This window comes from Microcoleus sp. BROC3 (assembly GCF_036702515.1).
GTDB lineage: Bacteria > Cyanobacteriota > Cyanobacteriia > Cyanobacteriales > Microcoleaceae > Microcoleus.
Map to the genome: position 1 here is coordinate 55,851 of NZ_JAUBTQ010000005.1, position 115,343 is coordinate 171,193.

A 115,343-nucleotide genomic window follows, 5' to 3' on the forward strand; every position below is an offset into this window, starting at 1 on the left:
GAAATCTGGGACTTGCTTACAGTAACCTCGGCGACTACGCTAAAGCGATCGAGTACCAACAGCAGTTGTTGGCGATCTCTCGAGAAATTAAAGACCGCCAAAGCGAGGGGAAAGCTCTGGGAAATCTGGGACTTGCTTACCTTTACCTGGGCGACTACGCCAAAGCGATCGAGTACACTCAGCAGTGGTTGGCGATCGCGCGAGAAATTAAAGACCGCCAAAGCGAGGGGGCGGCTCTGGGAAATCTGGGACTTGCTTACAGTAACCTCGGCGACTACGCTAAAGCGATCGAGTACCAACAGCAGTTGTTGGCGATCGCGCGAGAAATTAAAGACCGCCAAAGCGAGGGGGTGGCTCTCAACAATCTAGGATTCGCTCTCTCCAAATCTGGCAATCTCCCAGCAGCAGAGGAAACCCTACTTGATAGTATTAAAGTTTCGGAATCTCTGCGAGCTGGATTAGACGATGCCAATAAAGTGTCAATATTTGAAACCCAAACTAACCCCTACATCAATTTACAAGAAGTCTTCATTGCTCAGAAAAAGACTAATGAGGCTTTAGAAATTGCCGAACGGGGTAGAGCCAGAGCTTTTGTGGAGTTATTGGCATCTCGCCTTGCCGCATCTGCCTCTGTCACAACTACTATCAACCCGCCCAATATCCAGCAAATTCAACAAATCGCTAAAGAGCAAAACGCTACTCTCGTCGAGTATTCAACTATTGGGAATGAAGCCCTTTATATTTGGGTCATCAAGCCGACTGGTGAAATTACCTTTCGCTCCGTTGACCTCAAATCTCTGAACATCAATCTACCCGAAGCCACCGAACAGACAAGAGTATCTGCTGCTACCGGCAGGAGAGGATTAAACGAGCCAGATACAGCCTTAGCTGAGATGATTCGCGGCACTCGCGAGGCTCTGGGTGTATCGGCGGGGGACATTGCCAATAAACAAACAGCTAATCCCCCTGCTTCTACCCCTGCTAATTCTCGGATAATCTACCCCAAATTACAGCAAAGTTATCAACTACTCATTCAACCCATTGCCGATATTTTACCTACTGACCCCAATGCTCCGGTCATCTTCATTCCCCATCAATCCCTGTTTTTAGTTCCCTTTGTCGCCTTACAAGATCCGACAGGTCAATATCTGATTGAAAAACATACCATCCTCACTGCTCCCGCCATTCAAATTTTGCAGTTAACCCGCCAATCACGGCAAAAAGTCCGACAACTTTCTCTGCAAAATAATCTCGTCGTCGGCAATCCAATTATGCCCAAAATTGGCAACCCGCCGCGCCAATTAGATCCCTTACCAGGAAGCGAACAGGAAGCAATTATAATTGCCCAACTTCTGAAAAGTCAAGCGATTACAGGCTCTCAAGCCACTAAAACATCGATTACTCAACAGATGCTAAAAGCCCGGATTATTCATCTAGCAACTCATGGTTTATTTAATGAAGTGAAGAGGGGAGAGTTACCGGGAGCGATCGCCCTTGCTCCATCAGGAAATGATGACGGATTGCTGACTTCGAGCGAAATCTTGGATTTAAAATTAAATGCTGAATTAGTGGTATTAAGTGCTTGCAATACTGGCAGAGGAAAACTCACAGGTGATGGTGTGCTTGGGTTATCTCGTGCTTTAATTAGTGCTGGTGTTTCCAGTATTATCGTTTCTCTGTGGTTTGTGCCCGACGATCCGACAGCGGAATTAATGGCAGAATTCTATCGCCAATTACAGAAAAACCCGAATAAAGCTCAAGCTTTGCGGCAAGCGATGCTGATGACAATGAAGATGCACCCAAATCCGCAAGATTGGGCCGCGTTTACGCTGATTGGCGAAGCAGAATAAGATTTTTTTCGGCGCTTGCTACACTGCTTGAGGGTTGCAGCCAAACAAATCCGACCTGGACGCAAAAACATCTTTGTTAAGAATTAAATGCCGAGATCCATCTCGACTGATTAACCCTTGCTGCTGCAATTTTCCCAGCATTCGAGTTACTGTTACCCGCGTCGTGCAAATCGCATTAGCAATATCTTGATGTGTCAAGCGGATATTCAAACGAGTTCCCTCAACCACAGGCTGACCGAATTCCTGTTGCAATAATAGCAGTAGCTGATACAAACGGTCATCTACTCGCCGCTGTCCGGCGATCGCCAAAATTGCTTCCATTTGCCGCAGCCGCCGTACCATTTGAGGCAGCAACTCGTGAGCCAATTGAGGAGAAGCTTCGATTTCCACCATAGAATACCACATCAAATAAATATCTGATGTCGCCGTAGCTCGGTAAGTCTGCAAGCTTGTCAACCACAAACCGAAGCACATCGAAGGCCCAACCCAACCCAAAAGTCCTTCTTCCCCGTTTGGATAAAGCGTACTCAGTTGTGCTAGACCTTGACAGACTCGCCAAAGACCTTGCGACATCATAGGAATGGTTTCACCCTTGGCATAAAAATGCAAGTTTCGAGTTGCTCCTGTGTTATGCTGGACTTCCGCTAAAAGTGCTTTGGATGTTGGTGGCATATCCGTTATTTCCAGCTAAAAAACACTGGTCTGAGACCTACGCATCTCACTCTACCCGACAAAGGTAAAGGTTTGGTAATCGTCTGGTTAGCGCCAAGATAAGCTTTAGTTATTAGTCATTAGTTGTCAGTCATTAGTTGTTATAAAATGAGTGAGAAGACGGTGGATTATGGAAAATAAATGCACTCGTTATTCCGGGCATCTTAAATACATATTTAAGTGGAAGAATGAATCAGAATATTTGTTAATAAATAGTGGGTCGCTCAAGGTTTTATAGAAAACAGAGGCGAGTTCTGAAGCTCGATCGCACTTCCAGGCCCGCCGAGTCAACTGCTGCTATCTGCTGCCACAATTTTCAAGAACTTCTAAAATAGTTCAAGAAGGTATCAAAAGACAAAGTAAGGTTTTTCATGGCCGATCAATTAATTCGCGCTACAGCCGCAGAGGGCGGAATTCGCGCTGTAGGCGTCATTTCCACCCGCCTCACCGAAGAAGCAAGACGGCGGCACAAGCTCTCCTACGTGGCTACAGCCGCCCTCGGCCGCACGATGTCGGCGGGGCTGTTACTCGCCTCCAGCATGAAACGCCCCGAATCGAGAGTCAACATTCGCATCAAGGGAGATGGGCCGCTGGGCGGGCTTCTGATTGATGCGGGACTGGATGGAACGGTTCGAGGTTATGTGGACAATCCCGGAGTGGAATTGCCGCCGAATGCTAAAGGCAAACTCGATGTCGGCGGGGCAATAGGTGACGGTTATTTGTACGTGGTGCGGGACGTTGGATACGGCTTCCCTTACTCAAGTACGGTAGAATTGGTTTCCGGCGAAATAGGCGACGATCTGAGTCACTATTTGGCAACCTCGGAGCAGACGCCTTCGGCTCTGGTGTTGGGGGTGTTTGTGGGGGCGGGCGGGGTGGAAGCGTCTGGGGGTGTGCTGTTGCAGGTTCTGCCGAAGGCGGCAACGGACGAACAACTGATGCAAACTTTAGAATCTAGAGTTGCTGCACTGTCGGGCTTTACGCCGCTGCTGCGATCCGGCAAAACGCTGCACGAGATTCTCGAAGAGTTACTGGGAGATATGGGTCTGGAAATTTTCCCGGAAACTCAGATGGTGCGCTTTCACTGCGGCTGTTCGTTCGATCGAGTTTTGGGAGCTTTGAAAATGTTGGGCGAAGCGGAATTGCAAGACATGATTGAAAAAGATGGCGGGGCTGAGGCTACGTGCCATTTCTGCAACGAGGTTTACAAAGCTAACAGCGACCAACTTGCGGAACTCATCGGCGATTTGCGCTCGAACTCCGGTTCTTGAGATAATAATTGGTAATTGGCAATCAGGAGTGCGAGTTGGGGATAAAGGCCTTGACCAATTGCCAATTACCAATTATCAATTACCTAATCACAAAATTTTGATTTTTGCGGTTTGGCGATCGCCTCTTGTAGTCTTTCGCCTGCAGGAGTATTTAAAAGTGATGAATACATTCTATAGAGCAGTCAATAGCAGCGATCGCTGTTTTGAAATAATTAAGACAGGCTGGTTGTTGTTTGTGGTGAGGATATGAGTCAAGATCGCAAAACATCAGGCCGTTGGTCTGCATCAGAATCCTTGGATTCAACAAAGGATACTTCATCGCTGGTGCGGCTACCAGCAAGGAAAAACCGGGCTGAACGACTTAAAGAGCTCCGAGAATTGGTTACTTCGGGAAAACTGCCGGGAGGGCATCTGGAACTACCGCCAAATTTGTCTGGGGAAAACTCGCAGCGGCGGGGGGAACACAATCCGTTGTGGCGGAGCTGGTCGAATAAGTGGCAGTTTTGGCTGGCGGTGAGTTTGATCCTGTCGGTGGGTATGGGGTTTGTGGCACTTGCATCTTTGCTCAACCTGACATCGCAGTCGAATTGCTCAAAGATTTTTTGGCCGACGGCTTCTGCTAACGATCGCTTTTTTTGCGCTCAAGAAGCAGCAAGCAAGCGGACGGCGGATGATTTGCTCAGGGCGATCGAATTAGTTAATGCTTTGCCAAAAGACCATCCGCTGCGGCCGAGAATTAACGGTCAAATCGAGCGGTGGTCGGAGGATATTCTCAGGCTGGGAAATGCTAGTTTCCAAGAAGGAAAGCTGGAGGAGGCGATTGCGATTGCTCGCAAGGTTCCTCAAGACGTTCCCGCTTACCCGAGGGTGGAAAAGCAGATTGAAAAGTGGCAGTCGATATGGATCGATGCAGAGAAAATTTACCGCACGGCCGAAGACCACTTGCGTAAGGAAGAGTGGACGCTGGCTTTCCGGCAAGCTACTTTGCTTTTGGATTTGGGCAATACTTTCTGGGAATCGACTAAGTACGAGGAATTGACTAAGCTCATTCAGACGACTCGGACTGAGGGCAATAAGTTGGTAAAAGCCCGGAATACAGCGGCAGAGGGAGGGCTCGACAATCTGGTGATGGGGATTAAGCTGGCTCAGGGAATTGGTCAAAACAGTTATTTGTATCAAGCTGCCAATAAGGCGATCGCGGAATTTAGCAAGAAAATTATCCAGATCGCGCAAAAACGCTTGCAGGCAGGGGATTGGGAGCAGGCGATCGCGATTGCTGACAAGATTCCCGACACTGCAAATTTAAGGGAACAAGTTGAGGATTTTAAACAATTGGCGAATGCTACTGCTCAGGCTTTGAGCGGCTCAGTTGAGGGTTTGTCCAAGGCGATCGAGATCGCTCAAAAGTTGAATTCTGGTCGCCCTTTGTACAAACAAGCTCAAGATTTAGTCGGCCGCTGGCAGCAAGAAATGGCTGATGTGAAAGTTTTGGATTTGGCAAGCAGGCTGGCGGCACCGGGAGGGGTAAATGATTTGAGGGCTGCGATCGGGCAATTGCAAACAGTCCCCCAATCAAATCCCCGCTATGAGGAAGCTCGCAGTCAAATTAGCCGCTTGAGCCGTCAAATCGAGCTGCTCGAAGACAGTCCGTATTTGCAAAGAGCGAACGATTTGGCGAGTACGGGCGATCCGAATGCTCTCGAGGCCGCCGTTGCTCAAGCTTCTCGGATCGCTCAAGGTAGGGCGCTTTACGTGGAAGCTCAAACCAAAATTCAAGCTTGGATCGAGAGGAGACAGCGACTTGTTGACCAGCCGTTTTTGGATAGAGCTCAGCAGCTAGCGGCGGGGGGCAATTTGGCGGAGGCAATTGAGATGGCCCGCCGGATTCGATCGGGACGGGTGCTTTATGAGGAAGCTCGATCGAACATTCGGACTTGGGAGGCTCAATTTCAGGGCGAGCAAGGTTTGCAGAACGCCCGTCAGGTCGCCCGAGCGGGGACTGCTGACGCTCTGCAAACGGCAATTTCCCTGGCTCTTCAGGTGCCGGAGTCTAGTTCGCTCCGGTGGCAGGCGAGCGAGGCGATTGATGAGTGGAGCCAGCGGATTTTGGCGCTTGGTGTGGAACAGTCGTCGTCGGATCTGGCTGGGGCGATCGCGACTTTGAAGAAAATTCCCTCGGGTACTCGGGCTTTTGAGCAAGCTCGATCGCAAATCCAAGTTTGGGAGGAGTCGCTGAATCCTCCGGCGGCTGAATCTCCCCCTCCCGAACCGCCGGAAACTGAGCCTCCGAGCAGCCCTCCGAGTCGGTAAATTTGAGCGGGAGAAGCTGCTAACTAATATCTTTACTTATCAGTATTAGGGAACCAAAAATGAAAACGCCCAAGCAAGTTCTCCAAGACTGGGTTTCTGCTTATAACGCTCGTGACCCTCACGCCCTTATCGAGCTTTATCACGACGATGCAGAGAACCATCAAGTTGCCTTTGGCGATCCTCTAAACGGGCGTGAGGCATTGCTTGAGAGTTTTGTTACCTTCTTCCAAGCTTTTCCAGACAATTACACGCACGTTGAGAATTTGTTTGAGGATGGCGAGTGGGCGATCGTCGAGTGGACTGGTGGCGGCACCTTTCTAGGTGAGTTTGGTGGCAACCTACCAACTGGCAAAAGTTTTACCCTGCAAGGCTGTGGCTTCTTTCATGTTGTTGATGGCAAAATCCATTTTCAACGCGGTTACATAGACAAGCACACTTGGTTCATGCAGCTTGGGCTACCGATATCATAAGCTTCGAGTTGTGCAACTGTACAATTATTTCGCATCAAGTCTTTGCTCACTAAAACCTGCGTTGCAGGTAGATACTACCGAAAAACGGTGCTTTTTCCTGATGCTTGCCATCCCATTAAAATGACTAATTCCAGAGCCTAAACATCCGCCGGGTTGAGGTGCATCATTGCCCAAGTGGTGTAAGTGCCGATCGGACTCCAAAGTATGTAAGGCAGCAATAACAGGGCGGCAGATTCGGAAACTTGCAACACACTTAAAGCTAGTATTACGCTTAAAATAGCGCCCGTTCCGCCGATTATTGTGCCGACTTTTAGGCTCCTAACTTTGCACATAACCGAGGTGTAAGATATGGTTACTATTTCTAAAAGCAGGTACAAACCCATTCTCAGCCAAGTCTCCTGAGTTCCCGGTTCTTTTTCCCAAACAATCACTGCTGACCAAGCTGCACAAATAAAAATTACTGTCCAAATTAGGGGAATTGCTTTTTCAAATACTAGCCATCTCGGACGCTGCAAGCGGTTGAACCATTGGATGTCGCTGGGCGCGATTATGTTAGCGGCTAAAGCTACTACAAAGGCTACTCCTCCAATTACCATCCATGATTTAATCATTTATCTACCTTTGGCTAGATTTACGGCTGAGATTAAACATATATTTTAGGTAATAACCGCGCAAAATACATCTGCATCCAGTCTTAAATTTATAATTCACAGGTAATTTAGAGTTCTTGAAAACAGTAAATTTATTGGCTTCACAGTCCTGGACGCAGAACTTAATTATGTAGGGTGCGCCTAGCGCACCTTACCGCTATAATTCGCGCTTAGTCTTTCAACTAAATATGCAGCTAGCCGAGGCGGTGATGCTGTTCTAATTCTAAACTAGAGTCGTCATCTTTTTTGGGAACCAGAAGCGTATTTTCGCTGCTCGGTTGCAACACGGCTTTAATAACTTGGAGAAAACGGTTAGGCTTTTTAGTTTGACCGTTGAGACTGCGGCGGTCTTTCACTTTTTTAGACAGGTGGCGCATCACAGATAAATCGAGTTCATCTATGAAATGGTCTGCTATACGTTCTCCCATTAAATCAATAGCTTCAGAATACTGATCGGTTAGCTTTTCTATGGCATCGTATGCTTCGTCAGCAACTTGACTTGCTACTGTTTTACTTTGGTCGCCTGATGTTTGAGAATGGCTGCGGCGTCTGTCTAAAAGACTTTGGTAGTCAGCAATACTCATTCCCAAATTGTAAAGATGGTGGTGAGCATGATCTATCAAATCTACTTCACTGGGATAGAAGAAACCGCGAGTGCTGTTGATGCCGTGCAGTTTTGCCCAACGCCGCAGAATTGTCTCATCTTGCAGTTGATATCGCTCCAACATTTGAGCTGTATTCAGCTCTACTTCTGGCGTAACTTTGAAATCGCTCATCGGTAAATCCTCGCTAGTGAGTAGATAAATAAAATTGAAACTTAGAATCTGTGATTTGCGTACAGTCTGAAAATCACGATCGATCCTTTGACAACATTGAGCGAAGTCTTGCGGGCATTTGCTAGCCGTCGATCGTGCGATCGTTCGATCGAGTCAGAGGATTTCAGGGTAGGGTACTTTTGGGCTTTGTCTCGATCGCATCCGGGAGCAAGCACACTGGGTTAATAATATAGCTGATTTAGTGTTTTAACAATCATTAAAAATAGTAAAGTTTGATTTTTGGGGTTGAATTTTTAGTAAGGTTGAGCTATAATATTCTCCATAACCGTGCAATTAGTAATTTTAGTAGTTGCAAACGAGATTCTTAGTATGCCTGTATACGATTATTTGTGTCCCGAAAACAACCAGCAGTTAGAAGTGTGGCACAGCATGAACCTGGAAGTTTCGACTTGGGGCCAACTTTGCGAGTTGGCTAAGTGCGAACCCGGGGAGACTCCCGCAGATGCTCCGGTACGCCGACTGCTGAGCGCTCCGAGATTGATGAAGCCGACATCCGACACCGATTATAAAAATTCGGGTTTTAGCAAGTACGTGAAGCGGGATGAAGGGGTTTATGAAAATGTCACGGCTAAGGATGGTGAAAGCCGTATTGTCAATCGAGATGGCAAGCCGATTAAAGACTGAGAATCCACAATAATCAAGTAGGGACACGGCATTGCCGTGTCCTGTATTTCTGCCGTGTCTGTATTTGATAAACAGTCATGGACGGACGCTAACAAACAAAAACCGCTCGATCGTTGTCGCGATCGAGCGTATATGACCAAATTACGTGCAGAGACCGGGTTTTTGCGTCCAGGAGCGATCAAATTGAAAACTGCTATGTTATTCAAATTAAGACTTACGCACGATTGTTGAGAAACCTGGTTTTTTTACTACGAAAAGACGCCTAAGATTGGCAGGTTATATTATGCCGATGCAGGCGGAAACAATACGCTCTACCGGACATAAGATGATTAGCCAAACCAATCTTTCATTTTTTGTTTGGCTTGTTCTTTAGTATCAGCATTAATGTAGACTGAAACAGTAGCGATCGCCGCCAGCAACAATCCTAAATCATCTGTATATCCCAAGCCGGGTAATATATCGGGAATCGCATCAAGAGGAGAGATAAAATAGGTCAAAGCTCCAACAATAACAGTTTTTGCCCAAGCAGGGACCTTTGGGTTCTGAGTCGCATAGTAGAGAATCAAAGCTTTTTCTACTACTTCTCTTCCTGCGGTTAAAGCAAAGTTTTTAAGTTTAGCCCAAAAATTTTCCTCGGAGTATTTCATATGAGAATCACTGAGGTTGGTTGTAGTTTTTTTGGGATCGATTAAATCGAGAGGAATTCCCTTATTTTTGAGCTCGGAAATACCGGCATTGAACGAGGCTGATGCCTGATTTTGATTGGGCGCGGCTTCCCGTATTTGTTTCATGTCTGCGAGGAATTCCTGCATGGCTTGGATTTGCAAATCTGAAACCGCAAGCAGTTTTTTTGCGGATTGGATCGCCTCGCTTTCTCCGCGATGCAGCGTCTTATTTGCCCACGCAATGTTAATTAAAAAATACATGACTCCCAAACGCAGCGGTTCTGCTGATTGGCTGAGTGTTTGCAAACAGTCGCTGAGTGATGGGGGACTGGCTGTGTATGAGTGGATTTGAGTCTTTGCGGAGTCAGAAAACTTGTCTAAATTTATGGTTTTAAACAACAAATCTAATTCGTCAATATCAACGGCACCATCGGCGGCTGCGATCCCAAACAAAGAACCATAAAAAGCTAAAAGTTCGCTTTCTGAGGAGGTGGCAAAAATATCTCTCTCGGACACGATGCTACTCCGATCGCTGACGACGCTTTGCATTTTATCATAAAACTCAGCTCGCCATAATTTCGGCACCCGCATTCAAGGGCTGCGGAAACCGGCAATAATTTTAGAGAACATCACACCATGGAGAATTTTGTATGAAAGTTGCGATCGTCGGCTGCGGCTATGTGGGTACTGCGACAGCCAAACATTTACGCGGCAAATCTGATTGTACCGTGACGGCGACAACTACGACGGCAACCCGAGTAGTTGAGTTGGAGGGTGTCGCGCAGCGGGTGGCTGTTGTCAAGGGAAATGACAAAGATGCGATCGCTTCTGTACTGCAAGAACAAGATGCTGTTATGCTGTGCGTAGGTGCTCCCAATTCTGATACTTATCAGGAGAGTTATTTAGATACGGCGACTACTTTGGTATCGGTTTTAAAGCAGATACCGACAGTAAAACAGGTTATTTATACGGGTACTTATTCTGTGTATGGCGATCGCAAAGGTGAAGTGGTAAATGAAGAGTCACCAGTCGCACCTGCTAACCCAAACGGTGAAATTATGGCAGAAACAGAACGGGTTTTATTAGCAGCATCTAGTCCAAATCTTCACGTCTGCATTCTCCGTTTGGGAGGAATTTATGGGCCCGGGCGAGAATTAGTTAAAATTTTTGGACGTTGGGCTGGGAGCACTCGTCCCGGTGCGGGGGAAGATGCTACTAATTGGGTGCATCGAGATGATGTTGTTGGGGGGTTAACTTTTGCTTTGGAAAATCGATTGCAGGGAATTTATAATTTAGTCGGGGATGTGTCGCTGTCGAGTCGCGAATTACTCGATCGCATTTTTGAAACTCACAATTTGCCGCCAGCTTCTTGGGATAAATCTGTTACCAGCGTGCGGCCTTATAATGCGAGGGTGTCGAATCAAAAGATTAAGGCGGCTGGTTATCAATTTATCCATCCTGAAATTAGGGAGTATTAATAGAGGAGTGAATGGCGTCATTGAGGGCGATCGCTTTTTGTTTATGTTCGCAATTTACAAGGCTATCGCTCTTTGATTTATATCAAGTCCGGTCAATAATTCACAATAATATTGTTGGAGATCGCTCGGTGCTGACCTTTGAGGAAGTCCTCACTACAAACTTAATTAATTATAATTATTGACGCGGACTTGATATTATTGACAGATAAAGGCCAAGAAATAAAGGGTGTTCCCGAACTAATTGTAGATGCACTCTCTGGAAAATTATCCGCTGGTATCATTTACAACCGCTGAAACAAATCCATCCGATAGCGTTTGTGATGGCGCGCTAAATCTAGCATCAAAAAACGTTTGCGTGGGTCTCCAAGATGCTTCAAAAACTGTGCGGAATCTTGGATAAAGGTATCGTGAACAATCTCGCCATTCAAGATAAAACTTTCCACTGGGAACCGATATTGAACCATCAGCAGATAACCTCCCGGAAGTAAGCTGTCAATAATTTTTTGCTTGGTTTCCAGGAGGTCTTCCATTGTCAAATAACAGCCCACTTCTGAAAAGAGAATTAAATCAAACTTCTCTGTGGGGAACTGCTGGGGTATCTGCATCTTCTCAAACTGCACCTGTGGGAGATCGGCGCAGCGTTTTCGTGCTTCTTCTAATCCGATATCCGAACAATCTACAGAAAGCAATCTGTCACACTTGGGGGCGAGTTTCTGCGTCAGTACACCTATGGCACATCCAATTTCAAAAGCATTTTTGAATTGGACTTTTGGCAAAGCTCTGATAGTTGCTCGGAATTTACTGATTTCATAAAAACTCGATGTGTATCCCCAAGGATCGGGACTCCCTCGGTAGGTTTCATCAAAGAAACTGGATGGTACTGATTTCTGTTCTGAAGGCGTCATGGTTAATCTCTCGAAGTTAAATGACCTCTAAGTAAATATACCAAAAAAATCGAGCGATTGCTTGCCTCTATTCGGGAATTTTGCTTTGGCGTGCGATCGATATTGACACTTTTATATTTTCCCCTTAACCCAAGTTCTAAAAGATTTCAGCAAACTAATTTCCCCTATCGTTTGAGTGCGATCGAAAAACCCAGCCATTTCTGCTACCGATACAAACGGAAAAGCCACACTGAATTCCCGCTCAATATATTCTCTCTCTACCAACTGATAAAGTTTCAAAATTTCCCCATTATATATCCAAACTTCCGGGACGCGAAGTGCTGAGTAAATTCCCAACTTATTAAGTGAACTGCTGGTAATATCTATTTCAATTGCCAAGTCGGGCGGTGGGGCAGTTTCTAAGTCTAGTTCTTGCCTGCCTCTAACGGCTGGTTCACTTTGGATATAATAGCAATTGTCAGGTTCTATACCCTTTTTAGCCTGTTCTTGCTTGAGAGTCATCGATCCAGCACTTTTGATTTCAATGCCGAGTTCTTCTGCTAAAATGAAAATGAAGCGATCCGACTGAATCTTGGGATTTTCATGTTCGTATAAAGGACTCATAATTTCCAACATCCCGTTATCATAAGCTATGCGATAACCTCGGCGATTGCCTATTTCCTTGAGCAACGTTTCAAAGGTTGACCAGCTAATGTTTTCTAGCAGTGTTCTTTGTTCGGCTAAACTTGAAGCAGTAGTAATCATCTCAAAATCTCCTTGAGCTGAGCAAACTCTAGTTTTATTTTTTGATCGCAGGTAATGCTGGCGTTTGTCAAAATACATCGGATAGATAGGGTAAGTGCGATGCCGCACTTTTTTTTACCGCCAATCCTTGAGGATTAATGCGACAAAAAAAAGTGCGATCTACCGCTAATTGTCCATACACCATCTTTGAATTTATTTGCTTATATCATTTACAAACGCTGAAACAAATCCATCCGATAGCGTTTGTGATGGCGCGCTAAATCTAGCATGAAAAACTTTTTGCGCGGGTCGCCAAGATGTTTCAAAAACTGTGCCGAATTTTGGATAAAGGTGTCGTGAACAGTCTCCCCATCCAGGATAAAATAATCCCCCGCTGTCCAGCGATAATGAACCATCAAGAGATATCCCCCCGGAAGTAAGTGGTCAATAATTTTTTGTTTAGTTTCCAGGAGGTCTTCGAGTGTCAAGAAAAAGCCAACTTCTGAGAATAAAATCAAATCGAAATTCTCAGTGGGGAACTGCTGGGGTATCTGCATCTGCTCAAACCGCACCTGTGGGAGATTGCTACAGCGTTTACGCGCTTCCACTAATCCTACTTCTGAATAATCTACTGCGAGCAGTCTGTCACACTTTGTGGCTAGTTGCTCCGTGAGTACACCGATTGCACAGGCGATTTCAAAAGCATTTTTGAATTGGACTTTTGGCAAAGCTCTGATAGTTGCTCGAAATTTACTGATTTCATTAAAATTCGATGTGTATCCCCAAGGATCTGAATTATCGCGGAAGGTTTCATCAAAGATGCTGGATGGTGTGGATTGCTGTTCTGAAGGTTTCATCGTAAACCTCTGTAAGTTAAATGTTATTGAACTAAATATATTACAAAAAACATCCCGAATTGTCAACTTCTTTATCACATTCTGGTTTCGTGTAAAGTCGCTCTTTTTTTTGACCGCAGATGCAGGCTGATTGACGCTGATGAACGCGGATGTCAGAAATGGCGATCGAATCACCTACCCTCTAGAATTTTTCCTCTCACCCAAGTTCTAATTTAATTGCTGAAAACCTTTGATATTCCAGAATACAGCCGAGTACAATAAACAACCGAGAAATAACCCAGAAATAGAACCAATAACTGCTCTAACAACTATGCCAGAAAAACTTCCATCCTCAGCTATGTGCAACTTTACAGCAATTAATGCCAAGATACAAGAGGTCAGCAAAATGCAGCTCGTTGCTAATAGTTTCCAGCGCACAGGCAGCGCTTGTTTACTTTGGCGAGGTTGAGTTTTTAGCAACCACACCAAGAACCAAATCGACAAACCGCAGAGTCCGAATATGCCACTTCCATATTGAAGTAATTTGTAAAGTGGCAGGGAGACAACATGAAATTGCAGCAATGGAACTCTGACGACAAACCACCCAGTTGAATGAGTGAATTCATCCCACAAAATATGACTTATTCCCCCGATCGCGATCGAGGCTATAATTATTAAAAATTGCGATAAGGGGAAGAGCGAGTATCGCCTTATTGGTGGCAGTCGATCGGCTACGTGCGAGGGAGCAAGCGCCAGTAGCGGATACTTTAAAACCCAGTGAAACACTAGCAAAAGAACTAGCGAACAGGGCAAACCTTCGATGAATACTCCTGGCAAACTGTGACCGATCGCTCTGACTGGTTTCAGGGCGATAAAATATTGCAAATCCGGTATCATTGTCCCAATCGCGAGAGCTAACAGATCCAATTTTCGTTTAGATAGCAACCAGATTGGAACTGCTGCGATCGGATGTGCGAGTGTAAAAGGCATTCTGCTAAACTTAACCGTGAAAAAAATTTGGTAACTGAGGTGGGCAAATACCCACCCCACAAACTTACCCCATAATCCCAGCAAAAAAGTCGATCGTCTCTTTCAACGCTTTCACAAACACATCAATCTCCTCGCGAGTATTGTAAAAATACAAACTCGCCCGCGCCGTAGATGAAACGTTCAAATAGCGGTGCAAAGCTTGCGTGCAGTGATGCCCGGAACGAATCGCAACTCCCTCCTGATCTAACATGGTAGACAAGTCTTGAGAGTGAATTTCTCCGGCTGTAAATGCCGCCAAAGCTGCCCTACCTTCGCCGTTGCTGTCTGGCTGCGGCCCGTAAATTTTGATTTCGGGAATTTGCCGCAATTGTTGGAACATATAAGCAGTCAATTCTGCTTCGCAAGCGTGAATCTTATCCATGCCAATGTTACTAAGATAATCGACTGCTGCACCGAGGGCGATCGCCTCGCCGATTGCAGGAGTGCCGGCCTCAAATTTGTGCGGCAAATCGGCATAGGTGGAATAATCGAGAAACACGTCAGCAATCATCTCGCCGCCGCCGAAAAACGGAGGCATTTCTCTCAGCAAGTCCAGTTTACCGTACAGAAAACCGATGCCAGTCGGAGCGCACATTTTGTGACCGGAAGCAACCAGCCAATCGCAATCTATTGCTTGCACGTCTACTATCATGTGCGGCACGCTTTGGCAAGCATCTATTAAAACCCTTGCGCCGACACTGTGGGCAATTTTGCAGATTTCTTTTACTGGACTGATGCAGCCCAAAGTATTAGAAACGTGAACGGTTGACACCAACTTAGTTTTATGGGAAATCAGGGTTTTAAACTGTTCCAAATCAAACTCGTTAGTTTCCGTTAACTCGACAAACTTCAGCACCGCACCGGTTCTTTGAGCCATCATTTGCCAGGGAACTAGATTGCTGTGGTGTTCCATTACCGACAGGATAATTTCATCTCCAGCTTGCAGATTGCTCAAGCCCCAAGAATAAGCAACCAAATTAATCGCTTCGGTGGCGTTGCGAGTATAAACAATTTCTTGCCGCGACGCCGCATTTACAAACGCCGCAACTTTGTCTCTAGCACCTTCGTAAGCATCAGTAGCTTTGGCGCTGAGAGTGTGAGCTCCCCGGTGGACGTTAGAATTGTATTTCTCGTAGTAGTCGCGCCAAGCATTGATGACAGCTAGAGGTTTTTGAGAAGTAGCTGCATTGTCTAAATAAACTAGCGGTTTACCGTTGACTTTTTCATTCAAAATTGGGAAGTCGCCACGCACTTTTGATGCAAGTGTTTTTTCTTGAATAAGTGTCATAAATTTCAGAAGTTAATAATGATTTGGGCCCGGTTGTTGCTGATTCTGGGCGGGCTAGAAGCCCACCCCACAAGAACATTTAATGTTTGTGGAACAGGCTTCTAGCCTGTTGCTGATTTGGGGCGGGCTAGAAGCCCACCCACAAGAACATTTAATGTTTGTGGAACAGACTTCTAGCCTCTGGGTGATTCTTTTATCCTTGGATAGCCACACAGGTAGAAAGCATTTTCGCCACGCCTATAATCGGTAATTGATTGAGCATTTCTGCCGCAAAAGCATCGATTAGCAAATAGCGACTTCTTTCTAAATCCAAACCGCGACTTTGCAAGTAGAAAAGTTCATCATCTTCTAACTGGCTGACAGTTGCACCGTGGGAACATTTAACGTTGTCGGCGACAATTTCTAACTGCGGTTTGGTATCTACACGCGCCCTGGGCGACAGCAACAAATTCCGGCTCAATTGTCCGGCATCTGTCAATTGTGCGGCTTTGCGAACGAAAACTTTGCCGTTAAATACAGCGCGAGCTTTGTTGCCGACAATGCACTTGTGCAATTGGCGACTTGTACCGTGGGGGTGATTAAAATCGATTAAACTGTGAGTGTCCGTCAACTGTTCCCCAAAGGCTACGCTTAAGCCGTTTAAAGTTGTTTCAGTGGCTTCGCCGCGCTGAAATACTTCTAAATTGTGCCGCGATATTTTGCCTCCCAAGCTGATAGCATGGCAAGTATAACGGCTATTGCGAGATTGCTCGATCGCACTTTTGCCGATATGAACAACCTCTCCACCTTCCCGCTGCAGCCGAACGTGATTCACAGTAGCATTTTCGCCGACCATAACATCGGTTACAGCATTCGTAAATGCAGCGACATTTCCGAGAGTTGTGTAATCCTCAACCAGCGTCACATTGCTTCCAGGCTCAGCTATGACCAAGCAGTGCGGCTGGGACATCGTGGGAGATGCACCTGGTGCTGTCAGGAACAGCAAGTGAATTGGAAGGTCGATCGACATATCGGCCGGCACGAACACCACCGCAGAATCCGCCAAACCCGCAGTATTCAGCGCGGTAAACACCTCGGTTTGCTGTCTGTACTTGCTCAAAACATCGCTGATGCGCCCTTGATATTTTTCGGGTACATTGGATAGATTACCTGCGTAAAAGTCGATCCTCTTCGAGGGCTCCGCTAACGGCAAATTCGGCAAAACCAACGACTCCACCGTTGACAAATCCGGCGCATAAAAACCGTTGACAAATACCAATCTTAATGGTAAATCATCCCGATTTTTCACGGGCATAATGATATCAGCCAGCTTAACTTTTGACTGATTGCTCTGGGGTATATGAAAAGGAATTTGCAACACCGACGACAAATCAGTAAAGCGCCATTCTTCATCCCTCACCGTCGGAAAACTCGAAGCAAGCACGTATTCAGTAGCCGCATCCCGCAAATCCTGCAACCCATAAGCCGCACTTTTGCTATTAGCAGCCTCCAACTTACCGCACTGATTCACCAAATCAGTCAAAAACATTTCCCTACTAGCAACTTGCGTATTCATCATCGCGCGCCTACTCCTGCTGCTTCCTCTTCCACAACCCAGTCATAACCGCGCTCTTCCAATTCCAGCGCCAACTCTTTCGGGCCCGTCAAGATAATTCTGCCCGCTTCCATGACGTGAATAAAATCAGGAATAATGTAATTCAGCAACCGCTGATAGTGAGTAATCACCAACATCGAATTTTCAGCAGTTGACAACTGATTCACACCGCCGGCGACAATCTTGAGAGCATCGATATCCAAACCCGAATCAGTCTCATCTAAAATAGCTAATTTCGGTTCCAACAACGCCATTTGCAAAATTTCATTCCGCTTTTTCTCGCCGCCGGAAAAACCCTCATTTACGCTGCGGCCTAAAAAAGAATCATTCATCTTGACAATATCCAGCTTGTCCTCGATTAAATCTTGGAAATCAAAAGCATCCAATTCTTCCAAGCCGCGATGTTTGCGGTGAGAATTGTAAGCCACGCGCAAGAAATCCAGATTGCTAACGCCGGGAATTTCTAACGGATATTGGAACGCTAGGAAGACGCCAGCCAGAGAGCGTTCTTCCGGCGGTAATTCCAGCAAATTTTGACCCAAAAAAGTAACTTCTCCGCCCGTTACCGTATAAGCAGGATGACCGGCTAATATCTTGGATAAAGTGCTTTTTCCCGAACCGTTCGGGCCCATAATCGCGTGAATTTCACCCGATTTAATTTCCAGATTCAAACCCTTCAGGATTTGGGTATCTTCCACATTCGCAGTTAAATCACGGACGGATAGCACCACTTGACTATTTTCAACAATCATCTATTTTTGTCCTTTTCCTCAATGCACTTTACAGTTTTTTTCGTTTTTACGCTCTGGCTATTGCTGACCACTTAACGTTAAACCTACCGTCTCTCTTGTTTGTATCGAAGTCTCGATCCCCCCTAACCCCCCTTAATAAGGGGGGGACAAGAGTGTACTCAAAGTCCCCCTTAATAAGGGGGGGGACAAGAGTGTACTCAAAGTCCCCCTTCTTAAGGGGGATTTAGGGGGATCTAGACTCGAATAAAAGCGACATTATTTATGGATTGCACTCTTAAGTTGCCAGCAATAGGATCGACCTGGTAACGAGGGTAAATTATCCGACACTTCCTTCCAGCTTCAAACTCAACAGCTTATCAGCTTCTGCCGCAAATTCCATCGGCAACTGATTGAAAACATCTTTACAGAAACCGCTAATCATCATCGAAATAGCATTTTCTGCGGAAATTCCCCGCTGTGCGAAGAAGAACAATTGCTCTTCCCCTATTTTAGAAGTAGAAGCTTCGTGTTCGACTTTAGCAGTGTGGTTCTGCACTTGAATATAAGGGAAAGTATTCGCTTGAGCGTTGTCGCCAATCAGCATGGAATCGCACTGAGAGTAATTACGAGAGCCTTTAGCATTCGGCCCCATCTTCACCAAACCGCGATAGCTGTTGGATGAATTACCCGCCGAAATTCCCTTAGAAATAATCGTGCTGCGAGTGTTTTTACCAATGTGGATCATTTTGGTGCCGGTGTCAGCTTGCTGTTTGTTGTTTGTCAGCGCTACCGAGTAGAATTCGCCTACTGAGTTGTCGCCGACTAACACGCAACTGGGATATTTCCAAGTAATCGCGGAACCAGTTTCTACCTGCGTCCAAGAAATTTTAGAATTAACTCCCTGACACAAACCCCGTTTCGTCACGAAGTTGTAAATGCCGCCTTTGCCGTTGGCGTCGCCAGCGTACCAGTTTTGCACTGTGGAGTATTTGATATCCGCATTGTCCATTGTTACCAATTCCACGACGGCGGCGTGCAGTTGGTTGGTGTCAAACATCGGCGCGGTGCAGCCTTCTAGGTAAGACACTGAGCTGTTTTCTTCTGCAACAATTAAGGTGCGCTCGAACTGGCCGGAATCTCCGTTGTTGATGCGGAAATAGGTTGACAATTCCATTGGGCATTTGACGCCTTTGGGAATGTAAACGAAGGAACCGTCGCTGAATACGGCGGAGTTGAGGGCTGCGAAAAAGTTGTCGCCGACTGGTACGACGCTGCCGAGATATTTTTCTATTAATTCGGGATAATCTTTGACGGCTTCTGAAATGGAACAGAAAATAACACCATCTTTGGCTAACTTTTCTCTAAATGTTGTGGCAATTGAAACGCTGTCGAAAACGGCATCGACGGCGACATTTCCGAGCCGTTTTTGTTCGGAGAGGGGAATGCCGAGTTTCTCGAAGGTTTCTAGCAGTGTCGGGTCAACTTCGTCCAAACTGTTGAGCTTTTTGGGCTTTTGTTTTGGCGCGGAATAGTAGATAATTTGTTGGTAGTCGATCGCGGGATAGTTGACGTGGGGCCAGGTGGGCTCGGTCATTGTCAGCCACTTGCGGTATGCTTTGAGGCGGAATTGCAGCATGAATTCCGGTTCGTTTTTCTTGGCGGAAATCAGGCGGACTACATCTTCGCTTAAGCCGCGGGCGATGGTGTCTGATTCGATGTCGGTGACGAAACCGTATTTATAGGGCTGGTTGACTAGGGTTGTGACTGTAGAGCTCATTAATTTTGCGCTTTCGAGTGTTCTGGATAAGTCTCTCAAAGATGGCAGACGCTGAACTGTCGGGGGCCCGGCGAGTTCTGGGGGCTGCTCTGGGAAGTAAAACAACTGATTTGTTGCTTTAGTATATTTTAAGCTACATTAACAACAGTGATATTGTCAAAGTCAAATTAATAATTTTTTGTGAAGATGATGGAGACTACTCAGCAGACTTCCACCAAACAAGACATCCTGGAATATTTGCTCAAGGGGGGGCAGGGGACGGCTCTTGAGTTGGCGGAGTCTTTGGATATCAGTCCGCAGGCGATTCGCCGTCACTTGAAGGATTTGGAAGCGGAGGGGCTGATTCAGTATCAGTCGGTTCAGGCTGGGATGGGGCGGCCGCAGCACATTTATGAGCTTACCAGTCTGGGGCGCGATCGATTCCCGAATCGTTACGGCGATTTTGCAGTCTCTTTCTTGGATACTTTGGCGGAAACCGTCGGCCGCGAGCAAGTGATTACTATCTTGCGAAAACAGTGGCAGCGCAAGGCTACGGACTACCGGCGGCTAGTGGGTACGGGTTCGCTGCAAGAACGGGTGACTAAGTTGGTGGAACTCCGCAGGGCTGAGGGTTACATGGCTGAGTGTTATCCTGTAGAATCTGTAGAGGTTGGGATGTGCGATCGCGCTGGTTTGGGCGATCGATTTGTGTTGATGGAACACAACTGCGCGATTTCTAATGTTGCTGAAACTTTTCCGAGTGTGTGTGGCAATGAGTTGGAAATGTTTGCAGCGGTTTTGCCGGATTGTATTGTGGAGCGGACTCACTGGATTATTAATGGGGAACACCGCTGCGGTTATTTGATTGCAAGGAAGAAGGAAGAAGTTCGGCAACGGATTTTCTAACGGATTTAACGGATGTCACGGATGAAAGTTCGGCAACGGATGAGTGTAACGGATGTCACGGATGTCAGGGATTACCAATTACCGATTAGCAATTACCAATTTTTAATATATGGAACCGCTAGCAGATTTTTTAACGCCGGAAGAGTGTGCCGAAGTTGATATGGCGCTTCTGTCATCTAAAGAAAAGTTTTCGGCGCGGCTGGCAATTTATGCTTTGAGGGTGCTCAAGCAAATTGCTGGGGAGACTGGTTTGCCGGTGGCTGAGGTGACTAATGGGCAGGTGATGGATTGGATTAAGAATGATGAGAGTATTAAAGGGTCGATCGAACTTGATGCGAGTTTTGAAAACTTTTTTACAAATTTGGTGGTTGCGTCTTTGCGACCTTTGAGGCAAATTGCGACAGAAGCTGAAAGCGCGATCGAACAATTAACAGTTAAGCAGGTTGTGGCGTGGTTTGTGAAGGACGGGAAGATTCGCAGAGAACAGGGTGTTGATGCGGCTTTTTTGGATTTGTGAGTTAAAGGTCGATCGGCAACACTGGCAAATAATACGTCAAACTCGGCGATTGGGGGCAGTTTCGGGCGATCGAAAAAAAGTTTTGACTTTGGGGTTGACAGACAAAGGAAAACTTGATAAGGTAATTAAGTCGAGCGAAAGAGATGCAGCGCATCAAACAAAACGCAGACACAGGATTAAAAGTTTTCAAAGCTTTCCTGGTGCTTATGATGTAATGGAACCACTCCGATCCATCCCGAACTCGGTTGTTAAACGTTGCTATGGCGAAGATACTCGGCGGGTCACTGCCCGGTAAAATAGCTCAGTGCCAGGTTAATAATAAATTAAAGCTCTTTTCCCGCAACAACGGAAAAGGGCTTTAGTTTTTTTGGGGAGTTACAGATGTTTATAATATGACAAGTGCGTAAGTCCAGAACAAAATCTGGTGTAGTTTGGAAAACAAGGGTGAAATGCGTGTTATCAGCCGAAAAATCCTGCGAGATTTCTGTGAAAGCCATGCCGATTCCTGCGATGCACTTTATGACTGGTATAGAGTTTCAAGTAAAGCGGAATGGCAGAACCTAATTGATGTTCAGCAGATTTATCCAAAAGCTGAGTCAGTCGGAAATTTTAGCGTATTTAATATTAAGGGAAATCGATATCGGCTGATTGTTGATTTGGTTTATGTTTCTCAAAGAATCTACATCAAATATGTTCTGACTCACGCTGAGTATGATAAGGATGAGTGGAAAAATGATCCGTACTTTTGATGCAAAATCTTATACAGATTTACTGGTTCGGTATCAACCAAAACCGATCGCAAATGAAGCAGAAAACGAGGCCGCGATCGCTCTCGCTTGCGAACTGGAACACCGCCCTATGCGATCGCAGGAGGAAGAGCTATTTCTGGAGCTTTTGATAACGCTGATTGAAAAATTTGAATCTGAAAATTATTCAATTCCCGCAGGAAATGCTGCTTCAATATTGCAACATTTAATGGATGCGAGAAATTTGGACAAATCAGATTTGATTCCTGTTTTGGGAACGGAAACAGAGGTTGAGAATTTTTTTGTTAGTGGAAGGGCGATCGAAATAGATGAAGCCAGAAAGTTAGCCGATTTTTTCCACGTCGATATTAGTTTGTTTCTCTAATCGCGAGCTGCTACTTGTTGAGTAGGAGTTGCTGATATTCGCTGACTTCTGGCAAGAATGATTCTGGAATTTGCTGCAATTTGGCGATCGTAATATCACGAATAGTCCTAATAATTGCCTCTTTGAGTCGTCATTTATTTTAACACAAATAACAACATCGTGCTGATGATGCAATGCAACCACTCCGATCCATCCCGAACTCGGTTGTTAAACGTTGCTATGGCGAAGATACTCGGCGGGTCACTGCCCGGTAAAATAGCTCAGTGCCAGGTTAATAATAAACTAAAGCTCTTTTCCCGCAACAACGGAAAAGGGCTTTAGTTTTTTGGGGAGTTAGGCCAAAAGAGAAAGTGAATTTTACAACTAAAACCTCCTAGCAGATAACCTTAAACGCCTAACAGAAAACCTTTCGGCGGTGGGGCGCATTTTGTTAGACCGGATCGCGGATTTGCTGATGGACAAGGATTTGAATCACAAACTCCGTTCCCTTACCAGGTATTGAGAAACAATCTAACTTACCGCCATGTTTCTTAGTGACAATCTGATAGCTAATCGGTAGCCCCATGCCCGTTCCCTTACCGACAGACTTTGTGGTGAAGAATGGATCGAAGAGGCGTTTCTGAACAGATTCAGGCATTCCCATTCCGTTATCAGAAATTGCAATTTTTACCCACTTTGAATCAATCATAGCAGTCCGAATGGTAATCAGGTTGGGATTTTCCTTGAGTTCCTGAGAGGTTCGTTTGACGTTGGCTTCTTCCAGCGCATCAATGGCATTTGCTAGGATGTTCATAAACGCCTGATTGATTTGACCAGGATAGCATTGTATTAGCGGTAGATTACCATAATCACGAATTACTTGAATCGCTGGACGCTCTGGTGTATCTTTTAAGCGATGCTGCAAAATCAACAACGTACTATCAATGCCCTCATGAATATCAACGGCTTTGAAGTCAGCTTCATCCATTCGTGAAAAGTTGCGGAGTGACAAAACAATCTGGCGAATGCGATCCGTGCCGACTTTCATGGAGTCAAGGACTTTAGGTAGATCGGCTTGGATAAACTCCATCTCAATATCTTCCGCCTCAGCTTGGATTTCGGGTGCTGGGTCGGGATAGTAATTCTGGTAGAGTTGCACCAAACCTAATAAATTGTGGGCGTATTCCTGCACATGAGTCAGGTTGCCGTGAATGAAGTTGACTGGATTGTTGATTTCGTGTGCCACCCCTGCCACCATTTGCCCCAAAGCAGACATCTTTTCGCTTTGCACCATCTGAACCTGAGTGTGTTGTAGTTCCTCTAAGAGTTGTTGCAACTGCGTATTTTTGTCGCTGAGTTCTTGGGTTCTTACCTCAACTTGAGATTCAAGGGTTTGGCTGTAGTTTTCCAGTTGTTCGTTGGCTGTTTTCTGTTGCTGTAACAGTTGTTGAACAGCGCGAATTAATTGGTTAAAAGCATTAGCAAGCGTTCCAATTTCATCATCTTGCTCAACAGTTGCTTGTAACTCAAAATTAGACTCTTCAGTGGATCGTCTGGCAACTATAGTCAAAGCTTGAATGGGTTGGGCAATTGCTCGGCTGGTCAAAATTGCCAAAAGAATGGCGATCGCAACAGACAATCCAATGCTCGCAGCCACAATTTTCTCTGAAACTGCGTTCGCTTGTTGTTGCGAGCTTTCGGCTTCTTCAAGTTGTTGGTAAGCTTGGTCAATTAAACCCACCAAATCATCCGAGACGCGATCGAATTCAAGCGCCAAATCGCTGTTGGTAAATTCCAAAATCAGCGCTTGGGCTTGCTCAACATCAGTGGGTGATGCGAGATTCAGGTTGCGAATTTGTTCAACTCGGTGTTCTAATTCCTGTGAGTAGCGTTGTGGTACGCGGTCATAGGTTTGCAAGAAGGCTGGAATTCTTGGTTGATGTATGTCATATTTTAGGGTCGAAGGCTTTGCCACAAATATCTTAAGTTCAGCCCAAATTTCTTGGATTTCAGCTTTATGCTTCAGCAAGTGAGCATATTCATCTTGAAATTTTTCTGGGTATTGGGCTAGAGGGATGAGTTGTTGTTGGTGGGTTCGGGTTTGGAGAACACAAGATTGTAGGCGCTGTAGAAGTTCCACTTCGTTGCGTACGTGTTCTTCTTGCTCTTCAGCCTGTTTTTGATAGTAACGCCCAACTCCAAAACCAGCAATTGTTCCACACACAGCAATGCTGAGAGCAAGGGCGTATCCTAAACCGATCTTTTGCCCAACTCTGAGACTCGATAACCGTTGTCCTAAACTCTGGTACCCCATATAACCTTCTCTAGCGGTACAGGAGATTTGCTTGACCAAGTACCCCTATTTGCTCATTTTAAGGCCTTAAGTTTGAAAACGGAAAACTCCTATATTTAGGATAGGTTTTCCCTTACAGGGTTTACGTCTTGAATTTACGCTTTTCTAAAGGCTCTACCTAAATCGTGCAGAGCCCCGAAGTAGCTGGCCACCCCGCCACTTCCAAAGTTACCCCCAAACGCCGAACATCTTTTGTGCATTCTAAATTAGCAAAACTATCCGAATTCCACCAGATAAAATTTCGTGCAAACTTCCCCTCAGCGCTACTTACCCACCGTAAAGCCTCCGCCTGCTCTTTAGTTAGATGAAGTGGTATAGCTTTTACTGTAGCTTAAATGCGCTATTCGGCTCATTAGTCATTAGTTTTAAGCGATCGACTTCCTCGAACTATTTTGCCCCAGCTTTAGCAATATCGTCTGGTATTTTGGCATCACCTATTCTATTTTGGTGATTGTGCATCACAAAGTCGATGAAGTCGTTGACTTCGGGCAAAAATGATTAGGGAAGTGGCTGCAATAAGGGCGATCGCAATATCAGGAATAGTCATAATAATTGCCCATTCCAGTCGTTTTTATTTTAATACAATCATAACAAGCGATCGCCCTTTAACAGTCAATAGTGGGCGATATCGCTCGATGTCTAACGTTCGTGTTGAGTGGTGGCAAGTAGGTTTTGCATCATCACCAATATCTCGATACCGTTCGCTGCAACATGGTTGTTAGGCTGTGTGCTTTACCGTTTTGGCTGTCATTAATCCCCAAAACCAATTTATTTTATAGCGTTCTATATACACATCATTGTACCCAGCATTCTCTAGGATTCTCCTGCACTCTTGTTCGCCATAAGTCTTGAAGTGTGCGCGATCGAATCGACGGAGAAATATATCGCAAATACGGCACGTCCAATAGTCGTCACACCAATCTGTAATGACCAACTCCCCACCTGAACGAAGAACTCGGCGCATTTCTTGAAGTGCAGTCATAGGCTGATGAATGTAGTGAAACATATTGCATGAAATCACGACATCAAACTGTTCATCCTCGAAAGGGAGCTTTTGGGCCCATCCCTCAGACAATTCAATGGTTGCCGGAAGTCTCTGTCGAGCAACTTGCAACATCTCTGGCACTGGATCGACACCAAACAATCGAGATTGTGGGTAAGTCAATGCAAGTTGCTGAAGAAGTATACCTGTACCACAACCAACATCTAGTACCCGATCGGTCGGTTGTAGTTTAACTCGGTTGAGTGTTTCTTGGGTAGTCGCTTGAATGTAGAACGACCATTTGACATCATAATCAGAAGCTAAACGCGAGTATTCTTGAACAACTGGATGGTTGTTGGGCAGATGGTTATCAGACATAGCATTGAGTTATTTGGCCACTATTAGCTGTTAGCTTCAGTCGTATCGATCGTTGCTTTACCACTGCTCTCCCAAGCCTTGAGTCCCCCTTCAATGGAAACCGCATTGGTATAGCCCATTTTATTGAGAGTGTCGGCAGCTAGAGCGCCTCGGTTCCCACCTGCACAATAACAGACAATAGGCGTGGATTTGTCTGGAACGATTTCCTGAATTTCCTGCTCAAGTTGGCTTAGGCTCACATTAACTGCGTTTAGCAAGTGCGCTTGTTGATATTCTGCTGCTTCTCTGACATCGAGAATTAAAGCATTCGGGCGATCGCCTATCTTTTCAGCTTCATCTGAAGAAACCTGCTTGATCCGAGTTTTAGCTTCCGCAGCCTGTTTGAGAAAATCTTCATGTCCCATAATTTTGCTGTTTGTCTATGATTGACTTAATAAACTTACGCCTGTTTACAGGTTCTACACCTGTATTCCTTCATATCATCAAGCGGCTCATCAAAGTCATCAGGTAGCGGTAGAACAAACATTCCTTTCATTGTTCCGGCAACTCGACGCTTCTTTGTCGGCTTTTCTTGAGTTGAGTTTTTAGCCTGCTTTTCGATCAAAAACTCAATATAATGAAGCACTTCTGTCTGAAGAGACTCAGGGAGTTTTGCTAATTTTTCTAAACTGACTGGCTGTATAATGGTTTCTTCTCGCGATCGATACCCATTCACTCCATTAAAGCACCCACACCCAACTTTGTCAACATGATACCCGCCGCAGCTATGACCATAACCGCTGAAGGTCATAGGCATCAAAAGCCACATCGCGACTAACCAAAACAAGGGAATGATTAATCGCCTGTGCCACCAGAATGCGATCGAAAGGATCTCGATGATGCAGGGGTAAATAACGGAATTGAACCGTATCGGCAAATGTAACAGGAAGAATCGTTATACCCGCAGCAATGAGTTGAGGTTCAATGTCTTCAAAATTGCCCTGCAAGGGGAGTTTTCCAATATTGAGCTTTATTGCCATCTCCCAAAGACTTGCAATGCTCAAGAAAACATCGTCGGCAGATTCAATCTTGTCTCTAGTTGACACTGGCAGATTTGGATCGTTGGATACAAACCAGATCAAAGCATGAGTATCTAATAGTAATCTATTCATTCCATGTATTCCTTCATATCCTCAAGCGGCTCATCAAAGTCATCAGGCAACGGTAGAACAAACATTCCTTTCATTGTCCCGGCAACTCGACGCTTCTTTGTTGGCTTTTCTTGAGTTGAGTTTTTAGCCTGCTTTTCGATCAAAAACTCAATATAATGAAGCACTTCTGTCTGCAGAGACTCAGGGAGTTCTGCTAATTTTTCTAAAATGACTGGCTGTATCATGATTTCTTCTCGCGATCGCAACGCATCTATTCCATTAAAGCACCAACACCCAATGTCAGCAACAGAATACCCCATCATCTAGCCCGATCGCCCTCACTCTACCCAAATCCCGATCGCACTAACACCATCATAATTGTGCAACTTGCTTAAAATTACCCGATCGACTATTCTTCCTAGTAGATATGATCTTGATATAAGAACCAACAAAAACATGACAGCAATATTACCGCCTTGGATAGTTTTAGACTCGATGTTGCACAACTGGCTACTAGAAGATATCGGTAGGGGCGATCGCACAACATCGGCCTTATTTCCCGCAAACAGCATCCAGGGTACTGCTAAATGGATTGTCAAAGAAGCTGGAGTCATAGCCGGATTGCCAATTGCCGATCGCACATTTAAACTTTTAGACAGCGGCCTCAGTTTCATCCCCCAAGTACCGGAAGGGAAACTGTGCCAAAAAGGAGAAGTAATTGCCGAGATTTCCGGCAATTTCGATGCGCTGCTAACCGGAGAAAGAGTAGCATTAAACTTGGCAATGCGTTTGAGCGGCATCGCTACTTTAACTCAAAAATATGTTGACAAAATTGCCGATTTACCCGTGCAATTAGTGGATACGCGCAAGACGACGCCGGGATTGAGATTGTTGGAAAAATACGCGACTCAAATCGGGGGTGCTTGCAATCACCGGATGGGATTAGATGACGCGGTGATGATTAAAGACAATCACATTGCGGCGGCTGGGGGAATTGCAGAGGCGATCGCCCTAATTCGCAATTCTATCCCCTATCCGCTGACGATCGAAGTTGAAACCGAAACTCTGGCTGAGGTAGAGACAGCTTTGCAGCACAAAGCGGATATTATCATGTTAGATAATATGTCCTTGGATTTGATGCGGCAGGCTGTGGCAATAATTCGCCAAAAGAGCGATCGGGTAAAAATTGAAGCTTCCGGCAATGTTACTTTAGAAACTATTAGGAGTGTCGCCGAAACCGGAGTTGACTATATTTCTACCAGTGCTCCAATTACGCGATCGACTTGGCTGGATTTGAGCATGAAAATTCAGAATCATTAGTCATCAGTCAGCAGTCATTAGTGATAGAAAATATTGCCAATACCTAATCAAGCTTTAATAGCTCCTTTATTCTTTAGTCCCCCTCGGATCGTCGGACTTCGTTTGACTCTTAAGCGATTTCAATCGACGAATAATTCAAGAGACAACTTATCTATTAGCTAATGACTAATGACTGCTGACTAATGACTGATGACTCTTAACAATTACTTTGAGATAAAATGAACCCAAAAATTCCCGTCAGCCATACACACGCTGCGGATTAAGCGATAGGAATAGTGCAAGTAAGCACCGCTGACACTTGTGTCGTAGCCGCTTGGGAACCACTCGCCATAGGGATCGTGAACGAAGAATCCCTCGCTGTCGTAACCGGCGGCAACTAAAATGTGACCGAAAGACGTGAAGTATCCGTGTATGACAGCGGGATTTCCGGTGGCTAGCCAATCTTGAACGTCATCAATAGTTGCATTCTCAGTAAAGAAATCTTGAGCGCCGTAATCTTTAACAATCTTCGCTAAATCGTAGGGTTCCCAGCGACTGTAACCTTTGGCGAGCGCATATTCGTAAAGTTCGTCTTCATATTGCCCGGTTTTTTTGCGCCGCGGCACCCTCAAAAAGTCCAGACACATCGCTATTGAAGTTACATTGCAAGAACCTGTAGGATTGTACAAGTTATCCATTTGCGATCGATAAGGAATGCCAAGCCTGACGGTTGGGGGATTCGGTTTGGGATAAAGCAGAACGCTGTCTTGAGTAATTTGAGCGTGCGGCCCGTAAACATACCAAACTCCTGAACCTTTGAAAGATTCGTTGCGCAGAGCAACTCTGATGTGGCCGCGAATCGGAGCAAAAGCCAGGAGCTCAAACTCTTTTCCCGCTGGTATTACTTGCTTTTCCGGCTCCTGAAGTTGAGAAGACGCCAGCGGTTTTGATTTAAAAATGGTGTCTCTGATCGTTTTCAGGATCAGGGGAGGTGTGGGAATGTCCCCTGGTTTGGTTTCGATCAGCTTTGTGGCTGTTACTGCTCCCAAAAAACCAGCTTCGCCGCACTTCATCAGAGTTTGAAATCGGTGGAGAGCAGCAGTAGAGAGAGGGCCAAATTTGCCGTCTACGGGAGGTTTCAGTAAACCCAGGTCAATTAGGCGGCTTTGAATTTGGCGGCTGAGTTCGTCGTCAGCAGCGATTGCTTTAGCATCGTACCTAATTTTAGAGTTGAGAAAGTTTTGTAATTTCATGCTTGCCTACCCCCGTCAATCGATTTTAGATTTTAGATTTTAGATTTTAGATTTTAGAATTACGATTGCCGATAAATCTGGTTTCCCTAGACTAAATTGCTTGCTCGTCAATAATTCCCAGTTTATCCTCTCATAAAATTACGGTAATTTTCGCGATCGTCCGTACCTTAAAGGCTTCATATTAATTATTTGATACAAAACCTTCAAGGCGCGGGCCGATCGAATTTCACGCACTATTGACTAAAAATCCCTGATGCCCATTGACATTGTTTCTGCCCAATGCCCAATGCCGTTGGATGCCTCAAAAGCACAGCGATGGTAGAATTGCCCTGTTGAGGCGATCGTCCAATTTATGCTTCGTCCGGGCGAATTACCACAACACCCATGGCGTCGGGAGACAGATATTTGACGGCCGCTTCTCGGAGATCCTCGGCAGTCTGAGCTTGGATGCAGGCGGCATAGTTGAGGGCGGGAGCGATATCTCCTACCATCGACTGATAGTAACCGTACAAACTTGCTCGATCGCTCGGAGTTTCGTTACCAAAGATAAACCGATTTGCTACTTGCGTGCGGATGCGGGAAATTTCGGCATCTGTCACCAATTCGGTTTGGAGAGTGCGGATGTGTTGCACGATGGCTGCTTCCACTGCTGCCAAGTTTTCTGTCGGTAGTTGAGCGGAAATTGAGAATACCCCGCCGAGTCGCTGAGTCATGTTGCTGACCGAAATTGACGAGACTAGCCCTTTTTCTTCCCGCAAATCATGAACCAAGCGAGTTGTGCGGCCGTGACCCAATATTGTCGCCAAAACGTCGAGGGCATAAGTTTCGGACATTTCCATGAAACCTGGCACTCGCCACATCACGATCAGTCGGGCTTGCTGAAGGGCAGAGTCTACAAATTCGCGGCGGACTGTTTCTGTAAACGGCGATTCTTGCCCGTAGTTCAGGGTTTGGGATTCTGGGTGAAAGTTGCCGACAGCAGGCACATTTATTTTGTTGTTTTGTGCTGTGCTTTTTGCTGCAAAACTGTCTGCGACAATTTCTATTAGTTGATCGACTGGCAAATTGCCGACAGCTACGGCTGTCATCGCCCCTGGCTGATATCTGCTGCTGTGGAAATCCCGCATTTGTTGGGCTGTCAACTGTTCGATTACTGCAGTCGGGCCGAGTACCGGTCGCTTGTAGGGCAGGACTTCAAACGCTAATTCCATCGATCGCTGATAGGTGCGGCGGCGGGGATTGTCTTCCGATCGTCTAATTTCTTCTAAGACTACCAGCCTTTCGCGATCGAAGGCGTCGTCGGGAATGCTGGCATTCAGCAAGACATCGACTTGCAGGGGAGCTAGTTCGGCAAAATCTTTAGGGGCTGTGGTGATGTAATAGTTAGTGTAATCTTGGCTGGTGGCAGCATTGGTGACAGCGCCGCGCTCCTCGATCGCGCGCTCAAATTCGCCACTGGGAATGCTGGGAGTTCCCTTAAAAATCATGTGTTCTAAAAAGTGAGCCATGCCGTTGATATCGTCGGGTTCGACGGCTGAGCCTAAATTGAGCCACACGCTGAGGTTAACAGCATCGACCGGCAAGTGTTCGGCTATAACTGTCAGACCGTTGGGGAAATGGCGGACTGTTGGGGCGTTGAGGGGCGATCGGGGGGAGGTTTTGAGCAGGGTTGATGTCATTTGGCTTTTAAATTTATCTTGTTCTCTCTATCTTAAAGGGTCTTGAAGGAAGGGCTCAGGCCTTCGCCATTTGGCGCGAAAAAAGCAATTGGATATGGACGGTAATGCACGGATCGAGTTTTTGGTCTCCCTGGAGGAAGTCTTGTTAAGGTATTTCTGCGATCGCGATCGTTAATTTATCCTAATAGTTGCCCAAGTCCTCTGTTTTTTGGTGACAGCATTCGATGGAAAATCGAAGATTGAATAAAAACTTAGTATTTCCACAACCAGCTTTTCAACGATTTTGGCGATCGACTTCGGGGAAAATCGGCTTAATTTTGACTTTAGCGCTGATGATCTCGGCACTGTTAGCCCCCCTACTTTCTCCTTACGATTCGGCCGTCGAGCGAGATTATTTGTCGCGCTTGGTGGCTCCTAGCGCTAAACATTGGTTTGGCACCGACGGTTTGGGGCGAGATTTGTTGGTGCGGGTGTGGCACGGATTGGGGATCTCTTTACTTGTTAGCCTGGTTTCTGTGGGTGCTGGTTTAATTGTCGGAGCGCTTTTGGGGCTGGTGGCGGGGTATTTTCGGGGGTTGCTGGAAATTGCGATCGGCACTTTGGCGGATATTTTGTTAGCTTTTCCTTCGATTTTACTGGCGATCGGCGTTGTTACCGTCACCGGGCCGAGCCTGCAAAGCGTAATTATCGCCGTCAGCGCCGTGCAAATTCCGATTTACATTCGCTTAACTCGCAGTATGGTGCTGTCTCTGCGGGAACAAGAATTTGTTTTGGCTGTCAAGGCCTTGGGCGCCAGCGACTTGCGGATTATTTTTCGCCACATTTTGCCGGGAAGTCTCGCGCCTCTAGTTGTACAAGCAACTCTTTCGACTGGTACGGCGACACTAGAAGCTGCCGGTTTGGGTTTTTTGGGTTTGGGCGCACAGCCGCCGGTTCCTGAGTTGGGGACGATGCTTTCTGATGCTTTTAAGGGCGGATACGCTCTTTCTTCTCCTTGGACGATCGTGTTTCCCGGTTTGCTGATTACCTTGACTGTTCTAGGTTTCAACCTTTTGGGCGATGGCCTGCGAGACGCTTTAGACCCCAGATCCAATGCTGCGGCAAGGAAATAGCAGTATTCAGGACTTACGCAGCAAGCACAGTATTTGAGCAAGACTGTGCCTCCTCTAAAAATTGTTCAGGTATGCTCAAAGTTTTGGCGGGAGTTGAAGCCATTTCAAAGTCGCAGCCTGGGCTGCAGACTGAGGTGATACCCGCTATGACTGCCTGCATTAAGATTTGCCTGGATAGGCGGCAGAATTAACGATCGCGATCGTTAATTCTGCGACTGATTTATTGACTTTTTGCACCAGCCAACTCACAAAGGCTTGCCCCAAAATTGTCGCCATTTCCGGGGTGGGATTAACCTGTTCGTCTGGAACGCCTTCGAGGGCGATACCGCGAATGTCTGAACTATGTTGCAGCTTTTTTTACTTATAGTTTGGCAAAATAATCAATAGTAATTTTTCATATACGCATCAGTTTACGACAATTTTTAACTAGAGATTGTTACATTGGGTACTATCAACAAATAGGCCAGCTTGAACAGCGACTTACAAAAGTTATTAAAAGCGATGGTCAAGCATGAATTATATCAAATCCGGTTATATCTAAATGATATAAAAGTGCGAACCTCTCGCTCGCTATCGAAAGCAAGGCCCGAGAGTGGGAGAGTGGGAGGATTTCTCTTCTTCCCTCTTCCTCCGATATTCTGGGATTATTTCAAGGAACAAATCCGCACTCTGACTATCGTGCCACTGCTATTCAAAGCGCACAGAAATCAGCTTCTTTGTAAAACTCCACAGTTCATTTTTTAAACAGTAGTCTAGTTCTTTTGCCCACTTTCGTTTTAATAAAGCCTTGATTTGTTACCTGCTACTCAAAAATTAGGCAGGGTTACGCCACGGTGAATCTTCGGTGTAAGCTAAAGCTACTCGTTTTGGATCGCGACTATTCCAGTCATCTTCTGCGATTTGAACTTTAGTTTTAGCAGTTTCCCGCGTAAAAGGCGGCAGTGGTGGTTTAGTTTCCATCGGGTTGAATGATTTTGCTCCTTTTCAACGAGTCATCGAACTTAGCATAATAATGAACACAGCACAAGACCACTATAACCAGCAACTTGCTGCAGTTTACAGTTGGATGTCGGGAAATCCTGAAGCAGCGATCGAACGAAATCACGCTCTTTTTTGTCAATTGGCGCTCGACTCCGCACCGCGAGGATTAGCCATTGATTTAGGTGCAGGCTCAGGATTTCAATCTATTCCTTTAGCGAAATTAGGCTTTTCGGTAGTAGCTATAGATTTCTGTGATGCCCTACTTTCAGAGTTACGCGATCGCGCTAAACATCTTTCCATCCGTACCATTCACGACGATCTGCTTAATTTCTCGCAACATATTCAGGAACAGGCGCAGCTCATTGTTTGCATGGGCGACACACTTACACACCTAGAATCATTGAGCGCTGTCGATTCATTACTTTTGGACATTGAGCGCTCGCTGATTGAAAATGGGATGTTGATTTTAACTTTCCGCGATTATGTTTCAGCAGAGCTTCATGGAACTCAGCGTTTTATTCCTGTACAAAGTGATGAATTTACAATCCTCACTTGTTTCTTGGAGTATCAGGAAAACAGCGTAGCAGTCCATGACTTACTCTATCAAAAACAGGGCGATCGGTGGTCATTCAGTGCCAGTTCTTACCAAAAACTGCGGCTCAATAAAAATTGGTTGTGCGATCGGCTATCTGAAATAGGTTTACAGGTACTTCAGAACGAGATGATTAATGGAATGGTTTGTATCACTGCCAAGAAATTTTAACCTGAAGTTCCCTCCTGCGGGGAACTTCAGGTTAAAAAGCCAACAGAGGATGCTTCACCATGACCAGAAGTTACTGAAGGCGCTTCTGATAAACTTCAGATGTTAGCGCGATCGCAACCCTTTGGTCAAAGACTTGATTTGAGCCGCATTTGCCTCTCGCTGTTGGGCGATCCCCACAATCATGCAGACAAATGTCAATCACCTTAGCTTTATGTAAGTTAAGTACGCGGGTTCCCATCGCACTTAACTTATATACCCACTCTCCCCGATCGCTCTTCCCGGACGATCCCTCTCAAATAGCCCTTGCGAATATTCACCACTCATGTATGACTTGACTGATGTCACGATCTACGCGAAACTTTACATACAACTGATGTATTGCTTCTACATATTAATAAGTTCTGTTAAGTTGTGACTCAAAACCTATCAATTAGTCAAAATTGATATAGCGCTTTGTCAGTCAGCCAACTCTCAAGAAGCTACTTCAGGAGGCATCGTCCCTGGCTTGCTGGTGTCGGTGTCTGTTCTCAATATTCCTATTCAGTCAGCCCGGATTATGGAAACACTAGAGTTTGTGATCTATCCAGATGGCCGCGTACAGGAAACTGTCACCGGCATTGTCGGTGCTTCCTGCGCTGAGGTAACGGCTGCAATTGAAGCTCAGCTCGGCGTGGTGCTTCATCAAGAGTCAACATCTGAATATTTCACGCAAGCGCTGCATCAGTCAGCCGAAGCGACGGCCCAAGTGGCTTTTAGCGATTGGTAATTTTTTTGTTGAGTTCACTTAAATTTTTTTGGAATCACCATGTCACACTTTAGCCAAATTAAGACCCAGATCCGCAATTTGAATTCTTTGGAAGCCGCTTTAACAGACTTGAGTATCGATTGGAAGTCTGGCCCGACTGAGGTGCGCGGCTATCGCGGCCTAACCAGCACCGCTGAGGTGGTGATTGAGCAAGAAAACGGCTACGACGTAGGTTTTAGCTGGAACGGGACTGAGTATGAATTGGTGGCTGACTTGCAGTTTTGGCAGCAAGCTTGGTCTGTAGACCGTTTTCTGAATAAGGTGACTCAGCGCTACGCTTACCATACTGTGGTGAATGAAAGCGCTAAGCAGGGTTTCCAAGTTTCTGAGCAAAAGCAAAATCAAGACGGTTCGCTCCGCTTGGTGGTGCAGCGCTGGTGCGCTTAATAATTTTGCGAGATTTTTGCAATCTTGTCTCATCAAAGTCCGCCTCTGCGGACTTATTTACTCTTGTGGGGGTCTAAATGTCTGAGCTTTCTGGACTCGGAATAGATACAGCAAGCGATCGCTCTGGTTTAGAGCCGGAGTTGGGAGGTTTTTTGCGGGATGCGCCCGATCGCTCTGGTTTGGAACCGGAATTGGGCGGCGTGTTGCGCCAAAAAGGTGTCTATGTTGATGAGATTACCTGCATTGGCTGCAAGCACTGCGCTCACGTTGCTCGCAATACTTTTTATATTGAACCGGATTACGGTCGATCGCGCGTAGTTCGACAAGACGGGGATTCTGAAGAGTTGATTGCTGAGGCGATCGACACTTGTCCGGTGAATTGCATTCACTGGGTTGATTACACCGAACTCAAGAATCTGGAAGAAGAACGCAAGGATCAGGTGATTCCTTTAGTTGGTTTTCCGGTGGATTTGGCGACAGTTCAGGCCGGTGTTCGCCAGCGACAAAAGAATAAGTTGCGCGATCGTAAGTTCAAAGGTAGCCATTGAAATCCCCAATTCCCATCCGCAGCTTGAAACCTGTGGCTCAAACAACAAAAACAGCCCGCGCGGGCTGTTTTTTGTATACATTGTATAGTCAAATTTATTTGAGAGGATGGTGCTCAGCGAGTATTTTCTCCACTCTAGCTTCGTCGATTCTGGCAGTTAATGTTGTTGCCTCGTTGTTATCGCGAATGGTTTTTGCTAAAGTAAAAGACGAGCCGACTGAAAAAGTTAAACCCATACCCATAAAAGCTTTCTGCCAGGGGTCTACCTGTAAATAAATGATACCTACAGTAGTTGCGGAAAGGGCAACAATAAAAGAAACCCAGCACTGAAGTATCCAAGCATTAGTATCTTTTTGGCGTATGATTTGTTTCTGCATAGTGCCTCTAAGTCAAATATATCTTTTGGTTCATTAACTTAAAGAATAGATAGCGTGAGTGAAGCGGTCAGGAGAGGAAGGGACAGTTTCGATAAGTGAACAGTGCGATCGGGCTTTTTACTAAATATTTCAACGTTGTAGAGAGGGTTTGAGCCTCAAGCAAGACTCGCAGCGAGTGGACAGTTTGAAAACTCCACTAAGGAAAGCTAGTTTTTTCTCAAAATAGCGTAAGGTGCGCCGAGGCGCACCCTACTTCTCTCAGTCCACCTCCGCTAACGAGAGTTTGACTCTATGCAGCGGTTTCAACCGCCGACTCTTATCTACTTCGTTGGTGTAGCCCCAGTTTCAACCGCCGAGCCCGATCTACTTATTTTTCTGCTGAGTCTTCGCTTGTTCGATCGCAATTTCCCTGACTGCTTGGAAAGAACTCAAATTCGATGAGCCCTCAATCGCCTTCACCGCCAAATCTTGAACCTGTTTCAAAGCAGAATCCAGTTGTTTCGACAAGCTAGCAAGGCGCGCATCTTGATTTTGAATTGTCTGCAACATCCCTTGAATTTGCAGTTCATAATTTTGCTTTTGCCCTTCGATATCTTTAGCAGACAAATCAGCCTTAACTTTAGCTTGGTAATTGCCAATATTGCGGCCGTTATCTTTCCCGTTCTTGATATTAGCTTCCAGTTCTTTCGGGAAAGCTTCTACCTTCGCTTTCACCTCAGCATAAAGCTTTTCCCGTTCGGAAATAGATTTTTCGCGTTCCCCCCACTGTTTCTCCTGTTCTTGCTGAAACTCTTCGATTTCTTGATACAGCCTTTTCTGGCGCTGTTGGTATTCTTCGATGTCCAGATTTCGCTGAAGATTCAAATCATAATCATACAACTCTTCATCCCGCTGGCGAGCTTTTTGCTTATTTTCATTGCGTTCTTTAACTGCCAACTTTTGGAGTTCCTGCTCTTTTTCCCAAGCTTGTCGGCGTTCCAACAATTGCTGTTCAACTGTTTCGCGCTGTTCGCTGAGTTCGCCAGCAAAAGTTTTGGCGCTTTCTTCGTACTGTTGAATTAAATTGTCCAGCGTATCTTCTGCAATATCTTCTAAACTGTGCAAATCTTGCAGTTGTTGAACTTCCTCGCCCACAGTGCGCCGCAATTCTTCGACTTTAGCAGCTTCTGAAGTTAATTTTTCAGACAACTCGCTGACAGCCCCACCAAAGCCAAATTGCAGCAAAATCAAATTGTCGATTGTGGACTGCATTTTTTGTTGATTTTGAGTTAAAGTCATTGGTTTTGCTGCCTCCACAATAGGTTTATCGGGGACTGATGTTTGCTTTTGGGAAGCGTTTAACAGTTGGATTTGCGATTCTAGCTGCGCTTTTTCTTGCGCTGCTTCCTTGTACGCTTCTAAGATTTCAGCCTTGGTGCTTTTGTCGCTAACTTTTTTGTTCATGACTTTTCATTTCTGAATAGCGTGGAAAATTTCTGTCATTTTTTCGTAAGGTGTGTATTGCACACCTTACTGGGTTTTAAGCTTTGCTGGCAAAAGCTTTCATTGCCAAATCTTGCGCTTGCTTCATCGTAGCTTGCAGTTGCGCGGAAATTTCGGCGATTTGTTCGGTTTGTCGCCCAATTGTCTGCTGTAGAGATTGGACTTTCAATTCATATCCCTGCTTGCTTCCTTCCCACTCTTTCTCCACTAAATCTGCCTTGACTTTAGCTTCGCGGGAAACTTCTTGAATTGCTTCTTCTTTGGCTTTGACATAAGCCTGTTTGAGTTCTTCTTCAAATCCGGCGGCTTTTCTTTGATTCTCTTCAAAGTCCGCTTGATTGTCGCTGAGGACTTTTTCGCGCTGTGTCCAATTTTTGTCTTTTTCGCGAGTAGATTGCTGCAAGTCCCGTTCTAGTTTGCGCTTCGTTTCTTCGTATTCGTCGGCTTCGATTTGGCGGGTGCGCTGTAATTCGTATTGGTAATCGGCTGTTTCTTCCTGACGCTCTTTACTTATGAGTGCAGTTTCTTCTTGAACTGCTGCATCAAATTCTTGCTGTTCTTTTTCCCAAACCTTGCGTTTTTGGGTCGTGTCTTTTTCGATAATTTCGCGTTGGTTAGCAGCGTTTTGTTCCAGCAGGGTCAATTTTTCTCGGTGCTCTTGAGTTAAAATGTGGAGGGCGTCTGCTACAACTCTGATTTGCTGCAACTCTTGCAATTGTGCCGCTTCAATTTCGATCGCGCGTTTGAATTCGTCTAATTTTGAAGATTCCGCCTTCAGTTTTTCGGAAAGTCCGCTGGTGATGCTGCCAAAATCTAATTGTAAGTCTGCTAAGCCTTTGACGATGCTGTCAATTGTGTAGGTGGAGGCGACTTCGAGGAGTTGTTGGTTTTTGGCTTTTTCGGCTGACTGTTCTTTGGTTTCGACTTTAGATTCGATCTTTTTTTTGTCTGCTAAAATCTGCTGAAAGTTTTGCAAAATTTGGGCTTTGCTATCCTTGGCACTTGGTATTATCATAATGTTTGCTTCTCCTGATTCTAACTTGTCGAGACTTTTGATTGAAACCTTTTCAGTTATTCTAAGTTGCGGAGTTGGCTGAGAATGGATCGATATTTTCTGGCTGGGTCGGGGTTTTCTTCTGCGTTGGCACTACCTAGAGTTTTGAGAAGTTTCCAGCAGCGATCGCACCGATTTCCTTGCCCGCAGCAGCACTCATCAATTATACTCAAAAGTGTGCCTTTTAGCAGTTGATTTTCGGCTAACAAAGCTCGGTAATTCCGCTGGACAGATTCGGCAACTAAAGTCATGTGCTGGAAATTTTCGGTGAGACTTTCGATGTCGTTAACTGCGTCGGCTCGAATTTGATCGAGCAGCTCAAGATTCTCTTTCAAACGGCTTTCTTGCAGGTTTGGTTTGGTTTTCAGCTTGGTTAATTTCTTCATTTCACTCTGTTGTAACAGTTATGGTAAAGGCGCGATTTAATCGCGCCTTTACAACAAAATTAGAACAAGTCAGCAGTTAATTGGTCTTCGGCTGGCGGTAGCGACATACTGCCGTTGGAATTCAAAGCCATAGCATCGCTTTCACCGCCAGCGTGAGCAGCCATCAAGCAGGCAACTTGCTGTGCCTGCAGGTTATCTAAACACACCATAGCTTTTGTTCCTTCTAAATCAATCATCCGCGATTGATTGCTAGAATCTGACAAAACTGCTGCGGCTTGGTCGATAACCGCCCAATCTTTCCGCTCGTTCCAGGACCATTTCAAGCTGTAGTAGTTGATAGGTTTTACTACTCCGCTATCATCTGGTTTCTGACCGGAATGTTTGACAAATTCGGGAATAAAAATTCCTGTGGCAGGCTCTACACCGCGAGATTGAACTGATGCTACCAAGCGGTTAAAATCGTTCAAGCTGCGGTTTTTGATGTAGGTCACCATGACAACTCCTTGCGGCAATTCGCCACTTTCTGCGACAAACCAGAGTTGACCCCACAATGTGTGGGAAGTTTGACCGAGGGAACCGAAGAATTTGGAGAATTTGAGGATTGTCATGGAACACTTGGAACCGTAGTCTGTATCGCCAATTGTCCACTGGCCGGCCTGGCAATTGTTACGTACTGCGATCGGGATTTCTGGTACTAGCAAAGCATTGCTCGGTTTGGCACCAAATACTGAAAATGTAGGTCTTTCTTGTGTTTTAGTCATTGTTCGTTTTTCCTTAGTTCTTTATTGCTTTACAGGGAATTCGTAATTGAGAATTGGAAATTGGTAATCCGTTAAATCCCGTACACTACTTCGTTGCCGAACTTCCTTCGATTGATTACCGAATGAGATGTGTTGTCGCTTTTGGTTCTGGATAGGTATACTCAAGCATCGCCTCTTGTTGAGCTTTGATAATCCGCAGCGCGGCGAGCAAATGCTCTAACGTTTCTAGGTGCGCTGGGGTGAAGTGGATGCTGAAGCCTTCGCCATCCCGCGCATAGCCGGGACAAACCAGTGAGGCTGAGCTTTGTTCTTCGTGGGTGGCGATGTATAGCCAGTCATCGTCTTCGAGCTTGTAATGCGTGTCTGTCCAGGTTCTCAGCATTTGCTATCTGCTCCTCCTTATTTGCTGCGTACAAGCGTTTTGACGCCCAGCGCTTCTCACTCCTCTGAAGTTGACGACGCTATATGTAGCGTGTGAGCTAGGCTAATTTGCACCCTTAACCCTACCAGTCAGGCTTAGTGGGTTGATTAAACCGTCAACTAAACTCATGGTAGCGCGGGTTGATTTTCCCGTCAAGTATTTTGTTGAACTTTTCATCAAAACAGGCTAGAATGCTTGTCAGGAGGCGAAAAACCGTGGAACAAACATTTGGAAGACTGATCCGTCAAGCTCGCAAGGACAAAGCTTACTCACAACGTGAGCTAGCTGCTATGCTAAGTGTGGATTTTACTTATTTGTCTAAGTTGGAGAACGATCGAGCGGATTATGCGCCAAAAGAGGAGGTAATCCGAGCATTAGCGCGGAATCTAGACATAAACGAAGAGGAATTGATTTTCTTGGCGGGGAGGCTGCCGCAGCAGTACGAAGCGCTGCTGAAGCAGAATCCGAAGGAAATGCAGGCTCTTTTCCGCCGAATGCAAGAAAATCCAGATTGGCTCAAACAGTCTTTTGAAGCGTAAGAGAGGCCCCTCATAGTGAGTATTTTTAAGCCGTATTGCTTCTATCCCAAAGAATCGATCGAGCGTTTGGCAAATGACATCTTGATGCAGATGCAGAAAACGCAAAATTTTGCTCCGAGATGGCCTTTTGATGCGACAACGGTTGCTGATTTTCTGGATTTGGGCGTAGTTTGGGAGTGCATTGAGCCGGATGAAGAAGGTGCGATCGCGGCGAGGATTTTGCCGCAGCAGCGGTTAATCGAAATCAACGAACAGATTCTCGAAAAACCGCCGGGTTTCATCGAATCGACGATCGCCCACGAAATTGGCCACTGGGTGCTACACGTCAATCAAGACGAAGCAGACGGCACTGTGGAACAGTTGGAATTAAACTTGGGCAATGAAGGAAAAAGCGCCCAGGATGTCGAGGAACCGTTTGTTTGTCGGGGTGCGAGTGCTGATAATAAGGTTTTGTCGATCGAATGGCAAGCGCAATATTTTGCAAGCTGTTTGTTGATGCCTCGGTGTATTTTGGAGGAAAAAAGACAGGGACGCGATTTAACTAAGTGGTCGCATTTATACAAAATGAGAGATGAATTGGGAGTGAGCATTTCCAATTTGACAAACCGCTTGCAAGAATTCGATTGGATATATATTCCCAAGGGAACGCGCGAGATTTATGCCGGGAAAGATGCGGCAAACGGGCAGCAGCGGTTGTTTGGATAAAAGTGCGATCCTCTTCGAGGGCTGCGCTAACGAATTTGAGGTTTGAGATTTGGAAGCGATTCTCAAATCTCAAATCTTTAAAATTAATTTCTAATTAAGTTACATTTTATGCTAACCAATATTCAAATCCTGCTGGCGGCTTGTGAGGAATTAAATATCCCTTACGAAATCCTGCATCCTTCCCAAAACTTGATTAGACTCAAACAGGGCGGCGAAGAATATTATTTTGTCAATTACATGACGGCATTTAACAGCGCGTCAGTAGCAGAGATTTTTAAAGACAAAGAATATACCTATCAACTATTAAACGGCAAAATAAATACTCCCAGAACTCTCGGTTTTGTCTCGCCTCACTGCGAGGATAAGTATAAAAAGTATTTGAGTTTCCCAGATATTGAATCAATAGTTTTAGAAGTAAACAAAAAAATTGCTTTCCCGGTGATTCTCAAAAGAAATCGCGGTGCTGGTGGCAACAATGTTTTTTTCTGTGAAAGTAGAGAGCAAATTAAAGCAGCGCTAGAAATTATATTTAATGTCAACAGCAAAGATTATGACTATGTGGGGCTAGCTCAAGAATACATCGAAATTGCCCACGAATATCGGGCTGTATTCTGCAAAGAAAAGCTAGTTTTGCTGTACGAGAAAGACAAATCTCAGGCTAAATTTGCGGGGAATTTAAGCCCGCTGCACTGGGAAGGTGCAAAAGCCAAACATATAATTAACCCAAATCTCATGTCTGAGATTGAAGATTTTGTTAAACCTGTTTTTACCGAAATGGCGATTAATTATGCTGGGTTTGACATCGCGCTAGATAAAAACGGAGCATATTGGTTAATTGAAATTAACTCAAGTCCTAATTACGATATTTTTGTCACAGATAACGATCGCCAAATTGTCGTAACAATGTTTAAAAGCATCTTGGAAACCTTAATTGTTAACAAAAAGCCGTAAACCCTCATTTTAGAGAGGCGCTACAATTAAGTAAATTTAAATTGCCAAATAAGTAAAAGCAATGACATCACAACTGTGAGAACTAGAGGGAACTTGGGAATAGATTCTCGCCCTATCCGAAAAATTTGCTGGACGCAGAGTGGGCGTTATTGTTCTTGCTAACGAAGACGAAGAAGCACTCCCATCTCCAGAAGAAAGCTTTCGGCAAGCATGGCTGGAAATAAAGACAGGAAAAACTAGACCTGTATCGGAACTGTGGGAAGGTATTGATGCAGAGTGAGTCTTTTTCAATCAAGGTTTACTTTGCTGATGAATTTCAGCGCAATTATCGTTTACGGTTGTTTTTCCTTTCTCAGACGACGATGCAGCAAACGCATCACCAGAGAAACTTTGCCAAGGCGAATCCCTTCCTGAATTCCTTCGCGTCTCCCCTGCTCAATCCCTGTCTGCATCCAACTGGTAACAATCTGCATAACCTGTTCCTGTGCCTTTGGCTCACTCCTACCAAGTTCCTCCTGAAACGCTTGCTCCTCCCACTCTGTAAGCGTTATAGCAACCGCCCCGGCGGTTAGGACGTAGCGCTCTTTCATCACTCTCTGATAAATTGACGATTTTTCGAGGATACAGCCCGTGAAGATTCAAGGTTTCACCCCAAAGTGGCAAAAGAGGGATACAAGCCGAACTGCAGTCACAAATAGGGGAGCAAGGAGACGCGCAGAAAGAAAAGCGCTGTATTGATGTTACATAGTATCATCTTAAAAATTGTGTAAAAAATTTATGCGAAAGATGAAAGCCGCCGTTTTTGTAGAAAAAGGGCGAATCGAAATTCAAGAAAAACCAATTCCTGAGATTGGGCCTACTGATGCACTGATTAAAATCACCACGACGACAATCTGTGGCACAGATGTTCATATACTCAAAGGTGAAGTACCCGTCCAGCCTGGACGGACACTAGGACATGAACCAGTTGGCGTCATTGCAGAACTCGGCGCAGGAGTTCACGGCTATGAAATAGGACAGCGTATTCTTGCTGGTGCTATAACTCCTTGTGGTCAGTGCAATTTCTGTCTTGACGGATACCAAGCGCAGTGCGGCGGTAAGCCACTGGGTGGTTGGCGCTTCGGCAATACCATTGATGGTTCTCAGGCGGAATATATGCTAGTGCCGAACGCAATCGCCAATTTGACTCCCATACCTGACGAATTAACCGACGAACAGGTGCTTATGTGTCCAGATGTTATGAGTACAGGTTTCAGTGGTGCCGAAAGCGGAAATATCAAGATTGGTGATACAGTCGCCATATTTGCCCAAGGACCAATTGGTATGAGCGCAACTGTCGGTGCCAGACTCAGAGGTGCTTCCAAAATCATTGCCGTGAGCAGCAATCCGACACGCCTGAAAATGTCCCAAATGCTTGGCTCCGACATTGTTTTAAACTATAAAGAGTGCAATCCAGTCGAAGCAATCATGGATTTGACTGATGGTCGCGGTGTAGATGTAGCGATTGAAGCACTCGGTATTCAGGAAACCTTTGAAGCCTGTTTGCGTGTGGTTAAACCCGGCGGAATTGTATCGAGTCTAGGAGTCTATTCTGGAAAACTTACCATTCCTGTAGATGCCTTTGCCGCCGGTATCGGAGATAAGAAAATTGTTACCAGTCTCTGCCCCGGTGGAAAAGAACGTATGCGGCGGCTGATAAATATCATACAGTCCGCTCGTGCCGACCTGAGACCTATGATCACGCACAGGTTTAAGCTAGATCAAATAAAAGAAGCGTATGAATTATTCGGCAATCAACGAGATGGTGTGATAAAAGTTGCCATAAACCCATAAATCCATGATTGAAGGGCACTAAGTTAAGCGCGATCGCGCTTACAGAATATTCTCCTTCAATTAAGGTTTACTTTGCCGATGAATTTCAGCGATCGGATATAATCATCGAAAACACGGCAACTCTGGACACGGCAATGCCGTTTCCCTACCCCAAAATAATCATGAGCACTCGATGAGACATATAACCATCGCCTGATTAATTGTAGGGAAACCGCACTGCCGTGTCCAGATTTCGGGTAATATGATTTCTGGTTGCATCGGTATAGTTCAAGACTTGAGGCGGTTCGTGAGTGCAAAGGGGTTAAAAAATTACATTCTTTCCAATACCTTAATCCCCAACAACTCCAAACCCAACTTCAAAGTCCTCGCCGTCAAATCGCACAAAATCAACCGCGAAGTCCGCAACGGTTCTTCAGCTTTCAAAACCGGACATTGCTCAAAAAATTGATTGAACTTTTGACTCAATTCAAACAAATACTGACAAATTCGATTCGGCAACAAATCGCCGCCAACAGCATTCACAACTTCATTCAACTGCAATAAATGCTTTGCCAATACCAACTCGGCATCAGACTGCAAAATCACTTTCGCACCAGCATCTAAGTTATCAAAATTAATCTCACCTTTGCGGCGAATTCCCTGCACGCGCACGTAAGCATACAGCATATAAGGAGCGGTATTTCCTTGCAATGCGAGCATTTTGTCGTAACTAAAAATATAGTTACTGGCGCGATTTTGGCTTAAATCTGCATACTTAACGGCACTCAAACCAATTGTTCGAGATACGTGAGCAATGAATTCCTCAGTTTCCTGTCTTTCCTCGGCTTTTAATCTCTCTTCCAAATCTTGGCGCGTGCGGACGATCGCCTCATCTAACAAATCCTGCAACCGCACCGTTTCCCCAGAACGAGTTTTGAGTTTTTTGCCGTCTTCTCCCAATACCAAACCGAAGGGAATGTGGACAATTTCGACATCTTCAGGAATCCAACCTGCTTTTCTGGCAACTGCAAATACTTGGGCAAAATGGTTTGCTTGCCCTGAATCTGTGACGTAAATTAAGCGCTTTGCATTGTCTTTGTGGATGCGGTAGCGCACTGCTGCTAAATCTGTTGTGGCGTAGTTGTAGCCGCCGTCGGTTTTTTGGACAATTAGTGGCAGTGGTTCGCCTTCTTTATTGGTGAAACCGTCTACAAAAACGCATTTTGCGCCGTCACTTTCTACTAGCAAACCTAAGTTGGTTAAATCTTCGACTACTGCGGGCAATAATGGATTGTAAAACGATTCGCCGCGTTCGGTTAATTTGATATCGAGCAAGTCGTATATTACTTGAAATTCGCGGCGGGATTGATCGCACAGCAATTTCCAAGCGCGGCGGGTGTCTTCTGCGCCTGCTTGCAGTTTTACTACTTCTTGGCGGGCGGTTTCTTTGAAGGTTTCGTCTGTGTCAAAGCGCTGTTTTGCTTGGCGGTAAAATGCGACTAAATCGCCTAAGTCTAGGGCGTCAGCGGTTGTGAGGGCTTCGGGGTGAACTTCGCGCAAGTATGCGATCAGCATTCCGAATTGGGTGCCCCAGTCGCCGATGTGGTTGATTCGGAGTACGTCGTGGCCTTGAAATTCGAGGGTGCGGGCGATCGCATCTCCGATGATTGTCGATCGCAAATGTCCGACGTGCATTTCTTTGGCTATATTCGGACTCGAAAAGTCGATCGCGATTGTCTGAGGCGTTTTCGCCGGTTCAATCCCCAAACGCGAGTCGCCGGCGATCGCACTAATTTGCGCTTCCAAATAAGCGGGTTTGAGCTTCAAATTGATAAAACCTGGCCCGGCGATTTCTGGGGTTTCGCAGATGTCGGTAATATCTAGGTTTTCGATGATTGTTGAGGCGATCGTCCGTGGGGGCTTTCCTAACTTTTTCCCCAAACTCATCGCCGCGTTGCACTGAAAGTCCCCAAAGTTGGGATTGCTGGCGGCGGCTAGCATCGGATCTGCACCTGCATAACTTTCGCCGAATGCAGCGGTGAATGCTTTTTCAAATTTTGTTTTTAACTGTTGGGCGATCGAGTTCATGTTTAATATTTTGATTGGATGTTTATTTTAAACTCTAGATTCAGCACTTTTTGCCAATAATACTCTTACTACTTACGTAATTTCCCTCTCCCACTCTCCCTCTGGCCCTCTGACCCTCTCCCCAACTACTAGGAAATTTTGTACTTAGCTTTGAGGTGCTGATGCGATCGAAAGCACTGGCAGTGCTAACACACAGTACATTTTATCACAGTTGCGATCGCTGCACAAATTAAAAATTATCACATCTAGTCAATGATCTCGATCGCTAGATCATTTTGTTAAATCCCTTACATTAAGGTATGTTAAAATTTTTTTAAGGCTCCCAAAAATCCTACGAAAGGAAGTAGTTATGTTATCTCAACCTATTTTTGGCGATCGTTCCCTGACCCAAGCCTTTTATCAAGCAGTAATCGATCGCTTCTACGACGGTTTCAGTCTCTCCACCCAAGCACTATTAGGAGAGTGTACCCTCGGCTTCGCCCCTTGTCCCGATGGAGTCAAAACTTTTTTCATCATCGCGCCGAGTCTGGATGCAGCAGAGCAACTAATTGAAAAAATCGACAGTATTTTGGAGCGAGTTGGCGAACTCATGGCTGGAGTCGGACAAGTTGCCCTGTGCATAGTTCCCCCCGGCAGCGAAGCAGAGAAATCGGTCGATATGCAAGACTTAGAAAAAGTTCCCCCGGATTGTCTGGCTTGCAAATTCTTTACTATTCTATGTGCCGATGCTGCGGCCGATCGGTAAAATTGACAGTTAGCAACCAGCAACTGTGCAAGGCTGGGCTGAAACTGTCCCTGTGTCGGCGCGGGGTAGATTGTCTATTAGTTACATTCCCTAGAATTATCGGGCAAAGGGTGCAGGTAATTCGCTCGTTTGCCAGGTGGCACTCGCTATCGAAGGTAAGTATTAAACGGGAGCATCTCACTTTTGCAGCCCAGCTAGAAATCTCAGTTTTGAGGCAGGAGGCAGAAGGAAAGAGGAAGAAGGAAGGAGCCCGAAGAAGGGTTTTTACAAATATGAGATGTTCCCGTGTTAAACAAGCAGGCAATATATATATCAAATACCTGCTTGTCAGTCGATGCGATCGGTCGATCTGATTTTTACCTGCCGGCTCAAACAGCGGTGCATCTACATTTGTACCCCCAAAGTCGGTAGCCAAAAAGCCGCACCAACCCTTCTGGGCATCTCGCTTCAAAAGACAGCAGCAGGAATTAGGCGTTATCGCTGGAAAATAGAGTTTTGCGAAATATCTGCTAGTGTTCATAATAAGCAGAAATATTCTCCAAAATAGATAAGACTTGCGCACCTTTACCTCAGAAACCCGGTTTATTCGTATATTTCTCGTTACTAACGCAAAGTTTTTGTATAAACCGGGTTTCTAGCCCCGTACTTCATATTCACGGTTCGCTGGGTATTTGACAGAAAATAAGTTGTTTGTGGGCGAGTCACAAGCCATACACAGAGCAAAGATTAACTAAAAAAAAGAGGATGAGTTTCGCAGTGGCACGCTGGAATAGCAGTGCGATCGCATCCAGCCGCAAACAGAGTTTGTGAAAAATTTAAGTTGAAAATTTTAATAATGAAAATTTATAGATAAAATTAGCGATTCAATCTAAAATCTAAATTCAGAAATCTCCAATCTCAAATCAAGGCATCATGGTAAAACTGACACCGAACCCCAGCTTTAGTTTAACAATTCGCGTTGCTCTGCCCAACAAGCCTGGAATGCTGGCCAGAGTCACCAGCGCGATCGCATCTGTCGGCGGCAACTTCGGCCAAATCGACTTGATCGAGCAAACGCGCGCCACTACCGTTCGCGATATCACCGTCGATGCTTACAGCACCGAGCACAATGAAGAAATACTCCAAGCAGTGAAAGAACTGCCAGATATCAAAGTGATCGACGTGTACGATCGCACTTTCAACTTGCACCGCGGCGGAAAAATCAGCGTAATTAGCAAAATTTCCCTCAAACGCCAGTCGGATTTGGCAATGGCATACACCCCTGGAGTCGGCCGCATCTGCACTGCGATCGCTAATGACCCGCAACAAGTTTATAACCTCACAATCAAACAAAATACTGTTGCCATTGTTACCGACGGTAGCGCAGTTTTGGGACTGGGAAACCTCGGCCCTGCCGCCGCACTGCCAGTCATGGAAGGCAAAGCCATGCTATTTAAAGAATTTGCAGGTATTGACGCCTTTCCTATCTGTTTGAATACCCAAGATACCGATGAAATTATTCGCACAGTGCAGAATATCGCCCCGGTTTTTGGCGGCGTTAACCTCGAAGATATTTCTTCTCCCCGCTGCTTTGAAATCGAAGCCAGATTGCGGGAAACCTTAGATATTCCCATTTTTCACGACGACCAGCACGGCACTGCGATTGTTAGTTTGGCAGCATTAATTAATGCCTTGAAACTTGTGAAAAAATCCATAGAAGAAGTGTGTATCGTGATTAACGGAGCCGGTGCGGCCGGAGTCGCGATCGCCCGGTTGCTGCGCAAAGCAGGTGCCCAAAACATCATCATGTGCGACTCCAAAGGCGTCCTCTCCCAAGACCGCACGGATATGAACCCAGAAAAACTAGAATTTGCTGTGCCTTCGAGCGGTACTTTAGAAGATGCGATCGCCGGTGCGGATGTATTTTTAGGCGTCAGCGCCCCCGGCGTGCTCACCCGGTCGATGGTGCGTTCGATGGCCGAGAATCCCATTGTTTTTGCAATGGCAAATCCCATTCCTGAAATTCAGCCAGAATTAATTGTGGAGGATGGGGTGATCGTAGCAACCGGACGCAGCGACTACCCGAATCAAATTAACAATGTTTTGGCATTTCCGGGGATATTTCGAGGTGCTTTAGACTGCAAAGCAACCACGATTACGCCCAGTATGTATTTGGAAGCAGCTTACGCGATCGCCTCTTTAGTCAGCCCTTCCCAGCTTGACAAAGAACACATTATACCATCTGTTTTTGACGAAAGAGTTGCCATTGCTGTCGCCGGTGCAGTGCAGTTGGCTGCCAGATCCGAAGGTATTGCCCGCGATTAATAGAAGGAAGAAGGAAGTTCGGCAACGAGCAATGTACGGGATGTAACGGATGTAACGGATGTCAGGAAGAAGGAAGGAAGGAAGAAGGAAGAAGGAAGAACGTTGGAGGGAAGATATCATGTATAAATTAATGGTCTTTGTACCAGTTTTGTACTTCTTCTTTTGTGATTTTTCTGGTTTCTTCTCATTCCCTCTTTCCTCCTCCCCGTTGATTATTACTCATTTTTGTTTCCCCATCTTGTCTTTTTCCTCAACATCCATCCGTTAAATCCCGTACAGGGATCGTTGCCGAACTTGCCTCGAACCTCTAACCTCCAACCTCTTCCTTCTTCCCTCCAACCTCAGCATCCATCCGTTACATTTGTTAAATTCCGTAGACGGCTCGTTGCCGAACTTCCTTCTTCCCTCTTTCTTAATTAAGGATAAAACTCACAGCAATAAACAAGATAAAAAGATATAATTAAATAAACCAAGTCCAGCTAGGTCAGATGCAAAGCCAGTTAGGAAAAGCCAAGCGCAATCGCTCCCGTTGCCAATTGTTAGAACTCAGCCCTATCGGGCTGGCATTGTGCCGGACGGACGGGACTTTTCTCGACGTAAATCCAGCTTTTGCAAGTATTATCGGCCGCACAGTTGCAGAAACTCTTCACCTCAACTACTGGGAAATTCAGCAAACACAGTGCGCCCGCCCAGAAAAATATCTAGAATGTCAAGCAAAAAATAGCCACACGCACCTGTGCGAAGCAGCATACAAACATAAAAACAACCACCTCGTACCCGTGCGAGTTTCCGAGCGGGCAATTGAAACAGAGGGACAGTGCGCGATTTGGCTAAGTGTTGAAGAAATCTTTAATAATCGGGATCAAAATAGCGCTCCCCTGGAATCAGCGCCCCCGCAGGGCAATTCACATCTGGAAAAATTGCTGACAAAGCAGACTGCGGAACTGGAAAAAACTCAGAAACTACTCGAAGAAAAAATCTCCGAACTGGAACAAACTCAAGAAAAATTACGTTTCCAAAGTCAAATTATCGACCAAGTTCACGAGGCGGTAATTTCTACAGATATGGACGGCTCGATCACCATTTGGAATCAAGCCTGCCAAAAGTTATACGGCTATCAAGCAACTGAGGTTATCGGACAGCACATTTCTCTAATTTACCCGCCCGAACAGCAAGAATTTTTGTTAGAACAAGTCATCAAGCCGCTACACAAAAAAGGCGAGCATGAAATTGAAGTTATCACACGTCGCAAATCGGGAGAAAATTTTTCCTCGCACCTGATGCTCTCGCTATTGAAAGACAACACTGGAGAAGTTGTGGGGATGATGGGTTCTTTAACAGATCTCAGCGTTTGCAAAGCTTTAGAACAAGAATTAGCACAAAGACAAGGACTATTTGATGCCTTTTTAAAGGAGGCGCCGGCGGGACTTTGCATTTTGGACTCGCAATTGCGCTACGTGCAAATTAATCAATTATTAGCAGAAATAAATTGCCTGAGTCCAGCAGCTCACATCGGCAAGACTGTACGCGAAATATTGCCGAATATGGCTCCAATAATAGAGCCTTTGTACGAACAAATTTTGAGAACAAAACAACCCTTAATTAATATCGATATCAGTGGTGACAATCCCAGAAAGCCTGGGTTTGTCCGACACCTGACAGGCTCTTATTTTCCATTGCTAGACAAAGATGGCGAGGCTCTCGGCATAGGTGCAGTCGTAGTTGACATTAGCGATCGCAAACAAGCAGAAGCTGCGCTGCAAAAAAGCGAACAGCTTTACCGCACTATGGCAAGCAACTTTCCTAACGGTGCAGTAATGTTGTTCGATGCAGAAATGCGTTACACGCTGGTAGAAGGTACAGAATTAGCAGCAGTGGGGCTTTCCAAAGAATTGATGGAAGGCAAGACAATCTGGGAAGTATTCAAGCCAGATGTTTGCGCTGAGCTGGAGCCAACTTATCGGGCGGCACTGGCAGGAGAAACAGTTGTTACAGAAATTTTTTACAGCGATCGCGTTTACCTCGGTTATGCTTTGCCAGTCAGAAATGAACGGCAAGAAATTATCGGCGGATTGCTAATGACTCAAAACATTACGGCTCGCCAATTAGCAGAAGAAGCGCTCAGAGAAAGCGAGGAAAAATACAGGTGCATTGTCGAGACAGCAGACGAAGGAATTTGGATGATAGATACGGATGGTAAAACTACTTTTGTCAACCAAAAAATGGCCGATATGCTCGGCTGCACTCCAGAGGAAATGATCGGACAGCCCCTATTTGCTTTCATGGATGCAGAAGGCATCGCGCTCGCACAAGTCAGTCTCGAACGCCGCCGTGAAGGAATTCGCGAACAGCTCGATTTTAAGTTCCGTCGCCGAGACGGCAGCGACTTGTGGGCGATGGTTTCTACTAATTCATTGGCCGACAAACAGGGACGCTATGTGGGCGCTTTGGCAATGGTTGCCGACATTACCGATCGCAAGCAAACAGAAGCCGCATTGCAGCAGTCGGAAGCCAAATTTCGATCGCTCTACGAATTAACCAGTTTGCCTGTTTTTATGTTATGTGACAATGCCATCACCGATGCCAACACAGCCACCCTAAAACTATTCGGCTGCACCACCGCGCAACAGTTGTACGGCCAAAACCCTGGCAAACTCTCGCCTCCTTTCCAACCCAACGGCAGAGATTCTTTGAGCTTGGTTAACGAAATGATGGATCTCGCTTTTGAGCGGGGAAACCACCGCTTTGATTGGGTTCACCGGCGTTTAGACGGTACTGATTTTCCCGCAGAAGTCGTGCTGACAATCATCGAAGTGGGAAATCAAAAAATTATCCAAGCAGTCCTCCAAGATTTAACGGATCGCAAACTTGCAGAAGAAACTTTAGTGCGATCGGAACAAGCCCTCAGACAGCAAGCTCAGCGAGAACAACTGCTCAATCAAATTGCCAACCAAATCCGCACTTCTTTAGATTTAGACACAATTTTAGCAACCGCAGTTCAAGAAATTCGCAATCTGATGTACCTAGATTGGTGCATTTTCACTTGGTATCGCCCCAACAACAATCCTCCGGTTTGGGACGTAACTTTTGAAGCCAAGAATGCAGATTTGCCGAGTATTCTCGGCACTTATCTTATAGACGACAAATCTTGTTTTGCTGTGCGACAGATTTTGCGGCGAGAAATTCTGCGAATTGATGATGTCAGCACTTTTGAAGATGTAGAATTGCGCCAACTTTTCCAGGCTTCAAAATTTAACTCAGTGCTGTCGCTGCCAATTCATACTGCTGCCGGCGATATTGGGGTGATTACCTGCTATCAAACCCTGTCCGTGCGAAATTGGAGCGACTCTGAAGTCGAACTGATGCAAGCGGTGGTCGCTCAAATTGCGATCGCGATCGACCACGCCGAACTCTACACCCAAACCCGCAAAGCGGCCCGACTAGCTCAAGCTCAAACTCAACAGCTAGAAGAAACTTTGCGCGAACTCCAACGTACCCAAACTCAATTAATTCAAAGTGAAAAAATGTCTAGTTTGGGACAGTTAGTAGCAGGTGTCGCCCACGAAATTAACAACCCGGTTAATTTTATCTATGGCAATCTCAGCTACACCAGCGAATACACTCAAAACTTGCTAAAAATGCTGCGACTTTACCAGAAGGAATACCCGCAGCCTAGCGCAAGAATTGTAGATGCAAGGGAAGACTTTGAAATTGATTATCTTATTGAAGATTTACCGAAAATTTTAGCATCTATGAAAGTTGGAGCCGATCGCATCCGCGACATAGTTTTGAGCCTGCGAACTTTTTCAAGACTTGACGAAGCAGAAAAAAAACAAGTTGACATTCACGAAGGCATTGAAAGCACGCTGCTGATTTTGCAAAACCGCCTGAAACATAAAGCCGATCGCCCGACAATTAATGTGATTAAAGAATACGGTAATTTGCCTTTAGTTGAATGTTATCCCGGTCAGTTAAATCAAGTATTTATGAATTTGTTGAGCAATGCGCTAGACGCATTGGAAATGGAGATAAAGGAACCCAATCGCACCGCCAAAAATCTCGCAATTACGATTCGCACCCAAGTAACCGACAATAACAGCGTTGCCATCTGGATAGCTGACAGCGGCCCTGGCATGAGCGAAGATGTGCAAAAGCGCTTGTTTGACCCGTTTTTCACTACTAAACCCATTGGTAAAGGAACTGGCTTAGGATTGGCGATTTCGCACTCTATTATAGTAGAAAAACACGGCGGCAAGCTTTCTTGCCATTCTGTACTGGGAGAAGGTTCCGAATTTGCGATCGAGATTCCTCTGCGGCAAAATATAAATTAAAACCCCTTGTATCGGTATCATATCATCTGTGCTCGAACGACCGAATTTGATAGGATTCAAATCCTACCCTTTACCACCAGACGCACACCACCAGCCGGTGCCATTGTAAAACTGCGGTGTACGGGCAAAACCGCGCGATTTTCTGCAAGTTCTAAAGAGTATCGTGACAGCACTTTCGCCACTACTAACTTCATTTCAAACATTGCAAATGCCGTGCCAATACAGCGGCGGTTTCCTCCCCCAAACGGCAAATATTCGTAAGGCGAAAATTGCCTTTCTAGAAAACGTTCTGGTTTAAAACATTGTGGTTCCGGGTAAATATCCGGTCGATGGTGGACCAAATAAATGCAGGTGGAAAGTATCATTCCTTGGGGAATCTTATAACCCATTAACTGCATCGGAGCTTGCAGAAGGCGCGGAAATGCAAAAAATAGCATCGGATAAATCCGCAGCGTTTCGCAACATACAGCATTCAAATATGGGAGTTTGGTTATTTCCGCCGGCTCGCAATTTTCGACATCAATAGAATTGAGTTCTTGCAGCAGTTTTTCACGGACTTCTGGGATGTAGTGAATCCAATACAAAGCCCAGGCTAAAGCTGTGGCTGTAGTTTCGTGTCCTGCGAATAAGATTGTCATTAATTCATCCCGCAATTCAACGTCGCTCATCGGCTGTCCCGCTTCGTCACGAGCTGAAATTAACAAGCTCAGGATGTCTTCGCCCAATGGTTCAGACTGAGTTTTGCGATCGCGGATTTCTTGATAAAGCAGTTCATCTAAACGCTGTCTTTGTCGAATAAATCCTCCCCACGGACTCCAAGCACCTAAATCTTTTTGCAACGACTTGATAAACAAAAAGGTAGCGCTTAATGGATTGCTAAACAGGCTAAACATATTAGTAATTAATTGCTGAATTTGCTGGTAGCGTTCTCCTTCGCTCAGCCCGAAAATCGTGTGCAGAATTACTTCCAAGGAAATTTCCTGCATAGTTGATTGCGCGATAATCGAGTTACCAGGAGTCCAATTATTAATTACTTTTTCGGTTGTATCGCGGATGATTTGTCCGTAAGCTTTCATGCGTTCACCGTGAAAAGGTGGCATTAAAAGTTTGCGCTGCTGCAAATGTCGAGCGCCATCTAATAAAAATAACGAATTCGATCCTACTAAAGGTAGCCCTATCTGATTTACAGTACCGGATTCAAAGAGTTGGGAATCGGATGTAAAAATTTCTTGAATTGCTTGAGGATTGCTAATAATTACTTGGGGCGGAAAGTTGCTGAATTTGCTGGTAAAAAAATCGCCGTAGCGCTGATAATTACTATCTAAATAATACAGAGGATTTAAAAGTCCCTGCACTGTCTGAACAACTCTAGCTTCTTTAGGGCCGTCTAGCAATTTGTTGGTAGCATGATTTTGAGATTGAGAGTTTTCTGTGCGGATAGTCATTTGTTTTTCTCATAGTTTTAGGGTTTCACAGGACTAATCAAAGCATAAGTCTTATTTCCAAAAAATCTCAAATACCTCAGCTATTGAAAAATAGTACGCGGTAGGCATCATAAATTAGTACGGCAATAGTAGGATACAGAGTAACTCCCAGGCCAAAAGCTCGTTCTATCGGCTCTTTGAGATAGCCTATCCAAAACGCTATTCTTCCCAAAACAAACAAAGTTGCCAAAATTGGAATCAGCTTGATGCTGTAAGTATCTAAAAAGGTAGAAAGGATTAAACTGCCTACAAAAAACAGCACAAATTGCTCTAGAGTGTTGTTCAGATAACGCAAATGAATCCGCATTGCTTCTGATTCGGCATTCGCTAAAGGGTTGATGGCTGGGCTGGTAAATCTACCATTACCAACTGCAACTATGCCTGCAAATAACATCAGTACCGGAAAAATTTGGCAGCGAAGGCTGAAAATTAGGCGCGACTCTGGGGTATTTAATAGGGGTAGGGGCAGCGCTATCAAAAAATAACCAATCAGTACAAAAGTAAGGCAGAAAATTAAGGCAGAAATGCCTCGCCAAACAACTATTTGCTGTTGTGGATTGAAGCTGAGTAAATTAATCATTGTTTACAAAAACCAAACCTTATTATAGCTTTTTTATACCTAGAGATTTTACGTAAACCCGATCGCACCTTGGCGTCTCCACACCAGTTGTCGGTAGATATCCACTATTTTCGTACATTTTCACAGCTTCTTTGAGAATGCTGGCAGTTTCTATCCAGATTTCCTCAAAGCCGCGAGCAATAATTTTACTTTCCAATTCTTGCAGTAAAAATTTCCCCAAACCTTGTCCTCTTGCTGCTGGCAAAATATACATTTTGCGAATTTCCACAGCATTATTTCCGCGCTCAATCGGATAGTAAGCCGCCGTACCCACTATTTTACCCTGGCGTTCAACTACCCAAAATTCGCCGCCTTGATTATGATAATGTAGTTCTACATCATAGACATCTCGATCGGCCCCGTGAGGTTCGCATTTTAAACCGTACTCTGCTAAAACATCCCTAATTAAATAGAACGCCTCAGCGCGATCGCGCGTTTCCCAGGAACGAATTAAAAAATCCAGATGTTGGGTTTTCATGGGTTGTTGCAACGTATATTTATTTTTTGACTTGAGCAACTGTAAAATTAGTTGTTTTTTGTATTTTACAGTCTTTAAATGCACCTAGATTTTAACTGTGAATTCTCGGTTCGGGATGAAGACTTGCCAGCAACTCGCTCTCTACTAATGATAATTCCTCCAACCTCTGCATCACAATATCCCGATCGAAATAAGTTGTTGCCAAAATCCAATATACCCCGTAATGGCGCGCTTCCGAAGCCATCAAACTGCGGTAAAACTTAGCTAATTCCGCGTCGGGACAGCGATCGCCCAGCAGCCCCAACCGTTCGTGACTGCGCGCTTCTATCAAACCAGAAACCAACAAAGAATCCAAAAGTCTCTCCGGTTCCTGCTTGCGAATTTGGGCGGACAAACCGGCCCCGTAGGGAGGTGCAGCCAAAGGGCCTAAAGCAATGCTGCGCTTTTCTAACCGCTGGTTGACTTGCTCGAAATGCTCTAATTCTTCGCGGGCGATCGCCGTTAGCATCCTCACCAATTTTTCCCTTGCTGGGTAGCGAAACATTAAATTTAACGCTACTCCCGCCGCTTTCCGCTCGCAGTGAGAATGGTCTAATAAGATGGTATCCAAATGGGCGATCGCCTGTTGCACCCAAGCTTCCGAAGTCGGCTGTTTCAAAAACTTAATAGTTTGCAGTGTTGAAGTCATACCATTTTAAATTTGAGATTTGAGATGAGGAATGATATCGTTGACCTTGGCATCGGAACGATAGGCAACCGAGGACACGGCAATGCCGTTTCCCTACCCCAAAATAATCTATCTTCCTTGATGAAAAATGTAACCATCGCCCGATTAATTGTAGGGACACGGCAATGCCGTGTCCGGCGCGGGGAGTAGGACACGGCAATGCCGTGTCCCTACTTTTCAAAATTGATTTTACACAATTTTTCCAACACCGCATACATATCACCAGCAAACTTTTTCGCATTCCACAGGGGCGATAAATTGGCTGCACCTTTAGATTTCACCAACTGTGCTTTAATTGCGTTTCTCAATTCACTATCTTTACCCAATTTTACACCCACTTCCACATATTCCGACCAAGACCAAGCCACACCAGCTTCAATTCCCAAAGCCTGCAAAAACGAATAACCCATTCTCGACAAAAACTGCTCTCCTGTGCGAGTCACCACTGGCAAATTAAACCACAAAGCCTCTAAAGTGTGAGTGCCTCCGTTGTAAGGATAAGAATCTAACAAAACATCGGCCAACAAATAGATAATTCTGTGTTCTTCCTCAGTAGCAAACCTCGGCAAAAACTTAATTCGGTGCCTGCCGACTCCTTCAGCTTCGCAAGCTTGGTGATAGGCACCCTCAAACACCGCAGCATCGCCTAAAGCTTTGTGAATTAAAATACTGTTCGGCACTTGTTTGAGAATTGCAACTTGTGCTTTTACCAACTCGCGATTAAATTTTCGGCCGGGAGCGACGCACAGGTAAACTATCTGATCCAAACCGATCCGATTCGACTTTCTCAAGGCAACCGGATCGACTCCATATCTCTGAAATCCTGACACGGCTACAAAGGAATCAGGCATCCTAATTAGCTGCTCGTCATAATATTTTTCCCGCCCGGTTGGGTGCGAGTGCCAGTCTGTAAGAAAGTAATTTTCTGGGGATATGTAAGGGGCGTCAAATCCGAGCCACGAAACACAAACTGGTGCGGGTTTTTGGTAGAGAATGTCAGCGTTAACTGGTACGCTGAGAGAATCTAAATCGACTAAAACGTCCAATTCATCTTGCTGAATTTGGTCGATAATTTCTGCCGAATTGGCAAGTCCGTTCGGGTAAGTTTTCGGGAAAGTCAGTTTGCCCAAACTTTCAAATTGCTCAGTGCGATCGTCAGGAACAATTCTTTCGGAAGCGTACAAATACAAATTGGGTGTGATGTCTGACAATTCGCGAATGATGTCAGCGCTGCACCAACCTACAGAATGGCGGCTGAAGTGATTGGACAAAAAGCCGATTTTTAACTTGCTGGATGGGGCATTTGGTTTGAAAGTGTAATTTGCGGGTTGAGAAAAATTAGGTTTGATACATTGGTCGATATACTTTTGGGCAATTAATCTGTAAAGTTTTGAGTTCGCCGCCAAGTCATCTCGCAAATAGGGCGTGCTGAATAAGAAGTTTGCATAAAGCGATTTAATTTCTACCGAACTAGCGGTTGCTAAGTTTTGCTGCAAGTACGACTCTAGCTCTAAAAATCGATCGCCCGCAATTTGATTCAATCCCGACACTTGATAGGTGCTCACGAAGTAAATCGCGGTCATAATTGGATCGGTTTCGGCACACATTTGGCTGTATTTGTGAACGGCTTGCCGCGCGGCCGCTAAATCGCTAGTATCTCTGAGGATGCCGCACAAATGTTGGTGAGCCGAAATAAAATCTGGTTTAATTTCTAGGGCTTTTTGAAGGTTGGGTATTGCGTCTTTAAATTTGCCTTGGTGGCGCAAAACTATGCCAATTTGACAGTATGCTTCGGCTAAATCGGGTTTGAATGCGATCGCCTGCTGCCATGCAGCCACCGCCTCATCTAACTTCCCTTGCCGTGCTAATTTATCTCCTAAATTTAAGTGAAAATCTACCTCAGCCAGATGGGGATTGAGTTCGAGAGCTTTTTGCTCGTATGCTACCGCTGCATCCGGCTGCCCCTGCTGCTTCAGTGCTCCTGCCAAATTCCAGTAAGCAGCAGCCAAATTCGGTTTAAGTTCGATCGCCTTTTCGTAATTGACAATCGCCTCCACCAAACGCCCTTGTTTGTAGAGCATACTGCCCAAATTAGCATAAGCCTCAGCAAAATCGGGATTCAGGGCGATCGCCTCGGAATAAAACCGCATCGCTTCCTCAATTTGCCCGCTTGCTTGCTGCACATTGCCCATTGTCACGTAAGCCGCCGCCCAATCCGGTTGCAATTCCAGAGCTCGGCGACAAGCAGCGACGGCTGCTGCTAAATTGCCTTGAGAGTAATAGGTTTCTGCAACGACTGTCAGCGATGCAGCATCCTCAAATTGGGGTGTTTCGGATTGGTTGCGAAAATCGGAATTCATTTGGCGGCCTATCTGTGCTATCAAGTTAAAGGTTGAATCTATATTATTTTGCAGAGTAGCAGTTTTAGCGGAACTACGGGCGATCGTCACAGAGAATTTATGAGCGACAAGCAAGCGACACAGCGCCAACAGAACATCAAGTGGAAACCAAACCTCCTGCTGGGGATACTCTTGTTAACCTTAGCAATTCCCTTACCCTTTGCCCAAAAGACGTTCGCACAGCAGCAGACAGCCAGCTTTCGGCAGAAATTATTTCAAACGGCTCTTTATTTCACCCTCTATTTTGAGGGCGGATTCAGCAATCACCCAGCCGATAAGGGCGGCAGAACTTATCGGGGTGTCTTGCAAACGGAATACAACGCTTACCGCTACAGTCGAGGGCTTCCGCCTCTCGACGTGACGCAGATGTCGGAAGCAGAGCTCCTAGAAATTTATCAATATTACTGGGATTCGAGCCTCTCGGGCACGATGCAGCCGGCTTTGGCGATCGTCATGTTTGACACCGCCGTTAATTTCGGTATTAATAACTCTATTACCTTTCTCCAGCAAGCATTAGGATTGCCGCAAACGGGAGTTTTTGACTCGCGCACCAAGGAAGCGCTGAAAGGGGCAAATAACAGAAATACCGCCCTGCAAATGATTAATGAACGAATTATTTACCGCTACAAACGGGTGCAAGAAGATCCAACTCAGATGGCTTTTTTCCGGGGTTGGTTGAGTCGCGATTATAGTTTGTGGGGCTATGTAAATAAGATTAAGTAGTTGACTGTTGACTGTTGACTGTTGACTGTTGATTGTTATTTCTTATTCTATATTTGTGGAACAGACATCTTGCCTGTGTTCTATAAATGGCGTTGCTGAATACAGGTATGAATAAACTTTTCTCCAACGTTACAAAACTCACCATACTTGGCCCATAGCAATTGGGAAATTTTTAATTCATACCTGTATTCAGCAAAACCCGCTTTTTAAAAGAAGCAGAAGTATGAAAGCAAAAGAACGTAAAACGACCTCTCGCTTTAGATACCCGACTTCTTAAAGAAGTCGGGTATCTGAGTATTCTGTTTTTTTAGGTTTGTCTACTTACTTGCCGCAATTAGCAAAAGTAGAGAACAAGTTATAACCTTGAACTTTCGACGCTTGCCATGTATTACGCCGATCGCCAAAAAAACTTGTATCTCTACCAACGTAGCTTTGCCAACCTAATGCAGCAACAGTTGGGTACTGAGCGGGAAAATCCCCTAGCAGAGGAGTTTCTCGCGAGTCAAGTTTCCATCCTACCTTTTTGCTAAATTCTTTAATTTCTTCTTCGCAAGTTTGACAATTTAAACCCTTCCCCGTCTGTTGCCAAATCTCTAACTGCGGAGTGAAGCCGTATTTATTATTGCTGTGTTGCATCCACAATTGGTCGATCGCGCGGAGGTTCGGACAAGACGTGGGGTTGTTGCGGAGTAAAGAGACGGTTTCGCGATCGGCATCGTCCCATTTCTTCGCTTCTAATAAAGTTTGCAGTTGACTGAATTCGCTGCTGGTTTCTTGTGCGGTAGTCCGAACAACTGGCAGCAAAATAGCAACAGATGCGGTAATGAATACTAGGGTCATTTTTCCAAATTTAAACATGATGCTCCTCCCGGTAAAAGTGATTTAACAAATGATTCGTTTTTAGTGCCGACCTCATTTAGAAGGGCAACCACAGGATTGCCCCTACGCTGGAGTTAAATCTAAAGCAACACAAAATCCGATGCAGTAATCGAACTATTCAACCCAGTCACAGTTGCCAAAACTTGATTGGTGGATATAACTTTGAGCACTGTTCGTCCCGCAGTTTGACTAATTTCCAACTGCTGGAAAGTTAAACCGTTATCGAGCGCAAATTTATCGCTACCCACCTCAAAATCAACCACCGTATCCGAGCCGTTACCTAAAGTTAACAAAAAGCGATCGCTCCCGCTACCTCCAATCAGAAAATCGTTGCCATTTTCGCCGCTGAGAAAATCATCTCCCAAACCGCCAAGCAAAGTATCATCTCCCTTGCCACCGTACAAACTGTCATTGCCGATACCGCCGTCCAAACTGTCAGCACCGCGGCCTCCAAATAGGATATCATCACCACTGCCACCTGTCAGCGTATCGAGTCCCCGCCCACCGTAAATGCTGTCATTACCGCCGTCACCATCAAGGGAATCGCTAGCTTTTCGGGCACTGATAAAATCGTTACCGCTGCCGCCGATTAAAGTATCGCTATCATCCGTACCGACAAGATTTTTGCCCTCATCACCGAGAATTTCAGGAGAAGTATTGACAAGTTCCACATCACCTTGCACAACCGGAACAGCGGGTTGAGAAGGTGCTGGATTACCTTGAATTTTGGCACTCAAAGATTCGCCCGTATTTTCGGAAACTACCTGTGCGATTGGTTTTGTGCCAGCGCCCGCTTCTTCCAGGGCGATCGAACTTTCACCTAATGTCACCTTTTGGACTTTGGCAATTTCCGAGGGAATAAACTCAGGCAAAAATTTAGATTTAACTTTATCCGTGCTTTGATTTGCCTCAGCCATTACCTTCGCCGCTTCCGGGGTAATTTGGGAAAGTTTTTGAGTGTTGAGATTGCTATCAACTTGTTTGACGTTGGCAACAGATTGCTGGATAATGCTTTCTACCTGTGCCGAATCGCTCAAATTGAGGGAACCGCCGGATTGAATTTTACTGTTAATTGCCCCGACAACAGCTTTGACGATCGCAGCATTGTCCGCCGTAGATGCACCGTCTATGAGGCTGCTGGTTTGGGTAATCACGTTTTGGACTTTTGTCATGGCGACTAAAGTTTCAACACCACCCGGTTCATTTTTGGCTGTAGATGCGATCGGATCTAAGTCGATCAAGTCAACTCCCGCAGGAATAGACAGAGTAGATTTAACTTTTGACTCGGCTTCACTCTGCGTCATTCCCCCAGCCATCAAATCAGTTACCAAACTGGTTAACAAAGTGACGACAGTAGCATCCGCAGGTGCAGAAACAGGCGTTTCCAGTGGCAAACCTGTCGCAGTATCCGTCCCGCCAAAAGCAACTAAATTGCCTTCTTCTGGGTCAAAACTGCCATTTTTGTTCGTATCAAAACTGTCTGGGATATCGAGTTCGTATTCGCCATTAGCATCAGTCGTTGCCGACGGTTCGCTAGCATCCTTTACCCCGTTTTTGTTGGCATCAAAAAAGATAGTCGCACCCTCAATATAACCATCAACAACCGCACCCTTTTGACGAGTTCTTAACAGAATGACATCGCTAGCAGTTGCACCAGCTTTGTCGGTGACAGTTAACTTAATATTCAGAGACTTCGCTTGAGTATTGTCGCCGCTGAAAGTACGAGTAGTGGGATTGAAAGTCAGCCAATTCGGTAAAGGTTGACCGTTCTCTAGAGTTGCTGAATAAGTCAGTTTGTCGCCCGAATCTGGGTCTGTAAATGCTTTTTCTGGAACCGTATACTCAATTTGAGACGACGATTTGCTGACTCTCAGAGTGCTGAAGCGCCAGGGAGTTGTTTCTGGGTCTTCGTTTAGCTGCGGCGGGCGGTTAGTTATAGTTGGAGTAGTTGGCTTAGTTGGAGTTGGAGTTGGAGTTGGAGTAGTTAACGTAGTTTCTGTTGGTGTTGGAGTAGTTAGTGTTGGTGTTGGAGTTGGTGTTGGAGTTGGTGTTGGAGTAGTTAGTGTTGGTGTTGGAGTTGGTGTTGGAGTTGGAGTAGTTAGTGTTGGTGTTGGAGTTGGTGTTGGAGTTGGTGTTGGTGTTGTAGTGTCATCATCTACGATCGTATACTTAGCGGTAGGAGTAGTAATCGTAGGTTTCGGGCCTGGTGCAATCGGATTTGACAAAGTAATGATAAAGTTTTCATCACTTTCTGGTACTAGATCGCCCGCAACATCTATAACCATGATTTTAGATGTTTCACCCGGACTGAATTTAATCTTACCTTTGGGACCAGTCGCCTTAAAATTTCCACTAATATTATCGTACTCAGTGGGGAGAGTAGCATTGCCAGTAATCTCATAATCAACACTACTACTCAATTCAGTGCTACCGCTGCGAGTCACAGTGAAAGTAGCAGGTTTAGAACCTGTATTGCCTTCAAGTGCGCTAGCAGGATTGACAGTAATAGCGTAAGAAATTGCCGAATTTGCTTCTGGATTGTTCAGCAAAACTCTGATGTCGCCAAGACTGTTGCCAATTATATCGGCCTGGTTGTCTGCGTTAATGTCTATGATTTGAGTGTTAATACCAGCGTAAGGAACTTCAGAGTAAGTATTAAAGCCACCCGTACCGTCTCCCCACACAATGATACTTGAATAGGCATTAGAAACCAATTGATCGAGTTTTTGGTCGTCGTTAAAGTCTGCCAAACGAACTGAATATGGGCTAATTGCTGACTCGTAATTAGTGGTAGAACCAAAGCTGCCATTGCCATCTCCAAATAAAATAGAAATGCTGTTAGAGGCACTATTTGCAGTTACTAAGTCCAGCTTACCGTCGTTGTTTACGTCTCCGACAGCTATAGAAGTGGGGGATGTTCCGACATTAAAGTTCATGGCTTGAGCGAAACTGCCTTTACCATCTCCTAAAAGTACGGAAACATTATTAGAGTTCTTATTTGAAGTTGCTAAATCGACTTTTTGGTCACCATTAAAATCTGCCACAACGATGTCGTTGGGAAATTGTCCTACACTAATATCAGTCGGTTTACCATAGCCACCTTTGCCATCTGCCAACAATATAGATATCTTATTTGATTCGGAGTCAACACTAACTAAGTCAAGATTGCCATCACTTTTAAAGTCTCCCCAAAAGACGAAGTTGAAAGCCGAACCCAAATTCAAGTTAGTGGGTGGACTAAAGCTACCTTTGCCGTCTCCTAATAAGACAGAAAAGTTTTTAGAACTCAAGTTCGTAATGCCTAAATCAAGCTTTTTGTCACCATTAAAGTCTCCTGTAAAAAAGTCGTAAGGTGCTACTCCTAAATTAGTTGTGGGGCCAAAGTTAAATGTCCCATTGCCATTTCCAAAGAAAATGCTAATGTTGTTTGACCCAATATCCATAGCAGCTATGTCAGCCTTACCGTCACCGTTAAAGTCTCCGGCGATGACATTACTAGCATAATTTATGGGATCGTAGTCAGTAACTTTAAAGAGTGAGAGAACGTGGCTGTAAGTGGCTAATACCTCTGGTTTCAAGGCTAAAGGTGTTTTGATTTTTCCGGTTTTCATTTCGAGTTTCCAATCGCCACCCTTGGCCGCATTTCCTGTCAGATTCTGGGAGGCGGCAACGCTAGCCCCAGTTAGTTCGCTCAGCCTTTTGACAAAGGCCATACCTGTGTCGCCTGCTGCTACTTGGCAACCATAAAGCAGAATTTCTGGTTGAATTCTTTCTTCCGCAGGGCTTGGGGATAGCGAATTTTCGCTCGCGCCCATTTGTGTCGAAAACCACTGCTGTAAAGAAATGCGATCGCACTCAATGCTATCTGCATTCAAGTTGCTGCTGCCCAATTGCAAGCAACCCGGTGCTCCGTGGGAAATTATGTGAATTATTGAGACACCGCGATTTTCCAAAGATTCGGTAATTTGTGCGATGCCACTGCGGCAGGAATCTAGTGGAATGACTTCGATTTCTCGGTTGATGCCGTTGGCTAAGACTTGGGATTCTGGTACGGCACTGTCGATAAATGCGATCGACTTTGTAACTGTTTGAGTCATTAAGCTTGCCATAATACACCTCTGAAGATTTTGCTTAAATTGGGTACAGTTAAATCTGCGATCGGCTAATTCGGGAATATATTCCCTAGTTAAAAGTTGTAATTGGTATAATTAAACAAACTACCGATCGAGTCAATTCATAAAGTTCATAACTTAAAGTCATAAAAGTCATATTTGTAAAAATATATTGCGATAGTTAGACAAGTTAGCCATATTCAGCTAAATCCTATATAACAGTAATTACACCACAGCCCATAAAAATCAGTTTGTAGTTGCGCTTAAGCGCCGGCCCCAATATCGCAACTATAAAAATCGGAATTAGGAGCAAAAAAATGGTCAGCTTGAGTACAATTAGTTTAAAGCATGAAATTATGACAGTAGACGAAGCCATCAATTTCTTAGATTATTTGGTATACCAACAAAAAGGAGAACACCTAACTCGATTGGAGCAGTCGATAATTCGCGGTGTTTTACAGTGTTGGACCTATAAAGAAATTCAGGAAAACGATCCGATCGCCCGCGGGTACTGCGTGGGCTATCTGGGGCGTTATGTCGGCTACAACTTGTGGAAAGACCTCACCAAGGTACTGAAGCAAGCAGAAATTATTGGGCAAGAAGAAAAAGTAGTCGGAGCAAATCTTTGGGACTGCATCATGAGAGCTGTACAAAAAGGCATACCACTAGATAAACCTACCGATCCGCTATTGGGAAAATTGATGCGGATGCGTTACCGAATCACGGAACATTTGGTGAGCACGGAGTACAGCGACACCTATCTCGCTGAAGATGAAAACTTGCCCGATCGCCCTTTCTGCCTTGTCAAGCGCCTGAAAAGCCAGTCGGAAAGAACCAGCCAGTTATTCGATCGAGAAACGCGGGTTTTATATCGATTGGGCCAACACGATCGGATACCAGAATTGTTAGCTCGCTTTGAAGAAGATGGATATTTTTATTTAGTCTATCAATTCATCGAAGGGCAACCATTGTATCAAGAACTAATCGAAGGTCAACCCTGGAAAGAACATCAGGTTATCGCTTTGTTGAAAGATATCTTGGAAGTGCTTGTTTTTGTTCACAAACAAGATGTAATTCACCGCGACGTTCACCCTCAAAACTTAATCAGGCGGACATCAGATGGCAAGATTGTATTAATTGACTTTGGGGCCGTTAAAGAAATCAACACTTCACAAAACAGCATCGGTCAAACGAAATCGCGCGGCGGTACTCAGCAAGACTACATTCCCCCCGAACAAGCCATCGGCTCGCCGAAATTTTGCAGCGACATTTATGCTGTCGGGATCATCGGGATTCAAGCCTTGACAGGAATGCGCCCGAAACAACTCAGAGTTGATAATTTAGGCAATCTCATCTGGGAGAAAAATGCAATTGTCACTCCGGCGTTGGCTCGCGTTTTAGACCAGATGGTGCTGTACGCTTTCCCCCAGCGTTACCCCTCAGCAACCGAAGCTTTGGAAGCACTTCAAAACTTGGGAGTTAGCAGTTAGTAGTCAGTTGACTGTTGACTGTTGTCAGTTGACTGTTGTCATTAGTTGAAGAACGAAACCCAGCACCATTGTACGCGAGCATCTTTAGGGACACGGCATTGCCGTGTCCTTACCGGGTTCTGGTTAATAATTGGTATAAGATTGAGGATTGTAGCAAAATTTTTTAAGATAAGATATATAAGCGATTTAGTGCATATTGTCAAGTTTTTTAAAGAACAGTTTAGCGTAACTTTTTTGCCGATCGCATTTCCCACAGCCGCATCAGCCGATTTACAATGCAAGCGATATTGTTGCCGATAGATTCATCCGCTACCATTATCCCTCAATGGACTGAGTAAAAACACTCGGTCTTGCCAATGAATCGGGCGCTAATTTCCGAGATCGAAGGGAGACGGAACAAGGAACAAGGAATTTTTTGTTTTAACTTACAAGCAAGAAAAATTATTAAATTCTGCCGAATGCTTTCTAAATAAGAGCCTTAAACCCTCAGTTGACTATATTTCTCAAGTTAGATAAAATAATTCATATTTTATGCTTAACAGTTTTAAGAAAACCTTAAGCAGCTTTGTATAGCGGGAAACAATCTACCTACAGTGTTTATTGTTACCGTGGATACGTAAGAACCCAAATAATTTGAGGGATCGAGAAATTGGAACTTTTTGAACCAGCAAAACAAGTGCAAAGGTCCTCAACTGCCATTGCGGCAGTCCAGTCTTTTTCCAAAAAAGCTAGTGTTGCAGTAATCGCGATCGGCTGTACAGTCCTTTTGGGTTGGATATTCGATGTGCAACTCTTAAAGAGCATTCTGCCCGGACTCGTGACAATGAAAGCCAATACTGCGATCTGCTTTATTTTTGGGGGGTGTTCTCTGTTCATCCAACAGCGACGGCGCGCAGAATTAATAGCAACAAAGCATCAAACAATTACTAACTTTTTAATTTATAGCTGTTCATTTTTAATTATATTAATTAGCCTTTCAACCCTAATTCAATATAGCTTTAATTTAGACTTAGGCATCGACCAACTGCTATTTAAAGAGAGTAACGCCTTGACAATTCCCGGAACACCAGGACGGATGGCACCGAATACTGCTGCTGCTTTTTTATTGCTGGGAATATCCCTGCTGCGGCTGTCAGAACGTCGCCCTAAATACCTGCGGATTCAAATCTCAAGCTGTGGTGCATTTTTAATTGCATATATGGGTTTGATAGGCTACCTCTACGGCAAAGCTTTATTTTACAGGATTGGCGATAATACAGGCATGGCTTTGCACACGTCCGCAGCATTTATGTTGCTGAGCTTGGGCATTTTATTTACGAATCCAGACCGAGGATTGATAGCAGTAATTGCGAGCGATCGCGCAGGCGGCATCATGGCGAGGCGCTTGTTGCCACGGGCAATCATTATCCCGCCTTTAGTCGGTTATTTCATCCTCTCGGGACAGCGGTTACAAGCCTACACGCCGGAGGTAGGGATATCGCTGTTAAGCGTATTGAACGTGATTATTTTTACAGTTCTGATTTGGCAGAATGCCAAAACTCTCTGCACCGCCGACCGGAAGCGCTATCGAGCGGAACTGGAACTGAGGAAAGCTAAATCAGACTTAGAAACTCAAGTTGAGAAACGGACTCTCCAACTGCAACTCGCCAACGAGCAATTGCAGCAGCAAATTCTCGACAGTCAAACAACAAAGCAGGCGCTCCAAAATAACTACAACCTATTGCTGACAGTCATAAACAGTACGCCTACAGCCCTATTTGTCAAAGATATTCAGGGCCGTTACATGATGCTAAATGCTGCGGGAGCGAGTATCATTGGCAAATCGGTAGATGAAATTATCGGCAGAGATGACAGCCAGTTATTTCCGGCGGAAATTGCGGACAATATTAGGAAAACCGATCGCCCAATCATGACAGCGGGAAAAACGCAAGCGATCGAAGAAGAACTGCCAGTTAAAGGCCATTTGCGGACATTTCTTTCAACAAAAAGCGCTTACCGGGACGGGCAAGGAAATATCAGCGGTATAGTTAGCATCGCTCGGGATATTACTGAGCGCAAACAAGCTGAAGTCACCAACAGAAGTCTGGCAGCAATTCTGGAAGCAACGCCGGATTTTGTAGGTATCAGCGACCTCGAAGGACGCGCCGTTTACATCAACAAAGCAGGCAGAAAAATGGTGGGTATAGATGAAAACGAAGATATATCCAACCGACAAGTTGCAGAATTCACGGCACCGTCAGCCCGCAGCACTTTGAAGCAAGCGATCGCCACCGCTGTTTCCGGGGGCTTTTGGAGCGGAGAAACAGCCTTCGTGTCAGCATCGGGACTCGAAATTCCCGTCAGCAAAGTCATCATCTCCCACTCCGCACCGGACGGCAAACTCCCATACATTTCGACCATCGCCCGCGACATCAGCGATCGCTTCCAAGCTGAAAAAGCGCTGCAACTGTCTCAAGCTCGTTTCGCCGGAATTGTAGAAATTGCCGACGACGCGATTATTTCGGTGGATGCTGAGCAAAATATTATCCTGTTCAACCAAGGTGCAGAAAGGATTTTTGGGTGGACGGCTGCTGAGGCGATCGGGCAATCCCTGAACCTGCTGTTGCCCGAAGCTTTTGCCGCCTCTCACCGCCACCTCGTCAGCAATTTCGGCAACAACGTTAAACAAGCCCGAAAAATGGGCAACCGCAAAGAAATTTTCGCCCGCCGCCGAGACGGTACTGAATTTCCAGCCGAAGCTTCTATTTCCAAACTCGAAGTTGCAGGCGAAATCATATTCACAGCAATTTTGCGTGACGTGACAGCCAGCCGGCAAGCCGAAGAATTTGTGCGTTTGAGCGAGGAAAGATACCGATCCCTGGCAATGGCCACCGCACAGATGGTTTGGACGACAAACGCTAGCGGAATCTTCGACAAGCCTCAGCCTGATTGGATAGCTTATACGGGTCTGAGTTGGAAAGAGAAGGATAACTGGATAGAAGCAGTGCACCCAGAAGACCGCGATCGCACCATACAAGCTTGGAAGCGCGCCATAGAAACACAAAGTCTCTACGAAGTCGAGCACCGCTTGCGGGCCGCAGACGGCAGCTACAGACACTTCTGGGTGCGGGGCGTCCCCCTTTTGGCTGCCGACGGCAGCGTTCGCGAGTGGGTGGGAACTCACACCGATATTAGCGATCGAGTCCAAGTTTTGGAAGCACTCAAGCAGTCCGAGGGACAGTATCGATCGCAAGCAGCCCAGCTCGAAAAAGCTGTCCGCGAGTTGCACCAAGCTCAAACTCAACTAATCCAAACCGAAAAAATCTCTTCTCTCGGGCAGCTAGTCGCCGGCGTCGCCCACGAAATTAACAATCCCATTAACTTTATCTACGGCAACATCACCCACGCCAGCCAATACGCCACAGACTTGCTCGGTTTGCTCCACCTTTACCAGGAAAAATACCCAAATCCCGTTCCGGAAATTGTAGAAGCAGCCGAAGATATTGAAATCGATTTCTTAATGGAAGACTTTACGAAGATTTTGGAATCAATGAAAGTAGGAGCCGATCGCATCCGCGACTTAGTTGTATCCTTACGCAACTTTTCCAGACTCGACGAATCGCAGATGAAGCGAGTAGACATTCACGAAGGAATCGAAAGCACTTTGCTAATTTTGCAGCACCGGATCAAAGCTAATGTACTTCGTCCCGCGATTGAGATTATCAAAGAATACGGCAAGTTCCCAAAAGTCGAGTGCTATGTAGGTCAGCTCAATCAAGTATTTATGAATCTTTTAGGAAATGCGATCGACGCCCTCGAAGATTACAACAATCATTCTTCAAACGAAATCGAAATCTCTTTTCGCCCCCAGACAATTCGGATTAGCACCAGTGCGAATTCAGACACAGTAACCATTCGGATTGCCGACAACGGGAGGGGAATCAATCAAGAAGTAATTCACAAGTTATTCGACCCATTTTTCACTACTAAACCCGTCGGCAAAGGCACAGGCTTGGGACTGTCGATCAGCTATCAGATTATAGTTGAAAAACACCGAGGCAAATTGCAGTGTATTTCCGCGCCCGGGGAAGGTGCAGAGTTTGTCATAGAAATTCCCATTTCGCAGAAAGTATCAGCGCTGGCTGCGGAAAAAACAAAGCAAATGGTCAGCAGCCATTAGTGTCAAGGCTGACCCATCGGAGGGGCGAGAAACCCGGTTTCTAGGAGTTTTGCGTTTAGTGACGAGAAATATAGGAAGAAACCGGGTTTCTGAGGTAGCGAGTGCATCCAGGGCTTGCATTTGGATCTCGTAGTCTGATATCAAATCCGGTTGCATCGGAATTAATGTTACCCACAGTCAGGACACGGCTGTGCCGTGTCCCTACAATTAATCACGGTAGGGAAACGGCACGGCGCCGTGTCCTCTATATCATTCCGGTTACACCGGAATAGATATGAAACCGTTGATTTTCACGAATGCCGATACTCTTTCCTTCTCCTCCTCTTCTCGATCGCCCTAAATCGAAATAATTCTTTACAATAAAAAAGTAACAATCCAATTAACTTTGACAAAATCCCTTGAAAATGCCTGTAAACCAACTTTCTCCAACACCAGTCTCCACGCAAACACCGACACTCGACTTTGACATAGCCATCGTCGGAGGCGGCATAGTCGGGGCCACCTTAGCCAGCGCCTTAAAAGATTCTGGATTAAAAATCGCAATAATTGAAACCCAACTCCCCGCCGCCGCCGCCGCCAAAAAACAAGCCTATGCAATCACCCTGCTATCGGGAATGATCTTAGAAGGTGTCGGCGTGTGGCAGCAAATCTTGCCGCAAATCACCACCTTCGAGCAAATTAGCCTCTGCGACGGCGACTATCCAGGCGTCGTGGAATTCCACCGCCCGGATTTGGGAAATACTGGCAAATTGCCCGTACCAAAAGCAGCTTTAGGTTACGTTGGCGAGCACCGAATCATGCTGTCAGCTTTGCAAGAATCTTTGGCAAAAAACCCGAATTTTAGTTGGGTTTGTCCGGCGGAAGTAGTCGAGGTAAAATATTTAACCGATTGCGCCGAAATAGAAGTCAAACAAAACGGCGAAACTCGGACAATTCGCACCAAATTATTAGTCGCCGCCGACGGTTCGCGATCGCGCATCCGCACCGAAGCCAACATCAGCACTCGCGGCTGGAAATACTGGCAATCCTGCGTTGCTATCACTATTAAAGCAGAAAAACCGCACAATGATATCGCTTTTGAGCGCTTTTGGCCGAGCGGCCCGATGGGAGTATTACCATTACCTGGGAACCGCTGTCAAGTAGTTTGGACAGCACCGCACGCGGAAGCAAAAGCTTTGCAACAAATGGATGAAAAAGAGTTTTTGACTTTGTTGGAACAGCGCACGGGCGGGCTTTTAGGGCGTTTGGAATTGGAGAGCGATCGCTTTTTGTTTCCCGTGCAGTTAATGCAGAGCGATCGCTACGTTTTGCCCAGATTAGCACTAATTGGCGACGCGGCCCACTGCTGCCATCCCGTCGGCGGCCAGGGATTGAATATGGGTATTCGAGACGCTGGGGCGATCGCCCAAATATTGCAGCAAGCGTACCAAAAAGGCGAAGACATCGGCGACTTGCGAGTCTTGAAACGGTATCACAACTGGCGGAAAAAAGAGAATTTAATCGTGTTAGGATTTACCGATTTTCTAGACAGATTATTTTCCAATACTTGGCTGCCAATTGTAGCATTTCGCCGCTTTGGATTGTGGTGTTTGCGGACAATTCCCCCAGTGAGGTTTTTAGCCTTGCGGCTGATGACAGGCTTGATGGGGCGGCCGCCGGAATTAGCCAAAAATTAGAAGAAACCGGATTTTCATCTGCGTCCATCAGCGTACATCCGCCGACATCTGCGGTTCAAAATCAATAGCCGTTGTTGTTTCGCACAAATCTTTATAGCGATCGCCCCAAGTTTCAAGCTTGCTTCTTCCTTTGAGCAGTAATTGAGAGTAATATTCAACGATTTAAGCTGAAATATGCGGTTTCCATTGGTTACGGATAGCTTGTACTAACAGCCCTTCGCCGTTCCGCACTATTCCCCGGCGGCGATTTTCCTCAACTACAGCGATCGCATCTCGAACTACTTCAATATTGCTACTTAGGATCAAAGTCTTTAGCCAAGGGTTAAGCTGAAATCCAGCCATTTCCACTTCCTCCAAAATTGTATTAGATATAACTTTAAAAGTCGATGGTCGAGTTTTGGGAGAAGTGGGGACAGTTTCAGCTAATGCCAACAGGCGATCTAGATGTGCTATGCCATAAGTATCAGCAAATTCTTTAGCTGTCTGGATGTACTCAATTAGTTGTGTCATATTTATCTCCTGGCTTTTTCAAAGTTTGCGGTGGAAGGCTTACCACTAAATAACAGCTTATAAGCTACTTCCAAAAAAGTCCCAGAAAATTCTTTCCGGTATCATAAAAATAACCGGAAAATTTTTTCCGATTGTTCAAAAAAGCGGAAAATTTTTCAAGTTGCGCGCTAGTTATGATAAAGTCAACAAGAGAGACACCAAGTTCTGACAGGGGTTGAGGTGACTGGGACTGTGAACTTATGGCAAAGCTTTTTAAGATTAGAGATAGTTACTGTTTATGGCTTGACTCCGACAGAGACAGCTATTTTTCTGGCTAAGTTTCCCGATGAAAATACGTTCAAGAGTAACAGAGAGGTTGCAGATGGAGGAATCACAGAAGAAAATTCTGACATTCTGATCGACCCTGAGAATGTTCGGCGGCAAATGTGGACGATATACAACGAGCGTTTCTGTCCAACAGAAAACCGGGAAGGTTTTTTGGGTTGTAACGACAGGAGTAGTCAGCGGAAAGATGCTGCATTTCTAGATTGGCTGAAACCGCAGTATTTAAAGTGGCGGTCAAGTCAAAGGAGTGCATTCAGTACAGGCGATCGCACCCCTGTTATTTCCTCTAACCCTTTTATTCCTCAAACTGGAAGAATTGACTATCCGCAACTGTTTTTCGGCAGAGAGCGGGAAATTAAGCAAGTATTCGAGGTTCTTAACAACAACGGCAGTGTAGCTTTAATAGGAGAAGAAGGTATCGGGAAGTCTTCTCTGCTATCGGCTATTTGTCAACAGGCTGAAAATCTCCTATTATCGCCACGCCAGCCAATTTACTTAGACCTAAATGAAGTCCGAGATGAAGATGACTTCTACACAGCTTTGTGCGAAGAAGTTGGCATTCCTAAAAGCAATGGATATATGTTCACTCGTGCTTTGAAAAATTATAGAGTGCTGCTGGCTATAGATAATATTGGAAGGATGAGTTGGGAAGGTTTTACCCGTCAAGTGAGAGATCACTTGCGGGGTTTAGCTGATAGGCAAGAGGCATCTTTGAAATTGATTGTAGCTGCTAGCGAACCCCTCGATCGACTCTTTAATGACAGTCAGGATGAAGTAAAAACATCTCCGTTTTCAGGCATTTTCCAACAAGAGAATATTAAGCCTTGGGCTGCAACTATTGCCCGTGCCTTTATTGAAACTCGTCTTGCTATGACTTCGGTGCGTTTTACTGACGAGGAAATCAGCCAGCTAGTACAAGAAAGTGGCGGTCATCCACGACGACTGATGCAGTTGTGCTATCAAAACTATGCCCGATATGTGGAGGATGTAAAATGAGCGATCGCAACACCGACATTCCCCGTTTAGACTTAGCTCCTCAATTAAAGCGACCTCTTTCATTATCAAAGCCCATCGATTACTTGCGGTTATTATACTGGGTGTTTTTCTTTCCCCAAGCCTTGCGGTGGTATATCTACAATAGAATATCTATTTCAGAGCGCCACAAGAATTATAAAAAAGATTCAGGATTATTGCCTAATTCCATAATAACTGGGTTACTTTTACAAGTAATGGTAGTCATATTCATTACACTCTTAACTTGGAGTGTAATTCTTAAATTGATTAATTTTTCAGTAGATGCGGTACATATATCAGTAGGGTTTTTCTTTACTATTTGGGGGTGTGGGATGGCCTTGGCTGTGACATTAATTGAAAAAGATAAATTTTTATCAAAGTTCAAGTCAGAAACAGCCAAATATCTAACTATAATTATTATTTTTTGCTTAAACTTTAATTTATCAAATTTTACTGTGAGTGCTATCAAAGAAGAATCTACTAACCTGGGAGTAATCTTAATTTTAAGTATCTTAGCAGGTATATGGTTGGGTGTAGGAGGTATTTCGACACTAGCCATTTTAGGTGTGGACGAATTAGCTATTATATTCGTTATTGGTGGCGTGTTATTTATGTCATTCACACTTTGTATTTCTCTACCACTAGATTTAGAGAAAACAGATTTTTTTACAGTTATAAAAAGCCTGTTAATTAGGGTAGTTTTCTTTGTTACTTGTGTGATAGGTTCATGTATAGGATTGCTGCGCCCAGATAACTGGTTTTTTACATTACCTCTAACCCAAAAAATATTTAAAATAGGAGTTACTCCCAAAGTTAAAGAAAACAGCAGCCCAAGGATTTTCAGTAATGAGTTTGGTTCCCGATATTCTGGATATTCTGATTTTCAGATTTCTTCATCTCCCCATCTTCCTCTGTCTCAAGAATTGCCATCTGATTATGTTTTTGAAATGCGTAAGTCCTATAGAAATCATCTAGACTTGCTGTTTCCTCGTGTAACTGTCCTGCCTAATCCCTATATCACCGAGCAATTAAAAGAATGGCTGCGACTAGATTGGGAAACAGGAATACATAATGCTTATGAAATTTATACTTATACTCTCCAGTTCATTCCTGTAATTCAAGCTTTAAACCAAGTTCTTGCTGAAGAACCAGAGCAAGTGGTCGATCGTATAGCACATTTAACTGATCATCCTTACAAATGGGAGTTGGTGCGTTTGATTTCAGGTTCTATCTATACAAATTTTATTCAATTTGAGCCTCATGCTCGCGCTGTTGCCCGTGGTTTCTTGTGTTTGCACGAGGAGTCCCTGTACGATGCAGGAAAAGCATTTGATGAGGTGCTGCGGTCTCTACCTTATGTAAAGGAAATGTGGTTGATAACTCTAACTTTATCGGAGTTACTAAATGCTAATAATTTAAATGATATTTCTGCAATTAAAACATACATTTTTACTGTAGAATACTGGAGGCGTCCGGCTACTGGTAAAGCAATTGCTAGTTTTTATAGGATTGTAGAAGATATTAAAATTATTCAGAAGAGTTCATCTCGTTCGGCCAGAGCCTTCGCTCTCAGCCGTGCTTTAGGGGAACTTAAAAACCTGCGGGAGCAACCTGATGATGTGCCTCAACCAGAGCGAGAAATAGTTAGAAAAATTGCTTTTAAGTGGTCGCAAGCGATACTAAATGTAGCTAGTGAGGTTGGCAACGTTTCTATTACTGAGCGAGTGCGTAATCCCTACGTGGTTGGCGACCCTGTTGAGGGGAACCTGTTTGTTGGACGAGAGGATATACTCAAACAGCTCAAAGAATTGTGGATATTGACTCAGCGACTTCAGTCTGTGGTTATTTACGGTCATCGACGCATGGGGAAAACTTCTATTCTGCTTAACGCTGCTAAATGTCTGGGTTCACAGGTAAAAGTAGCCTATGTCAATCTATTGCTAGTGGGAGATAGTCCTCAAGGAGTTGGAGAGGTGCTGATGGCAATTAGCGATGAAATTTCTGATGCTGTCAACATTTCACCTCCTGCAGATGCGGAGTTGCTGAATCTTCCCTACCGTACTTTTGAGCGCTATTTGAAACAAGTAGAGGCAAATCTGAGTGAAACGGGTTTGATTATTGCTTTAGATGAGTTTGAGAAGATTGAAAAACTGATTGAGAAAGGAAAGATTGACAGTGACTTTATGGAGGTTCTGCGTGGGATGGTACAAATGAGTCCTAAAATAGCTTTTGCCCTGGCTGGTTTGCATACTTTAGAGGAGATGACTGGGGATTACTCCCACCCTTTCTTCGCTAGCTTTATTAATATCAAGGTTAGCTTTATGGAAAGGGCAGCTACCCGCCAGATTCTTGCTAATCCCCATGAAGATTTCCTTCTTGACTACGCACCAGAAGCCTTATCTGCAATCTCTATGTTGACTACTGGACAGCCTTATTTAGTTCAGCTAGTGGGATTTCAGCTAGTTCGCCGCTACAATGACCAAGTTTTTGAGATGGGAAATTCTCGCGCTCCGGTCTTTACAGTAGAAGATGTGAGGGCAGTCATTAATGACCCTGAATTCTTTCAACGGGGACGCTACTACTTCGATGGCGTTTGGGGTCAGGCGGCGCGGGGTGCTCCCGGACAACAAGAGATATTAAGATCGATCGCACCTCACCGAGAAGGACTCGATATCAACACGCTAGCTGAAATTACTGGCATGAACGAGACAAATTTACAGCAAGCACTTAACTCTTTGATACGTCACGATGTAGTTTTGGAAATGGATGGCAAGTGGCAGATTATTGTCGAACTATTTCGCCATTGGGTGGATAAATGTATATAGTGTGCTTGGGTAACTCCTGATTAGGTTCGCCACTGATTAAGCCAGCGGACTTGCCCTTTCCAATCAGCAGCTTGTGTTTCTGAAAGCAGGCGATCGAGCGAAGCAATTAGACTAGATAATGTCCAACTGTTTTGAGCAGCCAAAATGATGCCACCATGTTCGGGATAACGCTGAGCTAAAACCTGAAAATCCCGGATATTAAACGTAAAAATACACCGCCCTCGCGCTGTTGCTTCTAGCAGTTGAGCCTCATCGCTAGCATCTAAAGCCATCCACTCACTCGGTGTCCGAGTGACATCGTGATTGCGAGATAAAAGGGCGGCTTGCAAAGCTTTAATAGAGGTATCGGCATCTAGATGCAATAGCGGTTTAGACATTAGCAGCTTCGATAATTTGCTCAGCGGCAATAGATGCGTCTATTTCTTGATGGTGAGCCGCATAAAAAGCGAGAACATCGTTCACTCGATCTTCACTTAAGTCATACTCAGTGGCAATTTGGTTTGGAGAAAAACCCCATTTCTGCGCTGCGATGACTACTGTTTGCACCCGCAACCGAGTGCCGCGCAAAACCGGAACGAGTTCGCCGCTAGCGCCGCGCACATAGGTGATTTCAGGAAAAGCCGGATCGTCATTCCGCTGGTTGAGAGTAGCGACTTTTTCTGCTACAGCCCAGAGGATAAACTGATCGAAGGAAATGCCTTGGAGTGTTGCCAATTTTTCAGCTTCTTGCTGTAACTGAACGGGTAAGTTTAAGGCGTAGGATGTCATCGATCTAACTTCCGTTTGCTAATATAATTTCATCGGTTCATTCTTTAACAACTTCCATCAACTCCTCAATCAAAACATCGAGGGTGCGAGCTATCTTTTGAATGGATGTGATATCAACCGTTGCTAGTCCTTCCGAACGAGCATAGTGCCTGACTGTGCTGTACGGAACCTCGGATCGATCGGCAACATCCTTTAGCGTCCATCCTTTTTCGTCAGCCAACTCTCGGATTCGGAACCTAACTAACCCCATTCTACTTGACAAACGATAAGTATCTATCGTTTAATATTTGTAATCACAAAGACGATCGCCCTCAGACCTGATAAATCAAGGGCAATCGCCTCTCTAACCATCCACTTTCGTGGAAAGGATGTTCCTATGATACCAAAAGAACTCACTTATCGCGATCGACTTAAACCTTGGTGTATAATTCGCCAACTCCCGAACTGTCAGCGGTTAACAGTCGCCCGTTTTAGTCGTCGCCCCGATGCCGAATCTTACTTGAATGCACTGCGTCGCTTAATGCCTGCAGTCCCACATACAATTGTTTTCGTAAATGCGCTGTGCGTAAATGAACTCAGCGTGCCCATACAAACACCATTGTCGATCGACAGTTAAAGAATGCTTAGTTCGATCGAGTTTTCGAGAATCCGATCTAAAACTCGATCGACTTTCTAGAAAAACCACTCAATATAAAACAACTGCCAACAGCAAAAACTGTCAACAGTTGTTTTATATATTCAATGCGGATGGCGAGACTCGAACTCGCAAGGACATAATGCCACACGCACCTCAAGCGTGCGCGTATACCAATTCCGCCACATCCGCTCTTTCTGGCAATCTCCGGGATTTTTGCGTTACGAGTTAAAGATTCACAGGTTGAGGTTCCTGACATTTAACTGGTGACTTGCCCTTTTGCACCGCCGATTTACAATCATAGCACCACTACGAGCAAAATGTAAAATAAATTTTTATGAACAATTTCTGCAAAACCATTATCCAGAACATACCGAAAGGGATTATTGTACAGAATATTGAGTGAATTAAGCAGCGAAGATGGGGTTCTCGAAAATTTTAATCGCTAATCGGGGAGAAATAGCTCTCCGCATACTGCGCACCTGCGAGGAAATGGGGATTGCCACGGTCGCCGTTCACTCCACCGTAGATAAACACGCCTTGCACGTCCAGTTGGCAGACGAAGCCGTTTGCATCGGCCCCCCCACCAGCAGCAAAAGCTATTTAAACATCCCCAACATCATCGCGGCCGCCCTGACGCGCAACGCCGCAGCCATTCACCCGGGCTACGGCTTCCTCTCGGAAAATGCCCGATTTGCGGAAATCTGCGCCGACCATCAAATTACCTTCATCGGCCCTTCTCCTGCCGCGATGCGGGCGATGGGCGACAAATCCACCGCCAAAGAAACTATGCAGCGGGTGAAAGTCCCCACAGTTCCCGGTAGCGACGGATTGCTGGCGGACGAACACGAAGCTTTGTCGATCGCCCGCGACATCGGCTATCCTGTGATGATCAAAGCCACAGCCGGCGGTGGAGGCCGCGGGATGAGGCTAGTTAGAGAACCCTCGGAACTCCCCAAACTATTCTCAGCAGCCCAAGGCGAAGCCGACGCAGCCTTCGGCAACCCCGGACTTTACCTCGAAAAATTCATCGAAAAACCCCGGCATATCGAAATCCAAATCCTCGCCGACAACTACGGTAACGTCATCCACCTCGGCGAGAGAGATTGTTCGATTCAGCGCCGACACCAGAAACTCCTCGAAGAAGCCCCCAGCCCAGCCCTCACCCAGAAACTCCGAGATCAGATGGGTCACGCAGCCGTCGCCGCCGCCAAATCCATCAACTACACGGGTGCCGGCACTGTCGAATTTTTGCTTGACAAATCGGGCAAGTTCTACTTCATGGAAATGAACACCCGCATCCAAGTAGAACATCCCGTCACCGAGATGATTACAGGCCTAGACTTGATAGCCGAACAAATTCGGATCGCCCAAGGCGAAAAACTGCAAATCAAGCAAAACCAAGTAATTCTCAACGGCCACGCCATTGAGTGCCGCATCAATGCCGAAGATCCCGATCGCAATTTCCGACCTCACCCCGGCAGAATCAGCGGTTATTTGCCTCCCGGCGGCCCGGGTGTGCGGATGGACTCTCACGTTTACACCGATTACGAAATACCCGCTTACTACGATTCTTTAATCGGTAAATTGATAGTCTGGGGGCGCGATCGACCTTCAGCGATCCGGCGCATGAAACGCGCCCTGCGGGAATGCGCCATCACTGGCGTCCCCACAACTCTGGGCTTCCACCAAAAAATCCTCGATAGCCCCGAATTTCTCAACGGCGAGGTTTACACCAATTTCGTCGAACAATTCATGAACCAAAACAGTCATTAGTCAATCGGTTTTGGATTTTGGATTGAAGAATTGAAAAAAGCGACCCCACGGATCGATCCGGGGGTTTGTACCCAGCCTGCTTTCAGTCAACAGTCAACACTCAACCGCCAACTTTTACATCATCATCGTCAGCAGTCCTTGCTGACCGAGAATCATTTCTCGCAGCAAGCTACAGATACCGACCCAAATAATAGGCGTAATGTCCACCCCGCCGATCGGCGGTACAATCTTTCTAGTTACGGCTAAAAAAGGTTCCGTCGGCCAAGCAATCAGACTCAAGGGCAACTTGCTCAGGTTCACCTCGGGATACCAAGTCAGGACGATCCGAAAAATAAACAGCAAAGTCATCACGACTAGGACAGAGCCCAGAATCCAACTTGCAACGGTAATACCAGTCATGGGTCTTATCTCGAAATTTTAAGTTTTGTTAAGTCTGCTATTCATAATTTTAACCGTTTCACAGGTGCGATCGAAAGTATAAAATTAATAAAAATCAAATTGTTGTAACAAAGGCTTTGAATCTATGACTCCTTCTCTCGCGAACTTTTTGTACAGCCTGCTGGTCGGCGTGGCGGTAGTAGTGATTCCAGCAACGGTCGCCCTGATCTTCATCAGCCAAAAAGACAAAATCAAGCGCACCTAAAAAGTCTGGGGGGCTTCAAGTCAGGCGTAAAAGTCAATTTTCGCCTGCACGTCGGGCCTTTTCCCGATCTGAGAAACCTCAGCTACCAGCAACTGTGAAGGCAAAACCTTCGGTTGACTGCCAAGCTGAGGTTTTTTCCCGTTAAACTCATTATTATACTCACTTCCTAAGCTGAAACCCTGACCGGACGCTGCCCCAGAAAGCACAGTCGGGATAGCAGACTTAATGATAGATGTAAAATCTAACTCGCTAACATAGGAAAGACATAGGAGATAGGCTAATGGTCAATTTAGGATTGAACTGGAGCAGCCTGTTAGGGATCATCCTAGCAGTAGCAGGGGCAGGACTGTACTTTCTGCGATCGTGGCGTCCCAAACTAGCCCGAGACCACGATATTTTTTTTGCAGCAGTCGGCCTGCTGTGCGGCGGTATTCTGTTATTTCAAGGATGGCGGCTTGACCCAATTCTGGCCTTCGGTCAATTTCTGCTCACCGGTTCGGCCATATTTTTTGCAGCAGAAAGCATTAAGCTACGGGGAGCAACCACCGCCCAAGCCAAAAGTCGCGCTCAATACGTAGATGAAGAGCGACCTGTCAGCAACGCCTACGGTTACGACAACTACGATTCCGACATCGAGCAGCTAGAACCAGAGGAAGACTATCCGCAGCGCCCCCGGATTAGAGGAAGCCAAGACTACCGTTCCTCCCGGGAAGCCGAGGACGACGAACCCCGCCGCCGTCCCTCGAATCGCAACGGCAGCGTTAACACCTCCAGGCCCGACTCGCCCGATCGTGCGCGCAAACGTCCCTCTCGCCCAGAAGCCCCGCCCGCCGATCGGCCTGACAACTGGGACGTTTCAGACAACCCCGAAGAAAGACCGGCCCGCAGCCGTAGCAATCGCCCCCCAGCTTCGGAAAACCGCAGCTCCGATACGCCGCCGAGAACCAAAAAACCCCGTCCTGCAGAAGCATCGAGGTCTCGCCCCAGCAACCGCGACGTGGAAGCACCGCCGTCAGACTACGTGGAGTATCGACCTGTAGAATACCCGGAAGACCAACCGGATAATTCCCCCAATTTCGACAAATAGGCAACCATAAGTAGGTGGGTGAAACTAAACATTTATCCCGCAGATCCGGTTTGGGAAACTTCCGAACTCTAAGTGGCGTTTATGGATACCCATCTACTTATTCTCAGATATTAGACTTATTAAAAAAACTGAAAATTACGAGTTTGAAACCGCAGACCAACGCAGATATACACAGATAAAAGCTAATTTTTGTATATATTTTTTTTTACATACCGAACCTGTGGAACTAATCGACACCATAATAATCTAAATATAAAATCCCAAATCTCCAATCAGCAAGATGCCATTACTCGAAATAGGAGATCCGGCTCCCTGGTTTTCCATTCCTTCTACAAATAACCCCTTATTTCATTTCTCGACGGTTGCCGGCAGGCGAGTCGTGCTGTTTTTTTTTGGCAGCACAGCTTTTGAACAAATCCAAATTATCCTTAAAAGCTTTCAAAAACTTTCAGAAGAATTCCAAATCTTGCAAGTACCGCAGTTCGGAGTGAGCGTTGACCCAGCAGACAAAGAACAAAACAGACCGACAACAATTGCTCCGTCGTTCATCTTTTTCTGGGACTTAGACAAAAAAGTCAGCCAGCAGTACGGTGTTTCCCAAGATGTTGAACAAAATGGAGTTGCCGGATTTCACTATGCACCCCAAACTTTTGTTCTCAACGAAAACCTTCAGATAATTAATATATTGCCGATGGGCGAACCCCAGCAACACGCCCAGCAAGTATTAGATTTTCTCAAAACTTTGCCCCCAATTGAGGAAGCCCGAGCCGCCACTCGCCACGCCCCGGTGTTAGTAATTCCTAACGTTTTGGACAAACAATTTTGCCGTACTTTGATCGATATGTACAAAGCTAATGGTGGCAGTCCCTCAGGCTTTATGAGGCAAATAGAGGGGAAAACAGTTGGCCTGCACGACGACACTTTCAAGAAGCGCCGAGATTTCTTTATTAAAGACGAGGATTTTCAGAGACAATTGAATGCGATTATTGTGCGCCGGGTGCGATCGGAAGTAGCAAAAGCTTTTCAGTTTACAATGACCAGGTTTGAACGGTATTTGATAGGTTGTTATGATGCCGAGAGTGGCGGTTATTTTCAGCCGCATCGCGACAACACTAGCAAAGCTACGCTGCACCGCCGGTTTGCGATGACGCTAAACTTGAATGTGGGAGAGTACAAGGGGGGATTTTTACGGTTTCCAGAGTACGCGCCGCACGGTTATAAAGGCGATTCTGGCACGGCGATTATTTTTTCGTGTTCTTTGCTGCACGAAGCGACTCCGGTGATTAGCGGCCAGCGTTTTGCTCTACTGTCATTTTTCTACGGCGAGGAGGATGCCGAGGTGCGGAAAGCTAATTTCAAGTATCTTGCTGCTGATTCAGATTCCCGAATAGGAGAACCGGCGTGAGGAAGGTCACTACCGCGGTGCAAGTCCTAAAATAATTACAGAAGGTAGTTAGCGGTTAGCAACCAAACCTAATTCCTAGCTACCGATCGCTAAATAATAATCGATCGCCATGAATTTAAAACTTCTAAGTTTAGCAGTATCGGGAATTTTAACGGTTGGGGTAACAGCCAGCGCTGCTGCGGTTGTGACGACACCCCCTGGGCGGCAATCAACAGATTCAACGGAATTTAACTCGGTGCATTCCCAAGGTGCGATCGCCCAAAATGTCGAAGAACAAACCAATATTCGAGTCTACGAAAAGGCCAGTCCGGCGGTTGTTACCGTCGATACAGATAAATCTAACGGCAGCGGCACAATTATCAGCCCCGACGGCATGGTATTAACCAACGCCCACGTTGTTTCGGCAGGCGGTACCGTCAATATCATTTTGTCAGACGGCAGAAAACTGGTCGCCGATGTTGTCGGATTCGGCGAAGAAGGTCTAGACTTAGCCGTGGTGAAGATTCGCGGTCAAAATAATTTACCTACCATTCCTTTAGCCCGTCCCGGTTCGGTGAAAGTCGGGCAACAAGCATTTGCGATCGGCAATCCATTCGGTCAATTTCAAGGTACTTTTACAGTTGGAATCGTCAGCCGCATCGACCAGCAGCGGGGCTTAATTCAAACCGACGCCGCCATCAATCCCGGCAATTCAGGAGGCCCGCTGCTCAACAGTTCAGGAGAATTAATCGGCGTCAATACTTCTATTTTTACTCGCGGTCGGGGTGGAGGCAATATCGGTATCGGTTTTGCAATTTCCGCAGACAAATTACCCGCTTTCCTGACAGCGGTGCGAGAAGGGCGAGCTCCCCGCGTGGCTCAAGCCAGATCGCCCTTTGGTGGCAACAAATCACCTCAAAAAGTTGCGTTAAACGGGCCCGCCGTCAGCGGCCTCCTCACCGACAAGTCTAGCGTTCTGCCCACCGACAACAGCTTTTTTGACCTCTACTCCTTTGAGGGAAAAGCGGGCCAGCAAATCACAATAGAAATGAAAAGTCAAGAAATTGACCCTTATTTAATTTTGCTCGGGCCCAACCAGCGCGAAATCGCGCAAGACGATGACGGGGCAGGCAGTAAAGACGCCAGAATTACTGTCAGGCTGCCAGCAGACGGGACTTACACGTTAGTGGCAAATTCCTACCAAGCTAAGCAGTCAGGGGCTTATACGTTAGAACTGAAAGCGAGTGCTCCTACCGCGCCTTCTCGGGCGATTTTGCAAGAAGAAGGCGCTTTAGTCGCAGGCGGCCCAGTATTGCCGTCTGACAACAGTCTGTATCGCGAGTATACTTTTGAAGGTCGATCGGGTCAGTCTGTAGCCATTTCCCTCGAAAGCACAGATTTCGATCCCTATGTGGCTATCTTTGGCCCCAACAGCCGATTAGTGGCAGAAAATGACGATGCGAGCGATTCGACTAAAAATGCGTTTCTGAGTGTTACTTTGCCCGCTACGGGTCGCTACCGCGTAATTGTCAATGCTTACGACGCTTCGGGCCGGGGTCGTTACACTCTAACAGTCCGTTGAAAATGGGGAAAAAGGTAATGGGTAATCGGGAATTGGTAATTGGTCGAATTATTCTTCTTCCTGCTTCCTGCTTCCATTAAATCCGTTAGATAATCCGTTGCCGAACTTCCTTCCTGCATCCGTTCAATCCGTTAGATAATCCGTTGCCGAACTTCCTTCTTCCATCCGTTCAATCCGTTAGATAATCCGTTACCGAACTTCCTTCTTCGTTGCAAATCGAGGTAATTCATGCGTCAAGTTAGATTTTGGGCGATCGCGCCAATTGCTCTACTAGCTACTTTTTCTGGCAAGCCGAATCTCTCCCTGCCAGTTTCAAATTCAAGTGGAGTTGCTAACAGCAGTTCCACCCTCATTTCAGCAGAATTTCCTCAAAATTCACCTGATGCGAGGCTTGCTGGCAAGGCTGTTTTAGCTCAAGCAACCCCCAAGCCGTCGCCATCACCACAGAGTTCGCCAACTCAGAGTCCATCTGTAGAAACTCCGCCGAGTCCCGATACGGGTTCATCTAAGGTCATTTTAGAGCAAAACGGAGAACTCACCCCTGCTAAGTCTTCTGTACTGCCCTCGGACAGCAGTTTGTACGATGAGTATACCTTTGAAGGCACTCAGGGTCAGAAAGTGGTTGTTACCGTAGAAAGTACCGAGTTTGATACTTACCTCGCTATTTTCAACTCCCAAGGCGAGCTACTTGCAGAAAATGATGATGCGACGCAGCAAAATTCCAATTCTGAGCTTACTGTTACTTTGTCTGCGAACGGTCGCTACCGCGTCATTGTCAATGCTTACGATCCGCCTCCAAAAGGTAGAGGCAAGTACAGTTTGACCGTCCGCGAAACAACTGGAAATTAGTTTGAACGAAACTTCGGAGTCAGGACACGGCAATGCCGTGTCCCTATAATTCTAGGACGATCGCACTACAAGTAACTGCGATCGACTTTGGTAAATTCATATGTTTGTATGCAACTATAAATGTTATAATCCTGCATCTATAATTTTATAACCTGTATTTTAAATAACTCTTAAAAATAAAATGGAAGCTGAAATATAGATGATTTTTCCGCTTCCATTTTTAATTGATTTTGATTAATTTAACGCAGACCCAGCCAGGTGAAAAAATCCTGGCGGGTGAAGAATTCTAGCAGCAAAAGTCCCACGAATCCCACCATCGCAAATCTTCCGTTGATTTGTTCTGCATAGGCATTCCAGCCAAAGGCTGGTTCTGGTTTTGGGGTATTTGGGGTTGTAGGTTTTGGGGATGGAGGAGTTTTGGCAGTCATTTAAAAGTTTTAAGTTTCGAGTTTTGAGTGATGACTTTTGGGAAGCTTTGCGATCGCACAACTTGTAATTTACCAGGAAAATGACAGCCGATCGCTAATCTGCTGACTTTTCTAAACTTTGAACCGATTCGATCAGATTTCGCACGGTTTCGGTACCTTCTGAAGGCTCAAAAAACAGCGGGAACTTGCCGCGAGCGATCATTCTCAAACCCAACGGGCCCAGACTCAGCAAACCTTTAACGTCGCGGAAGTAGTTTCCTACTACTTCGATGCCAAATTTGCGCTCATCTATCCAGCCGCCTTCTTTGACGAGATCGATTAAGACTTTGCGGTGGCGGATCGATCGACTGGCTTGGTCGTCTTTGCGATCGAGAATCTCCTGTTTAATCTTACCAATTTGATCCATCGGTGCGACTTCCATCGGACAAACCGAGTTGCAGTAGTAACAGCGGGTGCATCCCCAGACGCCTGCGGTGCCTTCGTTGTATTTTTCGAGCCGATTTTCGGTTTCGCTGTCGCGGGAGTCGGCGATCGTGCGGTAAGCTTTGGCGAGGGCGTGGGGGCCGACAAATTCCGGGTTAACTTCGCGGGCGTTGCACTCAGAATAGCACGCGCCGCAGAGGATGCAGTTGCCGGTTTGGTCGAGTTTCGATCGCTCTTCTGGAGTTTGCAGAAATTCGCGTTCGGGAATTGCTCGCGAGGCGGTGCTGACATAGGGTTCAACTGCTTCTAGGTTGTCCCAAAAACTGGTCATGTCAACAACCAAATCTTTAATTACCGGCATATTTCCCATTGGGGCGACGGTGATTTCGGGAATTGCCTCGGCAGGCTTTTCTGCTGAGCTGGAATCGGCTATTTTTTGCAGTCTTGCGAGTTCGCTGGCCACATTTTCTTTGCAAGCTAATGCCGACCGACCGTTAATCCGCATAGAACAACTGCCGCAAATTGTATTGCGGCAATTTTTGCGAAAAGCTAAAGTGCCGTCGTGTTCCCACTTAATACTGTTGAGGCAGTCGAGGATGGTATTGCTCTCTTCCACGTCTAGGGTGTAAGCGTGAACGCGGGGAGCCTCGTTTTGATTTTGGCGGACTACGTTAAAGCGGACTTTCATATTTTGAGTAAAGAATTTAGTATCTATTTTAAGCTAAATTTTTGGACGGTCGAGAAAGCTATTATTTTTTTAACAACTACCTAAAGTAAGATGTTTTAAGAAATTTATTATTGTTTGATCGACATCAATAATTCTAAAGTTATAAATCCTAAATTGCAACTTTTTTTCAGCGGATTTATGAGCTATTAATTGGAGATAAAAGTAATTAATCGCTGCAATTCGCTAGTCGGAGGTGTGTGATGTCCAGCTTGTTTGTATTAACTTTCATGTTTTCCACACCGGCTTTTTGTCTGGGTCTGCTAAATCCTCAATGGGTGGGATTGGGCACTCGCAAGCGCTCGGCGGCCTTGTACGGCGGGTTGATGGCAGTTTCGTTCGTTTTGCTTGGGGTTACAGCACCTAGGTCGCCACAACCAGTTTCCTCGGGGCTGCTGGCCTCAACTGAATGGTCAGAATTTAGGGTAAGCGCACTTTTTCGCTGAACGCAGGGTGCTGAGTCTGCACCTCACTTTTATGGCATCGAGAGCGAGACTCGATCGCTTGCGAAACGCTGCGTTAGATTTGCTGTGCCGAAAACCTCGGTTAATGATGAAGGCTTTTTTGGGTGATTGTACGAATTGAAGAACGCAAATCGATCGGCTAAAATCATGTAATTGTTGAGCTTGCGGTGCTGGTGCAGCTATGACTTACAGCTTGAGAATTGTCGATTTGCCAACGAGTGAACGGCCACGGGAGCGGCTGATGGCGGGTGGGCCCAAAAGTTTGGCGACTGCGGAATTGATTGCGATTCTGCTGGGTACCGGACAGGGAAAAGGCAAACTTTCGGCCGTCGGGCTCGGACAGTATATTTTAAATCAGTTGAGTTTGCACCAGCGCGACCCTCTGGCTGTGCTGCGCAGTATTAGCGTTCAGGAGTTGACGCAGATTCACGGGATTGGCCCTGCTAAGGCAACTGGGATTTTGGCTGCGGTGGAGTTGGGGAAGCGGGTGTTTCAGTCGCGGCCGCCGGAAATGGCGGTGGTTGACTCTCCGCAAGCGGCAGCGGATGCCCTGAGTCAGGATTTGATGTGGCAGTCTCAGGAACGTTTTGCTGTGGTGCTGTTGGATGTGAAAAATCGGCTGCTGGGTACTCAGGTAATTACCATCGGCACGGCTACGGAAACTTTGGCTCACCCGAGGGATATATTTCGGGAGGTGATCCGCCAAGGGGCGACGCGGGCGATTATCTCGCACAATCACCCCTCCGGGATTGTGGAGCCGAGCCCGGAGGATATTGCTTTGACGCGGCAGTTGCTGGCGGGAGCGCAGTTTTTGTCGATTCCGCTACTGGATCACTTGATTTTGGGGAATGGCGATTTTCGGAGCTTGCGGCAGACGACGACGCTTTGGGACGAGTATCCCCAGGGGGATTGAACTCTTATACTTAACTAATTTGATTGCTGTGATTAGTTATTTGTATATTTGGGCTCTCCGACGGCTGAATCAGCCGTGACAGCAGGCTAATTGTCAGGCTGAAGTCCCCAGCGAGAGAGTGTTTTGGCTGAATGTCGCTGCTGATACTTAGTTTCTAGCGCAACTCGGTTAATCTAGTATAGGTAGGCTGAAGAGGTCGCTAATCCGATTTTTTTTGAGCATACTAAACGTATACTGAACCAGCACCTAAATAAATACCCAGTTATTAAGAAATTATTAAATGGGATGTAAAATACACGGTGTGGTGATAGGAGGAGAACGTGTTTCTGAGACTTGCAGAACAACACCGTAAATTCGTCCAAGATTTGGTAATGAACCTCCAAGCTTTAGCGATCGTGCTAGAGCATCGGGGTTATCTGGCATCCTGCTACACTTGCGGGGGTCAGATGAACAGTGCCTCATTTATGGTCAGTTTGACGGACAACCATCTGATTCGATTTTTAGTGTCAGATTACGGTATCACTTGGACTGAGATGCGGGACGACCGCGAACTGATGAAACTAGAAGGTGCGGAAGCTATTAGTCAGTTACAAGAACTGGCAAATCTCGTAAAGTATCAAATCCAACCTTCGGAAGCTACTTTAGCGACGGCGCAGCGAGTTTAGAGATTGCACGGTTCCGAGGAAGGCGACGCAAGAAAGTCGGTGCTTGTCTGCGACAACCGAATCCCCAGCGAGTTAGTTGAGAGGGTTCACGTGTTGCACAGCGATGGCTGTTCAACAGACAAGGGTGCTCTCAGGGTGCCTTCTGACGCTCAGTTTAGCGCTGAGTCGATCGAACTCTCATCGGGCAGACGGCATACTTTATGCAAAAAGTGTCAAACTTGGAACCTCTAGTTTTTTTTCAGCAGTTGATTCTCCCTTGAGAGCGATTAGCAAAATGTAGAAGTGCGACTCCTCGTCGGCTGCGATGTTAATTTCTCACTTGGCATTCAAAAGTCAAGGAATTGAAATTAACTTTGAGCAGGCAGGTAGAATTTAACATCCAGAGTGAGGATGAGGCTCTGAAGATTGGGTGAAGCGCAGACTCGGAGCTATGGCCTACGAGCGATTCAGGAGTCAACTGCAAAGCCAGTAAGGCTTAATTTCAGCCATTAGTCGTCTGGGCTTGATTGAAAACATCTTCATTTGTCTAAAATTCCTGGTTTGGAGAGCCGCGAATTCCTTGAGACTGTTGGCGCATCAATGCTTTGTTTCCTTGGGGGGTTTAATAATGAACCGCCAAGATGTCAATTACGCCAAAAAGGAAGAAGAAAGAAAAAGCAAGGATAGAAAAATTAATTGCGGCAAATTACCGGAAACGATCGAAGAGGGGTGCGACGGGAGCAAATGTCAGGTGTCACTCTTCACGGATTCACCAACAGCATCACGATCTTAGCCCGGAGCTTAAATTGACACCAATGACCTCGCGATCGCCCCAGCAAAGTGTTGCGCACCCCCTACACTCGTCCCAATTCCGGTTGCATCCGCAGTTGGGCCGACACCGGCAGATGCTCTGAACCAATTGTTGGTAAAACCTTGGCTGATTTTGCCCCCCAGTGCTGAGAATACCAAACATAGTCAAGCCTCACCAGGGGAAAAGTTAATTTCCAGTTTAACTGTTTAACCAGTAAATTCAGATCCCACCCGTTAGGAAAAGTAAAGCCAAAACCCAGTCCTGCTGTTCGGAAAGCATCTTGCATAACCGCTCTCAAATAATAGTAATCTTGAGACTGGTCAGTCAGATTAAAGTCCCCAGCGGCAATAGTCGGCAGCGTTTCTTTCTGGAGTCGCCGCACTAAATCTTGAATTTGTGCCGGTCGGTCGCCGTACTCGTAAACTGGGATTTTGAGGAAAGGCAAAATTTTATACTGGCGAAACCACGGTGGGGTTGTTGAAATGTTATAAAGAACTACATCTTGCTGGTTAAATTCGATAATAGCTCGTTCTTGTGGTTCGTTCCCACCGGCTAGCTGTAACTTTTGGAAAGAGCGAATGGGATATCTGCTGAGAATCACATGGTATCCGTGCCCCAGGTTGTGCGGGTATAATGCGGCCAACTTAGAGAATACTTCTTTGGCGTAATCCTCCTTAATTTCTTGCAAACAAATGAGGTCTGGTTTTTCTTCTTCAATTAGGTTGACCAAAGCTTGTGGGGATTTGTGATGCCAGCCGAGGTTGAGAGAAAAAACCTTGAGGGTTGGCTGGGAGTCACTGATGTTCGCGGGCTGGGGAGAAAAGTAGGTGACGTGTAGCCAACCCAGCAGGCAGATGCCAGCCACAGAGGAAACAATCGCGAACCAGCGTTTCTTTATGATAAAAAACCCTAGAATTGGCAGCAGGAAGATTGGCAAGAAAATCCAAGGAACAAAATCCCCCATCAAGGCAATCGGCCACAGCCTGTCCCAAAAGATCGGTCTCAGAATCAGATAGCCGACAATCAGTGCTGAGTAGGCGTAGGCGAGCAGTTGAGCAATTCGCAGCAAAAATCGATAAGGCTTAATCATAGCGCCGTCTGCAATAGCATCCTCTTACTCGTGTGGGGACAAAAAACGGGATACTGCTCAGCTCAAATTAACTGAAATGGCCGTTCCCTTGCTGAGACTAGGGAATACAGTTCTCCTGTGTGCGGCTCTTTTATTTTATACAGACTTGTGGCTGGAAACAGTGATTGAAAATCGCGATTGGTATATTGCTATTTATAGTAAGTTGTTGGTTAAACCAAAATTAGCGATCGCCAAGTTAGGAATCTCAAGCAAATGATCGATCTCAGCGAACTTCTAGAACCCATCGCCAGTCAATTTCGCAGTCTAGGAATTCCCGAACCAATTACCCATTGGGGACACCCTGTAATGATGGGGATCGTGGTAGTGGCGATGGGCAGTTTTGTCGGGTATACGGGATGGCAAGGACGTTTGGCTACCGATAAAGATGTCGCACTCAAAAGTCGCTCGGATCACCGCAAGCTTGCACCGTGGATGTTTCTGTTTCTAGCTTTGGGCTATACAGGCGGCTTGCTGTCGCTGGTGATGCAGCACCAGCCAGTCATGGAAAGCCCGCATTTTTGGACGGGTTCGGCAGTGCTGGTTTTGCTGGCTGTTGGCAGCTTGATTTCGCTGACGGGTTTTGGAGGCAATAAGCTAGCACTGCGCGCGGTTCACGCTTATTTAGGCACGACGGCCCTTGCACTTATGGTGCTGCACGCGGCTTTCGGTTTAAAATTGGGGCTGTCTATTTAGAAGAGGAAGAGGAAGGGGAAGGGGAAGGGAAAGAATGTAAGGAAAGAATTTTTGCCATAACTTACGCACGGGTAGCCAGAAACCGGGTTTTTTACCTGAGTTCACGGCGTTTAGCCCTTTACCCCGGTTGAAAAACCCGGTTTCTTTGGTAAGGAGTGCATAAGTCCCGCATAGGTTTCCCTGAAATATTCCCCCTCTAAATTGCTAATTAATGAATCAAGCAACGGGTGTCATCTTCTGTCTTGCCTACATTTTGGGATTGATTTCTACAGCGGTTTCTTGGGGTAGATACGGGATACTTGCTTTGGGAATAGCGGTAGCGATCGCCGTGCCGAAATTGTTGCGAGAATATACTAAAAATTCTGTCAAAGTTACTAAGAAAAGACGCAGCCGACAAAAAGAAAATGCTCTTGAAGAACCCTTAGATGCGAGGGAAGAATTGAGTTTGTTGGAGAGGCTGCCGAGAGCGAAATGGGTGTGGGCAGTTGCGGGCTTGGTGGCATTTCTAGCTAGCGTTTATTTTGCAGTTCGATCGCCCCAACCCGCAATAGATGACATCAGCAAACTGATTCCGGCTGGCGGAAACACTCAAGAAGTGGCGGTGACAGTTCGCGGTAGAGTTGTCAGTACGCCTCGATTGACTCGATCGGGTCGATCGCAATTTTGGCTAGCAACAGATTTAGTTAGCGAAATCAACGGCGGCGAGGGAGGAGCAGTTGTAAACCGCCCTGTATCCGGCAAACTCTACGTTACAGTGCCCCTGCTGCAAGCAACGGGTTTGTACGCCGACAATACGATCGCAGTTGTGGGTTCCTTGTACAAACCCCAGCCACCGTCGAATCCGGGGGCTTTTGATTTTCAAACATATTTAGCCAGAGAAGGAGCTTTTGCAGGGATCAAAGGCCGTCAAATTGACTGGACGAGAGAAAAGGCGATCGCGGATGTAAATCGAGTTAACAACCAAGCGGATGCTTTCTGGGAGCCCAGCGGGATGCGGCCATCGAAAATTCAAGCGATGCGGCAGCGGATCGTGCGATCGCAACTATCACAGTTAAATGTTCCCGAAGGGCCCTTGATCAGTGCGATCGCCCTCGGTAAACAAGCAGTAGATTTACCTTACAACATCCGCGACTATTTTGTGCAGGCTGGATTAGCCCACGCGATCGCAGCTTCCGGCACTCAAGTTTCGATGGTTTTGGCTTTAGTTCTAGCTTTAACCAGGCGTTTTTCCAAACAATTGCAATTTAGCTTTGGCGTCGGTGCTTTATTTTTGCTCGTGGGGCTAACTGGCTTTGAACCATCAGTATGCCGCGCCGCTTTGATGGGATTTGGAACACTATTTGCTTTGGTGCTGAGCCGCCAAGTTAAGCCGCTGGGATTGCTGTTAATTGCTGCTACTATTTTACTGCTAGTTAACCCTTTGTGGATTTGGGATTTAGGTTTTCAACTGAGCTTTTTGGCGACTTTGGGGTTAATAGTGACAACGCCGCCACTGATGGCAAAGTTGGACTGGATGCCGCCCGCGATCGCTTCGATTATTGTGGTTCCGATCGCCGCTTCAGTTTGGGTGCTGCCGCTGTTACTGTATGTTTTTAGTGTGGTATCACCTTACAGCATTTTAGTTAATATTATTGCGGCTCCTTTGCTGTGGATTTTGAGTATTGGGGGGATGGTTAGCGCTTTAGCTGGATTGATTTTTCCGCCCGCTGGCAGTATTTTAGCGCAACTGCTCGATTATCCGGCAAAGGGGTTAATTGCGATCGCCCAATATTTCTCGCAATTACCTGGTAATTCGGTAGCTGTCGGTCAAGTATCGGTGTTTCAACTAATAGCGCTTTACAGTTTAATTTGCTGGGTTTGGATCGGGGGAAGTTCAGCAACGAGCAATGTACGGGATGTAACGGATAGAAGGAGGAAGGAAGAACAAAGACGGAAGCCTGAAGCAGTCAGAGGGAAAAACCAGGAAAAAGGCAAAGGGAAGAAGGGGAAAAGCAGACTTATTGCACTGCCTGTTTTTTCTGCGGCTTGGATTTTACCGCTGGCGCTGGTGGCGGGAATAAGTATCATAGTTTTGCCAGCTTGGCACGTTCAAGCATCTTTATTTCAAGTTACTTTGCTGGCGACATCTGGCGAACCTGTTTTAGTAATTCAAGATAGGGGAAAAGTGGCGCTAATTAATAGCGGTGATGAAAATACCGTGAGGTTTACAGTGTTGCCTTTTTTGCAGCAGCAAGGAGTTAATTCTGTGAATTTTGCGATCGCCACTCACGGTCATTTAGGTTTGAGCAGTGGTTGGGGAAAATTACTAGAACGCTTGCCAATTAAAACATTTTATGATAATAATGCTCCGAAACAAATTCACCGCGGCAACAATCAGGAATTTATGACGGCTGTGCAATCTCGCCAAGGCGTTTACTTTCCTTTAGAAACTAACAGTACAGTTGATCTGGGTTCGACGCGGTTGCAGTTGGTGAATGCGGAGATGCCGGTGGTAGAATTCCTGGTGGGAAATCGAACTTGGTTGCTCGTCGGTGAAATGACACCGGACGCGCAAAAACAATTGGTCGCAACGGGAACCTTGAAGCCGGCTCAAGTGCTGTGGTGGTCAGGAAAAGCCCTGACGGCTGAGTTATTGGGCGCAGTTGGGCCGCAAGTGGCGATCGCATCTGCTGACGAAATAGACCCAGAAACCGCAGCCCAACTGCGTCAAACCAAAACCCAGATTTTCTGGACAGGGCGCGACGGAGCCCTCCAGTGGACTCCAGCAGGGGGATTTAAGACGACTCTGGAATCGGAAGAAAATCAAACTTCTTTTTTATAATGATTTACAATGTGGCGCACTGTGCGGTAAAATACTTTTAGCTCACATCTCAAATCAATTGGAGAGGTGGCAGAGCGGTTGAATGCGGTAGACTCGAAATCTACTTTAGGGGTAACTCTAACGTGGGTTCAAATCCCACCCTCTCCGTACATCTCAGCGTCAAGCGTCAAGCGCGCACCTTATTAACCTAGGGTGCGCGCACCTTATCATATTATGAAATTCAACTCCATAATCTCAGTAGGTAGCAGGATAGCTGCTTTCATTTCGGTAAGGTAGAGGCTTAAAATCTCAAGGAAACTCTTAACTCAAAACCGGGCACAAGAAAAGGGAAGAGTGTTGGTAAAGCAGGCGGTTGCAAACCGCTGTCTCAATCACGAATAAGGTGCGCGCGGAGGATGGGGGAATTAGTCTAGATTCTTTGTTGCCCTAGTCCGTAGGTCGCTCGTTCCTAGCACGAAAACCCCTAGCCTGTTGCTCGTTCCCCGTGCCCCGTTTCCTGTTTCTTCTAATAACGTGGCTTGTAATTGCGAGGCGGCGCTAATTGCGCTAAAGACCTACTACGGATTGCTCATGCCGGAATAGAAATCACAAACTCCGAACCCTGGCCCAAAGAAGAATTCACCACTAATGTACCTCCATGTTTTTCCACAACAATTTGGTGGGCTATAGACAATCCTAATCCAGTTCCTTGACCCACAGACTTGGTGGTGAATAAGTGGTTAAAGATGTTTTCCTTGATTTCGTTCGACATCCCCACTCCATTATCCTTAATCCGAATCAAAACCTGATTCTTGGATTCGCTCAGAGCAGTTTGAACCGTGATTTGATTAGGTAGGGCTTTAATTTCACTAAAACTCCGTTCCTTATTTGACTCCTCCAGAGCGTCAATGGCATTAGCCAGCACATTCATAAATACCTGATTTAACTGTCCGGGAAAGCATTTTACTAGGGGCAAGTTACCGTACTCTTTCACAACTTCAATGGCAGGGCGAAACTCGCTGGCTTTTAAACGGTGCTTGAGAATCAGGAGAGTGCTTTCGAGTCCATCGTGAATATTGAAAGCAACTGGTCGATCGCTATCTGCCCTCGAAAACGTTCTCAAACTCGTACTGATATTGCGAATGCGCTCGACTCCTTCCTTCATCGAGCCAATCAATTTGGGCAAATCTTCTCGCAAATACTCCAAGTCAATATCCTCAATTTCGGCTTCAATTTCCCCTCCGGGAGCGGGAAATTTTTCTTGATACAAATCAATCAAATTGAATAAATCCCCCACGTATTCTTGAGCAGGTTGCAAGTTGCCGGCGATAAAGCCTACGGGATTGTTAATTTCGTGGGCTACCCCTGCGACTAAATTTCCCAGAGCCGACATTTTCTCACCCTGTACCAATTGCAACTGCATCTGTTTGAGCTCGTGGATAGACTGTTCTAGTTTTTGGGCATATTCCTGGGATTGTTGATACAGTCGGGCGTTTTGTAAGGAAATTGCTGCTTGGGAGCACAGGATGTTAAGAATGGCGACGCGATCGCGCGTAAACGCCCCCGTTGTGAGATTATTCTCTAGATACAGAATCCCCATTACTTTGCCTTGATGGAGAATCGGAGTGCATAATACGCTCTTGGGTTGGTGCTCAATCATGTAAGGATCGCCAGCCCAAGCGGTTTGAGTGCTGGCACGATCGAATACCAGGATTTCTTTTGTACGTTTGACGTAGTTAATGATGTTCAGAGGAATTGCTTTGCTTTCTTCAACTAGAAGTGATTCCAAGTCACAATCTTGGCGATTTGTACAGTGTACGGCAACTCTCCACTTTCCACCTTCCTCCAAAATTAATGCTCCGGTTTGTGCTCCGGCATTTTGCACTACTACTTGCATCAAAGTAGTTAGCAATTGCTCTAGTTCTATTTCACTAGACAGAGCTTGAGAAGCTTTGATAACTGTCGGCAAATCTACTAACCCCCAACTGCTGGTGCTACCGATAATTGTTCTATTCTTGTTAGATTGGGATGATTCACTGCTGGAGGTGTGAGTTGTTTCGGTCGGATTCTGCCGAGTTCGCTCCTGTTGCAGGATAGAAGCAATGAGTTGCCGATAGCGCTGTTCTAGATGGTCAATCTTTGCTTTGGCTCCCCACTTTGCGTAGGCATAATAAGCATCAATTAAATAGGGTTTGGCAATTTTTTCTTTGCCCCATTCCAAATAGAATTTGGCAGCGAGTTCGTGAGCTAGTGCTTCTTCGTTGATGTATTCGTTTTCTTGCGCGAGGGCAATAGCCTTGTCGTACATCTCTATCGCTGCTACTTTTTGGTTTAAAACTCGATTCTTTTCTGCCTCTACTAGGTAGAATTTGTGCAAAAAATTCATTGGGGCATGGTCCGCCCATTTGTCGATTTTTTCTTGATTAGCTTGTACTCTGTCGAGAAGTTTCTGCTGCTCAGACTGTGGAGTATCGGCATACACTGCTAGACGCACTAGAGAATCGTAAAAATAGAAGATGGCAAGAGTTACCTGCCCTGTACCTGCGCTCAAATAACTTTCTATTTCAGCGATACATTTCAACGCTTCTGGATAATTTTCAAATACATAACAAAGCACAAGTTTTTGTATGTATAAGTAATGAATTCCCATGTAGTTATTAGTTTGCTGATACAGTTCCAGCATTGTCTCTTCGTCGCCAGCTTCTCCCTTTAAATGGCATGGGTTTTCGCTTCTTCCTATCAAGTTTAAGACGGCTTGCCAACAGATTTTCTGATAATTAAGTGCTGCTTGCTGGTTAATTTTGCTAACGGCCTCTGCGTAGGTTTCGAGCTCTCGTTCGAGTTGGGTTAGTTGCTTGCCAACAAAATACGAGTAACAACTGTATTGAAAGATAGCATAACCAGCAAATTCTAACTCTCCGGTTTCCAACCCACAAAAATAATCTGACAGCAAAGGTTTTAAGGTATTTCTGAGGTGTTCTTTCCAAGGTTGAATACTAGAATGCACCATTGCGGATGTCTTGGCTTGGATTTCTTTGGCATTCAACTTTGATAATAGACGTAAAGCCAGTTGACCGAACTGATAGCCCCGCTCAATATCTCCTGCTCCGCACAGAAAAAAAGCATATAAGGCATAAGCAGAGGGAGACACAGGAGCATTCCCATGTTGGACGGATAAATTAACTTGTTTGCTCACTATTAAAGGCACCAGTGCCGGCAGCGCTATGTAGGCAGAAACAAATACACTTAACAGAATCTTTATAGTGGCCAGTTGATGAGGCTCTGTCATTTGAGGGAGATCGATTAAGTCCTCAGTTCGCTTTCCGCTCAAAATTGACGCTGTTTCCCCTAATGCCTGCCCAATATCAGCCGGACTGGGTTCGGAAGGAAACTCTACCCCCAACTGCTTTAAAACTTGTAGTCCCTTATTCAGAGCTTCCTGTAGCTTATTTTGCGTTATATAAGCTTGCATCTGGACTTCATATAGCTTCACTTTGTCCAGTAGGGTTTTGGCGCAGTTTTCCACGACTAATGCCAATTCTTCCATCTGGTCAAAGTCACCGCTTATATATGCCGCCTCTGCTGCTTCTGTATACAGCGCTAATGTTAGTTCGTATTGATTCTGCCAACTATTTGCTGTCAGTAACTCCTTGCCAACCTTGAAATATTCAACCGCAGCAGAATAGGCTGTTGAAGCTTTAGCTTTCTTTCCAGCAACCAGATTCAATCGTACTAATTGCTCCCGTTCTGCCTCCGGGGTAATTAGCTCAACTCCCACATTTAAGTGATTGACAATATCGAAGATTCTTTCTTCTCGATCGGCTTCGGGCGTATTATTTAACAGCAGTTGACCGATTTTTAAGTGAGTCGCTCGCTTTTGGTTGTCAGGAATGAGGGAATAGGCAGCTTGTTGAATGCGATCGTGTAAAAACTTATATTTGGGTAATTGGTCAGGGGTAATTGGTAATTGCTGAGATTCCTTGACATTAACGATTACCGATTCGCTATCCCCCTGTGATTGATAAAACTTATAAACTTCGCTAATGGGTAAAATTAGCCCGTCTTGTAGTGCCTTCCATAAAGCAGATGCGGTTTCTACTGGAGATTTTTCATCAACAATTGCCAATGTCGCTAAATCGAACTGATTGCCAATACAAGCGGCTAACTTTAAGACTTCTTGCGTTTGAGTTGGCAACTTTTGCAACTGAAGCGCCACAAACTCAACCACATCATCGGTGATTGCTAGCGATCGCACGGCGGCAAGATCGCACTGCCAATAACGAAGCTCAAAATTAAACTCAATCAGCCCATCTTCATATAATGACTTGAGAAATTGAGTGCTAAAAAAGGGATTACCTTGCGTTTTTTGATACACCAATTGTGTTAAAGGTGTGGCTAAATCAGTCGAGCAAACTAAAGTATCTGCAATGAGATAATTAATATGTGACTGTTGTAAAGGAGCTAAAGTAATAGTATTCTTCTTGGCTCCAGCCTTTTCAATTTCCGATAAAGTCAGCATCAAGGGATGCGCTGGAAAAACTTCGTTATCTCGATAAGCTCCAATTAAAAATAGATAGCAATTATCAATGTCGCTCATCAGCAGTTGCATCAATTTCAATGATGCTGAGTCTGCCCATTGCAAATCGTCCAAGAAAATTACTAAAGGATGTTCTTTTGTGGTGAAGATTTGAATGAATTTTTCAAACAACAAGTTAAAGCGATTTTGCGCCGCACTGCCAGAAAGTTCGGGGACTGGCGGTTGCGATCCGATAATACGTTCTAGTTCGGGAATGACTTCAACTATCGCCCCAGCACTATCGCCCAAAGCAGCCAAAATTTCCGATTTCCATCGCTCAATGTTAGCATCTGTTTCAGATAGCAACTGTCCCATAAAGTCGCGAAAAGCTTGGACAAATGCACTAAAGGGGAGGTTACGTTGGAATTGGTCGAATTTGCCTTTAATAAAGTAGCCTCGCTGTCTCACAATGGGTTTGTGAACTTCGTTGACGACAGCGGTTTTACCAATACCAGAAAAACCCGAAACGAGCATCATTTCAGTGCTACCTGCACTCACCCGGTCAAAGGCGGCTAGCAGGGAGAATACTTCGCTTTCTCTACCGTACAATTTTTCGGGGATGATGAAACGATCGCACAAATCTCGCTGCCCTATTTTAAAGTTAGCCAGCGCCCCTGTCTCTTGCCACTGGAATAAACAAGTTTCTAAGTCGTACTTGAGTCCCAGGGCACTTTGATAGCGGTCTTCAGCATTCTTCGCCATCAGTTTGCTGACAATAAGAGACAGCACCAATGGAACGCTATTGTTGACTATTGAGGCTGCCAGTGGTTGTTTGGCGAGGTGGCAGTGTACCAAATCCATTGGATCGTCTGTTTGGAATGGTAACTTTCCTGTTAGTAATTCGTAGAATGTTACTCCGAGCGAGTAGAAATCTGTGCGGTAATCAATGCCTCGGTTCATTCGCCCAGTTTGTTCGGGAGATATGTAGGGTAAAGTGCCTTCGAGGACGTTGGGATTTTGAATTTCTTGGGTTTCGCGCGGCAGCAGGGAAGCGATGCTCAAATCAATCAGCTTGACTTGTTTGCTGACGGGGTTAATTAGAATGTTGGCGGGTTTGAGGTCTTTATGGATAACTCGGTGGCGATGAAGTCCGTCCAGGGCGTTGGCAATTTGAATCGCCATGGGAAAAAACTCGTTAACGGGCAAGCCTTCTAGAGGTTCGTTGCTAGCGGATACTAGAAGATCGAGGTAGCTACTTAAGGAAATTCCGCCAAAGTCTTCCATCACCAGAGCATAGCGGTTGTGATAGCTCTCCAGGCTGTATGCCTTGACAGTGCCGGGGGTATTTAAGTTTTTAGCAATCACGTATTGGTTGCGGAAGTGAACCAATTCGTTGAAGCTGGGAAAGTCTTTTCGCAGTAGTTTGATCGCGACGGGTTGCCCATTTTCCGAGCGAATGCCGCGATAAACTAGAGTTCGATTTCCTGCGTATATTTGCTCGTTAATGTGATATCCTAGGAAAAGTTTTGTGATCTCAGTCATATCTACCTATTCCTACTGCTTCTTTCAAACCAGAAGCTTCTGAGAGTTACTATCTACTATTTTCGCTCGCTCTGCTGTAGTATTCAGTTAATTACATTTTTCTTAATATACTTTGTGGCTCAACTTATGAAAGTGCCAGTTTAAAACAATAGTGGAAGATTTTATGTAAGAGCTGTTTATAGTTGAGTTAAGACTAAGTAGAAGATGAATGAGGCTAAGGCTGATTGAACGACAGCAGTTGATAGAAGAGGAATTTAAGAGGCTAATCAGGTACTTAAGAGTATTTTTGAAACCGATACTTGAATGCGATCGCCTATTAAATCTTAATGTCTAGTTTAGGTGATAATTTAATGTCATTAGTACAATTCTGCCTGAGCGGAATTTAAAGCGGGAAGCAGAGGAAATTGAGTTTGTGTGTCAGATTTGGGATAAATTGGGATTCATGGGATTGCCAGCCGAATTATTTGTCCAGATGCCACCACAAGCTTCCCAACACTCAGAAGTGAATCAGGTATTAAATGCCAAAATTTAGAAGCAGACTATGGAACTAGCCCAAGTCAATTATATTTTGCCACTCACATACTTACAATTACCAATTACCAATTACCCCTTTGATTTTTTCACTTCCAATACCTGCGCCAGTGAAACAAATTCTCCCACAAATTTTGCGTAAAAGTTTTGCTGCCCAAGCGCTGCGACTCCCAAGCAGCAGCAGTTTGACCGTTAATTGCCGAAAAACTCGACCAAATATAAGGAAGTTCGGCGATCGCCTCAACCTTCATCCCGTGACGCACAGCCAAAGCGATCGCGTGAATCAACTCAGCAGCTTGCGGCCCCACAATACTAGCTCCCAAAATCTCCCCGTTGCGACGCCCGACAATCTTACAAAAACCAGTTGTCTCGCCGCACATTTGAGCTCTTTCAACATTCTTAAAATATTCCCGACAAACAATGAGATCGTCTCCAAACCTGCGCCTTGCTTGCGCTTCAGTCAAGCCAACCCTCGCCAATTGCGGATCGGAAAAAATCGCCCAAGGAATCCCGCGATAATCTATTTGAAACAGCGGTAAAAACAAAGCATTTTTCACCGCAACCGCAGCTTCGCAATTAGCGATGTGAGGGAACGGATAACCCCCAGCAACATCGCCGATCGCATAAATGCGGCGATTAGTTGTTTGCAGCTTTTCATTTAAAATCACCCCCCGATCGCTGAATTTAACCCTAGCCGCTTCGAGATTTAACCGTGCAAAATTATGCTGGCGGCCCGCGGCCAGAAAAATCTCCTCAGCTTCGATCGCCCTAGGCCCAGCTTGAATCCACTTTTTACCCTCAATTACCCTAGCTTGAGTCACCTCAGTAGCAGTCAGAATCCGCACTCCTCGAGCTTCCATTGCAGCTTGAACCAAGCCAGCAGCCTCCCGGTCTTCTTTCGTCAAAATGTGCGAGCCCTTCACCACAAGCGTAACAGAAACCCCTAATCGAGCAAAAGTTTGAGCCACTTCGACACCGCTGGGATCGGCACCGATGACAGCCAAACTTTTAGGCAACTCGGGAAGTTTTGCTAATTCCCCGACAGTTTCGGAAGTAAAAAAGCCAGCAGAAGAAAGTCCTTCTATATTGGGAATCGTTGGCAGAGTTGGACAAGCTAGCAAATAACAGAGCGATCGCAATTTCCTGCCGCCGACAACAAAAGCCAAATCCGGTTTGGCAACAAACTCGCCGCCGCCCAAAATAACATCGACACCGCGAGCAGCCAAAACGCCCAGAGAATCAATTTCTGACAGATTAGAAACAACACCCTCGGCCCACTTCAGAACCCCGTCAAACCGCAATTTGATCGGCAGGGACGAATTAGCCGCTTCCCAGCGAACCCCCAACTGCTGGCGGCCGATCTGCTGGGCAAAACGAGCAGCCTCGCTCAAAGTTTGGCTGTATCTCAAACCAAGGTCGATCGACTCTTTCCCCCCAGTCGGCAAATCTTGCGAATTACTTAGGGGTTCCACCAAAGCAACGCGAGCCCGGAAACCAGTGGCAGTCAAAGCTGCATAGCGTCCGGCAGCAGTTCCACCAATAATCACTAAATCATAATCAAGCATAAATAAAGAAGTCAGTAGTCATTAGTCAGTATTCATTAGTCAGTAGTAAAGTTGTCGCGCATTCAATTTGTACACTTTTGTTTATTAAAACTCTTGTGGGGTAGGCAGGAGAACCCGCCCGAAAAGTTAAATTTAAATGCACAAGAGCTTAGTCGTTGAGGACGCTCCGCGCGCGGGCTCGTAAACCCGCTTTATCCCTAGATACTTCGCTGCTAAACCCAAGATTTATCATAGAAACCGGATTGCTTGGGTATGTCCGCTCGAACAACCCATAAAATTCGTTAGTAGTGAGAACTTTAGTCCTCATAAAAATCAGAGGACTAAAGTCCTCACTACTAACACTTTTTATTACCGGTAATTAACTCGACATCATATCACCCCATATCAAAGATTATGGTGTGAGGTGAATTGCTGTCCGAGCTAACGACTAATGACTTCAGCAAGTCCAGCAATCAGCCGCAGATTGTCAGGCCTTGAGCGCACAGCCACCCGAAAAAACCGATCGCCCAACTCAGGAAAACTCAAACAATCTCGAATCAAAATCCGGTGTCGTTGCAACAGACTTTTTTGAATTGAAGAAACCGACACCGACGACTCAACCAACAAGAAATTAGCCGCCCCTGAAAAAGGCTGCAAACCAGGCAAATTAGCCAAACCCTCAAACAGCTCTCGGCGAGCCACAGGCAGCCAATCCCAGGTTTGCCGCTCAAAAACAGTATCTCGCACCGCAGCAGCAGCAGCAGCAGCAGCCAAAGCATTCACAGGCCAAGGATCGCGCTGCAACTGCCAGCGACGGAGGATATCGGGATGGGCGATGGCGCAGCCCAACCGCAGTCCCGGCAGAGAATAGAATTTAGTGAGCGATCGTAAAATCACCAAATTCGGAAACTCCTCAACAGCATCAATCGAACTCTCCTGTTGTTCCGGTGGCAGAAAGTCCATAAATGCCTCATCTACCACCACCAGACCCAACTGCTCCAAATAGGGCAAAATGGTCGATCGACCAAACAGCAAACCCGTAGGATTGTGCGGGTTGTTCAGGAGCAAACCTCGTCGATGGGCATCGAGAGCAAGAGGCACCGGGAGACCGAAAGAATGAGAGACAAGGGAACGGTTAGAAACCGACAAATCATCCGTTACTAACCCGCTTAAGAGCTCCTGGCCCAACGATAGGACATCCAAAGGACATTCCAGCACCTGCGCCCCGAAAGCCTTCAGAGCCCGCCAGTAATCGCCAAAAGCCGGAGTCACCAAATAAGTCGCCTCCAGCTTCGACAAATCCCAAGCCGCCCAAGTCAACAATTCCGCCGAACCATTCCCCGGCAAAATCCAATCCGGGTCAACATTAAATGCCTCACCCAAAGCAGTCCTCAGCTCTCCATAATCCGGGTCTGGGTAAGCCGTCAGACTGCTCAAGTGTGCTTGAATTGCATCCAGGACAGACTCAGGAGGGCCCAAAGGACTGATACTCGCAGAAAAATCGAGAATAGCAGAGGGAGGGCAGCCTGCCAGTGCGGCTGCCCAAGCTAAATTACCACCGTGTACAGGTCTAATCAAGACTCAGTTCGCCAGCTATTCGGCGTTTTTCGGCGGTGCAACTCTGTCCTTAAACAACTTCCCTGCGGAAAATGCAGGAACTCTGGTTGCCGGGATTTCCATCTTGTCGCCAGTTTTGGGATTGCGACCCTCGCGGGCCTTGCGTTCCCGCGACTCAAACGAGCCAAAACCGACCAACGTCACCTTATCGCCGTCGGAGACAGCTTCCATGATTGCTTCCAAGGCTGCACTCAACACGGCATCTGCCTGTTTTTTAGTGACACTAGCCTTTTCTGCCACTACATCAACCAATTCACCTTTGTTCATTGCGCACTCCTTCTGGGTTTGCAAAATACGTCAAACAGATTTCAATTATTAGCTGTGAGTTATCAACTGCATTGGGGTGTGGCTTGGGAGGTTTGGGTTGTTCCCTATGGCTCCTGTCCGCTTCCTCAATTAAAAACTCCTGCTGAATACCAATTACTCTAGGGTAATTGGTCAGAAAAGGAATTTTTGTTTCTAATTGCTGAAAACCTCACAGCATCTAATTTTCACTGCATTATTCTAAAGTCTTGCCGACCGTTATGGATCGGTGGAACCTTTAATTTATATGGATTTGGACAATTTTTTTAATTAATCCCAAAATTTAGGTAAAAAAATACCACCTTGGAGAGAAGATTTCTCGCCTAGGTGGATTTGATGGCCGAAAAAAGGAGAAATAAAAGGAATAAAATGTCATTTGTCAAGGGCTAAAGGAAAAATTTTTCCTTCTTCCTTCTTCATTTCCCCCTCTTTCTTTCCCTCCGTGGGGTAGGGCTGTTTCATTCTTCCGAAACCCGCCAGGGACTTCAGTCCCTGTCTCATAGCTGAAGTCGGTTAAAACCGACTCAAATACTAATTTTTAGTTTTCTTTTAGAGGACTTTAGCTTTGAGGCAGGGGTTTCAACCCCTGTCGGACTGTCGGACTCAGGGGAAAGAGCTTGGAAAGTTGACATTAATGCCTTTTTCCTTCCTACCTACTGCCTCGGTTGGACGGGCTGACTGCGCTGCAACAGTTGGCGGGCGTCTGGACTGATATTGTTTTGGTAGCCAAAGTTCGATCGATCGCTGTCGTCCAAAATCTGCGGCGTCAGCAATACAATCAACTCCGCCCGCTGGTTGCTCTTAGTAGTGCGCCTGAACAGCGAACCGATAATCGGCAAATCTCCCAAAATCGGAATCTTGTTCGCTGTAACCCGTTCTTCATCGCGGATAATCCCCGAAACAATCAAAGTCTGACCGTCCCGCAGACGAATTAGCCCCGATTGCAACGATCGCTCGCCCAGCAGCCTGATAGTATTGGTGTTCGCGCCCGTGGCCAGTTCTTGCTCGCCGCCAGGTGTCCTGATAATCGGGTTCACCCGCAGAGAGACAAAGCCATTATCGTCAACCCGGTCGATCGCCACCCCCAACTGCAAACCAGCCCTGTCTTTGACAGCCGTCACGGTTTGGGTACTTGTATTTCCGGTAGTCTGCGTTTGCGACGTGATGTTAGTGATCACCTCATCAGTAATATTCACATTCGCAGTTTCTCCTTCTTGAACCACCAGAGTCGGATCTGTCAGGATTTTGGCATTCTGGCTCTGAATAGTGGCCTGCAACGCCGACAGGAACCTCCTGGGATATTGGAACAGCGGGAACAAGCCGAAGTCTGCTCTTCCCGAACTGGTTGCCGATCCAGGCTCGTAATCCGTAATTCCAACTCGCGTGGGGTCATTAGTAACTGGGGCTGTCGGCTCGAGGAACACACCTTTGGTGGGGGGGAGACCTGGACCTAGAGATTGACCTGTCAACGGCACGATACGCCGGCCGTTCGCATCGTAGAAAACATCCGGGGTTCCTAGGGGGTTGGGGACGATCGGTCGAGCATTTATGCCACCCGTGTCGCCAAACTGCCTGGCAGGAGGGGCGCTGCCGCCAAAATTGAGACTTGCTACTCCGCCGTCATTGACGAAGAAATTATTATTAATTCCGAAAGAGAAGCTGCTGCTAGTTCTGTTGTCTCCCAACAAGTTGATATCGATCACCTTGACGTTGACAGCTACTTGACGGCGGCGCAAATCTAGCTGCGTCAAGAAAGCTACGGCAATGTCAACTTTTCGCGGGTCGCCCACCAAAGTGATGGAATTGAGCCTCGCATCCGCCAGCACCGACAGTCCCCTCAACAATAGCGGCCCGTTGCCATCCCTAGCGCCGATCGCCTTAATGTCGGGTTCCCTAATTTCCACATCCCGCGCCGCATTTCCCTGGCCCACGGTTTGAATCGTCACCCGAGTAATCGGCAATTGAGTTTCCGCACCTTGAGCGCTCAAAAAGTTAGCTGCATCCGTAGACCGAACTTGATTGAGCCGCAGAGTCCGAACGATAATATTGCGGGAGTCGATCGGCAAGCTAGTCCCTACAAAAATCGTCCGCCCCTGGCGGTTAGCTTGCAGCCCGCTGATCCGCAGCACGTAGTTGAAAACATCTTGCACCGACTCATTTTCGATGTCCAAGGAAATCTTCGGCCCTTCATCGGAGCCGGCAGCTCCCGGTGCTGCCGCCGGTTGGCCGGGTTGACCGGGGGCCGCGCCGCCTGTAAAAGCGATATTCAGTCCCGCAGCGCGGGCCAGCAGAGCCAAAACGTCCCGGACTGGGGCATCCCGCAATACCAAGCGGGGGATGCGTTCTCCCGAACTCAGTTCAATATTTCCCACGCCGGGAGCGATGTTAGACACCGCGATATCTCCCAAGGGCGGAGCAACTGCCCGCGGCTGGAAAGGCGCAGCCTGATTTGTCTGGGATTGTATTTCGCTGGGGAGGGGCGGGCGATCGTTTCTGGTAACAGTAACTTCGGGATTTGGCAGCAGCACGCCTGGGTTTTGCGAGGTGCGGACTTGGGGAGCCGGCCGGGGAGCTGTTTGGCTCAGCGGCAGTCCCGGAGGCGGAGGAGGTGCAGTTTGAGCAGACTGTACTGTACCACCCTGTCCTGCAACGCTCAGGACGATGCTTTGGCCTTGTCCCGGAACAATTTGTCCGTTGGGAACTCCGTTGGTGCCCGCCACTACAACGCGGATGCTGTTAGCCTCTACCTGGCTGATTTCTACTGAAGAAATTCCCGGAGCGGGGTTATCTTGACGGAAGCTGTTGCCTTCGGGCAAGCGGAGCTGGGTGTTGATAATTGTGGCTTGGTAAGTATTGCCGTTATTGATGGCAAAAACTTGCGGGCGATCGCCCTTTTCGGTAGCCAGGACAATATTTACCCCATTATTGCCTTGACTTACTTGCACTCCTGTGACTTGAGTCGGCGCTGCCAAGATGGGGGCTTGGGCTACGAGAACTCCGGCCATGCTGCCCAAGAGTCCTCCACTTAACCGTAGATGCTGTTTCACGTTCTCTCCTCAACTACTTGTTATTTGTTGTTCGCAGTCTTTTGTCGCTAACTGCTAAACTGACTGAAAGATTCTCTAATCGAGCCTTTTTTGAAGGGAGAAGTTAGAATTAAATTCGGCAGAAACTATAATTTTTGATTGCCATCTAAAAGAACTTTTTTCTGGCCTTCATAATATTTTTTGATTCAACCTTGTATCTTCTACCTTCTACCTTCTACATAAGTTCCTTTTAGATAAGTGCTAAAAAAGCGACTTTTTGGGAACCCTAGCTAATATCCGCCCAAATACCGCTACTTCGCACCAGGACTCGGAGCCGGAGTTGGCGGCTTTTCTTCTTGCTTTAACGGCAGCAGTGCGTGCAAGTCAAAAGCAGTTTTAATTTTTGTTTGCGGCTGATCCACAGGGATTATTTTCCCTTTCAAGAAGTCAACTTGAAGTGCCTGAGTTGATACTAGCAATTCAGATTTCAAATTCCTCACTACTAACAGCGACTGCATTAACTCCAAGTTACGCATAAAATTGCGGGTTTGAGCGAAATTGCCTTCAAACTCTACCTTAAATTTTTTGCGTCTGAGCTTGCCAGCCAGGGACGGCCCGAAGGAGGTATCCCTGAGAATATCAGGGTCTAGAGTTCCCGGCGCGGCGGTTGCTGCTGCAGGCGGGATGTCCGGCTCAAATTTGGTAATTTTAGCCTTGAGGTCGTCCCCTTGCACGCCGGCGTTGATTCTATTAACCAGTTGGGTCATGTCAAGCAGCAGCGTGGTAACGCCCGCGTCGCTGGCAAACATTGCCGTCACGTTAGCCCGGCGCTGTTTTGCTTCTTCTTGCTTTGCTTCTGCTTCTGCCTCTTTTTGAATTAGAGATTTCAATTGCAGTTTCGTTTGCTCGCTTTCGGTAAGTTTTTGCGTGTATGCGTCGCTTTTTTGGAATTCAGGAAGTACGAACTGGTAGCCGAGGCCGCCGGCAATCAGGATCCCGAGAACCGCGATGCCGATTGCTTGGACTTGGGGTGTCAGCTTAATGCCGAATATTTCCTGACCCCCTGTCTCTTCTGCTTGTCCGCCGCTAGGAATAAACTGATTTGCTGTCATTGTTTTTTCACCTCTGGTTTTTGTGTTTCTAGCACTCCTTTTTCTTGAAGTGTTTCTATCCGTATTGCTAGCCCGTCTGCTTGCTTGCTGCGGAGCTCGGGGAGCAACTCGGAGGCTCCTGTCGGGCTGAGCGTCGTTTCAATTTTATATTCCACCACTGGCCGCAGTTTGGGAAGTTCTGCTGCTCCTGCGTTTGGGTTGCGCACTTGTAATTGTGTGGGGTTGTTTTTTAATGTAGCCGCTACCAGTCTGGTGTCGGTGTTGAGGAAGAAAGGAGAGCGCTGGACTAGCAGCATAAAGTCGTTAACTTGAGCAAAGGTACTGGCTATGCCTGAAATTTGTACTTTTGCTGCCTGCGGCGCGACGACAGGAGTGGGAGCTGCAACTGGGGTGGGGCTGGCTGGGGACGGACTCGCCCCCGGAGATGGACTCGCTCCCGGGGAGGCGGCGGGAGTTGCTGCGGGCGGGGGTGCTGCTGCGGCAACGGGGGAGGGACTGGGGTCGATTTGCTCGATTTTGGAAATTTGCACTCCGGCGGGAGTGCGGGCACTGAGGTCTTGCAGCATCGCCGACCAAGGTTTAATTTGGTCGAATACTCCGGCTAATGCTTTGTATTCGGCGGTAACTTTGTCGGTTTCGGCGTTGATGGCTTTGATGGCGTTGGCTTGAGTGTTTAACTTTGCCAGTTCTTTGTCGAGGGCTTCTTGTTTTGTGGTTTTGTCTTTATTTTCGTTAGTCACCCACAACCCGGCGCCCATGACTGCGGCGTTGATGCCCAAGGCAAACAGCAGCGCCCCAATTAAGGGGAGTTGGTCTTTGGCTCCACCGGAACTTTTTTTAGCTGAGCTTTTGGCTGCTGCGACGGGTTTGTAGTCCGGGCGGTCGTTGAGAAAATTAATATCTAGGCTGTACATGGCTTCACTCGATTTTATAGCAGAAGGAAGAAGGGAGAAGGCTTTAGTTATCGTCGCGAGAGAAGGAAGGAAGGCTTTAGTTATCTAGTAGGGAAGGAAGAATCAATCTTCCGCAAGGGTTTGGGAAATTAAGAACTTCCTCACCGTCTTGGCTGTTGCTAGAGATTTTAATTTGAAATTTTAGATTTTAGACACAGCGCAAGATTGCCGGTACAAGTGAAGGATTTATTTAGGGAAGAAAGAAACAACTTTCTGCCTTCTACTGAAGGAAGCGGCTGCTTCTACCTCCGATATTTTACCTTTTACCTTCTACCTTCTACCTCCAATATTCTACCTTCTGCCTTCTGCTTTCTTCTTTCGGAATGGGCTTTTACCTAAAATTCTCAAATCGGTTTTTCTATCAAAAACTGTTAGGTCACATTACCTCCCTCAGTCCTAAACCTAGGGCGACTCCTAAACCTGCTCGCTGTTCTGGGGTAATTTCTTCGGTGATTTCGAGTCCTAGGGTTTCTATGGGATCGACTTGAGATGCGGGCAAGCTTAATCTTTGCATAAAAAATTCGTCGAGTTTACCGATCGCAGCTCCAGGGCCTGCTAGCAGCAGTTGCGCTACTTCGAGTTCTTCGCTCTGGTTGAGGTAAAAGTCTACTGAGCGGCGCAGTTCGTCTGCTAGTTCTCCCAATACTTTAATCATCGCATTTGTGCCGGGATTGGCGTCTCCCGACGCGCCCATTGTATCTGTGACTGGCAGGGTCATGCCTTGCAGTTCGCTGGTGTCTCTGTTTGGCGGCAGGTTCATGGCTTGGTTGAGGGCGGTCTGGATTTGGTAGGTGCCGATCGGGATGGTACGGTTGAACTGAGGTATACCGTCCACTACTATAGCTAACTCGGTACTGTCAAATTCTATGTCGGTCAGGACGGCGGCTTCTTGGGAGGAAAATTGTTGCAGTTGTTCTTTGAGGGTGCGGATCAGGGCAAAGCTGGTCACTTCTAGCACGTCTATAATCAGTCCGGCTTCTTTGAAGGTTTCGATGTATGTGTCGGTAACTTCTCTGCGGGTTGCTACTAACACGACTTGCACTTTTTCTACGCCGTCGTCATCTACAAATAGGCCGATTTTTTGATAGTCTACGTCGGCGTCTTCTCTGGGAAACGGCAAGTACAGTCCTGCTTCTGCGTTCATGTAATCCCGCAGTTCTTCTTCGTTGAGCTCTGCGGGAACTGGGATGAGGCGGATGACGGCTTCGCGGCCGGGAATGGCTGTGGCTACTCGCTTGGCTTTGATTTTGTTTTCGGCGAGGACGGCACGTATTAGTTCTGCCATTCCCGGCGGATCGACTATTTGTCCTTCTTGTATATAGTCTTCTGGAACTTCTGTGGAGGCTAGGATGCCTAATTTTAATGCCTGGGCTTTCTTTTCGAGCTGAATGATGTTGATGCGGTCTGGGGCTATTTCGATCCCGATTCCTGGCTGGCGTTGGGAAAGTAGACCTTTGAAAAAGTTAACCATGTGATTGGGTCGCCGGTAATTGCTATTTTTTTATTTTGTAGTTGGCCAGCCTGATTCAGCGCGCAGGCGTGTTGGATGGTTGGTTTCCAACTGCCGAAAGAGTGCTGTCATCTCGGTATCCCGCCTTCTTCTGCGCAGATCCGTCTGTGTTGCGCGATCGCTAGTTCCGATTTTATGCTATCCAATTTACTTGACAATAGCTATTCTGCTGCGAATGTCAACAAATTCCAGCTCGATCGACCGAAAACCTGCCGATTCTGCACAAAAACCGACTCTCTCGATCGCGGTGCCCAGATACAAAACTCTGTTACTGACTCGATCGCGCTTGATTCGGGCGGCTACCCTACCCTACGGGAACCCCTACGGGGAACGGGAACCCCTGCGGGAAGATAGCTTCGCTTCACGCTTTTTTGTCTGACGGTTCCCATAACTCTCAAATTTTATTCTATGAAACGTAAATCTTGGCAACTGTTTGCTGTTTTTGGACTGGTGGGGCTGCTGCTGGCTGCGGTGGTGAGTTGCGGTAAGCCTGCTATTAATTCCCAGGCAAATAATACGCAGGAAATCGAGTTCTGGACTATGCAGCTTCAACCTCAGTTTACTGAGTATTTCAACAAGACGATCGCCGGTTTTGAAGCGGAAAATCCGGGGGTGAAGGTGCGCTGGGTGGACGTTCCTTGGTCGGCGATGGAAAGCAAGATTTTGGGGGCGGTTTCGGCCAAAACTGCGCCGGATGTGGTGAACCTAAATCCCGATTTTGCTTCGCTGTTGGCGGGACGCAATGCTTGGCTGGATTTGGACTCTCGGATACCGGAGCAAGTTCGATCGACCTATCTCCCGAATATCTGGAAAGCTGGCGTGCTCGACGGCAAGAGTTTTGGCATTCCTTGGTATCTCACGACTGGGGTGACAATTTACAATACGGAGTTGTTGAAGAAGGCTGGAATTGCTAAGCCTCCTGCTACTTATGCCGAGTTGGCAACTGTTGCCAAGCAGGTGAAAGATAAGACTGGTAAGTTTGCTTTTTTTGTGACTTTTGTGCCGGAAGATTCGGGGGAGGTTTTGCAATCTTTCGTGCAGATGGGTGTGCCTTTGGTTGACGCTAAAGGCAAGGCGGCTTTTAATACTGCTAAGGGGAAAGCTGTTTTTCAGTATTGGGTGGATTTGTACAAGAACGGACTTTTGCCGCAAGATGTTTTGGTGCAGGGACACCGCAGGGCGATCGAGCTTTATCAAGCTGGGGAAACTACTTTGTTAGCTTCGGGGCCTCAGTTTTTGAAAGCGATTTCTGAGAATGCTCCGAGTATTGGTGCTGTTTCGGCTGCTGCGCCTCAAATTACGGGGGAAACCGGCAAGAAGACTGTGGCGGTGATGAATTTGGTTGTGCCTCGCGACAGCAAGCGCCCTGATGATGCTGTCAAGTTTGCTCTGTACGTCACTAATTCTCAAAATCAGTTGGCTTTTGCTAAGGCTGCTAATGTTTTGCCTTCTACGGTTGAGGCTTTGCAGGACGGTTATTTTAAGAACGTTCCCGCTGATGCTGCTGCTGCCGATCGAGCTCGGGTTGTTAGTGCTTCTGGGTTGACTTCCGCCGAGCTATTGATTCCGCCTCTTTCGGATGTTAAGAAGCTGCAAAAGGCGATTTATGACAATTTGCAGGCGGCAATGTTAGGGGAGAAGTCGGTCGATCAAGCTGTGGCTGATGCCGCCCAAGTTTGGGATCAAAGGTAGTTTTTAATTGAAGCTGGGGCGGGATTTTTTTTGATCTCGCTCCTTGCTTTTAAGGTTGAATTGTCCAGTCTTCCTGCACTAAATCAGGGACTTGCGAAAAATCTCGGTTGTTGCGCGTAACGAGGATAGCATTATTAGCAAGTACAATAGCAGCAATCCGCAAATCTTGCGTGCCGATGCGTATTCTTTGACGGCGGAACTCTTTGTAAATAGTGCAAGCATTCTGGTCAAATTTCAGAATGTTGAGATTTTTGAAATCATCTAATGTATCCCATAACTTGGTGTAAGCCAATACTAATTTGTCCGCTTGCGAAGGTTCAGAAGCCTGTCTGATAACATTGAACCTGCCGCGAATTACTTCCTCTACGGTTACGATAGTTACAGCAAGGTTTTCTGCGTTAACCTCGACCCGCTGCACCATCATTGGATGATTCTTTCGCCAAAGGGAGAAACAATCCGTATCAAGTATGTATCGGCTCATTTGGTCTCAGCCGCAGCGTCAATTTGACTGTAATAAGCTTCGGTTTCTGCATCGAGTTCGCGGCGATATTCTTCTATGTGTGCCAATACCTCATCGTATTGCGGATCGTTTTCATCCTTACCAGCTAACCTCACCCAAGGATTGTTCGATCGACTAGAAGTGATTTTGACAGAGACGATTTCAGCTTCGGCTAGCTGGGCATTTACTAAATCGTGAAGGTTTTGCAGTGCTTGCGATCGCGTTTCGCCAAAAGCTTTACATTCGGGCCATCCCAGCAACGCTGCACTGACTGTTCTGTCTGATTCGTTTTTAATGATTATGTGAGCGGTTGAGCTGTCGAGTTCGCCCCCAAAGTTAGTGCGATCGGCTGCGCGAATGTCGCAGGTAGCGTTACCTGTTAAGAGTGTTTTTGTCTTGACTGTCTCCTTGGTGTTTTCCTGGCGCGACTTTTCTCTTTCTGCCCTGATAGACGCCTTCAGTGCTGCTGTATTGTTTTCCTGACGCTGCTTGATTGTGTTTCGCCTGAAAAGCTCGTCAAATAGTAAAGTTTGCTCTTGGGCTGGCAAAGCTTCTATATATTCAATTAGCGTTTGCACCGATATAAGGCTGCTCATAAACTTCTATCTCTAATTTTTTCTAAACTCACTTGTATTGTAACAAAAGTTGGGCATTGGGCCTTGGGCATTAGGCATTAATCTTTTTTGAGATCGCCCCTTGCTTTTTTCAGCCACTTGACCTATTATTAAATAATGGGAATCGGTGCCGCCATATATAAGCATATATAAGCTTTTAAGTTATTATCGAATGATGAAATTACCGCCTCTTCACAACGCGGAGTCGGAGGAGAACTCTGGATAAGTCAATCTGGACTACTTTACAGGTAAATGTTTGTCGATAAGAACGATCGCTCATCCCAGAAACCGGGTTTCTTTATCCCGTGCGATCGCCTTTCTCAATTCAGCTTGATTGATGATTTGCAGGAAGATAGCCTGAATTCCTCAAATATTCAGAAATTTGACTCGTGTTAAAATCAAAGCTCAGCTCAGAATAGGAGAAAATTCTTATGCCAGCGATGACACTCAAAGATTTAAACCAAGTTCAAACCCTTTTTTCCGAAGCGGGTTTAGATTACAAAATTGAACTAGAAGACGGGAGACTTTCAATTGTGGGGCCATCAGACATCGTATCCAGTGAAATCAGCAGTATTTTGATTCGCTTGCTGGGTAACTGGGTTTATCCCCGTCGCTTGGGAAGAGTCTTTGACTCCGCAGGCGGTTTCATCATGCCGGATACGAATGTCAAAGCACCGGATGTTTCTTTTGTGCGCGCCGCCCGCTTGCGCCAAAGTCCGCGTTATTTTGGAGAACTTGTCCCCGATTTGGTGGTTGAGATTAAATCTCAGAGCGATCGCATTAAGCTTATAGAAACCAAGGTTTTGAAGTTTATAGAATTGGGTGCGA

Annotated in this window: 102 protein-coding genes, 2 tRNA genes, 2 rRNA genes and 1 pseudogene (1 of these 107 only partly in view); 49 read left to right on the top strand and 58 right to left on the bottom strand. The window is 46.0% G+C overall.

All coding sequences use genetic code 11. The annotated features are described in order from the left end of the window. On the top strand, positions 1-1,850 hold a 1,850-nt coding region (locus QUB30_RS04650; RefSeq protein ID WP_333329729.1), incomplete at its 5' end, for a CHAT domain-containing tetratricopeptide repeat protein. Between the two features lie 18 nt (positions 1,851-1,868). On the opposite strand, the gene QUB30_RS04655 is transcribed toward QUB30_RS04650, so the two are convergent. Further along, entirely contained in the window at positions 1,869-2,522 is a 654-nt protein-coding gene (locus QUB30_RS04655; RefSeq protein ID WP_333329733.1) for a Crp/Fnr family transcriptional regulator, read from the bottom strand. A 410-nt stretch (positions 2,523-2,932) separates the two neighbouring features. On the opposite strand from QUB30_RS04655, the gene hslO reads away from it, so the two are divergent. The 3 genes from hslO to QUB30_RS04670 all read left to right on the top strand — a co-directional run bounded on the left by hslO (position 2,933) and on the right by QUB30_RS04670 (position 6,612). Continuing rightward, positions 2,933-3,832, top strand: coding sequence for an Hsp33 family molecular chaperone HslO (hslO, locus tag QUB30_RS04660; RefSeq protein WP_333329736.1), 900 nt, complete (start codon positions 2,933-2,935; stop codon positions 3,830-3,832). A 246-nt stretch (positions 3,833-4,078) separates the two neighbouring features. Beyond that, on the top strand, positions 4,079-6,142 hold the full coding sequence (locus QUB30_RS04665; protein WP_333329739.1) for a hypothetical protein: 2,064 nt from the start codon (positions 4,079-4,081) through the stop codon (positions 6,140-6,142). 59 nt (positions 6,143-6,201) lie between these two features. Continuing rightward, entirely contained in the window at positions 6,202-6,612 is a 411-nt protein-coding gene (locus tag QUB30_RS04670; protein WP_333329742.1) for an ester cyclase, read from the top strand. Positions 6,613-6,749: 137 nt separating this feature from the next. Here the strand turns inward: QUB30_RS04670 and QUB30_RS04675 are convergent, their stop codons facing one another. From QUB30_RS04675 to QUB30_RS04685, 3 genes are all read right to left on the bottom strand, one after another. Next, entirely contained in the window at positions 6,750-7,223 is a 474-nt protein-coding gene (locus tag QUB30_RS04675) for a TspO/MBR family protein (RefSeq protein ID WP_333329745.1), read from the bottom strand. Between the two features lie 233 nt (positions 7,224-7,456). Beyond that, entirely contained in the window at positions 7,457-8,038 is a 582-nt protein-coding gene (locus QUB30_RS04680; protein WP_333329750.1) for a hypothetical protein, read from the bottom strand. Positions 8,039-8,079: 41 nt separating this feature from the next. Next, the gene (locus tag QUB30_RS04685) at positions 8,080-8,253 is read right to left on the bottom strand and encodes a hypothetical protein (RefSeq protein WP_333329754.1); all 174 of its coding nucleotides are present in this window, start codon (positions 8,251-8,253) and stop codon (positions 8,080-8,082) included. Positions 8,254-8,407: 154 nt separating this feature from the next. Between QUB30_RS04685 and QUB30_RS04690 the strand changes: the two genes are divergently transcribed. Beyond that, positions 8,408-8,722: a zinc ribbon domain-containing protein gene (locus tag QUB30_RS04690; RefSeq protein ID WP_333036151.1), complete on the top strand. Its 315-nt coding sequence runs from the start codon at positions 8,408-8,410 to the stop codon at positions 8,720-8,722. A gap of 329 nt (positions 8,723-9,051) precedes the next feature. Here the strand turns inward: QUB30_RS04690 and QUB30_RS04695 are convergent, their stop codons facing one another. Next, a complete protein-coding gene (locus tag QUB30_RS04695) occupies positions 9,052-9,972 on the bottom strand; it encodes a YkvA family protein (RefSeq protein WP_333329757.1) in 921 nt (306 codons plus the stop codon). A gap of 65 nt (positions 9,973-10,037) precedes the next feature. On the opposite strand from QUB30_RS04695, the gene QUB30_RS04700 reads away from it, so the two are divergent. Then, positions 10,038-10,865, top strand: a complete 828-nt coding sequence (locus QUB30_RS04700) for an NAD-dependent epimerase/dehydratase family protein (RefSeq protein WP_333329760.1) — start codon at positions 10,038-10,040, stop codon at positions 10,863-10,865. Between the two features lie 281 nt (positions 10,866-11,146). Here QUB30_RS04700 and QUB30_RS04705 read toward each other — a convergent pair whose 3' ends face one another. The 8 genes from QUB30_RS04705 to sufB all read right to left on the bottom strand — a co-directional run bounded on the left by QUB30_RS04705 (position 11,147) and on the right by sufB (position 19,748). Then, a complete protein-coding gene (locus tag QUB30_RS04705; RefSeq protein ID WP_333329764.1) occupies positions 11,147-11,770 on the bottom strand; it encodes an SAM-dependent methyltransferase in 624 nt (207 codons plus the stop codon). Positions 11,771-11,881: 111 nt separating this feature from the next. After that, positions 11,882-12,514 (bottom strand): Uma2 family endonuclease, encoded by a 633-nt coding sequence (locus QUB30_RS04710; protein ID WP_333329767.1) that lies wholly within the window; start codon positions 12,512-12,514, stop codon positions 11,882-11,884. A gap of 209 nt (positions 12,515-12,723) precedes the next feature. Beyond that, entirely contained in the window at positions 12,724-13,350 is a 627-nt protein-coding gene (locus tag QUB30_RS04715; protein WP_333329770.1) for an SAM-dependent methyltransferase, read from the bottom strand. Between the two features lie 207 nt (positions 13,351-13,557). Beyond that, complete coding sequence (locus QUB30_RS04720; protein ID WP_333329773.1) at positions 13,558-14,319, bottom strand: DUF4184 family protein; 762 nt, start codon at positions 14,317-14,319, stop codon at positions 13,558-13,560. Positions 14,320-14,383: 64 nt separating this feature from the next. Next, a complete protein-coding gene (locus QUB30_RS04725; RefSeq protein ID WP_333329777.1) occupies positions 14,384-15,646 on the bottom strand; it encodes a SufS family cysteine desulfurase in 1,263 nt (420 codons plus the stop codon). A 193-nt stretch (positions 15,647-15,839) separates the two neighbouring features. After that, positions 15,840-17,204: a Fe-S cluster assembly protein SufD gene (sufD, locus tag QUB30_RS04730; RefSeq protein WP_333329780.1), complete on the bottom strand. Its 1,365-nt coding sequence runs from the start codon at positions 17,202-17,204 to the stop codon at positions 15,840-15,842. Next, the gene (gene sufC, locus QUB30_RS04735; protein ID WP_333044221.1) at positions 17,201-17,992 is read right to left on the bottom strand and encodes a Fe-S cluster assembly ATPase SufC; all 792 of its coding nucleotides are present in this window, start codon (positions 17,990-17,992) and stop codon (positions 17,201-17,203) included. Before sufC ends, sufD begins: the two co-directional genes overlap by 4 nt. A gap of 316 nt (positions 17,993-18,308) precedes the next feature. Beyond that, the gene (gene sufB, locus QUB30_RS04740) at positions 18,309-19,748 is read right to left on the bottom strand and encodes a Fe-S cluster assembly protein SufB (protein ID WP_333329783.1); all 1,440 of its coding nucleotides are present in this window, start codon (positions 19,746-19,748) and stop codon (positions 18,309-18,311) included. A gap of 186 nt (positions 19,749-19,934) precedes the next feature. Between sufB and sufR the strand changes: the two genes are divergently transcribed. The 6 genes from sufR to rrf (QUB30_RS04770) all read left to right on the top strand — a co-directional run bounded on the left by sufR (position 19,935) and on the right by rrf (QUB30_RS04770) (position 22,553). Beyond that, entirely contained in the window at positions 19,935-20,633 is a 699-nt protein-coding gene (gene sufR, locus QUB30_RS04745) for an iron-sulfur cluster biosynthesis transcriptional regulator SufR (RefSeq protein WP_333329786.1), read from the top strand. Positions 20,634-20,742: 109 nt separating this feature from the next. Further along, entirely contained in the window at positions 20,743-21,150 is a 408-nt protein-coding gene (locus QUB30_RS04750; RefSeq protein WP_333329789.1) for a hypothetical protein, read from the top strand. A 196-nt stretch (positions 21,151-21,346) separates the two neighbouring features. After that, positions 21,347-21,463 (top strand): 5S ribosomal RNA (gene rrf, locus QUB30_RS04755). Between the two features lie 136 nt (positions 21,464-21,599). After that, a complete protein-coding gene (locus QUB30_RS04760) occupies positions 21,600-21,899 on the top strand; it encodes a type II toxin-antitoxin system HigB family toxin (RefSeq protein WP_333329792.1) in 300 nt (99 codons plus the stop codon). After that, the gene (locus tag QUB30_RS04765) at positions 21,883-22,281 is read left to right on the top strand and encodes a transcriptional regulator (RefSeq protein WP_333329795.1); all 399 of its coding nucleotides are present in this window, start codon (positions 21,883-21,885) and stop codon (positions 22,279-22,281) included. The genes QUB30_RS04760 and QUB30_RS04765 overlap by 17 nt, the downstream gene beginning before the upstream one ends. A gap of 155 nt (positions 22,282-22,436) precedes the next feature. Next, a 5S ribosomal RNA gene (gene rrf, locus QUB30_RS04770) occupies positions 22,437-22,553 on the top strand. Between the two features lie 158 nt (positions 22,554-22,711). On the opposite strand, the gene QUB30_RS04775 is transcribed toward rrf (QUB30_RS04770), so the two are convergent. From QUB30_RS04775 to vapB (QUB30_RS04805), 7 genes are all read right to left on the bottom strand, one after another. Further along, positions 22,712-24,574 (bottom strand): ATP-binding protein, encoded by a 1,863-nt coding sequence (locus QUB30_RS04775; RefSeq protein WP_333329798.1) that lies wholly within the window; start codon positions 24,572-24,574, stop codon positions 22,712-22,714. A gap of 157 nt (positions 24,575-24,731) precedes the next feature. Further along, positions 24,732-24,929 carry a DUF6753 family protein gene (locus QUB30_RS04780; protein WP_333330155.1) on the bottom strand — a complete coding sequence of 66 codons (198 nt, stop codon included), beginning with the start codon at positions 24,927-24,929 and terminating at the stop codon, positions 24,732-24,734. Positions 24,930-25,331: 402 nt separating this feature from the next. Continuing rightward, complete coding sequence (locus QUB30_RS04785; protein ID WP_333329801.1) at positions 25,332-25,973, bottom strand: methyltransferase domain-containing protein; 642 nt, start codon at positions 25,971-25,973, stop codon at positions 25,332-25,334. Positions 25,974-25,996: 23 nt separating this feature from the next. Then, positions 25,997-26,377 (bottom strand): rhodanese-like domain-containing protein, encoded by a 381-nt coding sequence (locus QUB30_RS04790; protein WP_333329805.1) that lies wholly within the window; start codon positions 26,375-26,377, stop codon positions 25,997-25,999. A 35-nt stretch (positions 26,378-26,412) separates the two neighbouring features. Then, complete coding sequence (gene vapB / locus QUB30_RS04795; RefSeq protein ID WP_333329807.1) at positions 26,413-26,769, bottom strand: type II toxin-antitoxin system VapB family antitoxin; 357 nt, start codon at positions 26,767-26,769, stop codon at positions 26,413-26,415. Continuing rightward, the gene (locus QUB30_RS04800) at positions 26,738-27,124 is read right to left on the bottom strand and encodes a type II toxin-antitoxin system VapC family toxin (protein WP_333216459.1); all 387 of its coding nucleotides are present in this window, start codon (positions 27,122-27,124) and stop codon (positions 26,738-26,740) included. The genes vapB (QUB30_RS04795) and QUB30_RS04800 overlap by 32 nt, the downstream gene beginning before the upstream one ends. Further along, positions 27,121-27,348, bottom strand: a complete 228-nt coding sequence (gene vapB, locus QUB30_RS04805; RefSeq protein WP_106332869.1) for a type II toxin-antitoxin system VapB family antitoxin — start codon at positions 27,346-27,348, stop codon at positions 27,121-27,123. The genes QUB30_RS04800 and vapB (QUB30_RS04805) overlap by 4 nt, the downstream gene beginning before the upstream one ends. A 211-nt stretch (positions 27,349-27,559) precedes the next feature. Between vapB (QUB30_RS04805) and nadC the strand changes: the two genes are divergently transcribed. After that, entirely contained in the window at positions 27,560-28,423 is an 864-nt protein-coding gene (gene nadC, locus QUB30_RS04810) for a carboxylating nicotinate-nucleotide diphosphorylase (RefSeq protein WP_333329811.1), read from the top strand. Between the two features lie 203 nt (positions 28,424-28,626). Here the strand turns inward: nadC and QUB30_RS04815 are convergent, their stop codons facing one another. Both QUB30_RS04815 and QUB30_RS04820 read right to left on the bottom strand, forming a co-directional pair. Then, a complete protein-coding gene (locus QUB30_RS04815; protein WP_333329814.1) occupies positions 28,627-29,655 on the bottom strand; it encodes a C39 family peptidase in 1,029 nt (342 codons plus the stop codon). A 350-nt stretch (positions 29,656-30,005) separates the two neighbouring features. Then, positions 30,006-31,334, bottom strand: a complete 1,329-nt coding sequence (locus QUB30_RS04820; RefSeq protein WP_333329817.1) for a pitrilysin family protein — start codon at positions 31,332-31,334, stop codon at positions 30,006-30,008. 239 nt (positions 31,335-31,573) lie between these two features. On the opposite strand from QUB30_RS04820, the gene QUB30_RS04825 reads away from it, so the two are divergent. Then, positions 31,574-32,446, top strand: a complete 873-nt coding sequence (locus QUB30_RS04825; RefSeq protein WP_333329820.1) for an ABC transporter permease — start codon at positions 31,574-31,576, stop codon at positions 32,444-32,446. A 687-nt stretch (positions 32,447-33,133) separates the two neighbouring features. Here QUB30_RS04825 and QUB30_RS04830 read toward each other — a convergent pair. Further along, positions 33,134-33,406 (bottom strand): annotated as a pseudogene (locus QUB30_RS04830) (DUF1348 family protein). A 52-nt stretch (positions 33,407-33,458) separates the two neighbouring features. Here QUB30_RS04830 and QUB30_RS04835 point away from each other — a divergent pair. The 4 genes from QUB30_RS04835 to QUB30_RS04850 all read left to right on the top strand — a co-directional run bounded on the left by QUB30_RS04835 (position 33,459) and on the right by QUB30_RS04850 (position 35,930). After that, positions 33,459-34,190 (top strand): class I SAM-dependent methyltransferase, encoded by a 732-nt coding sequence (locus QUB30_RS04835; protein WP_333329824.1) that lies wholly within the window; start codon positions 33,459-33,461, stop codon positions 34,188-34,190. Positions 34,191-34,746: 556 nt separating this feature from the next. Beyond that, on the top strand, positions 34,747-34,956 hold the full coding sequence (locus tag QUB30_RS04840) for a DUF2997 domain-containing protein (protein ID WP_015176940.1): 210 nt from the start codon (positions 34,747-34,749) through the stop codon (positions 34,954-34,956). Positions 34,957-34,995: 39 nt separating this feature from the next. Further along, positions 34,996-35,382 carry a DUF1257 domain-containing protein gene (locus QUB30_RS04845; RefSeq protein ID WP_333329828.1) on the top strand — a complete coding sequence of 129 codons (387 nt, stop codon included), beginning with the start codon at positions 34,996-34,998 and terminating at the stop codon, positions 35,380-35,382. 77 nt (positions 35,383-35,459) lie between these two features. Then, entirely contained in the window at positions 35,460-35,930 is a 471-nt protein-coding gene (locus QUB30_RS04850) for a ferredoxin (RefSeq protein WP_333329831.1), read from the top strand. A gap of 94 nt (positions 35,931-36,024) precedes the next feature. On the opposite strand, the gene QUB30_RS04855 is transcribed toward QUB30_RS04850, so the two are convergent. The 6 genes from QUB30_RS04855 to QUB30_RS04880 all read right to left on the bottom strand — a co-directional run bounded on the left by QUB30_RS04855 (position 36,025) and on the right by QUB30_RS04880 (position 40,371). Next, positions 36,025-36,306, bottom strand: coding sequence for a YiaA/YiaB family inner membrane protein (locus tag QUB30_RS04855; RefSeq protein WP_172189332.1), 282 nt, complete (start codon positions 36,304-36,306; stop codon positions 36,025-36,027). A gap of 363 nt (positions 36,307-36,669) precedes the next feature. Next, positions 36,670-37,749, bottom strand: coding sequence for a hypothetical protein (locus QUB30_RS04860; RefSeq protein WP_333329833.1), 1,080 nt, complete (start codon positions 37,747-37,749; stop codon positions 36,670-36,672). A 76-nt stretch (positions 37,750-37,825) separates the two neighbouring features. Further along, positions 37,826-38,803 carry a hypothetical protein gene (locus QUB30_RS04865; protein WP_333329836.1) on the bottom strand — a complete coding sequence of 326 codons (978 nt, stop codon included), beginning with the start codon at positions 38,801-38,803 and terminating at the stop codon, positions 37,826-37,828. A 56-nt stretch (positions 38,804-38,859) separates the two neighbouring features. Further along, positions 38,860-39,228 carry a hypothetical protein gene (locus tag QUB30_RS04870; protein ID WP_333329839.1) on the bottom strand — a complete coding sequence of 123 codons (369 nt, stop codon included), beginning with the start codon at positions 39,226-39,228 and terminating at the stop codon, positions 38,860-38,862. A gap of 59 nt (positions 39,229-39,287) precedes the next feature. After that, positions 39,288-39,989, bottom strand: a complete 702-nt coding sequence (locus QUB30_RS04875) for a hypothetical protein (RefSeq protein ID WP_333329842.1) — start codon at positions 39,987-39,989, stop codon at positions 39,288-39,290. A gap of 115 nt (positions 39,990-40,104) precedes the next feature. Beyond that, entirely contained in the window at positions 40,105-40,371 is a 267-nt protein-coding gene (locus tag QUB30_RS04880; RefSeq protein ID WP_006634886.1) for a hypothetical protein, read from the bottom strand. A gap of 254 nt (positions 40,372-40,625) precedes the next feature. On the opposite strand from QUB30_RS04880, the gene QUB30_RS04885 reads away from it, so the two are divergent. The 4 genes from QUB30_RS04885 (at position 40,626) to QUB30_RS04900 (ending at position 42,885) form a co-directional block, all read left to right on the top strand. Beyond that, positions 40,626-40,949, top strand: coding sequence for a helix-turn-helix domain-containing protein (locus QUB30_RS04885; RefSeq protein ID WP_006634885.1), 324 nt, complete (start codon positions 40,626-40,628; stop codon positions 40,947-40,949). A 15-nt stretch (positions 40,950-40,964) separates the two neighbouring features. Further along, complete coding sequence (locus QUB30_RS04890) at positions 40,965-41,654, top strand: ImmA/IrrE family metallo-endopeptidase (protein ID WP_333329846.1); 690 nt, start codon at positions 40,965-40,967, stop codon at positions 41,652-41,654. Between the two features lie 108 nt (positions 41,655-41,762). Then, the gene (locus QUB30_RS04895) at positions 41,763-42,605 is read left to right on the top strand and encodes a YheC/YheD family protein (protein WP_333329849.1); all 843 of its coding nucleotides are present in this window, start codon (positions 41,763-41,765) and stop codon (positions 42,603-42,605) included. Between the two features lie 139 nt (positions 42,606-42,744). Continuing rightward, positions 42,745-42,885: a hypothetical protein gene (locus QUB30_RS04900; RefSeq protein ID WP_333329852.1), complete on the top strand. Its 141-nt coding sequence runs from the start codon at positions 42,745-42,747 to the stop codon at positions 42,883-42,885. A gap of 52 nt (positions 42,886-42,937) precedes the next feature. On the opposite strand, the gene QUB30_RS04905 is transcribed toward QUB30_RS04900, so the two are convergent. Next, positions 42,938-43,078, bottom strand: coding sequence for a hypothetical protein (locus tag QUB30_RS04905; protein WP_333329855.1), 141 nt, complete (start codon positions 43,076-43,078; stop codon positions 42,938-42,940). Positions 43,079-43,391: 313 nt separating this feature from the next. On the opposite strand from QUB30_RS04905, the gene QUB30_RS04910 reads away from it, so the two are divergent. Beyond that, a complete protein-coding gene (locus QUB30_RS04910; RefSeq protein WP_333329858.1) occupies positions 43,392-44,438 on the top strand; it encodes an NAD(P)-dependent alcohol dehydrogenase in 1,047 nt (348 codons plus the stop codon). Positions 44,439-44,747: 309 nt separating this feature from the next. Here the strand turns inward: QUB30_RS04910 and argS are convergent, their stop codons facing one another. Next, positions 44,748-46,505, bottom strand: coding sequence for an arginine--tRNA ligase (gene argS, locus QUB30_RS04915; protein ID WP_333329861.1), 1,758 nt, complete (start codon positions 46,503-46,505; stop codon positions 44,748-44,750). A 349-nt stretch (positions 46,506-46,854) separates the two neighbouring features. Here argS and QUB30_RS04920 point away from each other — a divergent pair, with 349 nt between their 5' ends. The 3 genes from QUB30_RS04920 (at position 46,855) to QUB30_RS04930 (ending at position 53,885) form a co-directional block, all read left to right on the top strand. After that, positions 46,855-47,250 carry a hypothetical protein gene (locus tag QUB30_RS04920; protein WP_333329864.1) on the top strand — a complete coding sequence of 132 codons (396 nt, stop codon included), beginning with the start codon at positions 46,855-46,857 and terminating at the stop codon, positions 47,248-47,250. A 912-nt stretch (positions 47,251-48,162) separates the two neighbouring features. Next, a complete protein-coding gene (locus QUB30_RS04925) occupies positions 48,163-49,554 on the top strand; it encodes a malic enzyme-like NAD(P)-binding protein (RefSeq protein ID WP_333329867.1) in 1,392 nt (463 codons plus the stop codon). Between the two features lie 488 nt (positions 49,555-50,042). Beyond that, on the top strand, positions 50,043-53,885 hold the full coding sequence (locus tag QUB30_RS04930; protein ID WP_333329870.1) for a PAS domain S-box protein: 3,843 nt from the start codon (positions 50,043-50,045) through the stop codon (positions 53,883-53,885). A gap of 56 nt (positions 53,886-53,941) precedes the next feature. On the opposite strand, the gene QUB30_RS04935 is transcribed toward QUB30_RS04930, so the two are convergent. The 5 genes from QUB30_RS04935 to QUB30_RS04955 all read right to left on the bottom strand — a co-directional run bounded on the left by QUB30_RS04935 (position 53,942) and on the right by QUB30_RS04955 (position 59,553). Then, positions 53,942-55,330 (bottom strand): cytochrome P450, encoded by a 1,389-nt coding sequence (locus QUB30_RS04935; RefSeq protein ID WP_333329873.1) that lies wholly within the window; start codon positions 55,328-55,330, stop codon positions 53,942-53,944. 76 nt (positions 55,331-55,406) lie between these two features. Continuing rightward, the gene (locus QUB30_RS04940) at positions 55,407-55,949 is read right to left on the bottom strand and encodes an MAPEG family protein (RefSeq protein WP_333329874.1); all 543 of its coding nucleotides are present in this window, start codon (positions 55,947-55,949) and stop codon (positions 55,407-55,409) included. A 22-nt stretch (positions 55,950-55,971) separates the two neighbouring features. Continuing rightward, positions 55,972-56,466: a GNAT family N-acetyltransferase gene (locus QUB30_RS04945; protein WP_333185653.1), complete on the bottom strand. Its 495-nt coding sequence runs from the start codon at positions 56,464-56,466 to the stop codon at positions 55,972-55,974. 91 nt (positions 56,467-56,557) lie between these two features. Continuing rightward, entirely contained in the window at positions 56,558-57,154 is a 597-nt protein-coding gene (locus tag QUB30_RS04950; protein WP_333329945.1) for a tRNA isopentenyl-2-thiomethyl-A-37 hydroxylase MiaE, read from the bottom strand. Positions 57,155-57,363: 209 nt separating this feature from the next. Beyond that, positions 57,364-59,553 (bottom strand): tetratricopeptide repeat protein, encoded by a 2,190-nt coding sequence (locus QUB30_RS04955; RefSeq protein ID WP_333329948.1) that lies wholly within the window; start codon positions 59,551-59,553, stop codon positions 57,364-57,366. A gap of 99 nt (positions 59,554-59,652) precedes the next feature. Between QUB30_RS04955 and QUB30_RS04960 the strand changes: the two genes are divergently transcribed. Further along, complete coding sequence (locus QUB30_RS04960) at positions 59,653-60,315, top strand: glycosyl hydrolase 108 family protein (protein ID WP_333329951.1); 663 nt, start codon at positions 59,653-59,655, stop codon at positions 60,313-60,315. 321 nt (positions 60,316-60,636) lie between these two features. On the opposite strand, the gene QUB30_RS04965 is transcribed toward QUB30_RS04960, so the two are convergent. Both QUB30_RS04965 and QUB30_RS04970 read right to left on the bottom strand, forming a co-directional pair. Further along, positions 60,637-61,173 (bottom strand): GUN4 domain-containing protein, encoded by a 537-nt coding sequence (locus tag QUB30_RS04965; protein WP_333329954.1) that lies wholly within the window; start codon positions 61,171-61,173, stop codon positions 60,637-60,639. Positions 61,174-61,274: 101 nt separating this feature from the next. After that, on the bottom strand, positions 61,275-65,291 hold the full coding sequence (locus QUB30_RS04970; protein ID WP_333329957.1) for a DUF4347 domain-containing protein: 4,017 nt from the start codon (positions 65,289-65,291) through the stop codon (positions 61,275-61,277). 371 nt (positions 65,292-65,662) lie between these two features. On the opposite strand from QUB30_RS04970, the gene QUB30_RS04975 reads away from it, so the two are divergent. From QUB30_RS04975 to QUB30_RS04985, 3 genes are all read left to right on the top strand, one after another. Then, entirely contained in the window at positions 65,663-66,796 is a 1,134-nt protein-coding gene (locus tag QUB30_RS04975; RefSeq protein ID WP_333329960.1) for a serine/threonine-protein kinase, read from the top strand. Between the two features lie 676 nt (positions 66,797-67,472). Continuing rightward, entirely contained in the window at positions 67,473-70,955 is a 3,483-nt protein-coding gene (locus QUB30_RS04980) for a PAS domain S-box protein (RefSeq protein ID WP_333329962.1), read from the top strand. Positions 70,956-71,359: 404 nt separating this feature from the next. Further along, on the top strand, positions 71,360-72,631 hold the full coding sequence (locus QUB30_RS04985) for an FAD-dependent hydroxylase (RefSeq protein WP_333329965.1): 1,272 nt from the start codon (positions 71,360-71,362) through the stop codon (positions 72,629-72,631). A 162-nt stretch (positions 72,632-72,793) separates the two neighbouring features. On the opposite strand, the gene QUB30_RS04990 is transcribed toward QUB30_RS04985, so the two are convergent. Then, positions 72,794-73,141, bottom strand: coding sequence for a hypothetical protein (locus tag QUB30_RS04990; RefSeq protein WP_333329968.1), 348 nt, complete (start codon positions 73,139-73,141; stop codon positions 72,794-72,796). Between the two features lie 231 nt (positions 73,142-73,372). Between QUB30_RS04990 and QUB30_RS04995 the strand changes: the two genes are divergently transcribed. Further along, on the top strand, positions 73,373-74,461 hold the full coding sequence (locus QUB30_RS04995) for an ATP-binding protein (RefSeq protein ID WP_333329971.1): 1,089 nt from the start codon (positions 73,373-73,375) through the stop codon (positions 74,459-74,461). Positions 74,462-74,633: 172 nt separating this feature from the next. Here the strand turns inward: QUB30_RS04995 and QUB30_RS05000 are convergent, their stop codons facing one another. Next, positions 74,634-75,290 carry a hypothetical protein gene (locus QUB30_RS05000; RefSeq protein WP_333329974.1) on the bottom strand — a complete coding sequence of 219 codons (657 nt, stop codon included), beginning with the start codon at positions 75,288-75,290 and terminating at the stop codon, positions 74,634-74,636. A 136-nt stretch (positions 75,291-75,426) separates the two neighbouring features. Here QUB30_RS05000 and QUB30_RS05005 point away from each other — a divergent pair, with 136 nt between their 5' ends. Then, a complete protein-coding gene (locus tag QUB30_RS05005) occupies positions 75,427-77,304 on the top strand; it encodes an ATP-binding protein (protein WP_333329977.1) in 1,878 nt (625 codons plus the stop codon). 20 nt (positions 77,305-77,324) lie between these two features. Here the strand turns inward: QUB30_RS05005 and QUB30_RS05010 are convergent, their stop codons facing one another. From QUB30_RS05010 to QUB30_RS05020, 3 genes are read right to left on the bottom strand one after another with little or no spacing between them, the layout of a single operon-like run. Further along, complete coding sequence (locus tag QUB30_RS05010; RefSeq protein ID WP_333329980.1) at positions 77,325-77,681, bottom strand: DUF5615 family PIN-like protein; 357 nt, start codon at positions 77,679-77,681, stop codon at positions 77,325-77,327. After that, entirely contained in the window at positions 77,674-78,072 is a 399-nt protein-coding gene (locus tag QUB30_RS05015) for a DUF433 domain-containing protein (RefSeq protein ID WP_333240257.1), read from the bottom strand. The genes QUB30_RS05010 and QUB30_RS05015 overlap by 8 nt, the downstream gene beginning before the upstream one ends. A gap of 37 nt (positions 78,073-78,109) precedes the next feature. Further along, positions 78,110-78,322: a helix-turn-helix domain-containing protein gene (locus QUB30_RS05020; RefSeq protein ID WP_006634859.1), complete on the bottom strand. Its 213-nt coding sequence runs from the start codon at positions 78,320-78,322 to the stop codon at positions 78,110-78,112. Between the two features lie 126 nt (positions 78,323-78,448). Between QUB30_RS05020 and QUB30_RS05025 the strand changes: the two genes are divergently transcribed. Continuing rightward, complete coding sequence (locus tag QUB30_RS05025; protein ID WP_333329984.1) at positions 78,449-78,688, top strand: hypothetical protein; 240 nt, start codon at positions 78,449-78,451, stop codon at positions 78,686-78,688. A 126-nt stretch (positions 78,689-78,814) separates the two neighbouring features. Here the strand turns inward: QUB30_RS05025 and QUB30_RS05030 are convergent. After that, positions 78,815-78,898: transfer RNA gene (locus QUB30_RS05030), tRNA-Leu, on the bottom strand. Positions 78,899-79,126: 228 nt separating this feature from the next. Between QUB30_RS05030 and accC the strand changes: the two genes are divergently transcribed. Then, positions 79,127-80,482, top strand: a complete 1,356-nt coding sequence (gene accC / locus QUB30_RS05035; RefSeq protein WP_333329987.1) for an acetyl-CoA carboxylase biotin carboxylase subunit — start codon at positions 79,127-79,129, stop codon at positions 80,480-80,482. A 114-nt stretch (positions 80,483-80,596) separates the two neighbouring features. On the opposite strand, the gene QUB30_RS05040 is transcribed toward accC, so the two are convergent. After that, positions 80,597-80,881 (bottom strand): YggT family protein, encoded by a 285-nt coding sequence (locus QUB30_RS05040; protein WP_006634856.1) that lies wholly within the window; start codon positions 80,879-80,881, stop codon positions 80,597-80,599. 124 nt (positions 80,882-81,005) lie between these two features. Between QUB30_RS05040 and psbX the strand changes: the two genes are divergently transcribed. The 5 genes from psbX to QUB30_RS05065 all read left to right on the top strand — a co-directional run bounded on the left by psbX (position 81,006) and on the right by QUB30_RS05065 (position 86,027). Continuing rightward, positions 81,006-81,125 (top strand): photosystem II reaction center X protein, encoded by a 120-nt coding sequence (psbX, locus tag QUB30_RS05045; protein WP_172191671.1) that lies wholly within the window; start codon positions 81,006-81,008, stop codon positions 81,123-81,125. Positions 81,126-81,405: 280 nt separating this feature from the next. After that, positions 81,406-82,212, top strand: coding sequence for a Ycf66 family protein (locus tag QUB30_RS05050; protein ID WP_333329990.1), 807 nt, complete (start codon positions 81,406-81,408; stop codon positions 82,210-82,212). Positions 82,213-82,492: 280 nt separating this feature from the next. Continuing rightward, entirely contained in the window at positions 82,493-83,617 is a 1,125-nt protein-coding gene (locus tag QUB30_RS05055) for a redoxin domain-containing protein (RefSeq protein ID WP_333329994.1), read from the top strand. A gap of 109 nt (positions 83,618-83,726) precedes the next feature. Then, complete coding sequence (locus tag QUB30_RS05060) at positions 83,727-85,178, top strand: trypsin-like peptidase domain-containing protein (protein ID WP_333329998.1); 1,452 nt, start codon at positions 83,727-83,729, stop codon at positions 85,176-85,178. Positions 85,179-85,406: 228 nt separating this feature from the next. Then, positions 85,407-86,027: a pre-peptidase C-terminal domain-containing protein gene (locus QUB30_RS05065; RefSeq protein ID WP_333330001.1), complete on the top strand. Its 621-nt coding sequence runs from the start codon at positions 85,407-85,409 to the stop codon at positions 86,025-86,027. Positions 86,028-86,266: 239 nt separating this feature from the next. Here the strand turns inward: QUB30_RS05065 and QUB30_RS05070 are convergent, their stop codons facing one another. Both QUB30_RS05070 and QUB30_RS05075 read right to left on the bottom strand, forming a co-directional pair. Beyond that, positions 86,267-86,455 (bottom strand): chlorophyll a/b-binding protein, encoded by a 189-nt coding sequence (locus tag QUB30_RS05070; RefSeq protein WP_333051883.1) that lies wholly within the window; start codon positions 86,453-86,455, stop codon positions 86,267-86,269. 94 nt (positions 86,456-86,549) lie between these two features. Then, the gene (locus QUB30_RS05075) at positions 86,550-87,566 is read right to left on the bottom strand and encodes a succinate dehydrogenase/fumarate reductase iron-sulfur subunit (protein WP_333330004.1); all 1,017 of its coding nucleotides are present in this window, start codon (positions 87,564-87,566) and stop codon (positions 86,550-86,552) included. A gap of 681 nt (positions 87,567-88,247) precedes the next feature. Between QUB30_RS05075 and radC the strand changes: the two genes are divergently transcribed. Together radC and QUB30_RS05085 are read left to right on the top strand one after the other, a co-directional pair. Then, complete coding sequence (gene radC / locus QUB30_RS05080) at positions 88,248-88,979, top strand: RadC family protein (protein WP_333245153.1); 732 nt, start codon at positions 88,248-88,250, stop codon at positions 88,977-88,979. A 320-nt stretch (positions 88,980-89,299) separates the two neighbouring features. Continuing rightward, positions 89,300-89,644: a DUF1815 family protein gene (locus QUB30_RS05085; RefSeq protein WP_332948554.1), complete on the top strand. Its 345-nt coding sequence runs from the start codon at positions 89,300-89,302 to the stop codon at positions 89,642-89,644. A gap of 833 nt (positions 89,645-90,477) precedes the next feature. On the opposite strand, the gene QUB30_RS05090 is transcribed toward QUB30_RS05085, so the two are convergent. Next, entirely contained in the window at positions 90,478-91,524 is a 1,047-nt protein-coding gene (locus tag QUB30_RS05090) for an endonuclease/exonuclease/phosphatase family protein (RefSeq protein WP_333330009.1), read from the bottom strand. Positions 91,525-91,600: 76 nt separating this feature from the next. Here QUB30_RS05090 and QUB30_RS05095 point away from each other — a divergent pair, with 76 nt between their 5' ends. The 4 genes from QUB30_RS05095 (at position 91,601) to QUB30_RS05110 (ending at position 95,224) form a co-directional block, all read left to right on the top strand. Then, a complete protein-coding gene (locus QUB30_RS05095) occupies positions 91,601-91,780 on the top strand; it encodes a hypothetical protein (RefSeq protein ID WP_333330012.1) in 180 nt (59 codons plus the stop codon). Continuing rightward, a complete protein-coding gene (locus QUB30_RS05100; RefSeq protein WP_333330016.1) occupies positions 91,777-92,256 on the top strand; it encodes a DUF4079 domain-containing protein in 480 nt (159 codons plus the stop codon). Before QUB30_RS05095 ends, QUB30_RS05100 begins: the two co-directional genes overlap by 4 nt. 211 nt (positions 92,257-92,467) lie before the next feature. Next, the gene (locus QUB30_RS05105) at positions 92,468-95,077 is read left to right on the top strand and encodes a ComEC/Rec2 family competence protein (protein WP_333330018.1); all 2,610 of its coding nucleotides are present in this window, start codon (positions 92,468-92,470) and stop codon (positions 95,075-95,077) included. 60 nt (positions 95,078-95,137) lie between these two features. After that, positions 95,138-95,224: transfer RNA gene (locus QUB30_RS05110), tRNA-Ser, on the top strand. A gap of 421 nt (positions 95,225-95,645) precedes the next feature. Here the strand turns inward: QUB30_RS05110 and QUB30_RS05115 are convergent. From QUB30_RS05115 to pilM, 8 genes are all read right to left on the bottom strand, one after another. Beyond that, positions 95,646-101,114: an AAA family ATPase gene (locus QUB30_RS05115; protein ID WP_333330021.1), complete on the bottom strand. Its 5,469-nt coding sequence runs from the start codon at positions 101,112-101,114 to the stop codon at positions 95,646-95,648. 620 nt (positions 101,115-101,734) lie between these two features. Beyond that, positions 101,735-103,210: an NAD(P)/FAD-dependent oxidoreductase gene (locus QUB30_RS05120; RefSeq protein ID WP_333330024.1), complete on the bottom strand. Its 1,476-nt coding sequence runs from the start codon at positions 103,208-103,210 to the stop codon at positions 101,735-101,737. Positions 103,211-103,630: 420 nt separating this feature from the next. Then, positions 103,631-104,767 carry a threonine-phosphate decarboxylase CobD gene (gene cobD, locus QUB30_RS05125; RefSeq protein ID WP_333330027.1) on the bottom strand — a complete coding sequence of 379 codons (1,137 nt, stop codon included), beginning with the start codon at positions 104,765-104,767 and terminating at the stop codon, positions 103,631-103,633. Positions 104,768-104,782: 15 nt separating this feature from the next. Then, positions 104,783-105,097, bottom strand: a complete 315-nt coding sequence (locus QUB30_RS05130; protein WP_333330030.1) for an HU family DNA-binding protein — start codon at positions 105,095-105,097, stop codon at positions 104,783-104,785. A 665-nt stretch (positions 105,098-105,762) separates the two neighbouring features. Further along, positions 105,763-108,156 (bottom strand): AMIN domain-containing protein, encoded by a 2,394-nt coding sequence (locus tag QUB30_RS05135; protein ID WP_333330033.1) that lies wholly within the window; start codon positions 108,154-108,156, stop codon positions 105,763-105,765. Positions 108,157-108,446: 290 nt separating this feature from the next. After that, positions 108,447-109,247, bottom strand: coding sequence for a pilus assembly protein PilO (locus QUB30_RS05140; RefSeq protein ID WP_333330036.1), 801 nt, complete (start codon positions 109,245-109,247; stop codon positions 108,447-108,449). Further along, entirely contained in the window at positions 109,244-110,161 is a 918-nt protein-coding gene (locus QUB30_RS05145) for a PilN domain-containing protein (protein WP_333330039.1), read from the bottom strand. The genes QUB30_RS05140 and QUB30_RS05145 overlap by 4 nt, the downstream gene beginning before the upstream one ends. Before the next feature lie 415 nt (positions 110,162-110,576). Further along, positions 110,577-111,671 carry a type IV pilus assembly protein PilM gene (pilM, locus tag QUB30_RS05150; RefSeq protein WP_333330042.1) on the bottom strand — a complete coding sequence of 365 codons (1,095 nt, stop codon included), beginning with the start codon at positions 111,669-111,671 and terminating at the stop codon, positions 110,577-110,579. A 214-nt stretch (positions 111,672-111,885) separates the two neighbouring features. Between pilM and QUB30_RS05155 the strand changes: the two genes are divergently transcribed. After that, positions 111,886-112,089: a hypothetical protein gene (locus QUB30_RS05155; protein WP_333330045.1), complete on the top strand. Its 204-nt coding sequence runs from the start codon at positions 111,886-111,888 to the stop codon at positions 112,087-112,089. 29 nt (positions 112,090-112,118) lie between these two features. Beyond that, positions 112,119-113,402: a sugar ABC transporter substrate-binding protein gene (locus QUB30_RS05160; RefSeq protein WP_333330048.1), complete on the top strand. Its 1,284-nt coding sequence runs from the start codon at positions 112,119-112,121 to the stop codon at positions 113,400-113,402. A 49-nt stretch (positions 113,403-113,451) separates the two neighbouring features. Here QUB30_RS05160 and QUB30_RS05165 read toward each other — a convergent pair whose 3' ends face one another. After that, positions 113,452-113,883 carry a type II toxin-antitoxin system VapC family toxin gene (locus QUB30_RS05165; RefSeq protein ID WP_333330051.1) on the bottom strand — a complete coding sequence of 144 codons (432 nt, stop codon included), beginning with the start codon at positions 113,881-113,883 and terminating at the stop codon, positions 113,452-113,454. Next, on the bottom strand, positions 113,880-114,497 hold the full coding sequence (locus tag QUB30_RS05170) for a hypothetical protein (protein ID WP_333330053.1): 618 nt from the start codon (positions 114,495-114,497) through the stop codon (positions 113,880-113,882). The genes QUB30_RS05165 and QUB30_RS05170 overlap by 4 nt, the downstream gene beginning before the upstream one ends. Before the next feature lie 270 nt (positions 114,498-114,767). Between QUB30_RS05170 and QUB30_RS05175 the strand changes: the two genes are divergently transcribed. Both QUB30_RS05175 and QUB30_RS05180 read left to right on the top strand, forming a co-directional pair. Next, a complete protein-coding gene (locus QUB30_RS05175) occupies positions 114,768-114,911 on the top strand; it encodes a hypothetical protein (protein WP_333330056.1) in 144 nt (47 codons plus the stop codon). 35 nt (positions 114,912-114,946) lie between these two features. Continuing rightward, a protein-coding gene (locus QUB30_RS05180) for a Uma2 family endonuclease (RefSeq protein ID WP_190737295.1) crosses the window boundary here: on the top strand, positions 114,947-115,343 show its 5' portion. Its footprint extends 179 nt past the window's final position; 397 of the gene's 576 nt are visible here — the first part of the coding sequence; the start codon lies at positions 114,947-114,949; its stop codon lies beyond the right edge, outside the window.

Bases quoted from the DNA above. Each gene is read 5' to 3' on its own strand.
- QUB30_RS04655 (WP_333329733.1), bottom strand. From the start codon at position 2,522: ATGCCACCAACATCCAAAGCACTTTTAGCGGAAGTCCAGCATAACACA.
- hslO (WP_333329736.1), top strand. From the start codon at position 2,933: ATGGCCGATCAATTAATTCGCGCTACAGCCGCAGAGGGCGGAATTCGC.
- QUB30_RS04665 (WP_333329739.1), top strand. From the start codon at position 4,079: ATGAGTCAAGATCGCAAAACATCAGGCCGTTGGTCTGCATCAGAATCC.
- QUB30_RS04670 (WP_333329742.1), top strand. From the start codon at position 6,202: ATGAAAACGCCCAAGCAAGTTCTCCAAGACTGGGTTTCTGCTTATAAC.
- QUB30_RS04675 (WP_333329745.1), bottom strand. From the start codon at position 7,223: ATGATTAAATCATGGATGGTAATTGGAGGAGTAGCCTTTGTAGTAGCT.
- QUB30_RS04680 (WP_333329750.1), bottom strand. From the start codon at position 8,038: ATGAGCGATTTCAAAGTTACGCCAGAAGTAGAGCTGAATACAGCTCAA.
- QUB30_RS04690 (WP_333036151.1), top strand. From the start codon at position 8,408: ATGCCTGTATACGATTATTTGTGTCCCGAAAACAACCAGCAGTTAGAA.
- QUB30_RS04700 (WP_333329760.1), top strand. From the start codon at position 10,038: ATGAAAGTTGCGATCGTCGGCTGCGGCTATGTGGGTACTGCGACAGCC.
- QUB30_RS04705 (WP_333329764.1), bottom strand. From the start codon at position 11,770: ATGACGCCTTCAGAACAGAAATCAGTACCATCCAGTTTCTTTGATGAA.
- QUB30_RS04710 (WP_333329767.1), bottom strand. From the start codon at position 12,514: ATGATTACTACTGCTTCAAGTTTAGCCGAACAAAGAACACTGCTAGAA.
- QUB30_RS04715 (WP_333329770.1), bottom strand. From the start codon at position 13,350: ATGAAACCTTCAGAACAGCAATCCACACCATCCAGCATCTTTGATGAA.
- QUB30_RS04720 (WP_333329773.1), bottom strand. From the start codon at position 14,319: ATGCCTTTTACACTCGCACATCCGATCGCAGCAGTTCCAATCTGGTTG.
- QUB30_RS04725 (WP_333329777.1), bottom strand. From the start codon at position 15,646: ATGACACTTATTCAAGAAAAAACACTTGCATCAAAAGTGCGTGGCGAC.
- sufD (WP_333329780.1), bottom strand. From the start codon at position 17,204: ATGATGAATACGCAAGTTGCTAGTAGGGAAATGTTTTTGACTGATTTG.
- sufC (WP_333044221.1), bottom strand. From the start codon at position 17,992: ATGATTGTTGAAAATAGTCAAGTGGTGCTATCCGTCCGTGATTTAACT.
- sufB (WP_333329783.1), bottom strand. From the start codon at position 19,748: ATGAGCTCTACAGTCACAACCCTAGTCAACCAGCCCTATAAATACGGT.
- sufR (WP_333329786.1), top strand. From the start codon at position 19,935: ATGATGGAGACTACTCAGCAGACTTCCACCAAACAAGACATCCTGGAA.
- QUB30_RS04750 (WP_333329789.1), top strand. From the start codon at position 20,743: ATGGAACCGCTAGCAGATTTTTTAACGCCGGAAGAGTGTGCCGAAGTT.
- QUB30_RS04760 (WP_333329792.1), top strand. From the start codon at position 21,600: ATGCGTGTTATCAGCCGAAAAATCCTGCGAGATTTCTGTGAAAGCCAT.
- QUB30_RS04765 (WP_333329795.1), top strand. From the start codon at position 21,883: ATGATCCGTACTTTTGATGCAAAATCTTATACAGATTTACTGGTTCGG.
- QUB30_RS04775 (WP_333329798.1), bottom strand. From the start codon at position 24,574: ATGGGGTACCAGAGTTTAGGACAACGGTTATCGAGTCTCAGAGTTGGG.
- QUB30_RS04785 (WP_333329801.1), bottom strand. From the start codon at position 25,973: ATGTCTGATAACCATCTGCCCAACAACCATCCAGTTGTTCAAGAATAC.
- QUB30_RS04790 (WP_333329805.1), bottom strand. From the start codon at position 26,377: ATGGGACATGAAGATTTTCTCAAACAGGCTGCGGAAGCTAAAACTCGG.
- vapB (WP_333329807.1), bottom strand. From the start codon at position 26,769: ATGCCTATGACCTTCAGCGGTTATGGTCATAGCTGCGGCGGGTATCAT.
- QUB30_RS04800 (WP_333216459.1), bottom strand. From the start codon at position 27,124: ATGAATAGATTACTATTAGATACTCATGCTTTGATCTGGTTTGTATCC.
- vapB (WP_106332869.1), bottom strand. From the start codon at position 27,348: ATGATACAGCCAGTCATTTTAGAAAAATTAGCAGAACTCCCTGAGTCT.
- nadC (WP_333329811.1), top strand. From the start codon at position 27,560: ATGACAGCAATATTACCGCCTTGGATAGTTTTAGACTCGATGTTGCAC.
- QUB30_RS04815 (WP_333329814.1), bottom strand. From the start codon at position 29,655: ATGAAATTACAAAACTTTCTCAACTCTAAAATTAGGTACGATGCTAAA.
- QUB30_RS04820 (WP_333329817.1), bottom strand. From the start codon at position 31,334: ATGACATCAACCCTGCTCAAAACCTCCCCCCGATCGCCCCTCAACGCC.
- QUB30_RS04835 (WP_333329824.1), top strand. From the start codon at position 33,459: ATGAACACAGCACAAGACCACTATAACCAGCAACTTGCTGCAGTTTAC.
- QUB30_RS04840 (WP_015176940.1), top strand. From the start codon at position 34,747: ATGGAAACACTAGAGTTTGTGATCTATCCAGATGGCCGCGTACAGGAA.
- QUB30_RS04845 (WP_333329828.1), top strand. From the start codon at position 34,996: ATGTCACACTTTAGCCAAATTAAGACCCAGATCCGCAATTTGAATTCT.
- QUB30_RS04850 (WP_333329831.1), top strand. From the start codon at position 35,460: ATGTCTGAGCTTTCTGGACTCGGAATAGATACAGCAAGCGATCGCTCT.
- QUB30_RS04855 (WP_172189332.1), bottom strand. From the start codon at position 36,306: ATGCAGAAACAAATCATACGCCAAAAAGATACTAATGCTTGGATACTT.
- QUB30_RS04860 (WP_333329833.1), bottom strand. From the start codon at position 37,749: ATGAACAAAAAAGTTAGCGACAAAAGCACCAAGGCTGAAATCTTAGAA.
- QUB30_RS04865 (WP_333329836.1), bottom strand. From the start codon at position 38,803: ATGATAATACCAAGTGCCAAGGATAGCAAAGCCCAAATTTTGCAAAAC.
- QUB30_RS04870 (WP_333329839.1), bottom strand. From the start codon at position 39,228: ATGAAGAAATTAACCAAGCTGAAAACCAAACCAAACCTGCAAGAAAGC.
- QUB30_RS04875 (WP_333329842.1), bottom strand. From the start codon at position 39,989: ATGACTAAAACACAAGAAAGACCTACATTTTCAGTATTTGGTGCCAAA.
- QUB30_RS04880 (WP_006634886.1), bottom strand. From the start codon at position 40,371: ATGCTGAGAACCTGGACAGACACGCATTACAAGCTCGAAGACGATGAC.
- QUB30_RS04895 (WP_333329849.1), top strand. From the start codon at position 41,763: ATGCTAACCAATATTCAAATCCTGCTGGCGGCTTGTGAGGAATTAAAT.
- QUB30_RS04905 (WP_333329855.1), bottom strand. From the start codon at position 43,078: ATGCAGATTGTTACCAGTTGGATGCAGACAGGGATTGAGCAGGGGAGA.
- QUB30_RS04910 (WP_333329858.1), top strand. From the start codon at position 43,392: ATGAAAGCCGCCGTTTTTGTAGAAAAAGGGCGAATCGAAATTCAAGAA.
- argS (WP_333329861.1), bottom strand. From the start codon at position 46,505: ATGAACTCGATCGCCCAACAGTTAAAAACAAAATTTGAAAAAGCATTC.
- QUB30_RS04920 (WP_333329864.1), top strand. From the start codon at position 46,855: ATGTTATCTCAACCTATTTTTGGCGATCGTTCCCTGACCCAAGCCTTT.
- QUB30_RS04925 (WP_333329867.1), top strand. From the start codon at position 48,163: ATGGTAAAACTGACACCGAACCCCAGCTTTAGTTTAACAATTCGCGTT.
- QUB30_RS04930 (WP_333329870.1), top strand. From the start codon at position 50,043: ATGCAAAGCCAGTTAGGAAAAGCCAAGCGCAATCGCTCCCGTTGCCAA.
- QUB30_RS04935 (WP_333329873.1), bottom strand. From the start codon at position 55,330: ATGACTATCCGCACAGAAAACTCTCAATCTCAAAATCATGCTACCAAC.
- QUB30_RS04940 (WP_333329874.1), bottom strand. From the start codon at position 55,949: ATGATTAATTTACTCAGCTTCAATCCACAACAGCAAATAGTTGTTTGG.
- QUB30_RS04945 (WP_333185653.1), bottom strand. From the start codon at position 56,466: ATGAAAACCCAACATCTGGATTTTTTAATTCGTTCCTGGGAAACGCGC.
- QUB30_RS04950 (WP_333329945.1), bottom strand. From the start codon at position 57,154: ATGACTTCAACACTGCAAACTATTAAGTTTTTGAAACAGCCGACTTCG.
- QUB30_RS04955 (WP_333329948.1), bottom strand. From the start codon at position 59,553: ATGAATTCCGATTTTCGCAACCAATCCGAAACACCCCAATTTGAGGAT.
- QUB30_RS04960 (WP_333329951.1), top strand. From the start codon at position 59,653: ATGAGCGACAAGCAAGCGACACAGCGCCAACAGAACATCAAGTGGAAA.
- QUB30_RS04965 (WP_333329954.1), bottom strand. From the start codon at position 61,173: ATGTTTAAATTTGGAAAAATGACCCTAGTATTCATTACCGCATCTGTT.
- QUB30_RS04970 (WP_333329957.1), bottom strand. From the start codon at position 65,291: ATGACTCAAACAGTTACAAAGTCGATCGCATTTATCGACAGTGCCGTA.
- QUB30_RS04975 (WP_333329960.1), top strand. From the start codon at position 65,663: ATGACAGTAGACGAAGCCATCAATTTCTTAGATTATTTGGTATACCAA.
- QUB30_RS04985 (WP_333329965.1), top strand. From the start codon at position 71,360: ATGCCTGTAAACCAACTTTCTCCAACACCAGTCTCCACGCAAACACCG.
- QUB30_RS04990 (WP_333329968.1), bottom strand. From the start codon at position 73,141: ATGACACAACTAATTGAGTACATCCAGACAGCTAAAGAATTTGCTGAT.
- QUB30_RS05005 (WP_333329977.1), top strand. From the start codon at position 75,427: ATGCGTAAGTCCTATAGAAATCATCTAGACTTGCTGTTTCCTCGTGTA.
- QUB30_RS05010 (WP_333329980.1), bottom strand. From the start codon at position 77,681: ATGTCTAAACCGCTATTGCATCTAGATGCCGATACCTCTATTAAAGCT.
- QUB30_RS05015 (WP_333240257.1), bottom strand. From the start codon at position 78,072: ATGACATCCTACGCCTTAAACTTACCCGTTCAGTTACAGCAAGAAGCT.
- QUB30_RS05020 (WP_006634859.1), bottom strand. From the start codon at position 78,322: ATGGGGTTAGTTAGGTTCCGAATCCGAGAGTTGGCTGACGAAAAAGGA.
- QUB30_RS05025 (WP_333329984.1), top strand. From the start codon at position 78,449: ATGATACCAAAAGAACTCACTTATCGCGATCGACTTAAACCTTGGTGT.
- accC (WP_333329987.1), top strand. From the start codon at position 79,127: ATGGGGTTCTCGAAAATTTTAATCGCTAATCGGGGAGAAATAGCTCTC.
- QUB30_RS05040 (WP_006634856.1), bottom strand. From the start codon at position 80,881: ATGACTGGTATTACCGTTGCAAGTTGGATTCTGGGCTCTGTCCTAGTC.
- psbX (WP_172191671.1), top strand. From the start codon at position 81,006: ATGACTCCTTCTCTCGCGAACTTTTTGTACAGCCTGCTGGTCGGCGTG.
- QUB30_RS05050 (WP_333329990.1), top strand. From the start codon at position 81,406: ATGGTCAATTTAGGATTGAACTGGAGCAGCCTGTTAGGGATCATCCTA.
- QUB30_RS05055 (WP_333329994.1), top strand. From the start codon at position 82,493: ATGCCATTACTCGAAATAGGAGATCCGGCTCCCTGGTTTTCCATTCCT.
- QUB30_RS05060 (WP_333329998.1), top strand. From the start codon at position 83,727: ATGAATTTAAAACTTCTAAGTTTAGCAGTATCGGGAATTTTAACGGTT.
- QUB30_RS05065 (WP_333330001.1), top strand. From the start codon at position 85,407: ATGCGTCAAGTTAGATTTTGGGCGATCGCGCCAATTGCTCTACTAGCT.
- QUB30_RS05070 (WP_333051883.1), bottom strand. From the start codon at position 86,455: ATGACTGCCAAAACTCCTCCATCCCCAAAACCTACAACCCCAAATACC.
- QUB30_RS05075 (WP_333330004.1), bottom strand. From the start codon at position 87,566: ATGAAAGTCCGCTTTAACGTAGTCCGCCAAAATCAAAACGAGGCTCCC.
- radC (WP_333245153.1), top strand. From the start codon at position 88,248: ATGACTTACAGCTTGAGAATTGTCGATTTGCCAACGAGTGAACGGCCA.
- QUB30_RS05090 (WP_333330009.1), bottom strand. From the start codon at position 91,524: ATGATTAAGCCTTATCGATTTTTGCTGCGAATTGCTCAACTGCTCGCC.
- QUB30_RS05095 (WP_333330012.1), top strand. From the start codon at position 91,601: ATGGCCGTTCCCTTGCTGAGACTAGGGAATACAGTTCTCCTGTGTGCG.
- QUB30_RS05100 (WP_333330016.1), top strand. From the start codon at position 91,777: ATGATCGATCTCAGCGAACTTCTAGAACCCATCGCCAGTCAATTTCGC.
- QUB30_RS05105 (WP_333330018.1), top strand. From the start codon at position 92,468: ATGAATCAAGCAACGGGTGTCATCTTCTGTCTTGCCTACATTTTGGGA.
- QUB30_RS05115 (WP_333330021.1), bottom strand. From the start codon at position 101,114: ATGACTGAGATCACAAAACTTTTCCTAGGATATCACATTAACGAGCAA.
- QUB30_RS05120 (WP_333330024.1), bottom strand. From the start codon at position 103,210: ATGCTTGATTATGATTTAGTGATTATTGGTGGAACTGCTGCCGGACGC.
- QUB30_RS05140 (WP_333330036.1), bottom strand. From the start codon at position 109,247: ATGACAGCAAATCAGTTTATTCCTAGCGGCGGACAAGCAGAAGAGACA.
- QUB30_RS05145 (WP_333330039.1), bottom strand. From the start codon at position 110,161: ATGTACAGCCTAGATATTAATTTTCTCAACGACCGCCCGGACTACAAA.
- pilM (WP_333330042.1), bottom strand. From the start codon at position 111,671: ATGGTTAACTTTTTCAAAGGTCTACTTTCCCAACGCCAGCCAGGAATC.
- QUB30_RS05155 (WP_333330045.1), top strand. From the start codon at position 111,886: ATGTCAACAAATTCCAGCTCGATCGACCGAAAACCTGCCGATTCTGCA.
- QUB30_RS05160 (WP_333330048.1), top strand. From the start codon at position 112,119: ATGAAACGTAAATCTTGGCAACTGTTTGCTGTTTTTGGACTGGTGGGG.
- QUB30_RS05165 (WP_333330051.1), bottom strand. From the start codon at position 113,883: ATGAGCCGATACATACTTGATACGGATTGTTTCTCCCTTTGGCGAAAG.
- QUB30_RS05170 (WP_333330053.1), bottom strand. From the start codon at position 114,497: ATGAGCAGCCTTATATCGGTGCAAACGCTAATTGAATATATAGAAGCT.
- QUB30_RS05175 (WP_333330056.1), top strand. From the start codon at position 114,768: ATGTTTGTCGATAAGAACGATCGCTCATCCCAGAAACCGGGTTTCTTT.